The sequence below is a fragment of the Streptomyces sp. NPDC051563 genome, assembly GCF_044454225.1.
Taxonomy (GTDB): Bacteria; Actinomycetota; Actinomycetes; order Streptomycetales; family Streptomycetaceae; genus Streptomyces.
The window spans coordinates 336,751-450,299 of the sequence record NZ_JBITDL010000001.1; the positions used below are offsets into that span (position 1 = coordinate 336,751).

General features: G+C 71.0%; 99 protein-coding genes, 10 tRNA genes, 1 rRNA gene and 1 other RNA gene (2 of these 111 only partly in view). 66 read left to right on the plus strand and 45 right to left on the minus strand.

From position 1 onward, the window contains the following. A protein-coding gene (locus ACIA8F_RS01595) for a helix-turn-helix domain-containing protein (protein WP_399376147.1) crosses the window boundary here: on the plus strand, positions 1-31 show its 3' end. It extends 1,454 nt beyond the left edge of the window; the window shows 31 of its 1,485 coding nt (coding positions 1,455-1,485); its start codon lies off the left edge, out of view; it ends in the stop codon at positions 29-31. A 28-nt stretch (positions 32-59) separates the two neighbouring features. Here ACIA8F_RS01595 and ACIA8F_RS01600 read toward each other — a convergent pair whose 3' ends face one another. Continuing rightward, a complete protein-coding gene (locus ACIA8F_RS01600; protein ID WP_399376149.1) occupies positions 60-461 on the minus strand; it encodes a molybdopterin-binding protein in 402 nt (133 codons plus the stop codon). Between the two features lie 186 nt (positions 462-647). Here ACIA8F_RS01600 and ACIA8F_RS01605 point away from each other — a divergent pair, with 186 nt between their 5' ends. Continuing rightward, positions 648-1,520: a universal stress protein gene (locus tag ACIA8F_RS01605; protein ID WP_399376150.1), complete on the plus strand. Its 873-nt coding sequence runs from the start codon at positions 648-650 to the stop codon at positions 1,518-1,520. An 18-nt stretch (positions 1,521-1,538) separates the two neighbouring features. Here ACIA8F_RS01605 and ACIA8F_RS01610 read toward each other — a convergent pair whose 3' ends face one another. From ACIA8F_RS01610 to ACIA8F_RS01640, 7 genes are all read right to left on the minus strand, one after another. After that, positions 1,539-1,961 (minus strand): PIN domain nuclease, encoded by a 423-nt coding sequence (locus ACIA8F_RS01610; RefSeq protein WP_399376151.1) that lies wholly within the window; start codon positions 1,959-1,961, stop codon positions 1,539-1,541. Continuing rightward, positions 1,958-2,173, minus strand: coding sequence for a type II toxin-antitoxin system VapB family antitoxin (locus tag ACIA8F_RS01615; protein WP_399376152.1), 216 nt, complete (start codon positions 2,171-2,173; stop codon positions 1,958-1,960). The genes ACIA8F_RS01610 and ACIA8F_RS01615 overlap by 4 nt, the downstream gene beginning before the upstream one ends. An 81-nt stretch (positions 2,174-2,254) precedes the next feature. Beyond that, positions 2,255-3,955, minus strand: a complete 1,701-nt coding sequence (locus ACIA8F_RS01620; RefSeq protein ID WP_399376153.1) for an aspartate:alanine exchanger family transporter — start codon at positions 3,953-3,955, stop codon at positions 2,255-2,257. Between the two features lie 197 nt (positions 3,956-4,152). Beyond that, complete coding sequence (locus ACIA8F_RS01625) at positions 4,153-4,929, minus strand: SDR family oxidoreductase (protein WP_399376154.1); 777 nt, start codon at positions 4,927-4,929, stop codon at positions 4,153-4,155. 70 nt (positions 4,930-4,999) lie between these two features. After that, positions 5,000-5,998 (minus strand): RNA polymerase sigma-70 factor, encoded by a 999-nt coding sequence (locus tag ACIA8F_RS01630; protein WP_399376156.1) that lies wholly within the window; start codon positions 5,996-5,998, stop codon positions 5,000-5,002. Between the two features lie 9 nt (positions 5,999-6,007). Further along, entirely contained in the window at positions 6,008-6,688 is a 681-nt protein-coding gene (locus tag ACIA8F_RS01635; protein ID WP_399376157.1) for a histone deacetylase, read from the minus strand. Positions 6,689-6,836: 148 nt separating this feature from the next. Further along, positions 6,837-6,924 (minus strand) — tRNA-Ser (locus ACIA8F_RS01640). A gap of 140 nt (positions 6,925-7,064) precedes the next feature. Between ACIA8F_RS01640 and ffs the strand changes: the two genes are divergently transcribed. The 6 genes from ffs (at position 7,065) to ACIA8F_RS01670 (ending at position 15,575) form a co-directional block, all read left to right on the plus strand. After that, positions 7,065-7,163: signal recognition particle sRNA small type (gene ffs / locus ACIA8F_RS01645), an RNA gene on the plus strand. Positions 7,164-7,251: 88 nt separating this feature from the next. After that, positions 7,252-9,540 (plus strand): DNA polymerase III subunit gamma and tau, encoded by a 2,289-nt coding sequence (locus ACIA8F_RS01650; protein ID WP_399376158.1) that lies wholly within the window; start codon positions 7,252-7,254, stop codon positions 9,538-9,540. A 60-nt stretch (positions 9,541-9,600) separates the two neighbouring features. Further along, positions 9,601-10,854, plus strand: a complete 1,254-nt coding sequence (purD, locus tag ACIA8F_RS01655; protein ID WP_399376159.1) for a phosphoribosylamine--glycine ligase — start codon at positions 9,601-9,603, stop codon at positions 10,852-10,854. A gap of 321 nt (positions 10,855-11,175) precedes the next feature. Beyond that, entirely contained in the window at positions 11,176-12,774 is a 1,599-nt protein-coding gene (locus ACIA8F_RS01660) for a hypothetical protein (protein ID WP_399376160.1), read from the plus strand. Between the two features lie 333 nt (positions 12,775-13,107). Continuing rightward, positions 13,108-14,595 carry a N,N-dimethylformamidase beta subunit family domain-containing protein gene (locus ACIA8F_RS01665; protein WP_399376161.1) on the plus strand — a complete coding sequence of 496 codons (1,488 nt, stop codon included), beginning with the start codon at positions 13,108-13,110 and terminating at the stop codon, positions 14,593-14,595. Between the two features lie 77 nt (positions 14,596-14,672). Beyond that, positions 14,673-15,575 (plus strand): phosphoribosylaminoimidazolesuccinocarboxamide synthase, encoded by a 903-nt coding sequence (locus ACIA8F_RS01670; protein ID WP_399376162.1) that lies wholly within the window; start codon positions 14,673-14,675, stop codon positions 15,573-15,575. A gap of 81 nt (positions 15,576-15,656) precedes the next feature. On the opposite strand, the gene ACIA8F_RS01675 is transcribed toward ACIA8F_RS01670, so the two are convergent. From ACIA8F_RS01675 to ACIA8F_RS01700, 6 genes are all read right to left on the minus strand, one after another. Next, positions 15,657-15,729, minus strand: a tRNA-Gly gene (locus ACIA8F_RS01675). Between the two features lie 24 nt (positions 15,730-15,753). Next, a complete protein-coding gene (locus ACIA8F_RS01680) occupies positions 15,754-16,365 on the minus strand; it encodes a response regulator (protein WP_399376163.1) in 612 nt (203 codons plus the stop codon). Beyond that, a complete protein-coding gene (locus tag ACIA8F_RS01685) occupies positions 16,362-17,606 on the minus strand; it encodes a sensor histidine kinase (protein WP_399376164.1) in 1,245 nt (414 codons plus the stop codon). The genes ACIA8F_RS01680 and ACIA8F_RS01685 overlap by 4 nt, the downstream gene beginning before the upstream one ends. A gap of 145 nt (positions 17,607-17,751) precedes the next feature. Further along, positions 17,752-17,824 (minus strand) — tRNA-Gly (locus tag ACIA8F_RS01690). A gap of 79 nt (positions 17,825-17,903) precedes the next feature. Then, positions 17,904-17,975, minus strand: a tRNA-Gly gene (locus ACIA8F_RS01695). A gap of 87 nt (positions 17,976-18,062) precedes the next feature. Further along, entirely contained in the window at positions 18,063-18,380 is a 318-nt protein-coding gene (locus tag ACIA8F_RS01700; RefSeq protein WP_356511550.1) for an Lsr2 family protein, read from the minus strand. Positions 18,381-18,736: 356 nt separating this feature from the next. On the opposite strand from ACIA8F_RS01700, the gene purS reads away from it, so the two are divergent. The 5 genes from purS (at position 18,737) to ACIA8F_RS01725 (ending at position 23,695) form a co-directional block, all read left to right on the plus strand. Further along, positions 18,737-18,988: a phosphoribosylformylglycinamidine synthase subunit PurS gene (purS, locus tag ACIA8F_RS01705; protein ID WP_008740952.1), complete on the plus strand. Its 252-nt coding sequence runs from the start codon at positions 18,737-18,739 to the stop codon at positions 18,986-18,988. A gap of 2 nt (positions 18,989-18,990) precedes the next feature. Continuing rightward, positions 18,991-19,671 carry a phosphoribosylformylglycinamidine synthase subunit PurQ gene (purQ, locus tag ACIA8F_RS01710; protein ID WP_399376165.1) on the plus strand — a complete coding sequence of 227 codons (681 nt, stop codon included), beginning with the start codon at positions 18,991-18,993 and terminating at the stop codon, positions 19,669-19,671. Continuing rightward, complete coding sequence (gene purL / locus ACIA8F_RS01715; protein ID WP_399376166.1) at positions 19,668-21,917, plus strand: phosphoribosylformylglycinamidine synthase subunit PurL; 2,250 nt, start codon at positions 19,668-19,670, stop codon at positions 21,915-21,917. Before purQ ends, purL begins: the two co-directional genes overlap by 4 nt. Before the next feature lie 120 nt (positions 21,918-22,037). Next, the gene (locus tag ACIA8F_RS01720) at positions 22,038-22,829 is read left to right on the plus strand and encodes a sterol carrier family protein (RefSeq protein ID WP_399376167.1); all 792 of its coding nucleotides are present in this window, start codon (positions 22,038-22,040) and stop codon (positions 22,827-22,829) included. A 38-nt stretch (positions 22,830-22,867) separates the two neighbouring features. Beyond that, positions 22,868-23,695: an META domain-containing protein gene (locus ACIA8F_RS01725; protein ID WP_399376168.1), complete on the plus strand. Its 828-nt coding sequence runs from the start codon at positions 22,868-22,870 to the stop codon at positions 23,693-23,695. Between the two features lie 113 nt (positions 23,696-23,808). Here the strand turns inward: ACIA8F_RS01725 and ACIA8F_RS01730 are convergent, their stop codons facing one another. Continuing rightward, positions 23,809-25,245: a sulfatase-like hydrolase/transferase gene (locus ACIA8F_RS01730; protein WP_399376169.1), complete on the minus strand. Its 1,437-nt coding sequence runs from the start codon at positions 25,243-25,245 to the stop codon at positions 23,809-23,811. A 140-nt stretch (positions 25,246-25,385) separates the two neighbouring features. Next, positions 25,386-25,481 (minus strand): putative leader peptide, encoded by a 96-nt coding sequence (locus ACIA8F_RS01735; protein WP_399376170.1) that lies wholly within the window; start codon positions 25,479-25,481, stop codon positions 25,386-25,388. A 159-nt stretch (positions 25,482-25,640) separates the two neighbouring features. Here ACIA8F_RS01735 and purF point away from each other — a divergent pair, with 159 nt between their 5' ends. Together purF and purM are read left to right on the plus strand one after the other, a co-directional pair. Beyond that, a complete protein-coding gene (gene purF / locus ACIA8F_RS01740) occupies positions 25,641-27,158 on the plus strand; it encodes an amidophosphoribosyltransferase (RefSeq protein WP_399376172.1) in 1,518 nt (505 codons plus the stop codon). 159 nt (positions 27,159-27,317) lie between these two features. After that, positions 27,318-28,388 (plus strand): phosphoribosylformylglycinamidine cyclo-ligase, encoded by a 1,071-nt coding sequence (gene purM / locus ACIA8F_RS01745; protein ID WP_383951919.1) that lies wholly within the window; start codon positions 27,318-27,320, stop codon positions 28,386-28,388. Between the two features lie 178 nt (positions 28,389-28,566). Here purM and ACIA8F_RS01750 read toward each other — a convergent pair whose 3' ends face one another. After that, positions 28,567-28,833, minus strand: coding sequence for a DUF3073 domain-containing protein (locus ACIA8F_RS01750; protein ID WP_266878982.1), 267 nt, complete (start codon positions 28,831-28,833; stop codon positions 28,567-28,569). Between the two features lie 307 nt (positions 28,834-29,140). Then, a complete protein-coding gene (locus ACIA8F_RS01755) occupies positions 29,141-30,253 on the minus strand; it encodes a Leu/Phe/Val dehydrogenase (protein ID WP_399376174.1) in 1,113 nt (370 codons plus the stop codon). 181 nt (positions 30,254-30,434) lie between these two features. Between ACIA8F_RS01755 and ACIA8F_RS01760 the strand changes: the two genes are divergently transcribed. Both ACIA8F_RS01760 and bldC read left to right on the plus strand, forming a co-directional pair. Then, a complete protein-coding gene (locus tag ACIA8F_RS01760; protein ID WP_399376175.1) occupies positions 30,435-31,289 on the plus strand; it encodes a hypothetical protein in 855 nt (284 codons plus the stop codon). Positions 31,290-31,878: 589 nt separating this feature from the next. Beyond that, positions 31,879-32,085 (plus strand): developmental transcriptional regulator BldC, encoded by a 207-nt coding sequence (gene bldC, locus ACIA8F_RS01765; RefSeq protein WP_003949541.1) that lies wholly within the window; start codon positions 31,879-31,881, stop codon positions 32,083-32,085. A gap of 709 nt (positions 32,086-32,794) precedes the next feature. Here bldC and ACIA8F_RS01770 read toward each other — a convergent pair. Together ACIA8F_RS01770 and hrpA are read right to left on the minus strand one after the other, a co-directional pair. Next, positions 32,795-32,868: transfer RNA gene (locus tag ACIA8F_RS01770), tRNA-Asp, on the minus strand. 69 nt (positions 32,869-32,937) lie between these two features. Further along, positions 32,938-36,873 carry an ATP-dependent RNA helicase HrpA gene (gene hrpA / locus ACIA8F_RS01775; protein WP_399376176.1) on the minus strand — a complete coding sequence of 1,312 codons (3,936 nt, stop codon included), beginning with the start codon at positions 36,871-36,873 and terminating at the stop codon, positions 32,938-32,940. A 170-nt stretch (positions 36,874-37,043) separates the two neighbouring features. On the opposite strand from hrpA, the gene ACIA8F_RS01780 reads away from it, so the two are divergent. From ACIA8F_RS01780 to ACIA8F_RS01790, 3 genes are all read left to right on the plus strand, one after another. Next, positions 37,044-37,526 (plus strand): hypothetical protein, encoded by a 483-nt coding sequence (locus tag ACIA8F_RS01780; protein ID WP_399376177.1) that lies wholly within the window; start codon positions 37,044-37,046, stop codon positions 37,524-37,526. A gap of 64 nt (positions 37,527-37,590) precedes the next feature. Further along, positions 37,591-38,382, plus strand: coding sequence for a DsbA family protein (locus ACIA8F_RS01785; RefSeq protein WP_399376178.1), 792 nt, complete (start codon positions 37,591-37,593; stop codon positions 38,380-38,382). After that, positions 38,379-39,254: a cytochrome c biogenesis CcdA family protein gene (locus ACIA8F_RS01790; RefSeq protein WP_399376179.1), complete on the plus strand. Its 876-nt coding sequence runs from the start codon at positions 38,379-38,381 to the stop codon at positions 39,252-39,254. Before ACIA8F_RS01785 ends, ACIA8F_RS01790 begins: the two co-directional genes overlap by 4 nt. A 40-nt stretch (positions 39,255-39,294) precedes the next feature. On the opposite strand, the gene ACIA8F_RS01795 is transcribed toward ACIA8F_RS01790, so the two are convergent. The 4 genes from ACIA8F_RS01795 to ACIA8F_RS01810 all read right to left on the minus strand — a co-directional run bounded on the left by ACIA8F_RS01795 (position 39,295) and on the right by ACIA8F_RS01810 (position 40,084). Further along, positions 39,295-39,371 (minus strand) — tRNA-Phe (locus ACIA8F_RS01795). 22 nt (positions 39,372-39,393) lie between these two features. Next, positions 39,394-39,467: transfer RNA gene (locus tag ACIA8F_RS01800), tRNA-Asp, on the minus strand. A 38-nt stretch (positions 39,468-39,505) separates the two neighbouring features. Continuing rightward, positions 39,506-39,578: transfer RNA gene (locus ACIA8F_RS01805), tRNA-Glu, on the minus strand. 155 nt (positions 39,579-39,733) lie between these two features. After that, the gene (locus ACIA8F_RS01810) at positions 39,734-40,084 is read right to left on the minus strand and encodes a metallopeptidase family protein (RefSeq protein ID WP_383951903.1); all 351 of its coding nucleotides are present in this window, start codon (positions 40,082-40,084) and stop codon (positions 39,734-39,736) included. Positions 40,085-40,190: 106 nt separating this feature from the next. Here ACIA8F_RS01810 and ACIA8F_RS01815 point away from each other — a divergent pair, with 106 nt between their 5' ends. The 6 genes from ACIA8F_RS01815 (at position 40,191) to ACIA8F_RS01840 (ending at position 47,092) form a co-directional block, all read left to right on the plus strand. Next, entirely contained in the window at positions 40,191-40,700 is a 510-nt protein-coding gene (locus tag ACIA8F_RS01815) for a CrcB family protein (protein WP_399376180.1), read from the plus strand. After that, positions 40,697-41,071 carry a fluoride efflux transporter FluC gene (locus ACIA8F_RS01820; protein ID WP_399376181.1) on the plus strand — a complete coding sequence of 125 codons (375 nt, stop codon included), beginning with the start codon at positions 40,697-40,699 and terminating at the stop codon, positions 41,069-41,071. The genes ACIA8F_RS01815 and ACIA8F_RS01820 overlap by 4 nt, the downstream gene beginning before the upstream one ends. Before the next feature lie 116 nt (positions 41,072-41,187). Beyond that, positions 41,188-41,766, plus strand: a complete 579-nt coding sequence (locus ACIA8F_RS01825) for a hypothetical protein (RefSeq protein WP_399376182.1) — start codon at positions 41,188-41,190, stop codon at positions 41,764-41,766. 309 nt (positions 41,767-42,075) lie between these two features. Next, a complete protein-coding gene (locus ACIA8F_RS01830; protein ID WP_399376184.1) occupies positions 42,076-44,481 on the plus strand; it encodes a DEAD/DEAH box helicase in 2,406 nt (801 codons plus the stop codon). A 169-nt stretch (positions 44,482-44,650) separates the two neighbouring features. After that, complete coding sequence (locus tag ACIA8F_RS01835; RefSeq protein WP_399376185.1) at positions 44,651-46,927, plus strand: hypothetical protein; 2,277 nt, start codon at positions 44,651-44,653, stop codon at positions 46,925-46,927. A 92-nt stretch (positions 46,928-47,019) separates the two neighbouring features. Continuing rightward, a tRNA-Lys gene (locus ACIA8F_RS01840) sits at positions 47,020-47,092 on the plus strand. Positions 47,093-47,126: 34 nt separating this feature from the next. Here ACIA8F_RS01840 and xerC (ACIA8F_RS01845) read toward each other — a convergent pair. Continuing rightward, positions 47,127-48,740, minus strand: a complete 1,614-nt coding sequence (xerC, locus tag ACIA8F_RS01845) for a tyrosine recombinase XerC (RefSeq protein ID WP_399376186.1) — start codon at positions 48,738-48,740, stop codon at positions 47,127-47,129. A 2-nt stretch (positions 48,741-48,742) separates the two neighbouring features. Continuing rightward, positions 48,743-49,405: a hypothetical protein gene (locus ACIA8F_RS01850; protein WP_399376187.1), complete on the minus strand. Its 663-nt coding sequence runs from the start codon at positions 49,403-49,405 to the stop codon at positions 48,743-48,745. A 255-nt stretch (positions 49,406-49,660) separates the two neighbouring features. Between ACIA8F_RS01850 and ACIA8F_RS01855 the strand changes: the two genes are divergently transcribed. From ACIA8F_RS01855 to ACIA8F_RS01880, 6 genes are all read left to right on the plus strand, one after another. Then, entirely contained in the window at positions 49,661-49,909 is a 249-nt protein-coding gene (locus ACIA8F_RS01855) for a helix-turn-helix domain-containing protein (protein WP_399376188.1), read from the plus strand. After that, a complete protein-coding gene (locus ACIA8F_RS01860; RefSeq protein WP_215146330.1) occupies positions 49,906-50,187 on the plus strand; it encodes an integrase in 282 nt (93 codons plus the stop codon). The genes ACIA8F_RS01855 and ACIA8F_RS01860 overlap by 4 nt, the downstream gene beginning before the upstream one ends. 65 nt (positions 50,188-50,252) lie before the next feature. Then, positions 50,253-51,353 (plus strand): bifunctional DNA primase/polymerase, encoded by a 1,101-nt coding sequence (locus ACIA8F_RS01865; protein WP_399376189.1) that lies wholly within the window; start codon positions 50,253-50,255, stop codon positions 51,351-51,353. Then, positions 51,350-52,906, plus strand: coding sequence for a hypothetical protein (locus tag ACIA8F_RS01870; RefSeq protein WP_399376190.1), 1,557 nt, complete (start codon positions 51,350-51,352; stop codon positions 52,904-52,906). The genes ACIA8F_RS01865 and ACIA8F_RS01870 overlap by 4 nt, the downstream gene beginning before the upstream one ends. 562 nt (positions 52,907-53,468) lie before the next feature. After that, positions 53,469-54,113, plus strand: coding sequence for a hypothetical protein (locus ACIA8F_RS01875; RefSeq protein WP_399376191.1), 645 nt, complete (start codon positions 53,469-53,471; stop codon positions 54,111-54,113). Positions 54,114-54,207: 94 nt separating this feature from the next. Beyond that, positions 54,208-55,218: an NAD-dependent epimerase/dehydratase family protein gene (locus ACIA8F_RS01880; RefSeq protein ID WP_399376255.1), complete on the plus strand. Its 1,011-nt coding sequence runs from the start codon at positions 54,208-54,210 to the stop codon at positions 55,216-55,218. 21 nt (positions 55,219-55,239) lie between these two features. Here ACIA8F_RS01880 and ACIA8F_RS01885 read toward each other — a convergent pair whose 3' ends face one another. Next, positions 55,240-56,397: a DNA-binding protein gene (locus ACIA8F_RS01885; protein ID WP_399376193.1), complete on the minus strand. Its 1,158-nt coding sequence runs from the start codon at positions 56,395-56,397 to the stop codon at positions 55,240-55,242. Positions 56,398-56,797: 400 nt separating this feature from the next. Between ACIA8F_RS01885 and ACIA8F_RS01890 the strand changes: the two genes are divergently transcribed. The 6 genes from ACIA8F_RS01890 to ACIA8F_RS01915 all read left to right on the plus strand — a co-directional run bounded on the left by ACIA8F_RS01890 (position 56,798) and on the right by ACIA8F_RS01915 (position 60,790). Next, entirely contained in the window at positions 56,798-57,013 is a 216-nt protein-coding gene (locus ACIA8F_RS01890; RefSeq protein ID WP_399376194.1) for a hypothetical protein, read from the plus strand. Then, positions 57,010-57,282, plus strand: coding sequence for a hypothetical protein (locus ACIA8F_RS01895; RefSeq protein ID WP_399376195.1), 273 nt, complete (start codon positions 57,010-57,012; stop codon positions 57,280-57,282). Before ACIA8F_RS01890 ends, ACIA8F_RS01895 begins: the two co-directional genes overlap by 4 nt. A gap of 170 nt (positions 57,283-57,452) precedes the next feature. After that, entirely contained in the window at positions 57,453-57,812 is a 360-nt protein-coding gene (locus tag ACIA8F_RS01900) for a hypothetical protein (protein ID WP_399376196.1), read from the plus strand. A 4-nt stretch (positions 57,813-57,816) separates the two neighbouring features. Next, positions 57,817-59,118 (plus strand): radical SAM protein, encoded by a 1,302-nt coding sequence (locus tag ACIA8F_RS01905; protein WP_399376197.1) that lies wholly within the window; start codon positions 57,817-57,819, stop codon positions 59,116-59,118. Then, entirely contained in the window at positions 59,115-59,993 is an 879-nt protein-coding gene (locus tag ACIA8F_RS01910) for a radical SAM protein (RefSeq protein ID WP_399376198.1), read from the plus strand. The genes ACIA8F_RS01905 and ACIA8F_RS01910 overlap by 4 nt, the downstream gene beginning before the upstream one ends. Positions 59,994-60,007: 14 nt before the next feature. Beyond that, positions 60,008-60,790 (plus strand): hypothetical protein, encoded by a 783-nt coding sequence (locus ACIA8F_RS01915; RefSeq protein WP_399376199.1) that lies wholly within the window; start codon positions 60,008-60,010, stop codon positions 60,788-60,790. A 61-nt stretch (positions 60,791-60,851) separates the two neighbouring features. On the opposite strand, the gene aspS is transcribed toward ACIA8F_RS01915, so the two are convergent. Further along, positions 60,852-62,168, minus strand: coding sequence for an aspartate--tRNA(Asn) ligase (aspS, locus tag ACIA8F_RS01920; RefSeq protein ID WP_399376200.1), 1,317 nt, complete (start codon positions 62,166-62,168; stop codon positions 60,852-60,854). A 491-nt stretch (positions 62,169-62,659) separates the two neighbouring features. Here aspS and ACIA8F_RS01925 point away from each other — a divergent pair, with 491 nt between their 5' ends. Further along, positions 62,660-63,127 (plus strand): NUDIX hydrolase, encoded by a 468-nt coding sequence (locus tag ACIA8F_RS01925; protein ID WP_399376201.1) that lies wholly within the window; start codon positions 62,660-62,662, stop codon positions 63,125-63,127. Positions 63,128-63,301: 174 nt separating this feature from the next. Here the strand turns inward: ACIA8F_RS01925 and ACIA8F_RS01930 are convergent, their stop codons facing one another. Beyond that, a complete protein-coding gene (locus ACIA8F_RS01930) occupies positions 63,302-63,580 on the minus strand; it encodes a GntR family transcriptional regulator (protein WP_399376202.1) in 279 nt (92 codons plus the stop codon). Between the two features lie 162 nt (positions 63,581-63,742). Here ACIA8F_RS01930 and ACIA8F_RS01935 point away from each other — a divergent pair, with 162 nt between their 5' ends. The 4 genes from ACIA8F_RS01935 (at position 63,743) to rrf (ending at position 67,437) form a co-directional block, all read left to right on the plus strand. Continuing rightward, entirely contained in the window at positions 63,743-64,120 is a 378-nt protein-coding gene (locus ACIA8F_RS01935; protein WP_399376203.1) for a hypothetical protein, read from the plus strand. A gap of 594 nt (positions 64,121-64,714) precedes the next feature. Then, positions 64,715-65,539: a DUF4231 domain-containing protein gene (locus ACIA8F_RS01940; RefSeq protein WP_399376204.1), complete on the plus strand. Its 825-nt coding sequence runs from the start codon at positions 64,715-64,717 to the stop codon at positions 65,537-65,539. Between the two features lie 852 nt (positions 65,540-66,391). Next, positions 66,392-67,174 (plus strand): hypothetical protein, encoded by a 783-nt coding sequence (locus ACIA8F_RS01945; RefSeq protein ID WP_399376205.1) that lies wholly within the window; start codon positions 66,392-66,394, stop codon positions 67,172-67,174. 146 nt (positions 67,175-67,320) lie between these two features. Further along, positions 67,321-67,437 (plus strand): 5S ribosomal RNA (gene rrf / locus ACIA8F_RS01950). Positions 67,438-67,593: 156 nt separating this feature from the next. Here rrf and ACIA8F_RS01955 read toward each other — a convergent pair. The 4 genes from ACIA8F_RS01955 to ACIA8F_RS01970 all read right to left on the minus strand — a co-directional run bounded on the left by ACIA8F_RS01955 (position 67,594) and on the right by ACIA8F_RS01970 (position 73,183). Then, a complete protein-coding gene (locus ACIA8F_RS01955; RefSeq protein ID WP_359235066.1) occupies positions 67,594-68,688 on the minus strand; it encodes a BsuBI/PstI family type II restriction endonuclease in 1,095 nt (364 codons plus the stop codon). Next, positions 68,685-70,424 carry a hypothetical protein gene (locus tag ACIA8F_RS01960; protein WP_399376206.1) on the minus strand — a complete coding sequence of 580 codons (1,740 nt, stop codon included), beginning with the start codon at positions 70,422-70,424 and terminating at the stop codon, positions 68,685-68,687. Before ACIA8F_RS01960 ends, ACIA8F_RS01955 begins: the two co-directional genes overlap by 4 nt. Before the next feature lie 576 nt (positions 70,425-71,000). Further along, a complete protein-coding gene (xerC, locus tag ACIA8F_RS01965; RefSeq protein ID WP_399376207.1) occupies positions 71,001-72,515 on the minus strand; it encodes a tyrosine recombinase XerC in 1,515 nt (504 codons plus the stop codon). Further along, positions 72,512-73,183, minus strand: coding sequence for a helix-turn-helix domain-containing protein (locus ACIA8F_RS01970; RefSeq protein WP_399376208.1), 672 nt, complete (start codon positions 73,181-73,183; stop codon positions 72,512-72,514). Before ACIA8F_RS01970 ends, xerC (ACIA8F_RS01965) begins: the two co-directional genes overlap by 4 nt. A 129-nt stretch (positions 73,184-73,312) precedes the next feature. On the opposite strand from ACIA8F_RS01970, the gene ACIA8F_RS01975 reads away from it, so the two are divergent. The 6 genes from ACIA8F_RS01975 to ACIA8F_RS02000 all read left to right on the plus strand — a co-directional run bounded on the left by ACIA8F_RS01975 (position 73,313) and on the right by ACIA8F_RS02000 (position 80,094). After that, positions 73,313-73,507 (plus strand): hypothetical protein, encoded by a 195-nt coding sequence (locus ACIA8F_RS01975; protein WP_399264832.1) that lies wholly within the window; start codon positions 73,313-73,315, stop codon positions 73,505-73,507. A gap of 242 nt (positions 73,508-73,749) precedes the next feature. Next, a complete protein-coding gene (locus tag ACIA8F_RS01980; protein ID WP_399376209.1) occupies positions 73,750-75,060 on the plus strand; it encodes a DUF3631 domain-containing protein in 1,311 nt (436 codons plus the stop codon). Between the two features lie 633 nt (positions 75,061-75,693). Next, a complete protein-coding gene (locus ACIA8F_RS01985) occupies positions 75,694-76,638 on the plus strand; it encodes a DUF2637 domain-containing protein (protein ID WP_399376210.1) in 945 nt (314 codons plus the stop codon). Between the two features lie 241 nt (positions 76,639-76,879). Then, positions 76,880-77,404, plus strand: coding sequence for a plasmid mobilization relaxosome protein MobC (locus ACIA8F_RS01990; RefSeq protein ID WP_399376211.1), 525 nt, complete (start codon positions 76,880-76,882; stop codon positions 77,402-77,404). Continuing rightward, complete coding sequence (locus ACIA8F_RS01995) at positions 77,405-79,072, plus strand: relaxase/mobilization nuclease domain-containing protein (protein ID WP_399376212.1); 1,668 nt, start codon at positions 77,405-77,407, stop codon at positions 79,070-79,072. A 149-nt stretch (positions 79,073-79,221) separates the two neighbouring features. Beyond that, entirely contained in the window at positions 79,222-80,094 is an 873-nt protein-coding gene (locus ACIA8F_RS02000; RefSeq protein WP_399376213.1) for a ParB N-terminal domain-containing protein, read from the plus strand. A 65-nt stretch (positions 80,095-80,159) separates the two neighbouring features. Here ACIA8F_RS02000 and ACIA8F_RS02005 read toward each other — a convergent pair whose 3' ends face one another. The 3 genes from ACIA8F_RS02005 to ACIA8F_RS02015 are packed head-to-tail and all read right to left on the minus strand — an operon-like array spanning position 80,160 to position 82,577. Beyond that, the gene (locus tag ACIA8F_RS02005; protein ID WP_399376215.1) at positions 80,160-80,540 is read right to left on the minus strand and encodes a hypothetical protein; all 381 of its coding nucleotides are present in this window, start codon (positions 80,538-80,540) and stop codon (positions 80,160-80,162) included. Continuing rightward, positions 80,524-81,144, minus strand: coding sequence for a GNAT family N-acetyltransferase (locus ACIA8F_RS02010; RefSeq protein ID WP_399376216.1), 621 nt, complete (start codon positions 81,142-81,144; stop codon positions 80,524-80,526). Before ACIA8F_RS02010 ends, ACIA8F_RS02005 begins: the two co-directional genes overlap by 17 nt. A gap of 23 nt (positions 81,145-81,167) precedes the next feature. After that, positions 81,168-82,577 carry a hypothetical protein gene (locus ACIA8F_RS02015; protein ID WP_399376217.1) on the minus strand — a complete coding sequence of 470 codons (1,410 nt, stop codon included), beginning with the start codon at positions 82,575-82,577 and terminating at the stop codon, positions 81,168-81,170. A 384-nt stretch (positions 82,578-82,961) separates the two neighbouring features. Between ACIA8F_RS02015 and ACIA8F_RS02020 the strand changes: the two genes are divergently transcribed. The 6 genes from ACIA8F_RS02020 to alaS all read left to right on the plus strand — a co-directional run bounded on the left by ACIA8F_RS02020 (position 82,962) and on the right by alaS (position 89,410). Then, a complete protein-coding gene (locus tag ACIA8F_RS02020) occupies positions 82,962-83,795 on the plus strand; it encodes an aspartyl/asparaginyl beta-hydroxylase domain-containing protein (protein ID WP_399376218.1) in 834 nt (277 codons plus the stop codon). Between the two features lie 50 nt (positions 83,796-83,845). Then, entirely contained in the window at positions 83,846-84,718 is an 873-nt protein-coding gene (locus ACIA8F_RS02025; RefSeq protein ID WP_399376219.1) for a hypothetical protein, read from the plus strand. After that, entirely contained in the window at positions 84,715-85,314 is a 600-nt protein-coding gene (locus ACIA8F_RS02030) for an LOG family protein (RefSeq protein ID WP_399376220.1), read from the plus strand. Before ACIA8F_RS02025 ends, ACIA8F_RS02030 begins: the two co-directional genes overlap by 4 nt. Further along, a complete protein-coding gene (locus ACIA8F_RS02035) occupies positions 85,311-85,862 on the plus strand; it encodes an orotate phosphoribosyltransferase (RefSeq protein ID WP_399376221.1) in 552 nt (183 codons plus the stop codon). The genes ACIA8F_RS02030 and ACIA8F_RS02035 overlap by 4 nt, the downstream gene beginning before the upstream one ends. Continuing rightward, entirely contained in the window at positions 85,859-86,530 is a 672-nt protein-coding gene (locus ACIA8F_RS02040) for an HAD family hydrolase (protein WP_399376222.1), read from the plus strand. Before ACIA8F_RS02035 ends, ACIA8F_RS02040 begins: the two co-directional genes overlap by 4 nt. A 225-nt stretch (positions 86,531-86,755) precedes the next feature. After that, positions 86,756-89,410 carry an alanine--tRNA ligase gene (gene alaS / locus ACIA8F_RS02045; RefSeq protein ID WP_399376223.1) on the plus strand — a complete coding sequence of 885 codons (2,655 nt, stop codon included), beginning with the start codon at positions 86,756-86,758 and terminating at the stop codon, positions 89,408-89,410. A gap of 79 nt (positions 89,411-89,489) precedes the next feature. Here the strand turns inward: alaS and ACIA8F_RS02050 are convergent, their stop codons facing one another. Both ACIA8F_RS02050 and ACIA8F_RS02055 read right to left on the minus strand, forming a co-directional pair. After that, a complete protein-coding gene (locus ACIA8F_RS02050) occupies positions 89,490-90,032 on the minus strand; it encodes a GNAT family N-acetyltransferase (RefSeq protein ID WP_399376224.1) in 543 nt (180 codons plus the stop codon). Between the two features lie 260 nt (positions 90,033-90,292). Beyond that, positions 90,293-90,955 carry an HAD-IA family hydrolase gene (locus ACIA8F_RS02055; protein WP_399376225.1) on the minus strand — a complete coding sequence of 221 codons (663 nt, stop codon included), beginning with the start codon at positions 90,953-90,955 and terminating at the stop codon, positions 90,293-90,295. 525 nt (positions 90,956-91,480) lie between these two features. On the opposite strand from ACIA8F_RS02055, the gene ACIA8F_RS02060 reads away from it, so the two are divergent. The 5 genes from ACIA8F_RS02060 to ACIA8F_RS02080 all read left to right on the plus strand — a co-directional run bounded on the left by ACIA8F_RS02060 (position 91,481) and on the right by ACIA8F_RS02080 (position 94,642). Further along, positions 91,481-92,002: a hypothetical protein gene (locus tag ACIA8F_RS02060; protein ID WP_399376226.1), complete on the plus strand. Its 522-nt coding sequence runs from the start codon at positions 91,481-91,483 to the stop codon at positions 92,000-92,002. Between the two features lie 9 nt (positions 92,003-92,011). Beyond that, a complete protein-coding gene (locus ACIA8F_RS02065) occupies positions 92,012-92,374 on the plus strand; it encodes a hypothetical protein (RefSeq protein WP_399376227.1) in 363 nt (120 codons plus the stop codon). Between the two features lie 62 nt (positions 92,375-92,436). Next, positions 92,437-92,808: a hypothetical protein gene (locus ACIA8F_RS02070; protein WP_399376228.1), complete on the plus strand. Its 372-nt coding sequence runs from the start codon at positions 92,437-92,439 to the stop codon at positions 92,806-92,808. A 452-nt stretch (positions 92,809-93,260) separates the two neighbouring features. Continuing rightward, the gene (locus tag ACIA8F_RS02075; RefSeq protein WP_399376229.1) at positions 93,261-94,205 is read left to right on the plus strand and encodes a DUF6192 family protein; all 945 of its coding nucleotides are present in this window, start codon (positions 93,261-93,263) and stop codon (positions 94,203-94,205) included. Beyond that, positions 94,202-94,642: a hypothetical protein gene (locus ACIA8F_RS02080; protein ID WP_399376230.1), complete on the plus strand. Its 441-nt coding sequence runs from the start codon at positions 94,202-94,204 to the stop codon at positions 94,640-94,642. Before ACIA8F_RS02075 ends, ACIA8F_RS02080 begins: the two co-directional genes overlap by 4 nt. Positions 94,643-95,002: 360 nt before the next feature. Here ACIA8F_RS02080 and ACIA8F_RS02085 read toward each other — a convergent pair whose 3' ends face one another. Further along, positions 95,003-96,031 carry a S41 family peptidase gene (locus tag ACIA8F_RS02085; RefSeq protein WP_399376231.1) on the minus strand — a complete coding sequence of 343 codons (1,029 nt, stop codon included), beginning with the start codon at positions 96,029-96,031 and terminating at the stop codon, positions 95,003-95,005. A gap of 188 nt (positions 96,032-96,219) precedes the next feature. Between ACIA8F_RS02085 and ACIA8F_RS02090 the strand changes: the two genes are divergently transcribed. The 3 genes from ACIA8F_RS02090 to ACIA8F_RS02100 all read left to right on the plus strand — a co-directional run bounded on the left by ACIA8F_RS02090 (position 96,220) and on the right by ACIA8F_RS02100 (position 98,984). Next, positions 96,220-96,293, plus strand: a tRNA-Met gene (locus ACIA8F_RS02090). 162 nt (positions 96,294-96,455) lie between these two features. Continuing rightward, the gene (locus ACIA8F_RS02095; RefSeq protein WP_399376232.1) at positions 96,456-97,637 is read left to right on the plus strand and encodes a PP2C family protein-serine/threonine phosphatase; all 1,182 of its coding nucleotides are present in this window, start codon (positions 96,456-96,458) and stop codon (positions 97,635-97,637) included. Between the two features lie 282 nt (positions 97,638-97,919). Next, a complete protein-coding gene (locus tag ACIA8F_RS02100) occupies positions 97,920-98,984 on the plus strand; it encodes a M23 family metallopeptidase (RefSeq protein ID WP_399376233.1) in 1,065 nt (354 codons plus the stop codon). On the opposite strand, the gene ACIA8F_RS02105 is transcribed toward ACIA8F_RS02100, so the two are convergent. The 4 genes from ACIA8F_RS02105 to ACIA8F_RS02120 all read right to left on the minus strand — a co-directional run bounded on the left by ACIA8F_RS02105 (position 98,935) and on the right by ACIA8F_RS02120 (position 104,107). Next, positions 98,935-100,278: a PrsW family glutamic-type intramembrane protease gene (locus ACIA8F_RS02105; RefSeq protein WP_399376234.1), complete on the minus strand. Its 1,344-nt coding sequence runs from the start codon at positions 100,276-100,278 to the stop codon at positions 98,935-98,937. The two genes, ACIA8F_RS02100 and ACIA8F_RS02105, sit on opposite strands and share 50 nt — an antisense overlap. A gap of 43 nt (positions 100,279-100,321) precedes the next feature. Further along, a complete protein-coding gene (trmB, locus tag ACIA8F_RS02110; protein WP_399376256.1) occupies positions 100,322-101,101 on the minus strand; it encodes a tRNA (guanosine(46)-N7)-methyltransferase TrmB in 780 nt (259 codons plus the stop codon). Positions 101,102-101,248: 147 nt separating this feature from the next. Then, positions 101,249-102,457: an L-2-hydroxyglutarate oxidase gene (gene lhgO, locus ACIA8F_RS02115; RefSeq protein WP_399376235.1), complete on the minus strand. Its 1,209-nt coding sequence runs from the start codon at positions 102,455-102,457 to the stop codon at positions 101,249-101,251. A gap of 81 nt (positions 102,458-102,538) precedes the next feature. Then, on the minus strand, positions 102,539-104,107 hold the full coding sequence (locus tag ACIA8F_RS02120) for a sporulation protein (RefSeq protein ID WP_399376236.1): 1,569 nt from the start codon (positions 104,105-104,107) through the stop codon (positions 102,539-102,541). Between the two features lie 669 nt (positions 104,108-104,776). Between ACIA8F_RS02120 and ACIA8F_RS02125 the strand changes: the two genes are divergently transcribed. Then, complete coding sequence (locus ACIA8F_RS02125) at positions 104,777-107,122, plus strand: asparagine synthase-related protein (protein WP_399376237.1); 2,346 nt, start codon at positions 104,777-104,779, stop codon at positions 107,120-107,122. A 49-nt stretch (positions 107,123-107,171) separates the two neighbouring features. On the opposite strand, the gene ACIA8F_RS02130 is transcribed toward ACIA8F_RS02125, so the two are convergent. Both ACIA8F_RS02130 and ACIA8F_RS02135 read right to left on the minus strand, forming a co-directional pair. After that, positions 107,172-109,163 carry a sigma-70 family RNA polymerase sigma factor gene (locus ACIA8F_RS02130; RefSeq protein WP_399376238.1) on the minus strand — a complete coding sequence of 664 codons (1,992 nt, stop codon included), beginning with the start codon at positions 109,161-109,163 and terminating at the stop codon, positions 107,172-107,174. A 293-nt stretch (positions 109,164-109,456) separates the two neighbouring features. Continuing rightward, a complete protein-coding gene (locus ACIA8F_RS02135) occupies positions 109,457-110,257 on the minus strand; it encodes a TetR/AcrR family transcriptional regulator (protein ID WP_399376239.1) in 801 nt (266 codons plus the stop codon). A gap of 345 nt (positions 110,258-110,602) precedes the next feature. Between ACIA8F_RS02135 and ACIA8F_RS02140 the strand changes: the two genes are divergently transcribed. Continuing rightward, positions 110,603-111,994, plus strand: a complete 1,392-nt coding sequence (locus ACIA8F_RS02140) for an NAD(P)/FAD-dependent oxidoreductase (RefSeq protein WP_399376240.1) — start codon at positions 110,603-110,605, stop codon at positions 111,992-111,994. A 147-nt stretch (positions 111,995-112,141) separates the two neighbouring features. Next, positions 112,142-113,549, plus strand: partial view of a SpoIIE family protein phosphatase gene (locus ACIA8F_RS02145; RefSeq protein WP_399376241.1) — the 5' portion only. Its footprint extends 443 nt past the window's final position; 1,408 of the gene's 1,851 nt are visible here — the first part of the coding sequence; it begins with the start codon at positions 112,142-112,144; its stop codon lies off the right edge, out of view.

The window sequence follows — 113,549 nt, forward strand, 5'->3', positions numbered from 1 at the left end:
GCTGGACCTGTACGCGGCACTGCGCTGCTAGCCGGCGGGGCCTTTTTGCGGCTGGCCGGTCAGAAGGCCAGGTCGATGTGGACGTCCGTGGACTTCACCCGGGCCGTCACGCTGACCCCGACCGCGATGCCGAGCTCCTCCACCGATTCCCGGGTCACCACGGAGACCAGCCGGTACGGGCCCGACTGCACCTCGACCAGGGCCGCGACCTCGTCGACCCGGACGGCGGTGACGATCCCGGCGAAGGAATTGCGCACGGACGTGGCCGCGCCCTTCTCCGGCACCGGATGCAGACCGGCGGCCCGTTCCTTGGCGAAGGCGGCGAGGGCCGCCCCGTCGACGGTCCGGACCCCGTCGGGCGACCGCCGGGCGGGCAGCCGCCCCCCGTCGGCCCAGCGGCGGACGGTTTCGGGGCTCACGCACAGCAGACCGGCAGCCTGCCCTATCGAGTACGACGGCACGCCCGAAAGCGTAGGGGCTGTCCGGCCCTGGCAGGCCGGTCGGAGCGGCTCCCGGATCTCCCGGACCTCCCGGACCTCCCGCACCGGACAAACACCCCGAGGGGCGTAGCGTCGTAAGGGCGAACACAAACCGCCAAAGCAGGCGAAAGCCACGCGAACGGGCCATGTGAACGAAGGGTGCCGCCGATGTCCGTCCCGTCAGCCCAGCCCACCCCTCCCGACCTCCCCGACCTCCCCGTCCTCCCCGTCCTCCCGGTGCTGGTCGGGTTCGACGGCTCGCCCCGGAGCCTCGCCGCCGCCCGGTGGGCCGCCCGCGAGGCCCTCGCGGCCGGGGCGCCGCTGCGGCTGCTCCACGTGGGCCACGCCTGGCCGACCGTCCAGCCGATCTCCCCGGAGTTCCAGCCCGTGCTCGGCGCGAACGAGTCCGCGGCGCGGACCGTGCTCTCCGCCTTCACCGAGGAACTCCGCACCGCCCACCGGGGCCTGACCGTGGACGCGTCCACCGCCGAGGGCGGACCGGGCAACGAGATCCCGCGGGCGGCCGCCCGGTCGAACGCCGGGCTGATCGTGCTCGGCGCCGGCGGCGAGGAACACCACGTCGTTCCGCGGCTCGGCTCCACCGCGCTGCACGTCGCGGGGCGCGCCGAGGTCCCCGTCGTCCTGGTACGGGAACCCGCCGAGCACGCGCCGCACGGACGCGGGGTCGTCGTCGGGGTGGACCCGGCGGGCGACTACGCCGCGGTCCTCGACTTCGCGTACGCCTGGGCGGCGCGGCACGCCCTCCCGCTGCGCGCCCTGCACGCCGTGCCCGGGGGCCCGGCCGCCCCGGAGCCGCTCGAAGCGGCGGTGGCCGCGGCTGGCGCCCGCCACCCGGGGGTGGCGGCCACGTGCGTGACCCGTGCCGGAGATCCGGCGGAGCTCTTGCTGCAGGAGTCCGCGGGGGCCGACCTCCTGGTCGTGGGCCGCCGCCACCACCGCCCCCTCCACGGCATGGGCCCCACGGACCACGCGGCGGCCCACCACGCCCACAGCCCGGTGGCCCTGATTCCCCACGGCTAGGCCGTCCGGCCGCTGTTCCTACTTGTCAGCGGCCGGTCCGTACCACTGGAGGGCTTGGCCAGTGACCGCCGCGATGCACTCGAAGTCGCGGTCGCGGTGCAGGAGGGTCAGTCCCTGCAGTTCCGCGGTCGCGGCGACGACGAGGTCCACGGCGCCGGCGCTGCGGTGCTGTCCCCGCCGGGTCAGCAGTTCCTGTACCTGCCAGGCCCGGGTGTAGGCGCGGTCGTCGACCGGCACCCAGCCGAACAGCCGACGCATTTCCTCGATGCCTCGGATGCGGTCCTCGGCGGACCGGGCGCTGTAGAAGAACTCCAGCTCGGTGATCGGACAGGTGGCGATGAGCCCGGCTGCCGCGGCCTGGTCCCACCCGTACTGTTCGGCGTCACCCCACATGAGCCGGGCCAACGCGCTCGTGTCGATGAGGAATTGGGCAGCGCTCACCGCCGGTAGTTCCCCTTGTCGTCAAGAAGGTCCAGGTCGAAGGCGCCATCGGCGGCGGCTGCACGGAGCCGGGTCAGGGCCAGGGCCCGCCGCCTGGTCTCCAGCACCTCGCGCAGGGCGGTGTTCACGGTGTCCCTCTTGGTGCTGGTGCCGAGCGCCTGTGCGACGTCGGCAAGCAGCTCGTCGTCGAGGTCGATCACGGTTCTGCTCACGAGACACCTCCGTTGATATCAACTCGGATGTCGATTGTATCTTTCAAGGTATCTTTCAGGGAAGCTTTCACCGAGGGCCTCCTACCGCCGCAGCAGTACGATCACCGACCCCCACATCGTCAGCAGGACGTTGCCCAGGGCGTACGGGACCGTCGTGCCCAGGGCCGGGATCTGGCTGCGTGCGCGTTCCGTCAGGGCGCCCAGGGCGGCCGTCGTGGTCTGGGCTCCGGCCAGGGCGCCGAGCAGGATCGGGAGGGGGAGCCGCTGCACGAAGTGCCCGTAGGCGAATCCGGTCAGCAGCGGCACGGTCGTCACGGCGGCGCCCCAGAGCAGCAGCGGCCAGCCGGCTTCGCGCAGGCCCGGGACGAAGCTCGGGCCGGCGTTGAGGCCGACGACCGTGACGAACACGCACAGCCCGAGCGTGCCCATCAGCCACTGCGCCGCCGAGGGCAGGTTCCCGTACGTCGGGTACTTGCTGCGGATCCAGCCGAAGACCAGCCCCATCAGCAGCGCCCCGGTGGAGGTGGACAGCGACAGCGGTGCACCTGCCGCGTGCAGCGCCGGGATGCCGAGGCAGCCGCCTAGGAAGAGCCCGAGGGCGATCCACACCATGTCCGTCGCGAAGCTGGTCGGCACCGGCTTGCCCAGCACGGCCGCGGCCGCTTCCACCCGGCTGCGCGGGCCGGTGAGGACGAGGGTGTCGCCCCGCTCCACGGTGCTGTCGAGGCGCACCCGCAGGTCGGCGCCGGCCCGCCAGTGCTCGTCGACGAAGACGCCCGGCATGAACTCCTCGTGCCGCAGGGTGCGGATGGTGCGTCCGCTGAGGTTCCGGTCGGTGATGACCACGTGCAGCGATTCGGTGCGGTAGGCGAGCAGCTCGAAGTCGTCCGTCTCCATCCCGATGTGCGTGCGCGCGTCGTACGCGACGAGGTCGCCGCGGACCGCGCTGACGGCCAGGATGTCCCCGATCTCGACGCGGGTGGCCGCGGTGTGCTCCAGGATCTCCCCGCCGCGGCGCAGCCGGGTGATGTAGAGCCGCCGCCCGGCGGCCTTCTGCTCCGCCTCGAAGTCCCCGATCGTGCGTCCGGCGAAGGCCTCGACGTCGACGGCGTACGCGCGCAGCACGTGCTTGTAGTAGCCCTCCCCGGCGTCGGGGTCGTCCTCGGCGGCCTCCAGGTCGGCGGCGAGCACGGCGCTCTCCTCCGCGAGGTCCCGCCGCAGCAGGCGGGGCAGGATCCCGGCGAGGAGCAGCGCGGGCAGGACCGTTCCGAGGGGGTACGTGACCGCGTAGGCGACGGCGATCAGGTGGGACTGGTCCCGGGCCTCGGCCGCACTGACGCCGGGCAGGTGGGCGATGGCGTCGGAGCCGACGCCGATGACGGCGGACTGGGTGAGGCCGCCGCCGAGCAGACCGGCGGAGAGGCCGGTCCCGTACCCGGCGAGGGTGGCGAAGGCCCAGGCGGCGGCGAGTCCGGTGCCGCAGACGATCAGGGCGAGGACGACCTGGGGGAGTCCGTCCTTGCGCAGGGCGCGGAAGAACTGCGGGCCGACGTCGTAGCCGAGGGCGAAGAGGAACATGAGGAAGAAGACGGACTTGATCGGACCGTCGATCTCGACCTTGGCCTGGGAGCCGATGACCAGACCGGCCACGAGGCATCCGGTGACGGCGCCGAGGGCGATGGACTTGTACCGGATGCGGCCGAGCAGGAAGCCGACGGCGATGGTCAGGAAGATCAGCAGCTCGGGGTAGGGCCGGAAGATCTCGTTCCGGAGCCAGTCCATCCACACCTCCTCGGCCGTCTCGGGAAACGGTATGTGCCGGTCTGTCCCCCCGCACGTCCAGCCGCCGCACCGATCCGCCGATCCGCCGATCCGCCGTACCGCCCGCGTCGGCCGATCCGTCCGCGTCCGCCGATCCCTCGGCGTCGGCCCGCCCGTCCGCGTCGGCCCGACCATGCGCGTCGGCCCGCCCGTGCCCGTCAGCGGGCGAACCGTTCGGCGAGGTACTCCTCCCAGGTGCGCCGGCCTACCGCGTTCCCGGGGGCGGTCAGACGGCCGGCGCGCCAGGCGGCCCCGACCTTGCCGGGGACCCGGACGGGCAGGACGACGCGGTGCTTGCCGGCGGCGCGCAGCCAGTCCCGGGCGAGGCGGGTGGCGGGGTGCACGGCCGGGCCGGCGAAGTCGGGTACCCGGCCGGCCGGGGCGCCGAGGGCCAGCTCGACCAGCCGGTCCGCCACTTCGCCCGGGTCGACCGGCTGGCAGTCGGTGCCGGAGGGGACGAGGACCACCGGGAGCTTGGACAGGGCGCCGAGGGCGAAGTCGAGCAGCGCCGGGAACTGGGTGGCGCGCAGGTTGGTCCAGCCGGTCCCCGAGGAGGCGAGCAGTTCCTCGCCCTCCAGCTTGACCCGGTAGTACGGGTACGGGATCCGGTCGACGCCGACGATCGAGATGTTGACGACGTGCTCGACCCCGGCCCGCTTCCCGGCTTCCAGCAGGTGCCGGAAGCCGGGGAGGTCGTTCTCGAAGTGCCGGATGTCGCTCGCGCAGTGGATGACCGTACGGACGCCCGCGAGCGCCTCGTCGAGCCCGGTCCCGCTGGCCAGGTCGCCGGTGTACCAGTCCACCCCGGCGTCGTCCGGCAGCGCCGTCCTGCGGGTGATCGCACGGACCGGGCGGCCGGTGCGGCGGACCCGTTCCAGCACCTCGCGGCCGAGCATCCCCGTCGCCCCGGTCACCATGATCGTGTCGTTCTCCATCAGTTCCGGCCTTTCCCGCCGATGCTGCGGCCGCCGTCGCGGCGGCCGTCACCGATGAAGAACCGACGGGTCAGCCGTTCTGTGACAGGTCGTGGAGCTGCGTCGCGAGGAAGGCGAGTTTGTCCGGGTTCAGCACGAGCCGGACGCCCGTGATCCCGCCCTCGCCGAGCTCCAGCGCCCCGAAGGCGGTCAGCTCGCCGTCCGCCCGGCCGACCACCGCCGGCACGCCGTTCACCTCGGCGAAGGAGATCTCCGTGCCGTTGACCCACTTGGAGAAGAGTCCGACCAGGAAACGGGCCACGTTGTCCCGTCCGGCCACCGGTCGTCTGGCCGCGCTCGCCTTGCCGCCGCCGTCCGACCAGACGACCACCTGCTCGGAGAGCAGCTGCTCCAGCCGGTCCATCGCGCCCCCGGACGCGGCGGCCAGGAACCGGGCGAGCAGCTCGTCGTCCTGCTCGCGCGAGCTGGTGAACCGGGCCCGGCCGTCGGCCAGGTGCTGCCCGGCCCGGCGGTAGAGCTGGCGCGCGTTCGCCTCCGAGCAGTCGAGGACGCCCGCGATCTCCCGGTGGCTGTAGTCGAAGGCGTCGCGCAGCACCAGGGCGGCCCGCTCGGGCGGCGACAGCCGCTCCATCAGCGTCAGCACGGCGAACGACACCGCGTCCCGCTGTTCCGCCGTCTCCATGGGACCCAGCACTCCGGAACCGGTCTCCACCGGCTCCGGGATCCAGGGCCCGAAGTACTCCTCGCGCCGCACCCGGGCGGAGCCGAGCCGGTTCAGGCACAGGTTGGTGACCACCTTGGCCAGCCACGCGCCCGGCACGGCCACCCGGCCGGGCTCGGCCCCGTGCCAGCGCAGGTACGCGTCCTGCACGGCGTCCTCGGCCTCGGCCGCCGAGCCGAGCATCCGGTACGCCAGCGAGAACAGCCGCGGCCGGTGGGTCTCGAACTCCCGCGCGGCGTGCTCCCGTTCCGTGAGCTCGCGTTCGGCGTGCTCCGGTTCGGCGTGCTCCCGTTCCGTGAGCTCGCGTTCCGTGAGCCGCTGAGCCGTGGGCTCCTGTGCCGTGTCCATGGCACCACGCTAAAGGCCGCCGCCGCCCCGCTCCGCGAGCAGGTCGAGGACCTGCCGCGGTGTCCAGTGGCCGCTCGCGCCCGGGCAGGCGGACAGGTAGTCGGAGATCTCCCGCTCCCGCCACGGCCCCGACTCCAGCAGGCCGCCGGCCAGGTGCCGCAGGTACGCGGCGGACGGCGGGCGCGGCTCGACGTCGCGCAGCGACCACGGGGCGGTGAAGGTCAGCACGGGGATGCCTTCGACCGTTCCCGGGCAGACCAGGGTCTCGTACCGGCCGGCCCCCGCCGTGTCGCGGCCGTCGCGCAGCACCCTCGCGAGGTCGAGGTCGGTCCCCGGCTCCCGGTACATCTCCTGCGCGGCGATGTCCGACACCTGGCCGACGGTCACGAGGTGGGCGCGCCCCAGCAGGCTGCCCGGCGCCGAAGGATCGTAGAAACCCCTGCCCCCGGTCCACACCGGGGACTCGGTGGCGAAGTAGAGGCATCCGTCGAGCCGGACGGCGATCGACCGCTCCGGCGTCCGGCGGTCCCGGCAGCCGGGATAGGAGCGCGCCGCGCCGGGCGGTGTCCCGCCGGCGATGTAGGCGGCCAGCCGGGCGGCGTGCATGTTGGAGCCGTAGGCGGCGTACCAGACCCGCCCGTCGGCCCTCGGGGCCTCGACGCCGAGCGGAACGGCGGTGTGGACGACCATGCGGTTCCTCGCCTGCGGGGCGGTGGGAGGAGGCGGGTGGGGCTGGGGGAGGGGAAGACCCCGGGAAGAATCCCGGAGGCCCCGGGGAAAGTCGAAGGGCCCCGCTGCAAGCAGCGGGGCCCTTCGACTTATTGCCCGGTGAGAGCAATGGCGGAGGATACGAGATTCGAACTCGTGAGGGGTTGCCCCCAACACGCTTTCCAAGCGTGCGCCCTAGGCCACTAGGCGAATCCTCCGCGGCAAACAATACAAGACGTTGAGGGGTGCTCGCGAACGTGATCGTCGGGCGGACCCGCGCGGAGGTCCGGGTCGGGTCCGCTCGGGGTCCGGCTCGGGGTCCGGCTCGATTCCGGGGCCCTCCATCCGCTAGGGTGGGGCCAGCCCCTCACGTGGCGCTATCTCACCCAACTCCCCCAGGGCCGGAAGGCAGCAAGGGTAAGTGGGCTCTGGCGGGTGCGTGGGGGGCGCTTTGCGTTCCGGGACGGGTCGGGCCGGCCGGGCCGCCGGGCGTCCGCGCGCTCTGCGGGCCACTGTTGTCGGTGGGCCCGGATAACCTCGTATACGTGTCGTCCCTTGCGCTGTACCGCCGCTACCGCCCCGAGTCCTTCGCCGAGGTCATCGGGCAGGAGCATGTCACTGACCCGCTGATGCAGGCCCTGCGCAACAACCGGGTCAATCACGCGTACCTGTTCAGCGGGCCGCGAGGCTGTGGCAAGACCACCAGCGCGCGCATCCTCGCCCGCTGCCTGAACTGCGAGCAGGGCCCCACGCCCACCCCCTGCGGGGAGTGCCAGTCCTGCAAGGACCTCGCGCGCAACGGCCCGGGGTCCATCGACGTCATCGAGATCGACGCGGCCTCGCACGGTGGTGTGGACGACGCGCGCGACCTGCGCGAGAAGGCCTTCTTCGGGCCCGCCTCCAGCCGGTACAAGATCTACATCATCGACGAGGCGCACATGGTCACCCCGGCGGGCTTCAACGCCCTGCTGAAGGTGGTCGAGGAGCCGCCGGAGCACCTCAAGTTCATCTTCGCCACGACCGAGCCCGAGAAGGTCATCGGCACCATCCGGTCCCGGACGCACCACTACCCCTTCCGGCTCGTGCCCCCCGGCACCCTGCGGGACTACCTCGGCGAGGTCTGCGGCCGCGAGGGCGCCCACGTCGAGGAGGGCGTGCTGCCGCTCGTCGTGCGCGCCGGAGCCGGATCCGTCCGTGACTCCATGTCCGTCATGGATCAGCTGCTGGCCGGCGCCGCCGAGCAGGGTGTGACGTACGCCATGGCCACCTCGCTCCTCGGGTACACCGACGGGACCCTCCTCGACGCCGTCGTGGACGCGTTCGCCGCCGGGGACGGGGCCGCGGCCTTCGAGATCGTGGACCGGGTGGTGGAGGGCGGCAACGACCCGCGCCGCTTCGTCGCCGACCTGCTGGAGCGGCTGCGCGACCTGGTGATCCTGGCCGCCGTGCCCGACGCCCGCGAGAAGGGGCTCATCGACGCCCCCGCCGACGTGGTCGAGCGGATGCAGGACCAGGCCTCCGTCTTCGGGGCGGCCGAACTGTCCCGGGCCGCCGACCTGGTCAACACGGGTCTCACCGAGATGCGCGGAGCCACCTCGCCCCGGCTGCAGCTGGAGCTGATCTGCGCCCGCGTGCTGCTGCCCGCCGCCTTCGACGACGAGCGTTCGGTGCAGGCGCGGCTCGACCGGCTGGAGCGCGGCGGCGCGGCCTCCGCCGCCGCTGCCTTCGCCGCGGCGCCCGCCATGGGCTACGTGCCCGGGCCGGAGGCCCAGGCGATGGCCCCCGCGGCGGTACGGACCCCCGCGCCGCCGGCCCCGGTGCACCAGGCCCCGGTGCACCAGGCTCCCGCGCACCAGGCTCCCGCGCACCAGGCCACGGCTCCTACGCAGCAGGCTCCCGCGCAGCAGGCCCCCGTGGCCCCGCCCGAGCCGGCGGCCGCCCCCGCGGCCCCGGCCGCCGCCCCCGGGGCGTGGCCCGGAGCCGCGCAGCCCGGCGGCGGCGCTCCCGGTGCCTGGCCCGGCGCCGCGACCCCCGGCGCCCCCGCGGCCCCGGCGTCCGCCCCGGCTCCGGCCGCCGCCCCCGCCGCGGGTGCCTGGCCCGGTGCGGCCACCCCCGGCGCCCCGGTGGCCGCCGCTCCCCCGGCGGCCCCCGCGCCGTCCTCCCAGGGCTCCGCTCCGGCGGCGCCCGCCGCCCCGTCCCCCGGCATGGCCGCCGGCGCGGGGCAGATCCAGGCGATGTGGCCGGCCGTCCTGGACGCCGTCAAGAACCGCCGCCGCTTCACCTGGATCCTGCTCAGCCAGAACGCCCAGGTGGCCGGTTTCGACGGCACCACCCTCCAGCTCGGCTTCCCCAATGCCGGAGCCCGCGACAACTTCGCGAGCAGCGGCAGCGAGGACGTGCTCAAGGCGGTGCTCGCCGAGCAGTTCCAGGTCACCTGGAAGATCGAGGCCGTGGTCGGCGGCGGAGCCCAGCCCGTGGCCCCCGTGTCCGCGTCGTCCTACGGGGCTCCGCCCGCGCCCGCCTACAACCAGCCGCCGGCCCAGCAGGCCCCGCAGCAGCCCCAGCAGTCGTACCAGCAGCCCCAGCAGTCGCAGCAGCCCCAGCAGGGGTACCAGCAGCAGCCGCAGCAGTCCCAGCAGCCGCAGCAGTCGTACCAGCAGCAGCAGTCCCAGCAGCACCAGCCGCCCACCCACCAGGCGCCCCCGCCGGTCGCCCCCGAGGACGACGTGGCGGAGGCCGACGACCCGGACCTCGTCGACACGGCGCTGAGCGGACACGACCTGATCGTGCGCGAGCTCGGGGCCACCGTTGTAGAGGAATATACGAACGACTAGGGGGTCCGACTTGGGTGCCCGCACGAAGGGCATCCGGGAACGCGGGCTAGTCTTCATGGCGTGAAGGTCCTCGTCATCGGCGGCGGCGCCCGCGAACATGCCCTGTGCCGCTCTCTGTCCCTCGATTCCGACGTCAACGCGCTGTACTGCGCTCCCGGCAACGCCGGCATCGCCGAGGTGGCCGAGCTCCGCCCCGTCGACCCGCTCGACGGCGAAGCCGTCGCCCGGCTCGCCACCGAGCTCCGCGCCGACCTGGTCGTCGTCGGTCCGGAGGCCCCACTCGTCGCCGGAGTCGCCGACTCCGTGCGCGCGGCCGGCATCCCCGTCTTCGGCCCCTCCGCCGAAGCGGCGCAGCTGGAGGGTTCCAAGGCCTTCGCCAAGGACGTGATGGCCGCCGCCGGAGTCCCGACGGCCCGCAGCTACGTCTGCACCACCCCGGACGAGGTGGACGAGGCCCTCGACGCCTTCGGCGCCCCGTACGTGGTCAAGGACGACGGCCTCGCCGCCGGCAAGGGCGTCGTGGTCACCGACGACCGGGCCGCCGCCCGCGCCCACGCGCTGGGCTGCGACCGCGTGGTCATCGAGGAGTTCCTCGACGGCCCCGAGGTCTCCCTCTTCGCCATCACCGACGGCGTCACCGTGCTGCCGCTCCAGCCCGCGCAGGACTTCAAGCGCGCGCTCGACGGCGACGCGGGCCCCAACACCGGCGGCATGGGCGCGTACTCGCCCCTCCCCTGGGCCGACCCGAAGCTCGTCGACGAGGTCATGGCCTCCGTGCTGCAGCCCACGGTCGACGAGCTGCGCCACCGCGGCACCCCCTTCTCCGGGCTGCTCTACGCGGGCCTCGCGATCACCTCGCGCGGGACCCGGGTCATCGAGTTCAACGCCCGCTTCGGCGACCCGGAGACCCAGGTGGTCCTGGCCCGGCTGCGCACCCCGCTCGCGGGCGTCCTGCTGGGCTCCGCCAACGGCACCCTGGACACCCTGCCCCCGCTCAGCTGGCGCGAGGACGCGGCCGTCACGGTGGTCATCGCCTCCCACAACTACCCGGAGACCCCGCGCACCGGGGACCCCATCACGGGCCTGGCCGAGGTGGCCGAGCTGGACGCCCCCCACGCGTACGTGCTGCACGCCGGGACCCGCAGCGAGGGCGACGCCGTCGTCAGCGCGGGCGGTCGCGTGCTGTCGGTGACGGCGACCGGTTCCGACCTGGCGGAGGCCCGGGACAGGGCGTATACGGCGGTCGGGCGGATCGGGCTCGACGGCTCGCAGTACCGCACGGACATCGCGGCGAAGGCCGCGGAACAGGGCTGACCAGGCCTGGGCAGGGCCGGTTGTTGGGTTCTCACGTGTCAGCGGGCCCGGTGCGCACTCGGTGCGGCCGGGCCCGCGCGCATGCTCGCGTGCGAGTGCATCCAGCCGCTTTCGAACGCACCCAGCTTTACCCAAAGCCATTCCATCGGGTGATCGTCACCCGGTCTGCCTGACGTCCGCCCGTGCCCCAACTATGGTGCGGCGCAAGCATTGCGGCTCCCGTTCCGGCACATGGCCCACCGGCATTGCGATGTCAGTGGCTGATGTCACAGTGGGGGAGTGAGCAACGCCGCCGCATGGCAGAGGGGGTGAGGTCCGGCCGTGTCCGGAACCGGTTCGATCGCTGAAGTGGGTACGCCGTCCGCGCGTTCCCGTGCCTTGGCCGTGCTGCGTGTGCGCAGCAGGGCGCTGGCCGTCGGGCTGCTGCCCGCCGCCGTGGCCGTGGTGCTGGTGAGCGCCCGTACGACGGGCCGGCTCGCCGGTGACCCCTGGCCGGCCGTGACCCTCGCCGTGTGCGCCGTCGCCGCCTTCGTCCTGCTCGTCGGCGGGATCTTCGCCGCCGTCGTGCTGCGGGCGAGCCCCGCCATGACCCCGACCGTGCCGCTGTCGGAGTCCGCCGCTCCCGATCTGTACCGGCTCGTGCGGGACCTGGCGGACCGGATGGACGTTCCGGCGCCCTCCGCGATAGCCCTGACCCCCGACTGCGACAGCTGGCTGGAGGACCGCACGCACGCGGCGCACCGCCGTGCCCGCGGCCGCATATCCGGTACGGCCGGCGGCCCGGAGTCCGAGCCCGGCGCCGCCCCGGTACTGGTGATCGGCTCGCCGTTCCTGTGGTGGATGAGGGTCGCCGAACTCCGGGCCGTCCTCGCGCCCGTCGTCGCCGGTACGGGCCCCTCCGCGCACCCCGACATAGCCGACGCGCGCGGATTCGTACGGGGCCTGGACGCCGCCGTAGACGTGGGCGGCCGGCCCTTCCTCGGCTGGATCGCCGCCCCCGCCCGGCTGCTGCTGCGGCTGTGCCGGGTGGACGCCGCCGAAATGGAGCGCGGGGTCGCCGCCGCCGCCTCGGACCGTGCACAGGGTGTGGACTACGCGCTGCGCATCGCCGCCCAGGAGCAGGTCGGGCTCGCGTACGCCGGCTGGGACCGGCTGCTGACCCGCGTCGCCCTGCCCGCCTGGCGGATGGGCCGCTGGCCCGCCCACCTGGATGCGGGCGTGGTCTCCGCACTGACCGAACTGTCCCGCCGCGACCGGCTGGCCGACGGGTTCACCTCGCGCCTGGGCGAGCGCCCGGCGTGCGATCTGCTGGACCAGCCGGGTGCGGTGGACGAGGCCGCCTCGCTGCTGGCCGCGCGGCTGTTCCACGGCGGCCCGGCCGAGGCCGGCCCGGACTGGTCCCCGGTGGACTGGGCGGCCTATCCGGAAGAGGTCGTCGACCGCAAGTGGCGCACCGAGGCGGCCCGCCTGCTGGCCGCCCTGGACGGACTGTCGGCCGCGTCGGTGCCCGCCGCCTCCACGGTGGAGCGGGTGCTGAACCACCTCGCGGACGCCGATGCCGACGCCCTGGCGGGCCGGCTGAGCGGTGACCTCGCGCGGGAGGCCGTGCCCGTCGCGGCCGCCGCCGCGGCCCGCGGGGCCGATGCACTGCCGCTGTTCCCGCTGGAGGCTCCGCGCAGCGGGCGGGACCTGCTGGCGGACCACGTCGTGGCGCTGGTGTGCTGCGCCGCGGTCGACTCCGCGGGAGGCGAGCCCGGGCTGGACTGGCTGGACGGGCCGGTCCTGCTGGTCTCCGGGGTGCGGCGGACCGATCTCGCCGGACCGGTGCTGTCGCTCGTGGAGGACCGGGATCCCGGCCCGCTGCGGGACTGGCTCGCGGAGGTCGGCGTACGCCCCGAGAAGCCGGTCCGCCTGGTCTAGGCCGTCTCTTCCGGATCTTGCCGGGCCCGCGACGCCCGGCACCGCGCCCGGCCGCACTGCCGGGGCGACCACGTACGCCCAGTACGCGAACGCCCCGGCAGCACGCCCGGGCACGGCACCGGACGCCGCGGGCTCGGCCGACAAGATCCGAAAGAGACGGCCCAGCCCCTCCGGCCCCCGCGGCCCTGCGGCGCCCGGGGCCGTGCCGGGCCCGGTTGCGATCCGGGATCCCCGTTGAAGTTTTCGCGACGAACGGTGACGGAGTGCGTGCGTTATGTGATGTGCTGGGGACAGGTCGCGGCGTTCGGGGGAGCGAGGGAGGGGAGCAGGGGTATGGGTGCGGAGCAGATCAGGCGTTGGGAGTCGGGTGCGCTCGCGCACGCGGTGACCGACCCCTTCGGCCAGGGCCCCCTGCCGTGGCTCCGGGGGAGCGAGCTCTACTACGACGACAACGGCCAGGTCGTGCCCTGGTACGTGGACCCGGCGGTCGCCGCCGGGCCGGGGCAGCAGATCCCCCGCGCCCGGAGCGCGGGCGGCCCCCGCACCGCCGACGACGTGCACCGGCAGATCAAGGGGTTCACCTCCACCGGAGCCGTCGCGCCCGGTGAGGCCATCGACTTCCACATCACCGTGGATCCGCCCCAGCAGTTCTCCGTGGACGTCTACCGCATCGGGCACTACGGCGGCGACGGCGCCTCCAAGATCACCACCAGCCCCCGGCTCTCCGGCATCGTCCAGCCCGCACCGCTGACCGCCGACCGCACCGTCTCCTGTCATCACTGGTGGCTGTCCTGGCGGCTCCAGGTCCCCTCGTACTGGAGCGTCGGCGCCTACGTCGCGGTCCTGACGACCGCCGACGGATACCGCTCGCACATCCCCTTCACGGTGCGCGACGACCACCCGGCCGATCTGCTGCTGCTGATGCCCGACATCACCTGGCAGGCCTACAACCTCTACCCGGAGGACGGCAGGACGGGCGCGAGCCTCTACCACGCCTGGGACGAGGAGGGCCGGCTGCTCGGCGAGCGCGACGCCGCCATCACCGTCTCCTTCGACCGCCCCTACGCGGGTGCGGGCCTGCCCCTGCACGTGGGCCACGCCTACGACTTCATCCGCTGGGCCGAGCGCTACGGCTACGACCTCGCCTATGCCGACGCCCGCGATCTGCACGCCGGCCGCGTCGACCCCACCCGCTACCGCGGCCTGGTCTTCCCCGGGCACGACGAGTACTGGTCCGGGCCCATGCGCCGCACCGTCGAGCGCGCCCGCGACCACGGGACCTCGCTCGTCTTCCTCTCCGCCAACACCATGTACTGGCAGGTCGAGCTCTCCCCCTCGCCCTCCGGAGTCGACGACCGGCTCCTGACCTGCCGAAAACGCCGCGGTCCGGGCCGCCCCAGCCTCTGGCGCGAGGTGGACCGCCCGGAGCAGCAGCTCCTCGGCATCCAGTACGCGGGACGGGTCCCCGAGCCCGCGCCGCTCATCGTGCGCAATGCCACGCACTGGCTCTGGGACTCCACCGGAGCCGTCGAGAACGACGAACTGCCCGGCCTGGTCGCGGGCGAGGCCGACCGGTACTTCCCGCGCACGCAGCTCCCCGAGCACCAGAGCCGGATCCTGCTCGCGCACTCCCCGTACGAGGACGGCGACGGCCACCGCCGCCATCAGGAGACCTCCCTGTACCGGGCTCCCAGCGGCGCGCTCGTCTTCGCCTCCGGCACCTTCGCCTGGTCCCCGGCCCTCGACCGCCCCGGGCACGTGGACGAGCGGGTCCAGCGGGCCACCGCCAACCTCCTCGACCGGATCTGCAAGAGGGACTGACCGGACCCGTTGTCCGAGGTGGCGGGCAGGTGCGGGAGAATGGGCCGCGCGCTCGTACAGAACCACAGGGAGACTCCGTGCCCGGATTCGTCGAAAAGCCCGAGCCGGTCCAGGTGCCCGGCCTCGTCCACCTCCACACCGGCAAGGTCCGCGACCTCTACCGCGACGAGGACGGCCATCTCGTCATGGTCGCCAGTGACCGCATCTCCGCCGCCGACTGGGTGCTGCCCACCGAGATCCCGGACAAGGGCCGGATCCTGACCCAGCTGTCCCTGTGGTGGTTCGACCAGCTCGCGGACATCGTCCCGAACCACGTCATCAGCACCGAGCTGCCCGCCGGCGCCCCCGCCGACTGGGCCGGCCGCGCCCTGGTCTGCCGGAACCTCGCCATGGTCCCCGTCGAGTGCGTGGCCCGCGGCTACCTGACCGGCTCGGGCCTCGCCGAGTACGAGAAGACCCGTACGGTCTGCGGCCTCGGCCTGCCCGAGGGCCTCGTCGACGGCTCCGAGCTGCCCGGCCCGATCTTCACCCCGGCCGCCAAGGCCGAGGTCGGCGAGCACGACGAGAACGTCTCCTACGAAGAGGTCGCCCGCACCCAGGGCGCCGAGACGGCCGCCCTGCTGCGCCGGACCACCCTCGCCGTGTACGGCAGGGCCCGGGACATCGCCCGTGACCGCGGGATCATCCTGGCGGACACCAAGTTCGAGTTCGGCTACGACGAGGACGGCAACCTGGTCGCCGCCGACGAGGTGCTGACCCCGGACTCCTCCCGCTTCTGGCCGGCCGACCTGTGGGAGCCGGGCCACGCCCAGCCTTCCTTCGACAAGCAGTACGTCCGCGACTGGCTGTCCTCCCCGGCCTCCGGCTGGGACTCCAAGGGCGAACTCCCGCCACCCGCCCTCCCGCAGGAGGTCGTGGAGCAGACCCGCTCCCGCTACGTCGAGGCCTACGAGCGCCTCACCGGCCTGACCTGGGCCTGAATCCGCGTTCCGGCCCGGGGGCGTCCCCGGGCCGGAAACGAAAGAAGCCCCGGTCCGAGGACCGGGGCTTCTTCACTGCTGAGCGGACAACGCGACTCGAACGCGCGACATCCACCTTGGCAAGGTGGTGCTCTACCAACTGAGCTATGTCCGCAGGTGCGCCGTAGCGCGAGAACTACTATACCCAACCCCGGGCCCGTGCGAGACGCACCGCCGTGTGCCGGTTCTCGGCGCCCAGCTTCGTGGCCGCCGAGGACAGGTAGTTGCGTACCGTCCCCGGGGAGAGCGAGGCCCGCTCCGCGATCTCCGCGATCGGCGCCCCGTCCCCCGCCAGTTCCAGCACCTCGGCCTCGCGGGCGGTCAGCGGGGAGTCGCCCGCGCTGATCGCGTCGGCCGCCAACTCCGGGTCGACGTAACGGCCTCCGGCGTGCACGGTACGGATCAGCTCGGCCAGCCGCTGCGCCGAGACGGTCTTCGGGGCGAAGGCCCGCACGCCCGCCGCGAGGGCCCGCTTCAGGTGGCCCGGCCGCCCGTGGCTGGTCACGATCATGGTCTTGCAGTCGGGGAGTTCGGCCCGCAGGGCTGTGGCCACGCTCACACCGTCGGACCCCGGCATCTGCAGGTCCAGCACGGCCACGTCCGGCCGGTGGGCCCGCGCCATCGCGAGCGCCTCCGGCCCCGAGGCGGCCTCGGCGACGACCAGCAGATCGTCCTCCAGTCCCAGCAGCGCGGCGAGCGCGCCGCGGATCAGGTGCTCGTCGTCGGCCAGCAGTACGCGTACGGGGCTCATGCCCGCGCCTCCAGTTCTCGGATCGGACCGGCCGCCGCGCCGGGGATCTGCGCCCGCAGCCGGAACCGGCCACCGTCCACCGGGCCGGCCTCCAGCGTGCCGTCCAGCACCGCGAGCCGTTCCCGCAGGCCCGCGAGCCCCGAGCCCGGCGGCCCGGCCGGGGCCTTGGGCGCCCCGTCGTTCTCCACCACCAGCGTCAGCGCGCCCGAGGGGGCGGCAGTCAGCCGGATCACGCAGCTGCGGGCGTCGCCGTGCCGCAGCACGTTCGTCGTCGCCTCGCGCACCACCCAGCCGAGCGCCGACTGGGCCTCGGCGGGCAGCTCGCCGCCCTGTTCGTACTCGACCAGGCAGTCCATCCCGGCCGCGTGCAGGACTCCGCGCGCACCCTCCAGCTCCACCGCGAGGTTGGCCTCGCGGTAGCCGCGGACCACGTCGCGGACCTCCTTCTGGGACTCCCGGGCGATCCGCTGCACCTCGATCATCTGGTCGACGGCCTCGGGGCGTTCGCGCCGCGCGAGCTGTACGGCCAGCTCGCTCTTGAGGGCGATCACCGCGAGGTTGCGGCCCATCACGTCGTGCAGGTCCCGGCCGAACCGCAGCCGCTCCTCGGCCACCGCGAGCTGTGCCTGGACCTCGCGGGCCCGGTCCAGCTCGTAGACGGTGTCGAGCAGCCAGCCGGAGAATCCGCAGGCCGCGCTGATCAGGGCGCTGGTCAGCAGTACTCCGACGGCGAGCCCCGCGGTCTCGCCGGCCGGGATGCCGAAGGCGAGGGACGCCAGGGCCGTGTAGGCGGCCGCGGCCGGTGCCACGTAGCGCATCTGGCGGACCTTGGGCAGGCACAGGACGAGAGTGCCGCTGGCGAAGCAGGTCATTCCGGCGAGGAGGGCCGGGCCCGTCGCCGGGTCGCCGGTGAACCCGGCGGCCCGCAGGCCGAGGACGCCCAGGGTGGCGGCGGCGGTCAGGGCGGTGACGGCGACCGCGAGCCGCACCGGGCGCTCGCGCCGCCCCAGGATCCAGTCGAGCGACCGGGCGGAGAGGAAGCCGACGAGGACGGAGTGCGCGCACACCGTGAGGAAGAGGGCGACCGGCACGACCGGGGAGCCCTTTCCGCCCGTCGAGCCCAGCACGGCCAGTCCGATCGACACGATCTCGAGGGCCACGAAGAAGTGGAACGACCAGCGCGTGTACAGCTCGACCTTCCCCGCGCTGCTGCGGTTCTTCCACCAGCCGCTGAGTTTCATGGCCCCAGTCTCGCGGGCCCCGGGCCGCGGCGGCCATGACACCTGTCATGGATCTCGGAGGCCACCGATAACCCGGGACATACGGCGGACATGCGCCGGAGATACGACAAAGGCCCCGGTCGATGACCGGGGCCTTCATACGCTGAGCGGACGACGCGACTCGAACGCGCGACATCCACCTTGGCAAGGTGGTGCTCTACCAACTGAGCTACGTCCGCATGCTTCCCACGACAAAACTGCCGTGCGATGCGTGCATCACTCTACCTGATCCACAACCGTGGTCGGTAAAGCGAGCAGAGCGGGTGACAGGGATCGCACACTGCGCCTCCCCCCTGGAAGGGGGGTGTTCTGCTACTGAACTACACCCGCACGACTTCGGGGTCCGGCCTCTCGGCCGCGCCCCTTGGCGTGATCCACACACTAGCGGACCGGTAGGGGTGGATGGCAAATCGGCTCTCAGTGAGCCGCGTTGTACTCCTCGTAGACCTTCTTGGGGATGCGCCCGCGCGGCGGGACGTCGAGCTGGTTGGAGCGGGCCCAGGCCCGGACCACTGCGGGGTCGGGGGCGATGGCGGTGTGCTTGAAGGTCTTCCCCGAGCGGGCCTGCCGGCGGCCGGCGGCCACGAAGGGGGCCAGGCTCTTCCGGAGTTTCTTTGCGTTGGCCACATTGAGGTCGATCTCGTACGACTTACCGTCCAGCCCGAAGACGACCGTTTCCGATGCATCTCCGCCATCGATGTCGTCGGAGATCGTGACTACTACGCGCTGCGCCACGGATATCGGTCCCTTCGCGCGACGCCGCTCCCGCTGACGTGCGCGGACGGAGCGGTGATGTCGCCTGTGTGGATGTATCGGAAGAATGCATCTTTCTGGCGTCTCCGTTGCACCGGAAAATGCCGGTGCGACGGAGGAATCCTTTGTACCCCGATTCTCATTGCATTGCGAAGCCCAGTTAATTATCTCCGCGTGTCCCGCCGCAATCCCGGGCGCGTGGTTTTCCGGCGGATTTTGCGAAGCGTTGGTGAAGCCGAAACGGCGTGGAGGATCATACAAGAGAGAAATCTACCCGCGTAGAAATTTCCTCCAGGTACGCTGAGGGAACCGCCTTCGCACCAACCACCTCATCGGGAGTGCCAGTGGCACGCGTCGTAGTCGACGTCATGCTCAAGCCGGAGATCCTCGACCCCCAGGGCCAGGCGGTGCAGCGTGCACTGCCGCGCCTGGGCTTCGAAGGGATCGCCGACGTCCGCCAGGGGAAGCGCTTCGAACTGGAAGTGGAGGGACCGGTCGACCAGGCCGCCCTCGACCGCATCCACAAGATGGCCGAGACCTTCCTCGCCAACACCGTCATCGAAGACTTCACCGTGAAGGTCGAGGCCTGACGGTGACCACTCGCATCGGAGTCGTCACGTTCCCCGGAACGCTCGACGACCGTGACTCTCTGCGCGCCGTGCGCCTCGCGGGAGCCGAGCCCGTATCGCTCTGGCACCGCGACAAGGACCTCCACCAGGTCGACGCGGTCGTCCTCGCGGGCGGCTTCTCCTACGGGGACTACCTGCGCGCCGGAGCCATCTCCCGCTTCTCGCCGGTGATGGAGAGCATCATCGAGCAGGCCAGGGGCGGCATGCCCGTCCTCGGCATCTGCAACGGCTTCCAGATCCTCACCGAGGCGCACCTGCTGCCGGGGGCGATGCTCCGCAACAACCACCTGCACTTCATCTGCCGCGACCAGAAGCTGCGGGTGGAGAACACGGAGACCGCCTGGACCGGCGACTACACCGCCGGCGAGGAGATCTCCGTACCGCTCAAGAACATGGACGGCCGCTACGTGGCCGACGAGCGGGTGCTGGACGAACTGGAGGCCGAAGGCCGCGTGGCCTTCCGGTACGTCGACGTGAACCCGAACGGCTCGCTGCGCGACATCGCCGGCATCACCAACGCCGCGGGCAACGTCGTCGGCCTCATGCCGCACCCCGAGCACGCGGTCGAGCCGCTGATCGGGACGGGCCGCACCGACGGCCTCCCGTTCTTCACCTCGGTCCTGAAGAAGCTGGTCAGCGCATGAGCCTCGACACCGTCAAGAACGCCACCGAGACCCCGGACGCCTCCCAGCCCTGGAAGGAACTCGGCCTCAAGGAGGACGAGTACGCCCGGATCCGCGAGATCCTCGACCGCCGTCCCACCGGCGCCGAGCTCGCCATGTACTCCGTCATGTGGTCCGAGCACTGCTCGTACAAGAGCAGCAAGGTCCACCTGAAGCAGTTCGGCGAGAAGGTGCCGCAGAACGACGCCATGCTCGTCGGCATCGGCGAGAACGCCGGAGTCGTCGACGTCGGCCAGGGGTACGCGGTCACCTTCAAGGTCGAGTCGCACAACCACCCGTCGTACATCGAGCCCTACCAGGGCGCGGCCACCGGCATCGGCGGCATCGTCCGCGACATCCTCGCCATGGGCGCCCGCCCGATCGCGGTCGTCGACCCGCTCCGCTTCGGCGCGGCCGACCACCCCGACACCAAGCGCGTCCTGCCGGGCGTCGTCGCGGGCATCGGCGGCTACGGAAACTGCCTCGGCCTGCCGAACATCGGCGGCGAGGTCGTCTTCGACGCCTGCTACCAGGGCAACCCCCTCGTCAACGCCGGCTGCATCGGCGTCATGAAGCACGAGGACATCCACCTCGCCAAGGCCTCCGGCCCCGGCAACAAGGTCATCCTCTACGGCGCCCGCACGGGCGGCGACGGCATCGGCGGCGTGTCCGTCCTCGCCTCGGAGACCTTCGACGACACGAAGCCGACCAAGCGTCCGGCGGTCCAGGTCGGCGACCCCTTCCAGGAGAAGCTCCTCATCGAGTGCACCCTGGAGATCTTCAAGGAGAAGCTGGTCGCGGGCATCCAGGACCTCGGCGGCGCCGGGCTCTCCTGCGCCACGAGCGAGCTCGCCTCCGCCGGCACCGGCGGCATGCGCGTCGACCTCGACACCGTCCCGCTGCGCGACGCCACGCTCTCGCCCGAGGAAATCCTCATGAGCGAGTCGCAGGAGCGCATGTGCGCGATCGTCGAACCGCAGTACGTGGACCGCTTCATGGAGATCTGCGAGAAGTGGGACGTCATCGCCACCGTCATCGGTGAGGTGACCGAGGGCGACCACCTGGAGATCTACTGGCACGGCGAGCTCATCGTAGACGTGCCCCCGGGCACCGTCGCCCACGAGGGCCCGACCTACCACCGCCCGTACGCCCGCCCGGTGTGGCAGGACGCGCTCCAGGCCGACGACGCGGGCAAGCTGCCCCGCCCGCAGACCTCCGAGGAGCTCCGCGCGCAGGTCCTGGCCCTGGTCTCGTCGCCGAACCAGGCCTCGAAGTCCTGGATCACCGACCAGTACGACCGCTTCGTCCAGGGCAACACGGTGCTCTCGCAGCCCGAGGACGCCGGCATGGTCCGCATCGACGAGGAGACCAACCTCGGCGTGGCCATGTCCACGGACGGCAACGGCCGTTACGCCAAGCTCGACCCCTACACGGGTGCGCAGCTCGCACTGGCGGAGTCCTACCGCAACGTGGCCGCGACCGGCGCCAAGCCCCTCGCGATCTCCGACTGCCTCAACTTCGGCTCCCCCGAGGACCCGGACGTCATGTGGCAGTTCGCCGAGGCCACCCGCGGACTCGCGGACGGCTGCCTGGAGCTGGGCACCCCGGTGACCGGCGGCAACGTCTCCCTCTACAACCAGACGGGCGACATCGCCATCCACCCGACCCCGGTCGTGGCGGTGCTCGGCGTGATCGACGACGTCAACCGCCGTACGCCGATGGCGTTCGCGGAGGCCGGCCAGCTGCTGTACCTGCTCGGCGACACCGCCGAGGAGTTCGGCGGCTCCGCCTGGTCCGAGGTGGTCCACCAGCACCTCGGCGGCATGCCGCCCAAGGTGGACCTGGGCCGCGAGAAGCTCCTCGCGGAGATCCTGATCTCGGCCTCGCGCGACGGCATGATCGACGCCGCGCACGACCTGTCCGACGGCGGCCTGATCCAGGCGCTCACCGAGTCCTGCCTCAAGGGCGGCAACGGTGCGCGGATCGTCGTGCCCGAGGCGCTGGACGCCTTCACCTTCCTGTTCTCCGAGTCCGCGGGCCGGGCCATCGTGGCCGTCCCGCGCAGCGAGGAGCTCCGCTTCACCGACATGTGCGGTGCGCGGGGTCTGCCGGCCACCCGGATCGGTGTGGTCGACGGCGAGGAGATCGAGGTCCAGGGCGAGTTCACCCTCCCCCTGACCGAGCTCCGCACCGCCCACGAGGCCACGATCCCGGCCCTGCTCGCCTGAGCCGCCACCCGTCGTGACCACCGAGCCCCCGTCCGGAACCGATCCGGGCGGGGGCTCGTCCGTTCCGGCAGGGCGTGCGCACCGGGTGCGCAGGAGCCGGGGCGGCGTAAGGTCGGCTCCATGCCTCCCGCGAAGAAGAAGCCGCGCACCTACGACCCGGCCCGGACCCGTACGGCCGTCCTCGCGCAGTTCGGGCATGTGCGCGATGCCGTACGGGAGTTGGAGCCGGAGCGGCTCGCCCTCCCCAGCGGGGTCGGGGACTGGTCCGTCGCCGAGCTGGCCGCGCACATCGCGTGGATCGCCGACTCGCTGGCCGCCGGCCTCGCCCGGCCCCCGGCCGCCGTCGCCGAGCTGTCCGCCGCCGAGTGGCCGTTCGCGACGGCCTCGCTCGCGGGGAAGATCGCGGAGGCCGCGAAGGAGACCCTGGAGGGCGCCCCGCTCGCCGAGCTCTTCGACCGGGCCGGCGCCCGCCTGGCCGAGGCGCTCGACGCGAACCCGGGCAGCCGCGTGCTGGACCTGTGGATCGGGGCCATGACCCTGGCCGACTTCCTGGTCACCCGGACGGTGGAGCTCGTCGTCCACACCGACGACCTGCGCCGGGCCACCGGACTGGACATCCCCGTGGACCGCCAGGCCCTGGCCGCCTGCACCCGGCTGCTCGCCGACGCCCTCGCCCTCAAGGCCCCGGGCGGGGCGGTGGAGTTCCGGGTCCCGCCGTTCGCCGTGGTGCAGTGCGTCGAGGGGCCCCGGCACACCCGCGGCACCCCGCCGAACGTGGTGGAGACCGACCCGCTGACCTGGATCAGGCTCGCCACCGGCCGCACGAGCTGGGCCGCAGCGCTGGACGAGGCGCAGGTCAGGGCCAGCGGCGAGCGGGCCGACCTCTCGGCGCTGCTCCCCCTGATGAGCTGATCCGGGAACCGGTTCGCGGCCGGCCGCGTCCCACCGGCATGCGTACGCTGCCGCTCCTCCCCGCCGCCCTGGTCGCCGTACTCGCGCTGTCCGCCACCGCCACCGCCTGCGGTGACGGCGGGGGCGCGCGGGGGACGCTCCCGCTCCAGGACTTCTCCGGACCCTGGTCGGTCGAGAGCCTGACCGTCGACGGCAAGACCCTGGCGGCCCCCGCGGCCGCCCGGCTGTCCGTGGAGCGCGGCAAGGGCAACGAGGCCGAGGCCACCGGGAACTACGGCTGCAACGGCTTCACCGCCGCGGTGGTCTTCGACTCGGCGGCCGCCATCACCGTGTCGCCCGGCGTCCACACCGAGACGGCCTGCCCCGACCTGCCGTTCGAGACGGCCTTCGCCCGGCTGTTCACGGGCCGGCTCACCGTGGAACGGAGCCCGGAGAAGATCACGTTGAAGGCCCCGGACGGGAACGCGATCGCCCTGAGCTCGAAGCCCCCGGCCCCCGCCGCCCCGCTCGTCGCCACGCAGTGGACCGTCGATTCCCTGATCGCGGGGGAGAGCGCCGCCTCGGTCCCGGCCGACGCGGCGGGCCGGGCCCGCTTCACCTTGGCAGCGGACGGCACGGCGAGCGGCAGCCTCGGCTGCAACCGCTTCAACGCGACGGCCGCCGTCGAGGGGAACCGGCTCACCTTCGGCCCCCTCACCATCACCCGGATGGCCTGTGAGGGCGGCCCCGGAGAGGTGGAGCGGGCCCTCACCGAGCTGTTCGGCTCCGGCCCGCTCGACTGGAGGATCCAGGGCGACACCCTCACGCTCACGGCGCCCGGTCCGGCCAGGGCCCTCACCGCGAAGGCCGCCTCGGCCGTCGAGTGACCCCGACCCTCGGGCGGGCGCGGTCCCGCCGTCCTTCGACGAACGACATCGCCATCGGCTTTCCACAGGCTGTGGACCGCGCCGCCGGGCCGGGGCGGGTGATCAGTGGGTGATCAGGCCGGGTACGGGAGCAGCCCCGCGTCCGTCTTCTCCCAGGCCGCGCGGAGTTCGGCCAGCCGGGCCGGCTCCAGTGCCGCCTTGTCGGCCTGTTCGCGGATGTCCCCGGCCAGGTTGAAGAGCTGGTCGCGGCCCGCCTTGCCGCGGTAGTACTTCCAGTCGCCGCGGCGCAGCGCCCGCTCCCCGCGCACCCGCCAGAACAGGTTGCGCTCGGCGATCTTCTCGCCGCGCAGCAGGTATCCGGCGAGGCTGACCCCGTCCAGCGGGTACGCCGGGTTCGCGCGGGCGCCCGCCACTTCCAGCAGGGTGGCCGTCCAGTCCGGGGTGAAGACGGGGACGCGGCTGACCTGGCCGCCGTCGAGCCGGGCGGGCCAGCGCACGATGGTCGGGACCCGGATGCCGCCCTCCTGGAGGGAGGCCTTGTTGCCGGAGAGCGGCCAGTTGTAGGAGAAGCGCTCGCCGCCGTTGTCGCTGGCGAAGAAGACCAGGGTGTCCTCCTCCTGGCCGGAGCGCTTCAGGGCCTTCAGGACCTCGCCGATCGAGCGGTCGAGGTCCTCCACCATCTGCCGGTACTTCTCGACGGACCCGCCGTCCTGGTGCCACAGGGCCCGGCCGTCGCCGGCCTTGATCCGGCGGGTGACCTCGGCGCTCTCCTCGGTGTCGCCGTCGGCTATCCACGGCCAGTGCGGGGTGGTGAAGTTGAGGTTCAGCAGCCAGGGCTTGTCGCCGTGGTCGCGGGAGACGTACTCGCTCGCCCGCTCGGTCAGGATCCGCGTGTAGTACCGCAGGTCCTTGTACTCGGCGTCGCCCTCGTAGAGGTCGTACTCGCCGCCGAGACCGAGCTTGGAGTAGTACTCCAGCGCCCCGCCGAAGTTCCCGAAGAACTCGTCCCAGCCGGACTTGGTCGGGCTGTAGTCGGGCAGGTAGCCGCAGTGCCACTTGCCGATCAGCGCCGTCGCGTACCCGGAGCCGCGCAGCAGCGAGGCCAGCGTCGGGTGGGTCGGCTCCAGGCCGGCCGTCTTGTCGGCGATGGGTTCCGCGAGCCCGCCCTTGGTGCGCCCCGGGTAGCGGCCGGTGTACAGGCTGAAGCGGGTCGGGGAGCAGGTCGCGGAGCCGGAGTAGGCGTCGGTGAAGCGGACGCCCTGGCGGGCGAGCCGGTCCAGGTTCGGGGTCTTGATGTTCGGGGAGCCGTAGGAGGACAGGTCGGCCCAGCCGAGGTCGTCCCCGAGGATGAACAGGATGTTCGGGCGGCGGGAGCGGCGTCCCCGCTCGGCCCGGAACTCCCGTTCCTGCGGGCCCGCGTGGCGGTCTTCGGCGGCGGGCGCCGCCTGGGCCGGGGCGGCGGTGCCCAGCCCCACCGCGGCGGCGGCCGCGGTCGCGCCGACCGCGCCGCCGAAGGCGCGCCGGGACAGGTTGGGTTCGTTCGAGGTCACGGGTACTCCAGAGCAGGGCCCGCCGGCCGTCCGGCACGGGCCGGCTCCGGGCAGCGCGGGACGGCGCAGGGCACGGCGGAGCAAACCCGAACGGAAAGCGGCGGGGAAAGGAGAAAAGGGAAAGGGAAAAGCGGCGCGAGCTACGCGGAACAGCGACAGATGGCGCTGGCGACACGGACGAGGTCCACGTGTCGGCGCACGACGAGGGTGACGGTGCGGTCACCGAGAGGCTGCATGGGCCGGAGCTTGTACGAAACGACAGGCAGCTGTCAACCAGGGCAATCCGGATATTGAGACGACCGGACTCCGAACAGGTTCCGTCACCCTGCGTGCTGTGACATTTCCCGGGCATCCCCAATTCGGACCAGTGGTCGATCTCGCCTACACTCGGGGGCGTGCCTCGTGGTGATGGACGACTCAACCACGACCTGCTCCCCGGCGAAAAGGGCCCCCAGGACGCTTGCGGCGTCTTCGGTGTCTGGGCTCCGGGTGAAGAGGTCGCCAAGCTCACCTACTTCGGACTGTATGCACTGCAGCACCGTGGACAAGAGTCCGCGGGTATCGCTGTGAGCAACGGTTCCCAGATCCTCGTCTTCAAGGACATGGGCCTCGTTTCCCAAGTCTTCGACGAAACCTCTCTCGGCTCGCTCCAGGGTCATATCGCGGTCGGTCACGCCCGCTACTCGACCACTGGCGCCTCCGTCTGGGAGAATGCTCAGCCGACCTTCCGCGCGACCGCCCACGGCTCCATTGCCCTGGGTCACAACGGCAACCTGGTGAACACCGCCGAGTTGGCCGGAATGGTCGCCGACCTCCCCCGTCAGGACGGCCGCGCCACCCAGGTGGCGGCCACCAACGACACCGACCTGGTCACCGCCCTGCTGGCCGGCCAGACGGACGACGACGGCAAGCCCCTGACCATCGAGGAGTCGGCCACCAAGGTCCTCCCGAAGGTGAAGGGCGCCTTCTCGCTCGTCTTCATGGACGAGGGCACGCTCTACACCGCCCGTGACCCGCAGGGCATCCGCCCGCTGGTCCTCGGCCGCCTGGAGCGCGGCTGGGTCGTGGCGAGCGAGACCGCCGCCCTGGACATCTGCGGCGCCAGCTTCGTCCGCGAGGTCGAGCCGGGCGAGCTGATCGCGATCGACGAGAACGGTCTCCGGACCTCTCGTTTCGCGGAAGCAAAGCCCAAGGGCTGTGTCTTCGAGTACGTCTACCTGGCGCGCCCGGACACCGACATCGCCGGCCGGAACGTCTACCTCTCGCGTGTCGAGATGGGCCGGCGCCTGGCCAAGGAAGCCCCGGCCGATGCCGACCTGGTGATATCGACACCGGAATCGGGCACGCCCGCCGCCGTCGGCTACGCCGAGGCCAGCGGGATCCCGTACGGGGTCGGCCTGGTCAAGAACGCCTACGTGGGCCGGACCTTCATCCAGCCCTCGCAGACGATCCGCCAGCTCGGCATCCGTCTCAAGCTCAACCCCCTCAAGGAAGTCATCCGGGGCAAGCGCCTGGTGGTCGTCGACGACTCGATCGTCCGCGGCAACACCCAGCGCGCCCTGGTCAAGATGCTCCGCGAGGCCGGCGCGGCGGAGGTCCACATCCGGATCTCCTCGCCGCCGGTGAAGTGGCCGTGCTTCTTCGGCATCGACTTCGCCACCCGGGCCGAGCTGATCGCCAACGGCATGACGGTCGACGAGATCGCCACGTCGATGGGCGCGGACTCGCTCTCGTACATCTCGCTCGACTCGATGATCGAGGCGACCACCATCCAGAAGCCCAACCTCTGCCGTGCCTGCTTCGACGGCGAGTACCCCATGGAGCTGCCCGACCCGCAGCTCCTGGGCAAGCAGCTCCTGGAATCGGAGCTGGCCGGCGGCACCGACGCCGCCGACGCCCTCCGGCGTCCGTAGGGCCCGAGGCAACGCCGCGGTGCGCGGGCTCTCACGAGCCCGCGCACCGGGGCACCTCCCCGCCCCCCTCATCCTGCTCAACCTGCGCGGGGCCTTCCTTTCAGGCTTTTCCAGGGCCTCGCACCACACGCAGCAACGACACGAAAGCTCTCTCCTGTCATGACAGAGAAGACCACCGGTGCCAGCTACGCAGCCGCGGGCGTGGACATCGACGCGGGAGACCGCGCCGTCGAGCTGATGAAGGAGTGGGTGAAGAAGACGCAGCGCCCCGAGGTCCTCGGCGGCCTCGGCGGTTTCGCCGGCCTCTTCGACGCCTCCGCCCTCAAGCGCTACGAGCGCCCCCTGCTCGCCTCGGCCACCGACGGGGTCGGCACCAAGGTGGACATCGCCCGGCGCATGGGCGTCTACGACACCATCGGCCACGACCTCGTCGCGATGGTCATGGACGACATCGTCGTGTGCGGTGCCGAGCCGCTCTTCATGACCGACTACATCTGCGTCGGCAAGGTTCACCCCGAGCGTGTCGCGGCCATCGTCAAGGGCATCGCCGAGGGCTGCGTGCTGGCCGGCTGCGCCCTGGTCGGCGGCGAGACCGCCGAGCACCCCGGCCTGCTGGGCCCGGAGGACTTCGACGTGGCGGGCGCCGGCACCGGCGTCGTCGAGTACGACCGCCTGCTGGGTGCGGACCGCATCCGCGAGGGCGACGCCGTCATCGCGATGGCCTCGTCCGGTCTTCACTCGAACGGGTACTCGCTGGTCCGCCACGTCCTCTTCGACCGGGCCGGAATGTCCCTGGAGAGCCACGTCGAGGAGCTCGGCCGGACCCTCGGCGAGGAGCTGCTGGAGCCCACCAAGATCTACTCGCTGGACTGCATGGCCCTCACCCGCACGGCCGACGTGCACGCGTACTCCCACATCACGGGCGGCGGCCTCGCGGCCAACCTCGCCCGGGTGATCCCGGACCACCTGCACGCCACGGTCGACCGCTCGACCTGGACCCCGGGCGCGATCTTCGACCTGGTCGGCAAGGCCGGCCAGGTGGAGCGCCTGGAGCTGGAGAAGACCCTGAACATGGGCGTCGGCATGATGGCCGTGGTCCCGCAGGAGTCGGTGGACGTGGCCCTGACCGCCCTGGCCGACCGGGGTGTCGAGGCCTGGGTCGCGGGCGAGATCCTGGACCGCGGCGACCACGCCGAGGGCGCCACGATGACCGGTGACTACGCGGGCTGACCGGCGTGGGGAGCCGGCCACCACCGGCTCCCACGGGGGCTCCCCGTGGGGCTCCCACCTGCGCGAACAGCACGGAAACCCGGCCCGGGGCGATGCCCTGGACCGGGTTTCCGTGCATGTGAAGCTGTGTGCCGCGCTTGAGGATCAGCGCACCGCGAGTTCGACGCCGATGGGCGCGTCAAGCACCGCGACGGTAGACGGACGGACCGGACTCTTCGTCCTCGTCGTCGTCATCGCTGTTGTAGCGCTCCGCGTACTTGGCGTACGGGTCGTCCTCGTCATCATCATCAAGCTCGTCATCGACGACCGGCTCGCTGACAGGCAGCGGTTCCGTGTGCGATGCGCCCAGCTCATTGGCCAGACGCGACAAGTCAGTCCCGCCGCTGCTGTACTTCAGCTGGCGGGCGACCTTCGTCTGCTTGGCCTTTGCCCGGCCGCGCCCCATGGCTCGACCCCCTCGGTGACGGGGCTCGACGGCCCCAGAGTCTGACACGCGTTCATGGTTCGGAGCGGGCTCTCCGTGGAGAGACCGTCCGTAGGGGTTTAACGGTACCTGCTTCCGCGGCCATACGGTACGCCGCCCGCATGACGCGCCCCGGTGCAGTACCAGCAAGGCGCCCCGTCCTCGCTGGTCAGCTGCGATTTTAGCCGTTTCCTGACGGGCGACCCGCCGAAGCGCAGTGAGTTCCGTCTCGCTGCGCCCCCGCGGGCCGCCCAGAAGCCCCGTAAGGGCCCCGTGAGGGTCGGGAGGGTCAGACGGTGCGCGCCCCGCTGCGGGCGTCCGCCATCCGCTGCTCGGCGATGCGGTCGGCCGCCGCGGCCGGCGGAATCCCGTCCGCCTTCGCACGTGCGAAGATCTCCAGCGTGGTGTCGAAGATCTTCGTGGCCTTCGCCTTGCACCGGTCGAAGTCGAAGCCGCGCAGCTCGTCGGCGACCTGGATGACCCCGCCCGCGTTGACCACGTAGTCCGGCGCGTAGAGGATCCCGCGGTCCGCGAGGTCCTTCTCGATGCCGGGGTGGGCGAGCTGGTTGTTCGCCGCGCCGCAGACGATCTTCGCGGTGAGTGCGGGCACCGAGTCGTCGTTCAGGGCCCCGCCGAGCGCGCAGGGGGCGTAGATGTCCAGGCCCTCCACGCGGATCAGCGCCTCGGTGTCGGCGACGGCGGTCACCTTGCCGGGGTGCTTGTCGAGGATCCGCTGCACGGACTCGGTGCGGACGTCCGTGATGACGACCTCGGCGCCGTCCTCCAGCAGGTGCTCCACCAGGTGGTGGCCGACCTTGCCGACGCCCGCGACGGCGACCTTGCGGCCGCGCAGGGTCGGGTCGCCCCACAGGTGCTGGGCGCTGGCGCGCATGCCCTGGAAGACGCCGAAGGCGGTGAGGACGGAGGAGTCGCCGGCGCCGCCGTTCTCGGGGGAGCGGCCGGTCGCCCAGCGGGTCTCGCGGGCCACGACGTCCATGTCGGCCACGTAGGTGCCGACGTCGCAGGCGGTCACGTACCGGCCGCCGAGGGACTCCACGAACCGGCCGTAGGCCAGCAGCAGTTCCTCGGACTTCAAGACGTCGGGGTCGCCGATGATGACGGCCTTGCCGCCGCCGAGGTCGAGTCCGGCGAGCGCGTTCTTGTACGACATGCCGCGCGAGAGGTTCAGCGCGTCGAGGACGGCCTCCTCGTCCGAGGCGTACGCGTGGAACCGGGTTCCGCCGAGGGCGGGGCCCAGGGCGGTGGAGTGGATCGCGATGACGGCCTTCAGGCCGGAGGCTCGGTCCTGGCACAGCACGACTTGCTCGTGGCCGCCCTGTTCGCTGCGGAACAGGGTGTGCAGGACGCCGTCGGTCATTTCGGTCACGGTGGTGACTCCCATGGAAGAGATGCGGCGGGAAAGACGCCCGCCCTGCGGGTGGGGGAGGGCGCGCTGGGAGCAGCGTAAGACCTCGGGGGCCCGGCGAACCTCCCGGTCCGGAGATCGGGACACTCAGGGGTTGGGGGCAGGTGGGTGACCGCCCGCCGGAGTAGCGCCGGGCGGGGCGGGGGAGTACGAGAGCGTGAGCGAATCCCCCGATCCCCGGCTGCCGTCCGCCCGCTCGGCCCCCGCTGTCCCGTACGCCTCCTACCTGCGCGTCTACGAGCCGCTGACGGCCTTTCCGGAGCCCGAGCGCACCCACTGGGCCGACTACGCCCGGCGCGGCGCGGTCCCGACCGCCCAGGACGAACTGCGACGGTCGCTGGTGGACTTGGTCCGGGTCCCGGTGGTCGGCGTCCCGGCGCACGAGAGCGCGGACGCCTTCACCGCCGAGGTCGGCGGGGTCCTGCTGGTCTGCCCCTGGCGTACGAGGCTGCGCGGCTGGCTCGCGCTCCAGGAGCTGGTGGCCGAGTTCCCGCTCCCGGTGCTCGACGCCGCCCTGCCCGCGGCCGCCCGCCGCCGCGCGGCCGAGGAGTACGAGGCCTGGCGCGGGCGCAATCCCGATGCGCGGCCGTGGATCCGCACGGGGGTCTGGCAGGTGCCCCTGCGCTGGTTCGTGCTGGTGTCCGACGAGGAGCGGGAGTACGTGCCGGGCGAGGTGCTGCGCTACCGGACGCCGATGGTGCAGGCCCGGCGCCGGCTCGCGCGCGGGCTGCGGACCCTGCGGGAGGCCGAGGGGTACGGGATGCTCGCCGAGGGCCTGGTGGAGGTCGGGAGCTGGCTGGAGGAGTTCCACCCCCGCGCGATGGTGGAGCTGGACTACGGCGGGCTGCTGCACGCCCTGCCGGCGGAGCGGCTGGACGCCGACCACTCGGCGGCGGACCTGTCGGCGGGGCTCGCGGCCCTGCGGAGCGGGGACCGGGACGGGGCGGCGCGGACGTACGGGGCCCTGGCGGAGCGGTGGCGGGCGGTCCGGGAGAGACTCTTCGCCAACTGAGGCATCCGGTTCCGTTTTTTTCTCCGAGTGACCTGCACGACCCCGGTAGCGACTCCGGAGGCGGTTGTCCATCGGCCGATCGGCCGAGCACGGAGGAGAACGGCCAGCTCAAGGCCAGGATGCCCTCTTTTGGGTCTTTGTTCCGGGACCTACGTCCCGATACGGGCCATTGGCCCAAGCGTGACGGACCGCACTTTCTACACCCTTGCGCCCTTCCCCTACCCTCGTGCCAAAATAGGACAAGGAGTCCGGGGAGGGTTCCTTCCGTCCAACTACGGGCGGAATGCTCGGTATTGCACTCTACGGGGGGTCTGACGACTCCTGATCGCTCTGTGACTGATCGTCACAGTGGGGTGACTGTCCGTTATGGGACGGTCCATCGGCTTCCGCCGCTGATGAACACCTCGGAGGGCAATTCCATCGGTTTGGCCGTCGAGGCTGGACGGATGGTGTAGTTGTAGTGCCGAGGACAAGCCGTTCGTCCTATAACCGACTCGGCCCGCGTATGTCCATTTCGGGCAACGTGGGCCAAGGTGCAGAATTTAGAGGAAAGAACCGAGATGGTTCGGTTCTCCCGAGGAGGCCGCTCATGACCGCTCGCACCCCTGATGCCGAGCCGCTGCTGACCCCGGCTGAGGTTGCCACGATGTTCCGCGTGGACCCGAAGACGGTCACCCGTTGGGCCAAGGCTGGCAAGCTCACGTCCATCCGCACCCTGGGTGGACACCGCCGCTACCGCGAGGCTGAGGTCCGCGCACTGCTTGCGGGAATTCCGCAGCAGCGCAGCGAGGCCTGAGGTTCCGCAGCACGACTTATTGCCGGGTCGATATCGGGTCCCCCAATCCGATGAGACCCACAGAGCTTTGAAACGGCCGGACCTGCCCCAACAGGTTCATCAGTCGTTCGATCGCGCTGGACTCCGCCGGGTCCAGCGCGATCTTTTTTATGCCCTGGTCAGGGCCTTATCGCGCTGATGTGCGGAGCCGGCCGGGGTGGGTGCAATGGCACATATAAAATCGAGTGGGCGTATGAGTCCCATAAAAGCGTGCGTCTCAAAAACACATGGGGTGACTCCCGTCACAGATGATCACTCTTGTGGATCAGGCAATGCACCCCGTAAAGGGACGTGCCGCGCAGACCGCATCATCCGGACGGGCGATTTCGCGGAGACGGCGAAGCCCGCGCTGGGGGCGGCCGGGGGCGTGGCGGAGCCCGGGGCGGGCCCGTGGTGGGCGCTGGGGGGGGGCCGCCGGCGGTCCGGGTGGTGCCGGTAGGGCCCGTACGGGGCTCCAGGAGCCCCTCAGTGTGCCGTGAGGGGCCTCGTGGGGGTCCTGGGGGAGCCGGGGGTCCAATCGGGCCCGTGGGGCGGGCTGGTGGGCCATCCGGCGCAACGAGCACCGGCCGGCCCCCGCGCTCGCGTCGGCAACCGCACCCCGCACCCCGCAGCCGCACCCCGGAAACGCGTCAGGGCCCGCATCCAGAGGATGCGGGCCCTGACGATCTTGCGAACCTGACGGGACTTGAACCCGCGACCTCCACCTTGACAGGGTGGCGAGCTAACCAACTGCTCCACAGGTCCTTGACTTGCACCCGCTGGGCGGCTGCGAATCAGACTGTACCGCAGCTCAGGGGGTGCAGTCGAACCCGATCACCGAGCAGGTCCCGGGGCCGCCGCGTCCACCGCCTTCACGATGCGCTTGTCGGAGACCGGATAGGCCGTTCCGAGCGCGTGCGCGAAGTAGCTGACCCGCAGTTCCTCGATCATCCAGCGGATCTCGGTGACCTCCGCCGGGACCGGCCTGCCCTTCGGCAACTGCTCCAGCAGCCACAGGTACTCGTCCCGCATCTCGTGGACCTTCTCCATGCGCGTGGTGTCGCGCTGGACGCCCGTGGGCATCTGCTGGAGCCGCCGGTCGACGGCCACGAGGTAGCGCATCAGGTCCGGCAGCCGGCGCAGTCCGGTCAGCGTGACGAACCCGGCCGGCATGAGCGCCGCGAGCTGCGTCCTGGCGTCCTGGACGTTGGCCACCAGGGCCAGGCTGGCCGTGGTCTTCAGGCGCCGCTCACAGGCCTGCCAGGCCGCCAGCACCTGCTGCACCTGCGTGATCGTCCGTACGGTCGTGTCCACCAGGTCGGCGCGCACGGCCTCGTACAGCGTGCGGAAGCCCGCCTCGTCCCACGCCGGGCCGCCGTGCCGCGCGATCAGGTGGTCGGCGGCCGCGGTCGCGCAGTCGTCGAACAGGGCCTGGATGGAGCCGTGCGGATTGCGCGACAGCGCCAGCTTCTGCTGGTTGCTCAGGTGGTCCGAGGCGAACTTCGCCGGGTTCACCGTGATGTTGAGCAGGATGAGGCGCCGGGTCCCGAGCCGCATCGCCTGCTGCTGCTCGGCCTCGGTGTCGAAGAGGCGTACGGAGACGCTCGTACCGGCGTCCACGAGCGCCGGGTACGCCTTCACCGGCTGCCCGGCCCGGCGGGTCTCGAAGACCTTGGTCAGCGTCCCGATCGTCCAGTCCGTCAGCCCGGTCTTCTCCACCGACTCCCCGCCCTCGCGCTCGGCGCTGGCCGCGGCGGCCTGCGAGAGGGCCTGGCGGGCCTTCGGCTTGAGCTGGAGCCGCAGGGCCTCCAGGTCCTTGGCCTCGGCGAGGTTCTTGCGGCGCTCGTCGACGATCCGGAAGGTGATCTTCAGGTGTTCGGGGATGCGGGTGAGGTCGAAGTCCTCGGGGTTCACCGGGACCCCGACCATCCGCTGCAGCTCCCGGGCCAGCGTCACGTGCAGGGGCTCCTGCAGCGGATGCGCGGTGGCCAGGAAGCGGGTCGCGTAGTTCGGCGCGGGCACGTAGTGCCGGCGGATCGGCTTCGGGAGGGACCGGATCAGCTCCGTGACCACCTCCTCGCGCAGACCCGGGATCTGCCAGTCGAAGCCCTCGTCCGTGACCTGGTTCAGCACCTGGAGCGGGATGTGGACGGTCACGCCGTCCGCGTCCGCGCCGGGCTCGAACTGGTAGGTCACCCGGAACTTCAGCCGGCCCTGCATCCAGGAGTCCGGGTAGTCGGCCTTGGTGACCCCGGCCGCCTTCTCCGTCAGGAGCATCTCCCGCTCGAAGTCGAGCAGTTCGGGCTCGTCGCGCTTCTTGTGCTTCCACCAGGAGTCGAAGTGCGCCCCGGAGACCACGTGCTCGGGGATCCGCTGGTCGTAGAAGTCGAAGAGCGTCTCGTCGTCGACCACGATGTCGCGGCGCCGGGCCCGGTTCTCCAGCTCCTCCACCTCGGTGAGGAGCCTGCGGTTGTCGGCGTAGAACTTGTGGTGGGTCCGCCAGTCGCCCTCGACGAGGGCGTTGCGAATGAACAGTTCGCGCGAGACCTCGGGGTCGATCCGGCCGTAGTTGATCTTCCGCTGCGCGACGATCGGCACCCCGTACAGCGTGACCTTCTCGAAGGCCATCACGGCCGCCTGGTCCTTCTCCCAGTGCGGCTCGCTGTACGTGCGCTTGATCAGGTGCTGGGCGAGCGGCTCCACCCACTCCGGCTCGACCTTGGCGTTCACCCGGGCCCACAGCCGCGAGGTCTCCACCAGCTCGGCCGACATCAGGAACTTGGGCTGCTTCTTGAACAGCGAGGAGCCCGGGAAGATCGCGAACTTCGCGGACCGGGCGCCCAGGTACTCGTTCTTGTCGGTGTCCTTCAGCCCGATGTGCGACAGCAGGCCGGCCAGCAGCGAGATGTGCACGCTCGTCTCGGGGGCGTCGGCCTCGTTGACGTGGATGCCCATGGACCTGGCAACCGTACGCAGCTGCGAATAGATGTCCTGCCATTCGCGGATCCGCAGGAAGTTCAGGTACTCCTGCTTGCACATCCGGCGGAAGGAGGACGAGCCGCGCTCCTTCTGCTGCTCCCGGACGTAGCGCCACATGTTCAGGAACGAGAGGAAGTCGCTCGTCTCGTCCTTGAACCGGGCGTGGTTCTGGTCCGCCTGCGTCTGCTTGTCCGAGGGCCGCTCGCGCGGGTCCTGGATCGACAGGGCCGCCGCGATGACCATGACCTCGCGCACGCAGTTGTTCTTGTCCGCCTCCACCACCATGCGTGCGAGGCGCGGGTCCACGGGCAGCTGGGAGAGCTGGCGGCCCATGGGCGTGAGCCGCTTCTTGTGATCCTTCTCGTTCGGATCGAGCGCCCCGAGCTCCTGGAGCAGCTGCACGCCGTCGCGGATGTTGCGGTGGTCCGGCGGGTCGATGAAGGGGAACTTCTCGATCTCGCCGAGGCCGGCCGCGGTCATCTGGAGGATGACGGAGGCCAGGTTGGTGCGCAGGATCTCGGCGTCCGTGAACTCCGGACGGGTCAGGAAGTCGTCCTCCGAGTACAGCCGGATGCAGATGCCGTCCGAGGTACGGCCGCAGCGGCCCTTGCGCTGGTTGGCGCTGGCCTGCGAGATCCGCTCGATGGGCAGCCGCTGGACCTTGGTGCGGTGGCTGTAGCGGGAGATGCGGGCGCTGCCCGGGTCGATCACGTACTTGATGCCGGGGACGGTCAGCGAGGTCTCGGCCACGTTGGTGGCCAGGACGATCCGCCGGCCGGTGTGCTGCTGGAAGACGCGGTGCTGCTCGGCGTGCGAGAGGCGCGCGTAGAGGGGGAGGACCTCGGTCAGGCGGAGCTTGCGCTTCTCCAGTGCGTCCGCCGTGTCGCGGATCTCGCGCTCGCCGGAGAGGAAGACCAGGATGTCGCCCGGTCCCTCCGCCTGGAGCTCGTCCACGGCCTCGCAGATCGCGGTGATCTGGTCGCGGTCGGAGTCCTCGGAATCGTCCTCGAGGAGCGGGCGGTACCGCACCTCGACCGGATACGTGCGCCCGCTGACCTCGACGATCGGGGCCTCGCCGAAGTGCCGGGAGAAGCGCTCCGGGTCGATGGTCGCCGAGGTGATGATCACCTTGAGGTCGGGGCGCTTGGGCAGCAGCGTGGCCAGGTAGCCGAGCAGGAAGTCGATGTTCAGCGACCGCTCGTGGGCCTCGTCGATGATGATCGTGTCGTACGCGCGCAGCTCGCGGTCCGTCTGGATCTCGGCGAGCAGGATGCCGTCCGTCATCAGCTTCACGAAGGTCGCGTCCTGGTCCACCTGGTCGGTGAACCGGACCTTCCAGCCGACGGTCTGGCCGATCTCGGACTTCAGCTCCTCCGCGATGCGCTCCGCGACCGTGCGGGCCGCGATCCGGCGGGGCTGGGTGTGCCCGATCATGCCCCGGACCCCGCGCCCCAGCTCCATGCAGATCTTGGGGATCTGCGTGGTCTTGCCGGAGCCGGTCTCGCCCGCGACGATCACGACCTGGTGGTCGCGTATCGCCTCGGCGATCTCGTCCTTCTTCTGGCTGACGGGCAGGTTCTCGGGATACGTGACCTCGGGCTTCCGCGAGGCGCGCCCGGCCAGTCGCGCGGCGGCCGTTTCGGCCTCCGCGGCGATCTCGTCGAGCACGGCCTGCTTGGCCTCGGGCTTGCGGATGCGGCGGGCGCCTTCGAGGCGGCGGCCGAGGCGGTGCGCGTCACGGAGGGAGATCTCACCGAGAAGCGTCTGCAGGGCGGCGAAGGAAGTAGACATACCTGGTCGAGGATCTCACCCGTAGGTGCCGGGTGGCGAACGCATTTGTGGGGCCGACCCGTACCATTTCGGGACGAGTCCCCCGAGTGTTACCCCGATGTGTCCCCCCGACGTGTCCCCGGCGATGTCCCGGTGCCGTCGCGGTGACTCCCAGCGAGAGGCCGCCCACGATGTCCCGCAGCCACCGCCTCCGGTGCCTGTTCGCGGTACTCCTGGGCTGGGCCCTGCTGGCCGGGACCTTCCAGGCCGCGGCGGCACCGGCGGCGGCCCGGATTCCGGCGGCCGCCGTGGGACCGGTGGCATCGGTGGGTCCGGTGGGTCCGGCGGGTCCGGTGGCCCGCGCGGTCCCGGTGGGTCCCGTGGGCCCGGCCGGCGAGGCGACACCGGCCGTCGCGGCCTTCGCCGACTCCGCCGGCCCGGCCGCCGCTGCCGCCCCCGCCGGGCCCGCCTGCGCTCCGGTATCCCCCGGCCGCGACGGCGTACCCGCCCTGCCGGGGCGGGCCGGATCCGACCAGGCCCAGGCCCAGGCCCCGGCCGCGCGGCCCGGGCCCGAGGTGGCCGTCCCTTCGCGGGCGATACCCGTACGGGTCCTCGTACGCGGGCCCGGTCAGTCGGCGCCGTCCCCGCTGGAGCTGTCCGTGATGCGGGTCTAGGAGGACCGGCCGCATCGGCCGCCCGGTCCGCCCCTCCCGTCCCGCACAGCCCTGGAGCACCCGCATGTCCCCTTCCCCTTCCCCTTCCCCTTCTTCTCGCTCTTCGTCGTCCGCCTCTTCCTCCCGCAAGCCCCTGCTGATCTCCGCCGGAGTCGCCCTCGCCGCCGTCACCCTCGGCCTCGTCTCCTGGCAGGCCACCAAGCCCGATCAGGGCACCGACGGGGCTGCCCGGCCGTCCGCGGCCGCCTCCCCGCAGACTCCGGGGGCCGGATCGGCCACGGACCCGGCCGCGCAGCTCAAGGCCCTGGCCCGGCGCGAGGCCGGCGACAAGCTCGCGGCCGGCCGGGCCGACGCGCCCGTCGTCCTGATCGAGTACTCCGACTTCAAGTGCGGCTACTGCGGGAAGTTCGCCCGCGACACCGAGCCCGCGCTCGTGAAGAAGTACGTGGAGGACGGCACCCTGCGCATCGAGTGGCGCAACTTCCCGATCTTCGGCGCCGACTCCGAGGCCGCCGCCAAGGCCGCCTGGGCGGCGGGGCAGCAGGACCGCTTCGCGCAGTTCCACGCGGCCGCGTACGCCGAGGGCGCCAAGGAGAAGGGCTTCGGCGCGGAGCGGCTGACCGAGCTGGCGCGGGAGGCCGGGGTCCCGGACCTGGAGCGCTTCGCGGCGGACATGGCCGGGGAGCAGGCCGCCGCCGCGCTCCGCAAGGACCAGGACGAGGGCTACCGCATCGGGGTGACCTCCACCCCGTCCTTCCTGATCAACGGGCAGCCCATCGCGGGAGCCCAGCCCGCGGCGGCCTTCGACGCCGCCATCGCCCGGGCCAAGGCGCAGGCGCAGGCGGCCGCGAAGTGACCGACGCCGGATACCTGGCCGCCCTGCTCGGCGGCCTCCTCGCGCTGCTCAGCCCGTGCAGCGCGCTGCTCCTGCCCGCCTTCTTCGCGTACTCCATCGACTCCACCTCCCGGCTGCTCGCGCGCACCGGGATCTTCTACGCGGGCCTCGCGACCACCCTCGTACCGCTGGGGGCGGCGGGTTCGTACGCCGGCCGGTTCTTCCACGGCAACCGCGAGGCCCTCGTCCTGTGCGGCGGCTGGCTGATCATCGGGCTCGGCCTCGCCCAGATCCTCGGTCTGGGCTTCGCCCCGAAGCGGCTCTCCGAGCTGTCGGGCAGGATCCGGCCGACCACGGCCCTGTCGGTGTACGCGCTGGGCGCGGTCTACGGACTGGCCGGCTTCTGCGCCGGGCCCATCCTCGGCAGCGTCCTGACGGTGGCGGCCGTCAGCGGCAGCCCGGTCTACGGGGGCCTGCTGCTGGCGGTGTACGCCCTGGGCATGGCCGTGCCGCTGTTCGTGCTGGCACTGCTCTGGGAGCGCTTCGACCTGGGCCGCCGCCGCTGGCTGCGCGGCCGCGCCTTCTCGGTCGGCCGCTTCGAACTGCACACGACCTCGCTCGCCTCGGGCCTGTTCTTCATCCTGCTCGGCGTGCTGTTCCTGGCCTACGACGGGGCGAGCGCCCTGCCGGGGCTGCTGGACGTGGACGATTCCTTCGCGGTGGAGCAGCGGGTGCAGGCGGTGGCGGACGCGGTTCCGGACTGGGCGCTGCTCGGGGCGGTGGCCGTGGCTGCGGCGGGCACGGGCCTGGCGCAGTGGCGCCGGCGGGTCCGGGCTGCGGAAGCGGGCACGGGCGCGGGCATGGGTACGGGTACGGGGCCGGAAGGGGAATGACGAAGAAGGCCCCGTCCGATGGACGGGGCCTTCTTGATTCTGGTGGCTGGGGCCGGGGTCGAACCGGCGACCTATCGCTTTTCAGGCGATCGCTCGTACCAACTGAGCTACCCAGCCACGAAACCGTTTCCGGCTTCAGCGAACCTGACGGGACTTGAACCCGCGACCTCCACCTTGACAGGGTGGCGAGCTAACCAACTGCTCCACAGGTCCTTGCAATGTGCGAGACGAGTCTCGCACACGGTAATGCGTACCCCCAACGGGATTCGAACCCGTGCTACCGCCTTGAAAGGGCGGCGTCCTGGGCCACTAGACGATGAGGGCTAAAGGCCCGCCGGGCACTTTCCAGCGCGTCGGGGACGTGAGAAGCATATGGGATCCCGGCGGCGATCGCCAAAACGGTTTCCGCGGGCGGGTCCGGGACGGGCCGCAGGCGGTCCGGGAGCGGCCCCGAAGCTGCCCGCAGGGGCCCCGGGAGTTCAGCCCCAGCCGAGCTCGTGGAGCCGCTCGTCGTCGATGCCGAAGTGGTGGGCGATCTCGTGGACCACCGTCACGGCGACCTCGTGGACCACCTCGTCCGTGCTCCCGCACATCCGCAGGGTCGGCCCCATGTAGATCGAGATCCGGTCGGGCAGCACCCCGGCGTACCACTCGCCGCGCTCCGTGAGCGGGGTCCCCTCGTAGAGGCCGAGCAGCTCCGGGTCGTCCGCGGCGGGCTCGTCCTCCACGAAGACGGCCACGTTGTCCATGACCCGGGTCAGCTCCTCGGGGATCGAGTCCAGCGCTTCGGCCACCAGCTCTTCGAACGCGTCACGCGTCATCTCCAGCACGGGGCCATTCTCCCGTGCCGCGGCCCGTTTGCGGCGGCTCGGTTCCGGCGGGCCGGGACCCGGCGCGCGAGAATGACCCGGTGGCGACCTGTGAAGCGGAGTGCGGATGACCGGGCCGGCGGAGGGGGCCGAGCCCATCGACCCGGACGTGGACCTGCACGTGCCCGCGCAGCGGGCCGAACCGCAGCGCGGGGTGCTCGCGGCGGTGGCGGCGGGCGGCGCCGCGGGCGCCGCGGCCCGGTACGGGGTCGGGCTGCTGTGGCCGGCCGCGCCCGGGGCCTTCCCGTGGGGCACCTTCTGGATCAACGTGTCGGGCTGCGCGCTCATCGGCGTCCTCATGGTGCTGATCAGCGAGGGCGGCCGCGCGGCGCATCCCCTCGTACGGCCCTTCCTCGGGGTCGGGGTGCTCGGCGGGTTCACCACCTTCTCCACCTACGCCGTGGACTTCGCGCGGCTCCTCGACGCCGGCGAGGCCGGTACCGCGCTGGCGTACGCCGGGCTCACGGTGGCCGCGGCGCTGGGCGCGGTGTGGGCGGCGGCGGTGATCACCCGGCGCGCGGTCGGCGACGGCCCGCGGCCGGGGGCGGGAGCGGGGCGGAAGGCGGGGCGGGGATGAACTGGCTGCTCGTCATGGTGGGCGCGGCCGTCGGGGCGCCCCTGCGGTACCTGACCGACCGCGCGGTGCAGACGCGGCACGACTCGGTCTTCCCCTGGGGGACCTTCGTGGTGAACGCGGCCGCCTCCCTGGTGCTGGGGGCGCTCACCGGGGCGGTGCTCGACGGGGCAGCCTCCTCGCGGCTGAGCCTGCTGCTCGGCACCGGCCTGTGCGGGGCGCTGAGCACCTACTCGACGTTCTCCTACGAGACCCTGCGCCTGGCCGAGCGGGGCTGGACGTTCCTGGCGGCGGCGAACGTGACCGCCTCGGTCCTGGTCGGGCTGGGCGGGGTCACGCTCGGCCGACAGGTGGCTGGACACCTGTTCGCCTGACGGCGCGACCCTCGTCCCCCTTAGGGCGTGCTGGGGCGTGTCCCTAACGGGGCACGGGGAGTTGGGCACATTGACCCGCTCATCGCGGACCCTTGCCAGCGTTCCGGAGGTGCCCCGTGCGCCAGTTGTCCGCTTCCCTCCGCTCCTCGCGTCCCTCCCGCTCGCTCCGGCTCGCCGTCGCCGCCCTCGCGGTGGCGGCTACCGCGGGATGCATGAGCGTCGGGGAGGACGCCGCCAAGCCCGGGCCCTCCGCATCGGCGGGCGCCCAGGGCGGCAAGTCCGGCGGCGGCTCCTCGTCCGGGAAGGGCGCCGCGAGCCAGGGCGGCGGCCACGGTTCGAAGGGCGGTACGGGGAACCAGGACGGCAAGGCCGGAGGCCCCGGGAACGCCGCCGGCGCGGCCGGGGCCTCCCCCAGCCCGGGCGCGCCGGCCGGTCCGCCCGGGGCGCCCTCGCCGTCGGCCGGTCCGGGCGGCGGAGCCGGCGGCCAGGGGCCCCAGCACCCCCCGACGGGCGGTGCCGGCTCCGGGTCGGGCTCCGGCGGAGGCGGCGCCTCCGGCGGCGGCCAGCCCGCCTCCCCGACCCCGGAACCGCAGAGCCCCGCCCCGCCGGTCTCCCCGCCGCCCGTGACGGAACCCACACCGAGTCCGGAGCCCCCGAAGCCGGAGCCGACGCCCGAGACGGGCGGGCAGCCGTAGGCCCGAGACGGGCTCGGCCCCGGGGTGATCCGCCCGCCGGGCTCCGGCGGGCGGAGGGTGTTTCCGCAGGTCAGCGCCTTCTTTGGGGGAGCGACTTGCCAGACCCCGGGGAGGGTGCGTATGGTTATAGATCGTTTGATCCCATTGCCCGGCGCCGACTCCGAAGAGCGCCGCGTGGCGCGTACTCTCCCCAACCGTGGCTGACCGCATTGAGGCGGTCGATTTGCGATTCACGGAGTTTGGGCGCGTGCCGAGACTCCGGAAGGTTTCGCATTTCGCATGTCCATTTCCAGTTCTGACCGTTCCGTCATGCCCGAGAACGACTCCAACGAGATCGTCGACGCCGAGACCCTCGCGGTCACCGAGGCCCTTGAGGCCGTCGTCGCCGACGAGATCATCGAGGCCCTCGAGGCCGACGTGACGAACCACGAGTCCGACGAGTCCGACGACTCCTTCGAGGACTCCACCGAAGACTTCAACTCCGACGCCGCGTCCGGTGCCGACGCCGACGCCGAGCCCACCCTGACCTTCGGCGACCTCGGTCTGCCGGACGGCATCGTGCGCAAGCTCGCCCAGAACGGCGTCACCGCGCCCTTCCCGATCCAGGCCGCGACCATCCCGGACGCCCTGGCCGGCAAGGACATCCTCGGCCGTGGCCGCACCGGCTCCGGCAAGACCCTCTCCTTCGGTCTGCCGACCCTGGCCTCGCTGGCCGGCGGGCACACCGAGAAGAAGAAGCCCCGCGCGATCATCCTGACGCCGACGCGTGAGCTCGCGATGCAGGTCGCGGACGCCCTCCAGCCCTACGGCGACGTGCTCGGCCTCAAGATGAAGGTCGTCTGCGGCGGTACCTCCATGAGCAACCAGATCTTCGCTCTGGAGCGCGGTGTCGACGTCCTCGTCGCCACCCCCGGCCGTCTGCGCGACATCATCAACCGTGGCGCCTGCTCCCTGGCGAACGTCCAGGTCGCGGTCCTCGACGAGGCCGACCAGATGGCGGACCTGGGCTTCCTGCCCGAGGTCACCGAGCTGCTCGACCAGATCCCCGGCGGCGGCCAGCGCATGCTCTTCTCCGCCACCATGGAGAACGAGATCGGCACCCTGGTCAAGCGCTACCTGACCAACCCCGTCACGCACGAGGTCGACAGCGCGCAGGGCAACGTCACGACCATGACGCACCACGTCCTCGTCGTGAAGCCGAAGGACAAGGCGCCGGTCACGGCCGCCATCGCCGCCCGCAAGGGCCGCACCATCATCTTCGTCCGCACCCAGCTGGGCGCCGACCGCATCGCCGAGCAGCTCATCGAGTCCGGCGTGAAGGCCGACGCGCTGCACGGCGGCATGACGCAGGGCGCCCGTACCCGCGTCCTCGCCGACTTCAAGGACGGCTACGTCAACGCGCTCGTCGCCACCGACGTCGCCGCCCGCGGCATCCACGTCGACGGCATCGACCTGGTCCTGAACGTGGACCCGGCCGGCGACCACAAGGACTACCTGCACCGCTCGGGCCGTACCGCCCGCGCCGGCAAGTCCGGTGTCGTCGTGTCGCTGGCGCTCCCGCACCAGCGCCGCCAGATCTTCCGCCTGATGGAGGACGCGGGCGTCGACGCCTCGCGCCACATCGTCCAGGGCGTCGGCGCCTTCGACCCCGAGGTCGCCGAGATCACCGGTGCGCGTTCGCTGACCCAGGTTCAGGCCGACTCCGCGAACAACGCCGCGAAGCAGGCCGAGCGCGAGGTCGCCGACCTCACCAAGCAGCTGGAGCGCCTCTCCCGCCGCGCCGTCGAGCTGCGCGAGGAGGCCGACCGCCTGGTCGCCCGCTCCGCGCGCGAGCGCGGCGAGGACCCCGAGGCCGCTGTCGCCGAGGTGGTCGAGGCCGCCGAGGCCGAGGTCGCGGCCGTCCTGGCCGAGCCCGTCGTCGAGGAGCGCCCCGCGTTCCAGAGCCGTGACGACCGCGGCAACTACGAGCGCCGCGACAACCGTCGCGACGACCGTGGTGACCGTGGCGGCGACCGTGGCGGCTTCCGCCGTGACGACCGCGGTGACCGCGGTGGCGACCGTGGCGGCTTCCGCTCCGGCGGCGACCGTCCCACCGGTGGTGGCTTCCGTCGCGACGACCGTCCCTCGGGCGGCTTCAACCGTGACGACCGCGGTGGCGACCGTGGTGGCTTCCGCCGCGACGACCGTCCGTCCGGTGGCTTCCGTTCCGGTGGCGACCGTCCGGCCGGTGGTGGCTTCCGTTCCGGTGGCGACCGTCCCACCGGTGGTGGCTTCCGTCGCGACGACCGTCCCTCGGGCGGCTTCAACCGTGACGACCGCGGTGGCGACCGTGGCGGCTTCCGCTCCGGCGGCGACCGTCCGGCCGGTGGTGGCTTCCGCTCCGGTGGTGACCGTCCCACCGGTGGTGGCTTCCGCCGCGACGACCGTCCCTCGGGCGGCTTCAACCGTGACGACCGCGGTGGCGACCGTGGCGGCTTCCGCTCCGGTGGCGACCGCCCGTCCGGTGGCGGCTTCCGTTCCGGCGGCGACCGTCCCACCGGTGGCGGCTTCCGCCGCGACGACCGCCCCTCCGGTGGCTTCCGCTCCGGCGGCGACCGTCCGGCCGGCGGCGACCGCCCGTACGGCCGTCGCGACGACAACCGCCCCTCCGGCTCGACCGGCGGTTCCTCCTTCGGCCGCCGCGACGACAAGCCCCGCTGGAAGCGCAACGACTGATACCGGTCGCTGAACTGACTGCTTGACAGGGCCCCCACGACACCCGTCGTGGGGGCCCTGTCGGCGTTGTCGGCCCCTGTTGTTAGGCTCCGCAGACTTTGTGCCGGGGGGAACGGCGAGGCCGGGACCACTGGCGCCATGAGCCCCCCGAACTCCAGGGGCGGGAACCATGAGACGAACACGCGCGCTCGTCGCGCTCGCGCTGGGTGTGGCGGTTGCCGCGCTGGGCGCCGTACCGGCGACGGGAGCGGGAACGATTCCGCCGGGCGGCGAGGCGACCCTGGTGGCGCCCCCGAGCAAGGATCCCGCGAGATCGTTCGTCCGCTCGGCGGGAACCGGCCTGCTGATGTACGACGCGCGCGTCGACGACACCGTCTGGACGAGCCTGAAGGGCGGCAGCCAGAAGGTGTGGAGAGGGTGCGACCACGCCTTCTCGTGGTACTTCACCGGTGACTCGCGCGCGTGTCAGGTCAACGGACCGGACGCCAACGCCGACTGGGGTCCCATGCTGATCCACGACTATGCCTCGGGCAGGACCGAGACGGTTCCTTCCAAGGCGGGCAGATTGTGGGTCGGCCCGTTCACGTCGACCCAGGTGCTCGCCACCGAGGCGCGCCCGGACGGGCAGCTGACCCTCCACCTGATCGGCAGGGAGACCGAGCCGCGCAAGGACGTCGTGGTCAAGACGACCGAGCAGGTGCATCCCTCGGACCGCTTCACGGTCACCGACATGGTGTCGGACGACCAGGGCTCGGTGATCTGGTACGAGGACGGGGCGGGATCTCCCCGGATCGGGCTGGTCGACTACGCCACGGCGACGATGCGCCGGCTCCCGCTTCCCGAGGGAGTCGGACGGCCGGGGGAAATGGACTGGCCCACACTCAGCCCGAGCCTGATCCTCCTGTCTTCCTCCAGAGGCAAGTCGACGCTGCTCTCCAGGGCGGACCTCCGCAAGGTCCCCGCCTTCGCAGGGGCCCGTGAGGGCCTGTTCCTGGGCGACTGGCTCATCAGGGATGGCGAGGCCGTTCCGGTCAAGGGCGGAGCATCGCGAACCCTGCTGCCGAGGGCGAGCAAGGGCGTCAGGGGTTCCGACGGCAATCTGTACGTCGTCGGCGGCTCCGATGCGGCCCACTGGGGCGTCCATCGCATCGCCCTCGATGCCCAGGGCATCCCCCGGACGACGAAGATCCGGAACATCGCGCCGAAACCCGCGATCCGGTCCGGCCTCGTATCCGCCCAGGGAAGCCTCGCCGTCCACCAGGACAACGGCGGCAGCCGGAGCCTCCTGGTCTTCAAGTCCTCCGTCTCAGGGCCCGTTTCGGTCGCCCAGAAGCCCATCTGGAGCTGTGACGACGACCATGCCCCGTCTCCGGATTGCACCGGTCCGGGCTCGGCGACCGGGGACGGGCGCATCGTGTCCTTCGCTACCGGCGACCAGCCCAACAACTCCCTCTTCATACGCGACGTCCAACCAGGAGGCACCAGCCGCAAGGTGTACCTCGCCGGCACCGAGCTCAGCTATCACCGCGTTGTGACCGCCTCGGGCCGCTACCTCCTCTTCGAGGCCTCCCTCGGCACCACGACGGGGCTCTACGTGGCCGACATCGACGCGGGCACACTCCTGCCCACTCCGGTGGCCGCCACTGTCGCGGCCCTGTGGGGCTCCATGCTGTGGCAGCCCGAGGGCGACAAGGGAGTCGTCGCCGGGACCGACCTGCGCACGGGGAAGGTGACCCGGCGGGTGGACCTGGGCACGGGCTGCCGTCCGTACCAGCTCCAGGCGACGGCCGAGTGGTTCTACTCCGCCTGCTCCGCCGGGGGTGCCTCCCCGTCCGCCTATCACGTGCCGACCAGGAAGCGGATCCCGCTGCCCGCGACCCAGGTGAACAGAGAGGCGCAGCTCGGTGACGGGTTCGTCGTGCTCGAGTACGGCGAGGTCTACAACCTGCGTTCCGGCAAGGCCGTAAGGGAGTTCGCTCCCGCGGAGCGGGTGTACGGCGACGAGTACACCGTCGACCGCTTCGGCGGGGACTTCGCCTACGTCGACCCGGTCCAGACCGTCCACATCGTCGGCATCACCGGCAAGACCTCCGCCCTGACCGCCATCGACCGGAACACCCCGGCCACCGGCGCCTGGTCCGCCCTGTCCTCGAAGCGCTGGGCTCCGCAGGTGTGGCTGTCGAAGCCGGCCGCTTCCTGGACCATGGCCGTCACCAGCAAGGCCACCGGCAAGGTGGTGCGCACCCTCGTCGGCGGTGAAGTGCGCGGCCTGCTGCAGCCGATGAAGGACGGCCGGGAGACCTCCGGAGGGTTCGGCTTGCCCGACGGCGCGTACACCTGGGCGCTCAAGGTGAAGCCCGCCGACGGGCAGGGACCCGAACTCGCGCTCTCCGGCCCGCTGACCGCGACCGGGTCCGCCGTGGGCGGCGGCCTGTCGGCTCCCTGACCCCCGGCCGCACCGACACCGGCGGGCCGGACAGCCGATTTACGATCGGACGTCCGGCGCTCTGCGGCTATGCTCTGGGATGAGCACGCCGAGGGCCATTAGCTCAATTGGCAGAGCAGCGGACTTTTAATCCGTTGGTTGTCGGTTCGAGTCCGACATGGCCTACTGCTCGCGGGCGGGGGTTAACCCCTCTGACCTGCTACTTAGCGCCTCGATTGGCTTCGGCTGATCGGGGCGCTTCGTCGTTCGGGGCCCCGTGCGGGAGCGATGCGGGAGCGGCGGTGCTGGAACTCCCGTTCGCCGCCACGGCCGGACGCGCTCTCGGGACGAGTCGAGCGGCTGCCTCCGCGGCGGCCTTATCCACCTCGGGCAGCAGACTCGTGTACGTGTCCGAAGTCAGCGTGATGGTGGAGTGCCGCAGCGTCTCCTTGATGGTGTGGAGGTCGCCACCGCCGGCGTGCGTGAGGGTTGCCGTTCCGTGGCGCAGGTCCCGGAGGTTGATGGGAGGCAGGCCGATCTCCTCATAGAGGCGCCGGAACTCCTTCGAGACGGTGTCCGGGTGCAACCAGGTGCCGTCCTCCTTGGTGAAGACCTTCCCCGTGTTCTGCCAGCCCTTGCCCCACTGAAGGCGCTCCTTGTTCTGCCGGACCCGGTGCGCCCGCAGAACGGCCACCGTGTCGTTGTCCAGGCCGATGGTGTTCGCGCTGGAGTCCGTCTTCGGCTCCGACTCGTACGGCGTCCATCCGTCCTGCACGATCTCGCTCGCGACGGTGAGCAGCCCGGCGTCCAGGTTCACGTGCGTCCAGTCCTGGCCCACGCCCTCGCCGCGCCGCAGACCGCGGAACGCGATCAGGTGGAAGAACGCGTACAGCCTGTGGTCTGACGCGTGGTCGAGGAAGGCCCCGAGCTGCGCCGGCATCCACACCATGACCGGGCTGGGCTTCTCACCGGTCTCCTGCCACCGCTCAACGCGCTCGGCGGTCCACAGGAGGGGTTTGGGCCGCTTGCCCGACTCAAGCTCCACGTGGGCGGCCGGGTTGAAGGTGATGAGCTGCCGGGCGATCGCGGCGTTCAGCGCGGCCCGCAGCGTCCGCCGGATGCTCTGGCGGGTCGCAGGACCCGTGAGCTTCCGGAACGGCTTCATCTCGGCGAGCTTCTCCTTCTCCAGGGCCAGCTTGGCCCGCTCGGCCGTCACGGGGCGCCCCGCCTTGCTCGGCTTGCACCGCGCGATCTGATCGCGGCGCTCCTGGTTCTCGGCCGCGATCACCTCGTTCTCATCGGCGATGGCGTCGAACATCTCCACGAGGTGCCCGACGTTGAGCCGGTCCAGCCGCAGGTGCCCTATGCGAGGCTTCAGGTGCACCTTGATGTGCGAGGCGTACCCGTTGGTCGTGGTCTTCCTGGTCTTCTTCGCCGCGATCCAGGTGTCGAGCCACTCGCCGACCGTGATCCGGATGGTGAGTGACTGCGTGGTGTGCAGCCGGCGCCTCGTCTCTTCAAGGTCCGGCAGCGGCGCCTTGTCCTGCGCCACCTTGGCCAGCAGCTCGACGATGCGCTCGCGGCCCTCGTCGTCGTCCGCATCGGCCAGGGCGAGCAGGGCCCGTATGTGGTCCAGGTCGGCCTGGGCCTCCCCCTTCGACTCGTAGCCGCCACGGGTGAACGAGCGCCGCGTGCCCTCGCTGGTGGGAGGGAGCTCCTGCCGCAGCCTGTACGCCCCGTGACGCTTGTTCTTGAGCTTCGGGCACTTACTCCCGAGCAGCTTCCCGCTCTCCTGGTCCCGGCAGTTGCACCGCCGGTGAGTCGACCCGTTCAATCTCAGTCCCCCTCAACAGATCCCCGCGACCCCTTCGCCACGGGCCCCAACTGGCCTTGCTTGCGTGCCGCCCCGACCCACTTCGCGGCAGCGGAATGCGAGACGCCGAAGTGCTCGGCGACCGCGACGGTGGGCGGCCGGCCCTGCTTGTGCGCCTCTCGGTAGACCTCGGCCACGTTGGTCAGGTGGTCCGGGGTCAGGCTGCGGCGCTGCCCAGGCGTCTGCTGCGTCGGCAGCAGGCCGAACAGCGGGGCCAGCAGGCGACGTGCCTCTTCCTTCTTCTGCTCGAACGCGGAAGCCGACTGGTCGGCCTGGGGGGCAAGGATCTCCCCGAGCCATTCGGTGGCCGAGCTGTTCACCAGCTGCATGAACGCGGCGTGCTTCCACGTCGCGATCCCCGCCGCTCCGAGAACCGCTTCGAGTCCGAAGTCGGCTCCCGTGTCACCGGTCATGACGGACACCAGCTGCACGCCCGACTGGGGGTCGGCGCGGAAGCACAGCGCGACCGTGGCGCGGACCTTCTTCCCCACGGCGATACCGGTGAAGTGGCTCGGCATCTTCAGGTGCCCGAGATCGACGAGAGGTGGTTCCCCGCGGAACTGGTCGTAGGGCCAGCCGGGGGTGGCTACGTAGTCCCAACCATCGGGCACTCCATCATTCTGCATGCCTGAATCCTGCCCGACGGGCAAGGAAGTGGCAAGGATGACTGTCCCGCTCGATTTCGTCCGTGAACTCATTGGCTCCACCTCTCCTTCCCGGTCTTTCCTTGTTTGCGCTCATCAAGTCTCATCTGGTCCCTCATCGTCCTTCTCAGTCCTTATCTTTCCCTATCTATCCTTGCCTGTCGGCAAAGTTCATCGCGATTCAACGGGTGAGTAAGTCCTGTGGAGTTGAGGCAAGGTATCGGCTAGGCTCGGTCCATGATCAGAACTGATGTCCTGCGTCTTGCGCAGGTGCGGGCCGACGCTGCCTCGGGGGCAGCGATGCGCACCCGTGCCGCCGCTCGGCTGTCACTGTCGGAGATCGCGGACCTGTGCGGGGTGGACCCGTCGACGGTCTGGCGCTGGGAGCGCGGGAAGCGAAGCCCGAGGGGAGAGGCCGCGCTCGCTTATGCGCGGGTCCTCGAAGACCTGGCCCAGCACCGGCTGCGCCGAGACGAGGTGGCATGAGCGGCGCCCTCACCCGAGCTGAGCTTCTCGCCCTTCCCGCGACCGTCGACCTTGAGACCGCCGGCCGCGCGTTCGGACTCAAGCGCAGCACGACGTACACCCTGGCGAAGAGGGGAGAGCTGCCGGTGCGGACTATGCGTCTCGGCCGCGCACTGCGCGTCGTCACCGCCGAGCTGCACGTAGCACTCGGCATCCGTCCACAGGAAGAGGCCGGGCTCCGTACGGATGTTGGCGCATCCGCCGGAGCCCTCGAACTCTCCAGCTCCGTCCAAGCCTGAACAGCACGACGGCACGGGGTGCGAACGACCAAGCCCGCCCCGTGCCGCCGCAAGGAGACCTCTACATGCAGGAGCCTATCCAGCTCCCCCGCGCGGCCGAATCCGACTCACACCCGAACCCCGTCCGCCCTGCCGCACCGAACCCCCTGCACGTCGCCCTGTGGGCCGCCGCGCAAGGCTGGCATGTCCATCCGCTCACGCCGGGAACCAAGGTCCCCGTACGCGGATGCGACCGGTGCTCCCCGGGCAGCAAGCAGCGCCCCAACCCGCGGTACACCGAGCACGACGGGCATGGCTGCCCCTGCATCGCCTCCGGCCGTCCCTGCCACGGAGTGCTCGCAGCGACCAACGACCCCGGCCGGATCACCGGCTGGTGGAACCGCCTGCCTTCGGCCGGCGTGGGGATCGCCGCCGGGCCCTCAGGACTTGTGATCCTCGATGTGGACAGCCATGGGGCATCAGCACCCGCCGACCAGGCGGCGCTCCTCCCCGGTGTCGACCTGCCCCACGACATCACCCCCGGCAGCATCACGGACGGCCGTGACACGCTCGCCCTCCTTGCCGAAGTGCGGCGCGCGCCGCTGCCCGGCTGCGGCCAGCAGACGCTGACCGTCCTGACGCCGTCCGGCGGAGTTCACTACTGGTTCAAGGCGCCCAAGGGCACGACGTGGCGTCCGCTCGCTGGCGCGCTGGGCTGGCAGCTCGACCTGCGCGCAGGATCGTCGTATGCCGTGGCGCCCGGCACGTCCACCAAGAAGGGCACGTACACGGCGCTGGGCGGCTGCCGGAACGTCGCGGAGCTGCCTGTCTGGCTGGCCCGCGAGCTCGACCGCACCGGGCATCGAGTACGGCCGGATCGGCCACGGATCGTGCCGCCCTGGCGCAGCCGCTCGCTCGGCGGCGGTTACGTCGCCGCCGCGGTCCGCCGCGAACTGACCGCCGTCGCCGAGGCGCCCTCCGGAACCCGCAACGACGCCGTGAACCGCGCGGCGTTCAGCCTCGGCACACTGCTGACTCCCGCCGCCCTCGACCGCGAGCAGGTCGCTGACGCGCTGCTCGACGCCGCCCGGCACGCCGGCCTGCCGGACCGTGAGGCCGGAGCGGCGATCCGATCAGGCCTGACCGCCGGTGAGCGCCAGCCACGCACGCTCAAGGGGGCCGCATGACGACGCCGCTGCCGTACGACGCGGCATCTGCGGCCCGCTCGCTCGTCGCCATACCCGGAGGTCTGAGCGATCCCGCGCCGGACGGGACGCAACAGGGTCAGCGCAAGGGCCCGCCGCAGGTCGAGGTACTCCGCGCGATCGGACAGAACGAGTTCCGGTACGTGCGCAGCAACGGCGACCCGTACGCCGTGCCTTGGGATGGGGCGCCGATCGCTGTACCGCTCAGGGCCAAGGCGCACAGCTCGACCGGCAGCGTCCGCCAGCTGCTCACTGTCCGCTACCTCCAGGCCCACGACCGCACCCCCTCCCAGACGGCGCTCAGCGACGCCGTGGCCGCCCTCGACGCCCTCGCCCTGTCCGCCCCTGAGACGAGCCTCTGGCTCCGTGTCGCGCCGGATCCGCGCGACGCGAACGTGACCTGGCTCGACCTCGGCCGTCCGGATGGCCAGTCCGTACGCATCGCCCCGGACGGCTGGACCCTCACTTACCCCGACCCGGAAGAGGGGCCTATCTGGCGGCGCACCAAGCTGATCGGAGAGCTCCCGCTGCCCGAGCGCCCTCAGGGCGGCTGGCAGGCCGGCATCGAAGCCCTGGCCCAGATGCTTCCGTTCACTCCGGCGACGCTGCCCCTCGCGGTGGCCTGGTGGCTCGCCGCCCTGCGTCCCTCCCTGCCTCGACCCATCGCCTACCTCACCGGGGAGCAGGGAACCGGCAAGACCACTGCGGGGCGAATGCTCGTAGGTCTCCTCGACGGCGCGGCGATCCCGCTTCGCCAGGCACCGGAGAACCTCAAAGACCTCGGGGTCACCGCCTCGGCGGGCTGGACCCTTCCCTTCGACAACCTCTCCGGAATCCCCAAGTGGATGTCGGATGCCCTGTGCCGCGTTGTCACCGGCGGAGCCCAGGTCAGCCGCGCCCTCTACAGCGACGACGACGTCAGCATCCTGGTCAGCCAGCGCCCCGTGCTGCTCACCGGCATCGATACCGGCGCCATGTCCAACGACCTCGCCGAACGCTCCATGGCCCTTGAACTCCAGCGCATCACCAAGCGCCGCACCCTGGCGGAGCTGTGGGGCGCGTACGAGCAGGCGAGCCCCCAAATCCTGGGCGCGCTCCTCGACCTGGCAGTCATGGTGTGGGCCGACCTTCCCCATGCGGCTGCTGCACTGGCCGACCGGCCGCGCATGGCCGACTTCTCCGAGCTCCTGCACGCACTGGACCGCGTGACAGGCTGGACGGCCCTGGAGACCTTCCACGGCTCGCAGGATGAACTCGTCGAAGCTGTTCTCGACGGGAACCCGGTCACCGCGGCACTGCGGGACTGGGTGAGCTCGCCCAGCTTCCCCACCAGAGGGTGGACCGGCACCATGACCGAGCTGAACGCGCTGCTCTCCGCCCGTTGCAGCCCAGGGGAGCGATGGCCCCAGACATCCGCCGTCCTCAGCGCCCGGCTCAAGCAGTCGGCACCGGCCCTCCGTTCCCGGGGCATCAACGTGATCGCCCCGACGAGCAACAAGAACGGCAGGAAGTACACGATCATGTTCACCCCGTAGCCGACCCTTCACCAGCCAGCCGCCCCGGCCCGCGACCACTGCGGACCGGGGCGGCTGCGTACTCGGGGACGGGAAGGGGACGCCCAGGAGGACGAGGGGACGCGAGGGGGGACGCTCCGAGCGGCGCTCAGATCGCCCGCTAAGCCAGCAGGCACAGGTGAAAGCCGGTTTGGGTACGCGGGGGACGCTGTTGGACCCTCTCTTCTCTGTCCCAGAAGTGAGGAAGAAAGAGAGGTAGAGAAGACACCGGAAGCGTCGTCCCCCGCGTCTTTGGCGTCCCCCTCTGTCCGGTGCCGCGACCGGTCGCGTCTCGCGCGCGCGTGCGCGCGTATTGACCGTTTCCTCTTCTGCCCATTTTGGGCCTGTGCCGGCCACTCCAGAGAGCGTCGAGCTCCGCTGACCGTGGCAGCCAATACGGCCCGAACAGGAAACGGCCCACTGCTGCTGCGCCGTCGACGGGAAACATAGGCGTGCCCGTCGGGAGGATCCCGAATCCTCTGGCGAGCCTGCCTCTCCGGCGTGTAGGACTGACCTCCACATCCGTGCGCGGAAGGACAGCTTCATGACCGGGTTGAGCACCGTGTTCGACTGGATAGCGGACGCCTGGCCCGCTGTACCGACCGCCGCGCTGACGACAGTGGGTCTGGGGGCGTGGCTGGCTCCGTGGATAGCCCGTCGCCAGGAGCGCGGCAAGTTTCAAGCCGCCGCAGAAGCGGAGCTGCGCACCGCTGTGGCTCGCATGCGAGCCGATGTCGAGTACGCCGGCCGGACTCTCCAGGTCACCAGCGTGTACGACCCGCAGGCGTTCGCTGGCCCCCGTTTGATTGACTTCACATCCACCGTTGTGGGTAGTGCCCGAGGCCTTCCCAGAAAGCAGCAGAGCGCGCTGCGCGCTGCTTTGGTCGACCTGGTCGGTGACTGGCGCGTTCGTCTTGCCGAGGACGTCGGCCCAAACTGGCTTGCTCGGGCGCCGAAGGAGGAAGATGACACCCTCCCGACGCCAGCAGATTTCCGGAGCCGTGAAGGGCTGCTCCTTGCCGCAGCACGGCAAGGAGCAGGTACGGTCCGCCAGGATGCCGAGATCCACGTAGGGCTGCTGGGGATGATGGAAGTCTCCAAGAACCCAGCGGTTGAGAATGCCCAGGCGCTTTCCTCTCTCGACCGGATGCTGACCATCGTCAGAGGGGGGCACCGGCTGGGGAGCTGATGTCGGCGACGGCTGGCTCAGCCGCTCAAAATTAGAGGCGGGATGGTGCCGCATTGCGGTTCGTGGCAGGGTCGCCCTCATGCGGATTTTGGTGATGGGTGGCACCTGGTTCCTTGGTCGGGCGATCGTTGACGATGCGCTTCGACGCGGGTGGGAGGTAACGACGTTCAACCGGGGCCGCTCTGGTGCGGTCGAGGGCGCCGACACCATCCAGGGTGACCGGACCAGTCCAGACGACCTGAAGCGGCTCGCCTCACACGGACCGTGGGACGCCGTGATCGACACGTCCAGCAGCGAGTTCCCACCCCGAGACGTGCTCCTCGCTGCCGATGCCCTGCGCCCGGCCGCCACCCGGTGGGTGCACGTCTCCACGGTGTCCGTCTATCAGGGCTGGCCCCACCACCCGCTCACCGAGGACTCCCCACTGCTGGAGTGCCCGCCGGATGCCGATGAGTCGTTCGGGCACACGGGCGCCGACGGCAGCCCGACGAAGTACGGGTTCCAGAAGGCGGGCGGAGAGGCTGCCGTGCGCGCCGCCTTCGGGGACGACGTGGTGTTCCTGCGACCCGGGGTGATCTTGGGGCCTGGCGAGTACGTCGGCCGCCTCCCCTGGTGGCTCACCCGCGCCCAGCGCGGCGGCCCGATCGTCGTCCCGGCGCCGGGCGCCCAGATGATCCAGCCCGTAGACGTGCGGGACGTCGCCGCCTTCGCCGTTGATCAGGCCGCTAGCACCGCGGGCCCCGGCCGGGCGTTCAACATCGCCCACCCCGAGGGCATCAGCTGGGCCGCCTTCATCGCCACGTGCCAGGCCGTCACCGGTAGCACCGGCAGCCCGGTGTGGGCAGATGCGGCGGCACTCACCGCGCACGGGGTGAAGCAGTGGACGGAGCTTCCGCTGTGGCGCACCCACTCCGGGGTGTGGTCCGTCGACGCCTCCCGTGCCCTAGCGGCCGGGCTCCACTGCCGTCCGCTCACCGACACCATTGCCGACACCTGGGCGTGGATGCAGGCAGACGGCCGGCCGGTCGAACACCCGCGGTGGGACGAGCACGGAGTGGACCCGGCCAAGGAAGCCCGGATCCTCGCCGCCCTCGGCCACTCGTAGGCGGAGGGGGCAGGGGCAGCGTCAGGGCTCGAGAGCGAGGAGTCCGCTCGCCGTGCCCAGCTGCCTCGGTGCCGAGAGGCGCCCGAATTCCTCGATCTGTTCGCCGAGGCTGACGGCCACCCGCGTCCCCCTGAACGCGGCGACCGTCAGCGCACGCCGCAAGCCGCCGGTGCGCTCCAGGAGTCCCGCCACACGTTGTTCCGCGGGGATCGCCCACACCATCTCCAGCGTCGACGCCGCTGCGTCCAGGTCGCCCCGGAGCACCTGCGCCGCAGCGAGGTCCGCCGCGGCCTTGCCCCGTACCGCTACCGACTGCCGGGCTGGCGGCCGGGACGCGACCAGGTCCAGCGCCCGCTGCGCAGTCACCTCGGCCCCTACCCCGTCGCCGACGAGCAGGGCGGTGGTGCCGTTGGACATCAGCAGCCGCTCCTCGTTGAAGGCGAACTCACCTCCGACATCGTCGTGCAGGGCGTCCCGCTCGCCGCTGTCCTGCCGCGTGGACGCGACGAGCGCGCGGGTGGCCCGTTCCCGGTCCCCGAGGTGCCCGTGGGCGCGGGCTTCGATCGACAGCAGCCGCCGCCTGGCAGTGTCGCCCAGACCTGCGTAGGCCAGCGCGGTCCGCGCGTGCCGTACGGCCTCCGAGGGACGGCCCGTGAAGTACGCGCAGATCGCCAAGGACCCGGTGGCATAGGCCCGTAGCGGATCGAACCGGGCCATCTCCCCGTACAGGGCCGCCGACCGGGCGAGGCGTGCTGAGTCGTCCAGGGCTCCGAGGTCGAAGGCGGCGGTCGACAGCAGCGCGCACGCCTGCCCCGCCACGATCAGCAGGTCCTGCTGCTGTACGGGCACCTTGGTGAGTCCGCGTTGGTGCTCCGCCTCCGAGCGCAGGACCTTCGCCCGCCGGAACACGTCAAAGGCGCTCACGGCGCCGTACGAGCGGGCGAGGGACAGGGCGTCGTCACGGAGCTGGTCGATGGTCGTGTCGGATACGGACTGCGCGGCGGCAGCCCCCGCCTCATCAGCGGCGTCACGTGCGGTCATGGCGATTTCACTTTCGAGGTCGTACGCAGTGGGAGCCACCGAGGTCGAGGTCGACAGCGCGGGCGGCGGCCCGAACAGTGCCGCGGCCTCCACGTCGAAGAGCTGCTCCAGTACCCGGCATGTGTCAGGTCCGGGCATGGTTTTGATCCGGCCCGACGTCCACCGCCGGAACTGTGCCTCCGACACCGACATGCCCTGCACGCCGGCCTGTACGGCCGCGCGCTCGAACGCCGTGACGAAATCCCTGTAACGCCAATGCCGTTGCTGGACTAACACGCGCAGCAGCGTCGCCGGATCGCCCATCGGTCGCTCCCTCAAGGTCAGGAGACGGGCCACAACGCCCCGCTCCACTTCGTGCCTACTGGCCAACACCCCTGCTGCGCAATGAAATCCGTGCAGATGACATCGCGGTGCCACCCCCATGACACCCCGGTCACCCTGGCGAGCACCAGATGACACCAACCGCGTCGTGGCCGTGACACCCGCACCAGAGGGACTCTTACGCCACCTCGACGACCCCGGCGAAAGGGAGTGGAACGTGAGCAGCCCCCGGCTTCCCCGACGAACCCCCGGCGCGACCAGCACGCACTACGAGGCCGTCGTGGCCCCGTACGTGGAGACGGCCGCCGGTACCCCGTCGGAGCGCCGCGGTCTGCCCCGGGCCGCCGCGGCGTTCCGTAGCCGGAACGGCGACCCCGCCACGTGGAGCTCTGCCCAGTTCGACGCCTTCCTCGGCCTCGGGGGAGCCCAATGAGCACGACCACGGAGGCGAACGTCTGGGTCACGGAGGACACATGGCACCGGCTCCTCGGCCAGGACGTCGCACACCCCAACAGCGGACGTCACGGGACCGTGGGCGCGGTCCTGATCTACGTATCGAAACTCACGGGCAGGCCGGTCAGGAAGGTGGCGCACATGCGCCCGATGGACCACTCGGGCCGGGAGTGGACCGCCGACCCGGACACCCTCCAGCCCCTACGGCCGGTCTCCCCGCCGGCACCGGACAACGGCACGCACAGCTGAACAGGCTTCCCGCCCGTTGTCGGCCAATCGGTCGACAACGGGCGGGGAACGGCGTCCCAGGGCGCTGCGCACCAAACCGGCGAGGTGCGTACGGCACCGGACCGGCGGCTAGCAAAGCGGATCAGAACGGCCCACCCCGGGCAGTCACCCTTCCAACAAGGAGATCAGTTATGCCGAAGCCCAGGCGAGAGAAGCAGAACCACCTGATCTACGCGGACGTCGTGGACTCCAAGTCCAAGGCGGGCGTGTGGATGGGGGAGCGCGCCTCCTTCCGCGACAAGCAGGCCCGCATCCTCGAGGCACTGAAGGACCGCACCGACTGGGTCAACCTGGAGGGCGCCGTCATGGTCATCAGTACCGAGCCCGCTGGCCTCACGGTCATCGCGCCGAACCCGACGCTCCCCGGCGTCATTGTCCTCTCCGACGGCGGTTCCCCCGCGGCCTCCGCCCGGCTCCAGGCCGACGCCGAGGACCAGGTCCGCGCCGTCATGGCCGAGCTGGGCATCGCCGAAGAGGAAACGGCGGCCTGACCCAGTGGCCACTCCCCAGCTGCTGTGGGGGAAATACTTCCAGTACGACCGGGACGGGGAAGCTGTCCTCCTCGACCCGGTCACGCTGGAGAGTGTGCTTCTCGACTCCGGCGAGGTCTCTGACCTCGCCGGGGTCCCCCCGACCGCGACACACTTATCCCTCGCCGGGCTCGGCTTCACCCAGGACGGCCCCCCGGCCGACCGCCGTGAAGCACTCCACCACCGCCTCCACACCCTGGGCATCGACCCGACACCGCGCAGGATCAGCGGCCTGCGGGTGGTGCTCACCGACCGCTGCAACATGGCCTGCACGTACTGCTTCGTCGACACCAACAGCGGCAAGCCCGACATGACGGAGCAGGAGCTCGCCGCCGGCCTTGAGTTCCTGTTCGAGCAGAACGCGGGACAGGAGGAGGTCTCGATCCAGTGGTTCGGCGGAGAGCCGACCATCCGCTTCGACCTCATGCAGTACGGCGACGAACTCGCCGACACCCTCGCCGCCCGCTACGGCGTCGAGCGGGTCCGGCGCACGGTGGTCACCAACGGCGCCCGCCTGACGGACGAGGCCCTCGACCACTTCGTACAGCGCGAGTACGGGGTGGGCATTTCCATCGACGGACCACCGGGGATCAACTCGGCGAACCGGCTCCTCCTCGGTGGCCAGCCCGCGGACGACCGCATCCGCCGCAACGTCCGGCGCCTGGTCGAGGCGAAGGGCCTGCATGTTGGCTGCAACCTCACCCCGACGGCGTCGAACATCGGGCGCCTGGCCGAGAGCGTGCAGTGGATCATCGACGACCTCGGCCTCAAGTTCATCTACGTCAACACGCCCATCCCCACCGGGGGCGAGTGGCGGGTGAACGGCGCCGACCTGGCCCGGGAGCTCTACGAGGCCCGCCTGACCGCACTCGGGAAGGGCGGGATGCTGTTCTCCGTCCTTGACCGGGCCTTCCAGGCCCTCGACACCCGTCGGCCGATGCTCTTCGACCACATGCAGGGCGACCGTAGCCTCAACGCCGCCCTGCTGCCGGGCAACCGGGTCAGCGTGTGCGACATCAACTTCACCGAGCCCGAGTTCCTCCACACACTCGACGAGCTCCGGTCGGACCCCAGCCGCCTCACACGGGCGACGAAGACGGTCGCGCCGATTCCCGCGTGCGGCGACTGCCCGGCGTTGGCCATCTGCGGCGGCCCGTCGCGCAACGAGCAGGCGCTCATCGGTGGCAGCACCCCCGACCCGCAGATGTGCGCCTTCTACACCAGCACCGTGGCCATCGCGGTCTGGGACAACACGGGGGTGCAATGAGTACCCCCGTTCGTACGGCGCTGGTCTCGACGGCCGGCCACTGCGAGGTCGCGTGCAGCTTCTGCTTCCGGGCCGACCGCGCCCGCGGCTTCCTCACCACCGCGACGTACACGCGTGCCCTGTCGCGGCTGAAGGAGACTGGGGTGGAGGGCGTGTGCCTCACGGGTGGTGAGCCGACCCACCACCCAGAGCTCCGGCAGCTCGTCCGCCTGGCCCTCCAGTTCGGCATGACGGTGTCCATGGTGACCTCGGCCCGGTCCGAGGCTGAGGTCGCTGCCCTCGCGGAGGTCGGTCACCTTCTGACCAACGTGACCGTCTCCGCGGACTCGCAGGGCGCGATGACACTGGGCCGCACCACCCGGAGTGCGGCGTCGGCGGTCTCGACGCTGGACGCCGTCGGCACTCCCTCGAAGGTCCTGCACCTGACCTACTGGGATGTGGACGTCGAGGAAGCCGCGCAGCTCGCTGACCTCGTAGCGGGAACGGGGATCGACGTTCAGCTCAGCCCCGTTCTCCTCTCCGAGAGCGCCCTGCGCCGGGATGGCCGATCGCTCCAGGACTCCCTGATGCAGAGGGCGCGCGACACGGCGGCACTCGACCAGTACTTCCGCCTGTCCAACGGATACCGGTCCTACCTCGACGACCTGCGACAGCTACAGCTGTCCAAGGACGAGAGCCACCCCTGCCGGTCGGCCACCCTCTACATGTCGGCCGACGGCGAGGTTCGGCACTGCCCCTACGGAGCATCCGAGGTCAGTGTCCACGCCCCGCGTACCGAGATCCGAGCCTTCCTCGACGCGCCGGCCACGGACCGCGTCGGACCCGACTGCGCCGCCATCTGCCGCCCCGCATCCCGCGACTGCGCGGCGGCCTGACCTTGGGGGTCCACGTGCAACCGTCGGTCTCCGTCACCGATCCCAACGACTTCAACACCCACTGGAGGAAGCCGCCGAACTTCCGCATGCAGGTCCCGTTCGACTACCTGTTCCTGCCGGCGATCGACATCCTCGACCACGTCCGCCGGGACGAGGAGGTGCGGTTCACGATCCTCGGCGAGGACGACTGGAAGGTGCGCATGGACCGCACCGCGGCCTTCCGGACGGCCCCGGTCGAGGAGATCGCCACATGGCCGTTCCGCCTGGTGCACTTCAACCTCGCCCGGTTCTACGGCGAGATCCTGGCCGGCTTCCAGGACGAGGTCATGGTGCCCTGGCGCACCCATCTGTCGTCGCAGGGATTCACGTGGCAGCGGTGCGCGCCCATCCTGTTTCTGTCCACCGAAGGGGCGGCCTCGACCTACCACAACGACAACTCGCACGGTCTGGTGTGGCAGGTCCAAGGGATCAAGACCTTCCACAGCTACCACAACCCCGACAAGCACCTGTCCCCCGAAGCCGCGGTCCTCGGTGAGACCACCGCCGAAGATCCCCCACCGCACGACGAGGCGGCCCGGCAGTCGGTGACGATGCAGCCGGGCGACCAGCTGTGGAGCCACGCCCTAACCCCGCACTGGGTCACCACCGAATCGCCGCTCGCGCTCAGCGTCACCCTCTCTCACGGCGGCCTGTCCCGCAGCGGTCGATACGCCGACCGCGAGCTTGCCCTGCGCGACCACTGGGACAAGAACCCCGCCGAGGCGTGGACGCTCGACCTCGGCCACACCCGGTACTGAGCGAACGCCTGCTGCCCCACCGCCAGGCCGGCGGTGGGGCAGCGGTGCGTCTACCCCTGGCTCAGGGGGTGAGGCGGTTCGGCCCCCGGAACAGGAACGCGGCTTCGCGGATCGAGTCGAGGCCGAGCATGACCATCAGGATCCGGCCCAGGCCGGCGCCGAGGCCGCCGTGGGGCGGGCAGCCGAAGCGGAAAATGTTCATGTAGTCCTGCATCGGCTCGGTGTCCATGCTCTTCTCCTCCGCCTGCTTGAGCAGCACGTCGGAGCGGTGCTCTCGCTGGGCCCCGGTGGTGATCTCCAGGCCCTTCCAGAGCAGGTCGAAGCTGAGCGTCAGGTCCGGCCGGTCGGCCGGGCGCATGTGGTAGAAGGGCCGGATGCTGGCCGGGTAGTGCGTGATGAACACGAACTCGTGGCCTGTGAGCTCCTTCATGTGGGCGGCGATGGTGCGCTCGCCTTCCGGGTCCAGGTCCTCCTTGACGCCTTCGGGGTCCCAGCCGCCGGCCCGCAGGATCTCCTGCGCCTCGGCCATCGTGATCCTGGGGAACGGCGCCTCCGGCACGACGACCTCGACGCCGCAGACCTCCCGGATCGCCTCACCGTGGACCGCGGCGACCTTCGCGATGGCGTGGGCGAGCATCCGCTCCTCGAACGCCATCACGTCCTCGACGTCGTCGATCCACGACAGCTCGACGTCCACGCCGGTGAACTCGGTCGCGTGCCGCGAGGTGTACGACGGCTCGGCCCGGAAGACGGGACCGATCTCGAAGACCCGGTCGATGCCGGCTGCCACGGCCATCTGCTTGTAGAACTGCGGCGACTGCGCGAGGTAGGCCGAGCGGTCGAAGTACCCGAGCTTGAACACCTCCGCGCCGGACTCCGAGGCGGTGCCCATCAGCTTCGGCGTGTGCATCTCCGTGCAGCCGTTCCGCATGGCGTACTCGCGCAGCCCCTGCTCCAGGGTCGTCTGCGCGGCGAACACCATCTGCGCGGTGGCCCGCTTGCGTACGTCGAGGAACCGCCAGTCGAGCCGGTGCTCGGGGCCGGTGTGCTCGTCGATTGGCAGCGGCGTTTCCGCCCGGTTCAGCACCTCGATCGTCTCGGGGACGATCTCCAGGCCGCCCAGGTTGACCTGAGCCGCCTCTACGACGCGTCCGGTGATCCGGACTGCGGACTCGGGAGTGAGTGATTCGATGACGGCTTCGAGCGGGCCGCCGTCGCGCTTGTGGGTCACCTGGGCCATGCCGGAGTGGTCCCGCAGGATGACGAACTGCATCTTGCGCTGCAGCCGGAGTGCGTTCACCCAGCCGGAGACGGTGACGGTCTGGTCGACGTGTGCGCGTAGGTCAGAAACCAGTACGCGGCTAGTGGTGTGGATCATCGCAGCCCTCCAGGGGCGTCGTCATGATCCCTTGGAAGCGTGGGCGAGAAGGGTACTCGCGGTGCCACCACGCCTTTGCCACCGCCAGACAGCGGCGGCCTCATTCAGCCCGATGACGGGGGCAAACCGGCGGGGCATTGGGCCCGAGGGCCTTTCCTCCCCGCGCTCGGGAGGGTCTTCACCATGGGTGCGAGTCCGCCTTCACAGCTGCTGGCGGCTCTCTCTGCTCGCGTGATCCGTGGCTACTCGTCTCCGTCGACGCGTTGGTCACGAGGATAGGGATCCAGCAAGCCCCTCGCAACGGATTCACGGGGGTGGCGCACCAGGTGACCGGATGGTGTCCCTGCCGAGGCCAGATAGGAGACCCCCGTCGCGCATCGCTGCTGCTTTGTAAGGCCGCCACGAGAATGCGCGGCAACTACGATCAGGGCCGCGAAGCCGTCCGGGCCGCTTGCGGCCCTGGACTCCCGACCAGGAGGGGACCGCCGCACATGGGTAGGACTGAGTACTACAACGACCCGGCCGCGCCGAAGGCCAACACCCTCATCCCCGCCAGCAACCTGCTCGTCGTCGACGACACCGGTGCCGTCCTCCTCCAGCGCCGCCGCGACACCGGCCAGTGGGCCCTGCCCGGAGGTGCCCAGGACATCGGCGAGACGGCCGCCCAGTGCGCGGTGCGCGAATGCGTGGAGGAGACGGGCATCGTCGCTGAGATCACCGGCTTCCTCGGTGTCTACACGAACCCCCGCCACATCGTGGCCTACACCGACGGCGAGATCCGCCAGCAGTACGAAAGCACCTACATCGGGCGCCCCGTGGGTGGTGAGCCCGCGATCAACGACGAGGCCGACGGCGTCCGCTTCGTCGAGCCCGCTGAGCTCGACCAGTACGACATCCACCCCAGCATGCGGCAGCAAATCGGCGACTACCTCGCCGGCACGTACCCCTACCTCGGCTGAACTGCCAGCCCCGCCTTCGCCCGTTCCGCGGCAGCGAACACGCGCGCAGCGTCTGACGGATGAATCGTCCCTCGCCGGCATCCCCGCATTGGCCCACGACCTGGCCCCGCCTCTCGGAGTGATCAGCTCTCCATCCGGCGGGGCCGCCTTCCGTAGGGGATGGGCGCGGTCGTCTCACTCGTGCGCGGTCGGGGCGTCCGGCTTCTGCTCGGCGATATAGGTACCGCGCCCCGGCACCGCGTACACGAGTCCTTCGTCGGCGAGCACGGAGATCGAGCGGCGGACGGTCGGGCGGGAAAGCCCGTACTCGTCCGCGAGGGCGTTCTCACCAGGAATTGCCCGGTTCGGCTTCCAGTCGCCCCGCTTCACGCGCGCTCGCAGGATCCCCGCGAGCTGTTGAAACGGCGCGTCGGGCGCATCGCGCTGCACTTGGTCATCCGGCCCGTACTCCATGGGCCGACGGTATCCGGCCGATCCCATGACGGCATTCCCTGACAGGGGTATACAGCCCTTTACAGGCTTTGACAGGTCGGGCTAGGGTCGCCCACGAAAAGACCCCCGCGACGCAGCGAACGTCCGGGGGCGTGGCCCATCAGCCCTTGGGAGCTGACGAACATGACCGACTTTATCGCGCGCTTTGCGCGCCTCCTCGCTGTGCTGTTACCCGCGGGAGGAAAGCACCGCTCCACCGTCACGTCGGAGCCGGCGCCCACGCCGTTCTCGTCGCCACGGCTACCGCTGCCGGAGCATAAGAGCCCATATGCCCACGAGGCTGCGCAGCGGCAGGCCTTCGTGGACACGATCAACCCCGTGCGCCCCTACGTCATCGCACCGCCCCGCAGGCGCCCGGACGACCCGAAGCGTCGGGCCCAGGCGGAACGCCGCTGGGCACTGGATATGGCGCTGCGCGGAATCGACGTGGGCCCGACAGTAATCCACGGCAGGCAGGTGCGCCCTGACAGCCGGACGACCCGGGTGGCGGTGGGGGCATGACGACCGTTTCCTGCTGCCGCTGCGAGCGGGCGACAGCCGCCCCCGTCGAGGTAAGCCACCTCGAGCGGACGAGCGGCCCCGGCGTCACGTTGTACGCCTGTCCCGATTGCGCGCCGCACCTCTCCCCAGGCCCCCTTCTGGCAGAGGCGACCCCGCCGCCGGGTGGCTGACTTACACAGGCGACGCCCCGCCCGGACAGCCGTAGCGGGGCCTCGTCGTCTCGAAGGGGTACCCGATGCTGCCGCTTTGGGTGAAGGGGGTCAACGGGAAACGGCACGCAGCCACCGATCTCATGGACGTGATTCTTTTTCTAGGAGGCCGCGGAGAGATATCGAAAATTTGTTTTGATCATGGCTCGAATCCGACTTCAAATGGCCTCGCCCCTGCTCAGATGGGCTGCTTTTCGCCATGGGGATCTTGGCTCGATCCCACCCAGCGAGAATGGCCTGTAAGTCGCTCTTGTTCACCCGCTGGGCCGGATTTATGATCGCCAACTTGTATCGCTGAAGGTCTGGATATTCAGTGACTGCTGGGGCGAGTGGGGCGAGGCGGGGGCCGCGAATGAGCCAGGGGAGTACCGAGCCGACTGCTGTCATGTCTGAGGAAGATGAGGCGGAGCGGCAGAGGGAATATCGAAACCATGTAAAGCTCTTTGACGAGATCGAAGATGATCTCCGGACGTCACGGACCTTCCAGAGGATCTACGTCCTGTGTTTGATGGGTGGGATCACCCTCACCTTCCTTCTGGGCTACACGGTCATCGTGGGGCTATGGGAGTCGCAGCCTGTCTTCACTCGGTGGGCTGGCCTCATCATCGTGAACTGCCTGTGGATCGCGATGGGGTGGGCGCTGTGGAAGAACCGCAAGAAGATTGTCAACCGGACTGGCGCGCTGCGTAACGCACTTCAGGACCGGCAGACCGCCGCCGCTAAGCTCCCCCTTGACTCGCCCTCCGGACTCCGCATCTATCGCGAAGCGTCCCTCGATCTGATTGACCAGTATCGAAAATCAGCGAACAAGAATCGACGCATCCACAACTTCTTCCAGGGCATCATCATCACTGGGTCGATCGTCACCTCCACCCTTGCGGCGATGAATGAGGGAAGTAGCCAGGTCTTACGGCTCTCCGCATCTGCCCTCAGCGCACTCGTCGGCATTTCGGCTGGCGTGACCGGATACTTCAAATTCCGCGAGCGTGGATACAACCTCCAGTCGACGGCCGACGACATCGAGAAGCACTACAACGCGTCTCAGTTCATGCTTGATGAGTACGCGGGTCGCGATGATGAGCCGCCACTTCCTGAGGCTGAGCGGCTCAGGATGTTCGCGCGTTACGTGGAACGGCTGAAGGAAGAACAGAGGAAGCGCGAGCTTCAGCTTGAAACGTCCAGCTCCGGCAACGAGGAGCGTGCGAGCTGATGTCCGTTCCGTGTGCTCCGGTGAGCGTGTGCTGCGGCTTTGCCACGGTCAGGCGGTTGACCAGGCCGGCTGGAGACCCGCATTGAGGCCGCACACAACCAGATGGCTCCTCGCCCCGCGCTGGCAGTGGAAGGCCCGAAGGCTCATCGCTGCTCATGGTGCATCTATGTCCCCCACAACAGCCTGGTGCCTTGTCGCGCTCGCACGAGACCCGGGGTACATCCCATTCGTACAGCACATCGTGGCTCAGCGACTGCCAGGTGAATCGGTGGCACCGGGGGTAGTCCTTGACTCATGGCAAAGCCTTGAACCACGTGAGCAAGCAAGACGCATCGCCTGGCTCGACCGGCATAAGGCCACCCCTCTGCACCGGCTGGGTGTGCCCGAGGAGGTCATTGAGTTAGCAGGCCTCCATGTAGTTGAGTGGCGGCTCCCGCCAGGGCGAGACCTGGCCTCCATCGTTGCCCAGAACCGCCCCCGTTCCGCAGGTGATCCCTCGTAACCCTGAAGTCGTCTGTTGATCGGTTGAAGGGGCGACCTCACCAGCAGGGGAAGAACAACACCCCTGCGCCGAGGTTCCCCCCAATGGGATCGGACTTGGGCCTTGCGCGGGCTACGGAGGACCAAGCCAAGAATCGACACGGCGACGTGCATGCCCGCGGGTTAGAGACCTGCGTACTCCTGCACGCTGCCCCCGTGTTCGAAGGCCGAGGCTGAGGCGTGCCACGCCCCTCAGCCTGATGGGCGAAGCTGATGAACGGGCGCCCGAAATCGCTGAAGATGGAGCTTGGCACGGCGGCGCCGGGCCAAGAGCCAAGAGCAAGCGAGGGGAACGGGGACAGCGTGACTGACGTGGAGCGCATGCTCGAAGAGGCGCAGGCCATGATGACGGAGGAGGTCTTCGAGGGGGTGCTAAAAGCGCAAGGCATCGATCCCGATGACCTGTCCCCGCTTCAGAGTCTCCTCGCCATTGGTCTCACGAACGGGGCATGGCGCAACAGCTGCGTGGAGAACTGGCATGCCGAGGGGCGTCTGTCCGACGGCGACATGCTGCGGATCAACAGCCACACCACGCTCGGTATACGCCAGCGCCTCCGCGGATGGTGCACGGAGTACGGCATCACCTCAGGGAGCAGCGAAGCGTTCGAGAATGTCACCGTCGAGGACGTGGACGTCCTTGGGCATCGACTCTTCAAGTGGCTGACCAACCCTGACCGCAAGCTTCCGACCGGCATGACCCTGGGCGAGCTCGCGCGAACCGATGAAGACCTCGCGGAGTACGAGGATCATGCGGACGGGAAGCTGGGAGCCTTCGTCGGCCAGATGGAGAAGAAGGGCGTCCGCCACGGCATCCTTTACACGGCCGGCCACGGCGCACTGGCCTGTGACCGCTGGTGGGGTCATCCCACTTGGCCCCCGCGCGTTGACCGCTTCATCTCCGTGCTGGACACCCCGGCGGATCCCCACTGGGGCGCTGACGGCGAGCGTCTCAAGCGCCTGGGACCAGAGCCGGCTGCCTTGCAGGACCGTGCCGTTCTGCGCGGGACACTGCTGCGGACGCCGTGGGAGCTCGACACGGAGGCCGCGGAGTGGGTCGTGGACTCTGGGATCGGGTACCTGACGGTGACCGTCTGAGGGCGATCTCCGGCCAGCTGCCCATCAGCGACCTGACCCACGCTCTTCGCCCATGTGTGCGGCAACACGCGCTCAGGGGATGTGTAGAATCGAGCGCAGAGAGTCGGACCTGACTGCACGTTCTTACGGTCTGGCAATCGAAGAATTTCGGTGGTCATTGCGTTAGGGAAACGCCCGGTTACATTCCGAACCCGGAAGCTAAGCCTTTCAGCGCCGATGGTACTGCAGGGGGGACCCTGTGGGAGAGTAGGACGCCGCCGAATAGATTTAAGAGGCCCTGTCTGCGAATTCGCAGACAGGGCCTCTCTTTGTTCCAGGGTCGTTCCTTCTCACCTGGCCGGGTGGATTGAGCTCCGTAGGCGCCCGAGGGCAAGCAATCTCGGGCGCCGTGCTGTCCGGCTGTTCGGGTCAGGCGTCAGTCAGGCGAAGCGCAGCTCATCCCAGGAGAGAAGGCCGTCAGGTTCGTTCGCGAACCAGGCGTAGGAGCCGTGAGCGAGGACTGGAAGCGACTTCTTGGCCTCCGAGGCCGTCCGCGATTCGAAGGCTGTAAGGAACCGGCACTTCTCGGCCTCAAGGCCGTGGGCCGTTGCCCAGTCGATGAGGGCCTGCCGGCGCTCCTCGGTGACTGGCCCGTCGCTGGCCACCACCTCGATGAACCAGAACTCGTCTCGGCTAGGGGCCAAGTCAGCCATAAGACAATCCGGGAGCAGAGTGGCCTGGTCGACTTCCAGGCCCATGTCCTTCAGGGCCTTGCCATCGAGAAGGTTTACCTTTTCTCCGGGCTGAGAGATGAAGAGCACGTTGGGCTCAACCAGGCTAGCGGCGAACTTCTCCACTACGCCCTTCAGAATCCAGCTGCTCGCGCCAGGGTGGAGCGTTCGCGTGCCCGCCCCCGGCAGCTGTACTTCGATGCTGTCGCTGCTAAGCGCAGGGTCGCGGAGAAGCGAGGCCCTGCGCCGTCCCGTCGGGGTGAGGTGGGTGCTGCGCCATTCCGTTATCGCGTCCTCGAGCTCGCTGCCGGAGAGGCTAGGTGCCAGCAGCGCCGCGAATCCCGGTTCGAGGGTGTAGCGGGGCCGTGGCGAGGTGGTCGCGATCTCTGTGCGGACCTGAATGGCGCCGTGCTTGATCAGAGCGTCGATGGACTCGTCGCGGACAGGCTCACGGCTGTTGTTCGCGTACCAGATCTTCCCGCGCTTGATCTCGGCTTCGAGACAGAGCTCGGTCACGTACTTCTCGCCACGCATGGCGGCTGTGTAGTACGCACGCCGCTGCGCTTCCTCGCGGCGTCCCGCCACGGCATCGCTCATCCAGGTCACCGTGGAGGGCCGGATCGGGCGCTGTCCTCCTATGGCGCCGACGTACATCGCCACAAAGACGGTGGCGGATGCCGCGGGGTTGGCCGTTGCTGTGACACCGGTGATCGACTGGGGGAGGATCAAACCCAGCCGCTCCAGGTACGCCTCTCGGGATTCCAGCAGCGGCGGGAGGTGCCAGTCCTCGTTTGGTTCGGTCACAACGTCAGACCATATACAGAGTTGATCGCTTCGGGGAGTGCCTCGGCCGGCAACGCAGCCCAGGCCCGCAGGGTTTGGGGTCCGGGCAGGGGCAAGGCGGCCAGCTCGTACGCGGAGACAGCTACGGAGCCAGTCAGGCACCGGTACAGACGATCTACGGCGTCGGAGTCCAGCAGCGCGCTAAGGAGCCTGGGGGTGAGGAGGCCATCAGGCTGGGCGCTCGTCAGCACGTTGACGTGGTTCTCCACCGAGACGCGACCGCCCCACCGCGTGAGTGTCTCCGAGTCAAGAGCGGCTGCAAGTAGCCGGCGGGGCTGCTCGGGGGCAGTCGTCCGCTGCACCAGAACCGCCGGGCGCTCCAGGACCAGGACACGATGGTCCTTCTCCCTCAGGTGGAGGTAACGCAACTTGTCCCGGGAGGGGTCCTGGTGCAGCTCGCCCCCTTCTAGATCGCCTGCCCAGACGATCTTCACGGAAATTTCGGATGGCTTCGGAGATAGCTGTGGCTTGTGCCGGTTCCAGACAAGCGGGCCAGTGGAGACCGACCAGCCGTAGTCGGCAAGGCGGCGCGTCATCTTCTGAGCCGCCTTGACAATGGGTAGGTCATCCGACTGCCGGGGCAGGAGCCACGGGCGGTCGGCGTCCTTCGGGAGCCGTCCCTTACCGATCACCTCGTGGGTCACCCGACCGTTCATGGTCAGGCGCTCACAGTCGGTGGCACGAGGACTCTTGCCCTTCCGGAAGGTGGCGAGGACCGTCTCCTGGAGGACTCCGGTGGAGAAGACACCGGAGCGGTCGGTCACGTACACCAAACTGATCAATGGCGTCGTGTCGGCGAGATAGGCGCGCAGGCGCTGGAAGTAGGAGCCGCCCAGCCACCCGGCAGGCACCAAGGCCGACGCCACGCCGCCCTCGGCGAGCTGCTCGGAAACGGCAGCCATGAAGAGCCCATATCGGTTGGCATGGCCGAAGACGACGTGCTGCCACTTCTCGCGATCCCCCTCCGAGAGCCGTACGCGGCCATAGGGCGGATTCATCAGCGTCAGTGTGGGAGGGGACGGGGGCGGAGCCAGACCGTCTCCTACTTGCAGGAGGGCTGGCAGCGGCCGACGCCGGGGAAGCGGCACCTTGGCCCACACCGGGAGCATCTCCGCAGCAAGCAGAACGTTGCCGAGCCACACAGCCGCGGCGTCCAGATCACGACCGCCGATAGAGGAGCTCACCGCAGCTAGGACCATCTCAGGCTGTGTGCCGGACTGCTCAGCAAGCCAGGCACGCAGAGCAGGCAGCAGCAGCATGCCAGCGCCGCAGGCAGGGTCCCATATCAGCCCGGATGGGCGGCGCCCGAGAACCCCTGCGGCTTGCTGATAGAGGGCCTCGGCAAGAGGTGCCGGCGTGTAGTGGCGGCCATCAGCTGTCCGGACAGAGCTCTCAAGAGAGACGACGTACGCGTCGGCCAGTTCCTCGGGAGACGCATCGAAGAGGTCCTCACGAGGAGTGATGCCGTCGAGATCATCCCAGTCGAGAGGAGCTGTCGGGAACGACATCGCGTCGTCGATGCCCAGCGTGTGAGAGTCGGTCGCCCCTGCCGCGGCTGCACGCCGGCGCCACCAATGCGGCACAGCAGCAAGGACAGCTAGTGACCTTGCGGAGAGGTCGGCCGAGCCGTGAGCAGCCAGGAACGCACGCTGGGCACGGTTCGCCCGGGTGGTCTCCACCGCTTCGGCCTCGATCACTTACGACCCCTCCTTGGTTCCACTGGACGCGCTCCCGGGCGGACCGCCCGGCTTGAGGATTTCACAACACACTCTGTGAACTCAGCAGTCTCGCTCTTCCCGCCAGCGTGGCCCTCATAGGTAAGGGGAGAGCGGCAGGCTTGCTCGCTCGTGCGCCGGACGGCGTCGTGTACTGCGACGGGGTTCGGCCCCGCGCCCACCGCGTCATCGTGCCGCCGAAACTGGTCGTATACGCAGGTCAGAGCCTACGCAATGCGGGAGCATTGCGGGAGCGGATGCCCTTGGATCATCGGCTCGTGGGCTGCACCAGGCTGCCTGAGCTGGACGATCGATAGCCTCTGACCTGCATGGGAGCTCGCGAGCGGGATTAAGACTCTTCAAGCTGGACGCACACCTTTCGACTTTTAATCCGTTGGTTGTCGGTTCGAGTCCGACATGGCCTACTGCTCGCAGGCGGGGGTTAACCCCTCTGACCTGCTACTGAGCGCCCCACCCGATTCTGATTGGGTGGGGCGCTCAGTCGTTTCCGGGCCCGTGCGTGAGCGATGCGTGAGCGGACGGCCCGTCACCCCCTGGTCAGGAGGCGGACGAACGGGCACGAGGTACCAGCTGGGCCGCCGCTTCTGCGGCTGCCTGGTCGACCTCGGGTAGCAGGCTCGTGTACGTGTCCGAGGTCAGCGTGATCGTGGAGTGCCGGAGCGTCTCCTTGATCGTGTGGAGGTCGCCACCACCGCCGTGGGTGAGGGTGGCCGAGACGTGGCGTAGATCACGAAGGGTGATCGGCGGCAGATCGGTGCGGGCGAGTATCTGCCGGAAGGTCTCCGACGCCGTGCCGGGGTGGAGCCAGGAGCCGTCCTCCTGGGTGAAGACCTTGCCTGTGTCCTGCCAGGCCGGGCCCCACTTCTCCCGCTCCGCGAGCTGGCGCACCCGGTGCTCACGCAGGGCGGTCACGTTCAGGCTGTCCAGCGCGATGGTGCTGGCGCTGCCGTCCGTCTTCGGTGCGGACTCGTACGGGTCCCAGCCGTCCACCACGATCTCCTTGGCCGGCGTGATCTGCCCGCCCTCCAGGTCGACGTCGGACCACTCCTGGCCGACGCACTCGCCGCGCCGCAGACCGCGGGTGCCGGAAAGGTGGAAGAAGGCGTACAGCCGGTCGCCCTCGGCCTCGTCGAGGAAGGCGCCGAACTGGGCCGGGGTCCAGACCATGACGGGAGAGGGCTTCTCGCCGGTGAGGCGCCACCGGGCCACGCGGGCGTCCGTCCACAGCAGGGGCTTCGGGCGCTTGCCGGACTCCAGCTCTACGTGGGACGCCGGGTTGAAGATGATGAGCTGTTGGCGTATCGCCCCGTTCAGCGCCGCCCGCAGGGTGCGGCGGATGCTCTGCCGGGTCGCGGGCCCGGTGGGCTTCCGGAAGGGCTCCATCGCGGCGAGCTTGGCCCGCTCGGCGGCCAGGAGCGCCCGCTCGGCCGCGACCGGCCTGCCGGCCTTGCTCGGCTTGCAACGGGCGATCTGCTCGCGCCGGGCCAGGTTGTGGGCCTCGATCGCCTCGTTGGCATCGGCAAGGGCGTCGAACATCTCGACCAAGTGGGCGACGTTCAGCCGGTCGAGGCGGAGGTGCCCGATGCGGGGCCGGAGGTGGACGCGGATGTGGGAGGCGTAGCCGTTCGTCGTGGTCTTGCGCGTCTTCTTCGACGCGAGCCAGCGGTCCAACCATTCGCCGACGGTGATCGACCCGAGGAGAGAGGTTCCGGCCCGCAGTCGGCGCCGGGTCTCCTCGACGTCAGGGAGCGGCGCCTTCTCGTCGGCCACTTGCTCCAGGAGCGCCGCGACGCTGGCGACGCTCTCGGGGTCGTCCGCCGCCGGTATGCCCAGGAGAGCACGTACGTGGTCCAGGTCGGCCTGCGCCGCCTTCAGGTTCTCGTACCCGGCGCGGTTGAAGGAGCGGCGGGTGCCGTCCTCGCGGGGCGGGAGTTCCTGGCGTACGGAGTAGGAGCCGTGCTTGCGGCTGGAGAGCTTGGGGCACGTCTTGCCGAGCGGCTTGCCGGTCTTCGGGTCGCGGCAGTAGCAGCGGCGGTGGGTGGAGCCCTTCAAATGTCGTCCTCTTCGTCGGTGTCGGGTGGGTCGATGTCGGCGAGTGCTGGTGGCAGCTCTGGCGGGGTGGCGGCTTCGTCGCGGATCTGTCCACGGACCATCTGGAGTTGCCAGGTGGCCTCTTTGACCTGTGAGTTGTAGCTGTCCCTCTTGCGTTCGGCTTCCTCGCGCTGGGCGGGGTTGGCCGCCGTCTCGGCGGCGAAACCGGCCCGTTCCGCTTCGCGCAGGGCGGCCTCGATGGTGCGGACCAGGCTGGCGTGGCGGTTGAAGTCGGGGATCAGCCCGGCATCGGAGTAGTAGCCCGGTTCCTCGCCGGTGAACATCCGCATGGCGTCCCAGGTCGAGACGGGGTGGCGGAAGGGAAGTTCCTGGGTCTCCTCGACGTAGCCGATGGGGAAGATCAGGCAGATCGGGGACGTATACAGGGCGGCGGCCAGGATCATGACGTCGACCAGGGGCAGGTTGGCCCTGCGGCCTGATTCCAGGTTGGCGATCACGTTGCGCGGGATGGGGTGGCCGAGCTCCTCACATCGCTCTGCCAGCCGCTGCGCGCTCCATCCCATCTCCTTCCTCCGCCGGCGCACTTCGGCGGCGACGTTGTTCTTGATCCGGTCGACCCATTCCGGGACGTCGTCCTCGTCTTCATCATCCAAGCGGTGTTGTGTCATGCAGACACAATATCTTTCTTACCGTGGAAGTCATACGCCTGGAGCCGGACGCGATGACGTGTTCGCCGTGGGCTGTGATGAGAGGAGCGCCTCGTGCGCGACGAAAGGATCGCAAGCCGGGTGAAGGGGATGGGCCGCGAGGAGCTGTTGGCCCTTCCTGTGGCCGTTGACCTGGACACAGGCAATCGTGCTCTGGGTCTCGGGCGGAGCAAGGGGTACGAGCTGGCGAAGCGAGGTCAGTACCCGTGCAAGGTGCTGCGGATGGGCAACGCCTACCGAGTGGTGACCGCGGACCTGCTGGGCCTGCTGGGTCTGGCGGCTTGAGGGGGCGGCACGTTAGCAGACGATTCTGCGCGGAGATGACACAGAAACGCTGGACTGTGTCCGGGGCCGGACGTACTGTTCGTCTTCCCCCGCCGCAGCTGACTGCCCGCGAGCGAGGGCGAAGCGCCTGGCGGGCCAACGCCACAGGCGGCCCCCGTCACCTCCCCCACCCGCGAACCACCCGGCAACCCGGTGCCCGGCCGCTGCCGCATGCCCGCAACCACCCAACAAGGAGCTGCCACTTGGAACCCACCACCCCCGACGCCGAATCCGCACCCACCCCCACGCCCGCCGCTGCCAACGAGCCCTGGCCCGTGACCGCGATACCCGGCCGCCAGGGCGCCCACCTCCAGGACCCCCGGCCTGTGGAGGCGGCAACACCCCAGACCCCCACAGCACAGGACCGGCCTGCCGAGGCGAAGCCACGCCCGATCGGGCCGCTTCGTGAGGGCGAGCAGGTGCTGGCGGAGCTGCGGGGCCAGCTTCGGCGGTATGTCGTACTGCCCAGCGAGGACGCCTTCACGGCGGTGACCTTGTGGGTAGCGGCCACGCATCTGCAGACCGCTTGGCAGCATGCGCCGCGTCTGGCGGTGGTCGGTCCGGCGAAACGCTGCGGGAAGTCGCGGCTGCTGGATGTGGTCACGGAGACGGTCCACGATCCGCTGGTGACGGTGAACGCCTCGGCTGCCGCGATCTTCCGGTCGATCACCGAGACGCCGCCCACGCTGCTGGTCGATGAGGCCGACACGCTGTTCGGGTCGGCGAAGGTGGCCGAGAAGAACGAGGAGATGCGCGGCCTGCTGAACGCGGGCCATCAGCGCAACCGCCCGACCCTGCGCGTGTCCGGCCCGAACCATGAGGTGTCGAAGTTCCCCACCTTCGCCATGGCCGCGCTGGCCGGCATCGGTGACCTCCCCGACACGATCATGGACCGGTCGGTGGTGATCCGGATGCGGCGGCGCGGGCCGGGCGAGAAGGTCGCGGAGTTCCGCAGCGCCCGCGACATCCCCGCCCTCCACGCCCTGCGCGACCGCCTCGTGGCCTGGCTGGCCCCGCTCCACGCCGCGGCGATGGAGCTGGCGCCGCCGATGCCGGTGGAGGACCGCGCCGCCGATACGTGGGAGCCGCTGGTCGCCATCGCCGACCTCGCGGGCGGCGAATGGCCGATCCTGGCCCGCACCGCCTGCGCGGTGATGACGAGCCATGAGGCGCAGCGGGACCAGGACAGTGGCGGCACGGGCATCCGCCTCCTCGCCGACATCCGACGCGCCTTCGCGGGCGAGGGTGATCCGCCGGTGATGCGCACGGCCCGGCTGCTGGACATCCTGAACCAGGACGAGGAAACGGCCTGGGAGCAGTACACGGCCAAGGGCCTGACTGCCCGGGGCCTGGGGATCCTGTTGCAGGACTACAACATCAGCTCGGCCAACCGCCGTTTCCACAACGGCGACCAAGCCAAGGGCTTCACCCGCGAGCAGTTCACCGACGCCTGGGCGCGCTACTGCCCCCAGCCAAAGCCGGCACCCCAGCCGGGATCCGCCACCGGCGCCTGACCCGGCACGACCCGTCGCGTCCCGTCGCATCGCAGGTCAACCCAGGGACGAGTGGCAGGGCCGCAACGAGTCGACTCGACATCAAGACTCGACCCGTACCTGCTCTGACCAGCCCGGCGACGAGTCGCAACGAGACCGCGCCACCCCGAGGTGCCCCTCACCCAGCCCTGCCCTGCCCCGGTACGGGTGAGGCCGCCCCATCCCTCCGTCGCGTCCCGTCCCACTCGTCCCCGCGCGACCCGGCGCGGGGACGAGCGGGAAGGCGACGACGAGCCGAAGCGACATCAGCAGGCCTCTGACCTCGCCAAACCCGCCAGCCATGGCGTGCGGCCACCGGTAAGGGACTCCCCGGAGCTGGTACGGGTCGGTATCCGTCCCGACCCGTACCCCACTCGTCTCACCGGCCCGGCACGCAGTATCGGGCCGGTGAGACGAGTCGACTCGACATCAGGACTCCACCCGTACCTGCGCTGACCAGGCCTGCGACGAGTCGCAACGAGACCCGCCACCCTCAGGCGGCCCAGCCCAGCCCTGCCCGGCCCTGCCCCGGTACAGGTGAGGCCGCCCCCATCACTGCCCTTGGAGTACAGCCGCTTGTCCACACCCACCGCGGATGCGCCGCGCGGTCATCGCGTGAACCACAAGGGACGCATCACCCTCGTCATCGGCCTGGTGGCCGTCGTCCTCATGGCCTTCCGGGTCTCGTGGAACGCGCTGTCCGACGTGGCCCGCGCCATCGGCGCAGACGCCGCTGCCGCCCTGCTCTACCCGATCGTGGTCGACGGGCTGATGGCCCTCGCGCTGGTCGCCGCGCTCGTGCTGACCGGCGCCGACCGCAAGTTCGCGCTGCGGGTCCTGGCTGCCTACACGATCGCCAGCCTCCTGTTGAACTACGTGCACGGCCTCGTTCCGGCCCTGCACACGGCGTCGGTCCAGTGGGGCCGACTGGCCAACTGGGATCCCGCGAACTGGGCCCTCGTACTGCTGGCGACCTCACTCCCGGTCGGGTCGATCTACTTCGGCTCGGACCTCGTGGCGAAAGTGCTGCACCACAACCCAGAGTCGGCCGACGCTGCCGAAGTGGCCTCTGACCAGTCGGTTAGCCCGCAGGCTGACGAGTCGGCCAGCGAGCAGGCCGCACAGTCGAGGTCTGACCAGGCCGAGTCGGCCCCCGAGCAGCCGACCGAATCGACCCCCACGAAGGTAGCCGAGGCGCCCTCGACGGGGCCGACCGAGGCCGACGAATCGGCTCCCGCTCCCCCTGCCCGACCGCCCCGGTCGGCTGCCGTGGCGGAGTCGACCGGAGCCGCCCCGCGTCGGGCGACCGGTCGGGTCCCCGCCGCCGCCAAGTCGACCACCGACCGCACCCGCACAGACGCCGAAATTCTCGCCGAGGCTCAGCTCCTGACCGCCGACTGGAGCGACGACCAGCTGACCGCCGAGCGTCTGCGCAGCGAACTACGGATCGGCCAGATCCGCGCCCGCAGCCTGCGCGACCAGCTGCAGGCCGAGCGGACCGGCCAGGCCGGGCCACTCGACGGACTCGACGAAGCCGCCTTCCCCACCAGCGCCGTCTGAGCCCCGTAAGGGCACTGACCGCCTGGCCCTTCCGGCTCTTCCCGTGACCCCGTGCAACCGAGCACGGGGCCGCGCACAGCCAACCACCCGGCACCAGCACCCCACGGAGAACCGATCCATGCACGATGCGCACCGCGAACTTCCCACCACCCAGCAGGAGATGATCACCGGCCTCAACAGCCCAGCAAGGTATGGCGTTGGACCGTCCAAGGGCCGGTCCAACGCAGCCTCCGCCCCGGGGGTGGCGGAGACAGAACCCCGGCGCGAGGGCGCACCGGGGCAGGAGGGGGCGGTCGTCGACGCCGGACCACCGGTCGTCGTACGTGCCGCTGACGCGGCCGCGCTGTACCGCGTCGCCCGCCGTCGTGCCCGTCAGGAAATCCAGCGCACCCAGCGTGTCGACGTCCGCTACAGCGCCGACGAGAAGACGGAGATCCTCGCCGAGGCCCGTCGCCTCGGCCTCGCCGGCGCGCACCTCGTCGGCGCGATCGTCATGGCCTACCTCGACGGCCACTTCGAGATCCCCGGCCAGCGCACGTCCCACGACGACCTGATCGACGAACTCGTCGCCCTGCGCGCGGAGATCGCCCCGATCGGCAACAACGTCAACCAGATCGCCTTCAAGCTCAACTCCGGCGGCCGTCCCCACCCTGTGGACAGTGCCGTCCTGGCCCAGGCCGACCGTGTCCTCGCCCTCGCCCGGACTGCTGCCGAAGCGATCGAACTCGCCGCCGGCCGGACGGCCATCGCGAAGCGGGCGGCCTGATTGATCGCGAAGATCGGCAAGGCCGGCGCCAACACCCGAGGCGTCCTGAACTACCTCTACGGCCCCGGCCGCGCCAACGAGCACACCGACCCCCACCTCGTGGCCTCGTGGGACGGCTTCGCCCCCGACCCCGGCCGCGACGAGACGGCTACCCTCGCCAGGCTCGCCAGCGTCCTCGACCTGAGGGTGAAGCAAGCAGGAGACCGCGCCCCGGAGAAGCACGTGTGGCACTGCTCGGTCCGGGCCGCGCCCGAAGACCGAACCCTGTCCGACGACGAGTGGGCAACGATCGCCCGCCGGGTCCTCAACGCCACCGGCATCGCACCGGCCGGAGACCCTGACGCCTGCCGGTGGGTCGCGGTCCGCCACGCGGAGGACCACATCCACATCGTGGCCACCAAGGTCCGAGGCGACCTCACCAAACCCCGCAACTGGAACGACTACCTTCGCGCGCACAAGGAACTGGCCGCGATCGAGAAGGAGTACGGCCTGCGCCAGGTCACACTCGGCGACCGCACCGCAGCCAAGAAGCCGACCCGCGCCGAACAGGAGAAGGCCCGCCGCACCGGTACGGCCACTACGCCCCGCGAGAGGCTGCGCACCACCGTCCGTACCGCGGTAGCGGCTGCCACCAGCACCGAGGAGTTCTTCACTATCCTCCGCAGCACCAAGGTGCTGGTGGACATCCAGCACTTCCCCTCCGGCGACATCCGCGGCTACAAGGTCGCCCTCCCCGGTGACACCAACGCCCAGGGTGAGCACGTGTGGTTCTCCGGTTCCACCCTCGGACCCGACCTGTCCTATCCGAAGATCAGCGAACGCCTTGCGCCCACTGAAACCGCTTCCACAGATCGGCACCCTGGGCGTCGGCGTACGGCGTGGCAGCAGGTCACCGCAGCGGCCGACCGTATCCCCGATCTGCTGACGGAGACCGATGACCCTGCGGGCCAGGCGCACATCACCGTGCTCGCCGAAACCCTCGATGTCCTCCCCCTGATCGCCCCTGCCGCCTACAAGCCGCAGCTCGCTCAGGCAGCCGCGGCCTTCGAGCGGGCCAGCCGTTCCCGCATCCGCGCCCGCCATCAGCAGGCGCAGGCCACACGCCGGGCCATCAAGGCGATCGTCCGTGAGCCCGCGCCCAAGGACGGAGCGCTCCTCGCGATCCTCCTCGACGCCGTCTTCCTCGCGGTCGTAGCAGCGCAGCACTGGCACCACACCCGCCACCACGACCAGCAGGCCGAAGCCGCCCGCCAGGCAGCCGAACACCTGCACGCCGCCTACCAGGCAGCCACCGTCCAGCCCCTGACGGTGGTCCACCAGCGTGGCCTACGCCTGGCTCTACCCGTGCAACAGAGGCAGGTTGTCCTCGTCCGCCAGGCCCTGCCGGACCTGGCCGAGCAGATCCTCGCCGAACCCGGCTGGCCCGCCCTCGCCGCCACCCTCACCGACAACCAGAGCGCCGGCCACGACCCCGCCGCCCTGCTCACCCAGGCCGCCCGTCACAGGGAGCTCGACACCGCCGGCTCCCTCAGCGAAGTCCTCGTCTGGCGACTGCACCGCCTCGCCGACCTGAACCCCCAACCCGCCACAGGTGCCGCACGCACGTCAGCCCCGCCCCGGGTCACCAAACCTGTCACATCCGCCGACCGCCCCCGCAGGACCCGATGACACCAGCCACCCCACCGCATCCCTCAGCCCGCGCTCCCCCAGCAACGGCATACCTCAGCCCACACCCGCCGCACCCTTCCGGGCCTGCGGCAACACCAGCCGACAAGGAGCCACCCCTGAAGATCCACCCCTACGCCGACACATTCCCGATGCTCACCGAGGCCGAACTGCACGACCTCGCCGAGTCCATCAAGATCGAGGGCCAGCTGAAGCCGATCATCCTCGACCACGACGGCGTCGTTCTCGATGGCCGAAACCGCCTCGCCGCCTGCAAGCGCGCCGGCATCGAACCCCGCTTCACCACATACGACGGTGACAGCCCCGCCCGCCTGATCTTCAGCAACAACGTCGTCCGCCGGCACATCAGCAAGGGCCAGCAGGCCATGATCACCGCCATGGCGTGTTCCGGTTCGGGACACTCCCTGCGGACCCAGGCCAAGCTCCACGACATCAGCCGTAGCCGCCTCTCCGCCGCGAAGGTCGTACTCCAGCACGCCCCCGACCTCGCCGAACGAGTGCGCCTCGGCACACTCGGCCTCGACGCCGCCCACGACCAGGCCCGCGAACGCAAAACCCACACCGAAGCCCTCCTCGCCCAGAATGAACGCCTGCAGCAGCACGCCCCCGACCTCGCCGAGAAGGCCGCCGAGGGCCACCTCACCCTTGACGCCGCCATCGCCGCCCTCGACAGACGACTCGAAGGGGAACGGCTCCGCCAGCGCGTGAGGGACTGCGACGCACTCCTCCTCGCCGACCGCGACGCCACACCCGTCTTCAGCCCGCTCGCCGACCGCGGCGACATCACCTGGGGGCAGGCAGCCCAGCTCGCCGAGGAACACCTCACCCGTCGGCACGAGGCCATCCTCCGCACACAGCAGGCCCTGCAACTGATCGCCGACAACTGGGCCGCCGTCCGCGACCTCGCAGCCCGACACGACACCCCCTATGCCCAGGAGATCCTCGACGGCCTGACCCCCGAAGCGCACGCACTCACCACATACCTGACCACCACGGCCGCCTGACACAAACAACGCCTGTGGGGCCAGCGCAGAACGCGTTGGCCCCACAGGCGTTGTTCCCGACCTGGTCACGTCCGGCTGCGTCGGTGGCGACCCCGCCCGCGGACACCCGACCTGTCTTCCCGACTGCACTCGGGCCGATGCGCAGGGTACCCAGGGTTGTCGTGGAGCTGGAGGGACTCCCAGACGCGTTCTTGGATTTCTCCGATGCAGAGGCCGCAGGCGTACATGGGTGCCTGGGCTCCGGCGACACTGACCGGGCCGATCCACAGAACGCGGGTCTGTCTCTGCCCGCAGTACAGCCAGCAGGTTCCGTCGACCCAGTGGTTGCCGTCGTCGGTGGCCGCCGGGTCGGGCAGGCCGCCGCGCGCGAACTCGGCGATGCCGGGGATCACCGGGTGGCGCGGCAGGCCCAGCTCGGGCCGCACCAGCTCACGGTTCCTGTCCACTGTCACCGTCAGGTGAGGTCGCCGGCGCCGCAACATCGACGGCAGTACCCGCCTCAAGGGTGTCGATCGGTGTCCACTCGTGCTCCAGGATCGAGTAGGTGATCGAGTCTCGCCAGGCTCCGTGAACGAAGACGTGATCGCGGATCCGCCCGTCCTCGGTCATGCCCGCACGCAGAAGCGTGCGGGCGGATGCCTCGTTGAGCGGCGAACGCGCAGCCCAAATGCGGTGCAGGCCCAATTCCTTGAAGCCGAGCGCGCACAGCAGGTGGACGGTCTCCGTGCCGAGGCCCTTGCCCCACTCCGCGGGGTTCAAGGCGAAGCCGATGGTGGCTGCCTGCTGCGGTTCGGTCGCCAGGCGCGCGTAGCCGATCAGCCGATGTTCGCCGAGCGGGGTGATTGCGAGGCAGTACTCGGTTCGCGGGGTGTCCTTCGCGGAGGCGATGGACCGGTCGATGATCCCCTGGGCCTGGTCGCGGGTGCGGGGCTCGAAGCTGAGGTGCCGGGTGGCCTCGGGGTCCCCGTAGATGGCCAGGAGGGCCGCAGTGTCCTCGGGTTCGACTTCGCGCAGCGCCAGGCGGGGGCCGGGCAGGTGGACTGGGGTCATGCTTTCGGAGCCTACCGGCGGGGTCATCGGACGAGGACCGACGTCGGGGTGGCCGTGAAGGCTTCGATCTCCTCGCGCAGGCTGGCTGCCGCGCCTCGGCTTCGCCGGCCCTCGGCCTTCAGCGCGTCGTGGACCCGCTGGGCGCTGCTGGTGATGCCGAAGTTCCGCTGCTCGATGGGGAGGTCGAGCACGGGCTGCACCGCCTCGATGGCGCCTTCGATCTCGCCCCGGGCGATGCGGGCGAGGGCGAGGTCGGTCTGCGCGCCGGCCTCGTCACCGAAGGCCCATTCGTCCTCCGTGGCGCTGCGGTACGCGGCGACGGCGGCCTCCGACTGGCTCTCGCCGAGCGCGGGGTCCTCGCTGAGGTGCACGGTGGCCTCGGCGATGTAGTACAGCTGGCGGGGCACCGGGAAGGTCATGATGCCGCCGAAGGCATCGAGGTCGTCGGGTTCGAGCGTGGTGCGGGCCTCCTCGGCCTGCTGGATGGCGGTGCGGGTGGCCTCGCCGTCGCCGAGGAGCGCGTGGGCGCGGGCGGAGAGACAGGCCAGCCAGACGCTGGTGGTGCCGCGGACGCTCCCGGAGGTGCTCTGGCCGAGGGTGGCGTAGTCGGCGGCCTCGGAGGGGCGTCCGGCCCAGTAGGAGATGAGGGACTGCAGGGAACGGACCCATGCGCGCATGGCGTGGTGGTCGGCGTTGTCCGCGCACACGAAGGCGGTGCGGGCCTGCATCATCGCCGCGTTCGGGTTGCCCAGGTCGTGGCTGGCCTTGGCGAGCATGCCCGAGGTGATTCCGGCGAGCAGGTAGAGCTCGCGGGCCTGCAGGGGCTTGACCCGGCCGTGTTCCAGCAGCCGGAAGGTGAGGTCCTGTACCTCGACCAGATCGCCGAGCAAGGTCGGCAGCGCCAGCTTCGGGTACGCGACGGTCAGCCGTCGCACTTCGTCCTGGATCTGGCCCAGGGTCTCCGGTCCGACACTGCTGCCCTCCGCCATCGCGGTGAACCGGAGCGCACGACGAGCCGCCATCGCAACCTGCCTTTCCAATTCTGTGGTGCCCGCCTCGAAGCGGGTCTCGCTGCTGAACGGACCACCGGCAGGCAGCACCTGTGCCTGCTCGGATGGGAGGAGGACAGAGCTGAGCCGCAGCGGTGGGGTGACGAGGGAGGACTCGACCGGGGTCGTCGGTGAGGCGGCGGGTGCGGGTGCAGGTGCGAGGAGGAGATCGACGCTGACGCCGAACATGGCCTCCAGTACCCGGCACTGATCCGGGTACGGGCGTGTCTTCACCGCGCCGGCGTACCAGCGCTCGAACTGCCGCTTGGAGACGGACAGACCCCCGAGCGACGGGTCTTTCTCGTCCAGCGCCAGGCGGTGGGCCGCTTCCTCGAACCGGAGCAGAAAGGTCTTGTAGACCTGCCAGTGTCTCCGCAGGGTCAAGACCCTTAAGAGCGTGGGAGTTTCAGCCACTACAGATCCCCTCCGGTCCCTGTTCGTCTGGTCTGACGATAGCCCCGGCCGATCGGCGGGAAACCCTTTCCGCGGGCCCACGGAGCAGATGACGGCAGCCATGACGGTGGTGATGACGCACCACGACATGGACCGGCCTTCCGGGCGGGAACGAGGACGTCCTCGCGACGGCAGCGGCGTCGTATCCATGCGCTCCGGCACGTCGCCATGCTGGGCGGCACTTCGCTTTCCGTGTACCGCCGACAGCGAAGCGTGAGACCGGGAGCGCGGCTACAGCGCTACCCGAGCAACCCCCCATCCAGCACCACGTGCCCGCCGGCCCACGACTCGGGGGCCGGCAACGGGAGGGAACTGATGGACAACACCGTGACCGCTCTGGCCGGGCAGATCGCCCAGCTGGACTCCGTCGATCTCGCTCAGCTGGAGCGGATGCGCCACGAGGCCCTGACCGTCCAGGCCCCCTGGAAGGCGGAGTACGGCGCCTACCAGTCGGGCGGCTGGTGGACGACCTCGCTGATGAACGTCTCCGGCGATGCCGCCGACGTGACGATCGGCGACTGCGCAGCCAAACCGACCGAGCTGCTGGCCCAGATGCCGGCCACCTCCGCACTCCTGGACGAACTGGGCCTGAACTACATGTGGGTGCGGCTCGCGCGGCTGGAGGCCAACGCCTTCCTCTGGGAACACCGCGACTACGACGAGCTCGACCAGGTCGAGCGCCACCGGCTGCACATCCCGCTGCACACCAACACGTCGGCGTTCCTCGTCACCGGCGGCACCAAGGTGCACATGAGCGGTGGACGGATCTGGCGGCTGACCCCGACGTACGCCCACGGGGTGTGCAACCTGCTCGGCCCAGACCGCATCCACCTGATCGCAGACGTGTACGCCGACGACGCCTACCGGCGGCTGGCTCGGCACCCCTCGCTCCACCCCGGCACCGCCGAACCGCTGCCCTCCGCGAACCACGCGGTCCTCGCCGAGCGGCTGCAGGCAGCCCGGAACATTGCCGAGCTCGGCTACACGGAAGCCGCCGAGCGGATGCTGCTGAGGCTCTTCTACACCTACGCACTGCCCGAGGGCGCGGCCTACGACCTGATCGCCGAGCTGCACACCTCGCTCGGCGACATGGAGGCCGCGACGCGATGGACGGCGGCCAAGCGACGCCTCCTCGTCCTCACGGCCTGATCGGCCGCCCCCGCAAGTCCACCCCGCCGGAATCCGAACGGAGGACGCGCATGCCCACCCTGCAACTGGCCGAACTCACCCACGCCAACCGACCGGCCCAGCTCCCGCTCCTGGCGAGCCTCGCCGACATCCTGGCGACCTCGCGGGCCGTCACCCACCTGATGATCCGGGGCTCGCTGGCCCACGGCACCGCCGACCGCCTCTCTGACGTCGACTTCGTCGTCGGCGTCCACGACGCCCAGCTGCCCGCGTTCGTGAAGGCCCTGGACGATCTGATGTCCATCGAGGCCGGCGCCCTGCTGCCCGGCTGGCGCGACACGATCGTCGCCGACCTTGGCGGCGTCGGGATGGTCTTCCTCGTCCCGGACGACGGCAGGCTGCACCAGATCGACCTCTACCTCGTGCCCGCCACACGCATCCCGCGCCTGCGCGCAACGGTCGCCACCGCCTCGATCCTCGACCGAGAGCCGACACCCGCTGGACCCGAGGCGGTCCGGGCAGCCGGGAGCTTCGCCGCGGAGTTCCTCGCCCGGCCGCGTACGTGCACCGAGCTGCTGATCGAACACCTGGTGCTGGCCGTACTGCTGCACAAGCGCATCAAGCGGGGCCAGCGGTTCGTCGCCTACTCGGAGTGGCACCGGCTCCACACCGCGACGAAGGACCTCATCAAGGCCGCTCTGGCCCCGGCGTCCCGGTTCTGGGGCTGGTACCAGCTGCGCGAGGAGATCGCCGTCACCCCGATCGGCCGGGCCTGCCTGGGGGACCTGGACGCGGCGATCAGCGGGCCCGCCGTGCCGACGGCCCCCGACGTCGTGGCGGCCATCGAGCGGATGCTCGCCCTCGTCGAGCGGGCCTGCCCCGAAGCCCTTGACGGCCTGGGCGATGCCATCGCCGCCTACCGCACCTACCAGGAGCTGGTGTGAACGCACTTCACCTCGCGGGCCCGGCCACCAGCTGGGCCCGCGAGGGCCTGACCGCCGTCTTCTTCGGCGGCGTCGTACCCGCCTCCGCAGAGGAGGAGAAGCTGGCTGAGGAGGTCGGCCGCGCCCTGGCCCAGGCCGGCTACTCGCTCCTGCACGGCGGCTACAACGGGCTGATGGAGGCCGCCGCCCGCGGAGCGAGCTCTGAGGGAGCGATGGTCACGGCGGTCACCCTGATCGGCAAGCACGACGAGTGGGGACCGTTCAACCCGCACGCCACCAGCTCGGTCCACCTGCCCGACCTCGGCGCACGGATCAACCACTACCTGGCACACGCGGATCTGATCGTCGCGATGGGCGGCGGCGTCGGCACTCTGCACGAACTGACCGCCGCCCTGTACTACGCGACCACCATCCGGCCCGTACCGATCTTCCTCACCGGGTCGGCCGCCCTTCGCCTGCTCACATTCCTGCGGCAGGAGAAGTGGCTGTACGAGACCCCGACGCGGCCACTCGGCTACCTCACCGCCGTCGAGTCCGCCGACGCCTTCCACGCCTGCCTCGCCACGCTCGACACAGCCCCGATCGGAGGAGCATGACCACCAGCCCGTCGCTGGCCGGCCTCACTGCCCGGCTCACCGAAACCGCCTGCGTCACCGCCCCGTTCCACCTCGCCGACGGCGCCCGGCTGGACGCCTACTTCGACGAGTACCGTCTGGCCGCCGACCCCGCGCTCCTGCACGACACCGCCGCCGCCCTGGCCGACCTCGTGCCCGACGATGCCCGACTGCTCGCGGGCATCGAGCTCGGCGGCGTCCCCCTCGTCGTCGCCCTGTCCGCTGCAACCGGCCTGCCCGCCGTCTTCCTGCGCCGCCGCCCCAAGGGCTACGGGTCCCACCGGCAGATCGAGGGCGCCCCGCTCGACGGCCGCCGTACCGTCCTGGTCGACGACGTGGTCCGCTCCGGTGGCCAGCTGTTGAAGATGGCCCGCACCTTGCGGATCGCCGGAGCTCCCGTCACCGACGCGTTGTGCGTGCTGGAGCGCCCGCTCGGAGGCCGCATGCTTCTGGCAGAGCACCACGTCACCCTGCACTCCCTGCTCACCGAGGCCGACGTGCCACCCGTGCAGGGCGGTGATGCCGCGTGAAGCGGGCCGTGCTCTTCGACCTCGACGGGGTCCTCCTCGACAGCCGCACCGCCCAACTCGCCACCCTGGCAGGCTTCGCAACCTCCGCTCTCGACTGCCGCGTCACCACCGACGACCTCCCCACCGGAGCCCTGACCAGGCCACGCGAGCAGGTACTGGCCGAACTCGGCCTGAGCGGGGTGATCAACGAAGACGGCTGGGACGCCGCCACCGCAACGGCCGGTCTCCACACCGAGACCTTCCCGTTCGTCGGCGAGACCCTCACGGCCCTCCGGGCCGCCGGCGTCGCCACGGCCATCGTGACCCTGCGAAGCCGCCGCAGGGTCGACTGGCTCTTACCCCCGGACATCCTCGACCTGATCGACACCATCGTCTGCTTCGAGGACGCGACCCCCAAGCCCGCCCCCGACGGGCTGCTGCTCGCCCTGCGACAACTCGACGTCGCGCCGAAGGACGCCGTGTTCGTGGGCGACACGGACATCGACATCCACGCCGCCCGAGCGGCAGGCATCAGGGCAGTCGGCGCCGGCTGGGGCTTCGCCGGCCCCGACGCCCTCACCAGGGCAGGCGCCGACCTCGTCCTGCCACACGCCGCCGCGCTCGCCGACGTACTGCTCCTCCTTCTGGCGGGAGCAGAGCCTTCCCACCAGAACACCAAGCGATCTTGACGCCTGACCCGCTACTCTCGGTGGTGCAGCGCGCACAGGGCCGTCGGGTCCGCGTGGGCTGCACCACCTGTGAGCAACGGATCTGGAGTCATGGTCTACACCGTGGGGGCGCGAGCTATCTGCGTCGAGCTGGAGAACTGAGAACCACTCAGTCCCCGTTCTCGGCCCGGCTCGGCGTGTGATCGACCCCCACCTCTCCACGACTCTTCCGTGAGGGCCACACCCATGCGTTCGACGCAGATCCGCTCCACCTTCCTGGACTACTTCACCTCGCGCGGCCACCGCCAGGTCCCGTCCAGCCCCCTCATCCCCTCCGACCCGACCCTGCTGCTGGCCAATGCCGGCATGAACCAGTTCAAGCCCTACTTCCTGGGCGAGGTCACCCCGGAGAACCGCCGCGCCACCACCATCCAGAAGTGCGCCCGCACCTCCGACATCGACAACGTCGGCCGCACCAACCGGCACGCCACGTTCTTCGAGATGATGGGCAACTTCTCCTTCGGCGACTACTTCAAGGCCGACGCCATCGCCTACGCCTGGGAACTCCTCACCGAGGGCTACGGGTTGGAGAAGGACCGGCTCTGGATCACCGTCTACGAGGACGACGACGAGGCCGAACAGCTCTGGCGCAAGATCGGTGTCCCCTCGGAGCGCATCCAGCGTCTGGGCATGGAGGACAACTACTGGTCCATGGGCGTCCCTGGCCCTTGCGGCCCCTGCTCGGAGGTCAACTACGACCGAGGGCCGGCCTTCGGCCGTGAGGGCGGACCCGCCGTCGACGGCGAGCGCTACGTGGAGATCTGGAACCTCGTCTTCATGCAGTACCAGCGCGGCGAGGGCGACAAGAAGGGCAACTTCCCGATCCTCGGCGAGCTCGCCCAGCAGAGCATCGACACCGGACTCGGTCTCGACCGCCTCGCCGCGATCCTCCAGGACGTCGAGAACGTCTGCACCACCGACCTGCTTATGCCCACCCTGAACACCGTCCAGGAACTCGCCGGCCGCGACTACCCCGGCAGCGCCGAGGAGAAGGTCTCCTTCCAGGTCGTCACCGAGCACGCCCGCTCGATCGCCTACCTCATCGCCGATGGCGTCCTGCCCTCCAAGGACGGCCGCGGCTACGTCCTGCGCCGCCTCATGCGCCGCGCGATCCGGCACGCCCGCCTGCTCGGCATCGACCAGCCCGTCCTCGCCCCCACCACGGCCAGCGTGATCGCCAACCTCGGCGACGTCTGGCCCGAACTCACCGACCAGGCCAACCTCATCGAGCAGGTCGTCACCGCCGAGGAGGAGTCCTTCACCCGCACCCTCGCGCAAGGCACCCGGCTCCTGAACGCCGCGATCACCCGCACCCGGGAGAGCCGCTCCGGCTCACTGCCGGGCGAGACCGCCTTCGAACTCGCCGACACCTTCGGTTTCCCCCTGGAGCTGACCGTCGAGGCCGCCCACGACGCCGGCCTGACCGTCGACGAAGACCGCTTCGCCACGCTGCTGGACGAGCAGAAGAAGCGGGCCAAGACCGGCGGCAAGGCCAAGACCGCCGACGCCTTGCGCCGCCAGGACACCTACCGGGAGCTGTCCGCCCACCTGCCGCGCACCGACTTCCTCGGCTACGAGCACCTCACCGCCGAGGTCACCGTGCTCGGCCTGATCTCCGGCGGGGCCGTCACCACCAGCGCCCCCGAGGGCTCCGAGATCGAATTCGTCCTCGACCGCTCGCCGTTCTACGCCGAAGCCGGCGGCCAGATCGGCGACACCGGCACCCTGCGTACCGAAGACGGCACCCTGCTGCGGATCACGGACACCCGGTACGGCCTGGAGGGCTTCCGCGTCCACAGCGCCCGGGTCGTCGAAGGAGAGCTCCGCACCGGGGCGAGGGGCGAAGCCGCTGTCGACGCCGACCGCCGCAAGGGCCTCATGCGCTCCCACTCGGCCACCCACATCCTGCACGCCGTCGTACGCGCCACCCTCGGCGATCACGCCCGCCAGCAGGGCTCCCTCGTCGAATCCGACCGCCTGCGCTTCGACTTCGCCCACTTCTCCGCCGTCACCCCCGAGCAGCTCGCCCGGATCGAAGCCGCCGTCAACGGCCACGTCCTCGACGACCCTGCCGTCCGCGCCTGGCACGCCGACCGCGCCGAAGCCGAGGCCGCCGGCGCCATCGCCCTCTTCGGGGAGAAGTACGGCGACACCGTCCGCATCGTCGACATCGGCGACTTCTCCCGCGAGCTGTGCGGCGGCACCCACGTCGCCCACGGCTCCCAGGTCGGCGCCTTCCGCCTGCTCAGCGAGGGCTCGATCGGCTCCAACCTCCGCCGCATCGAAGCCCTGACCGGCCACGGCGCCTTGCGCCACCACGACGTGGAGCGCCGCATCCTCGAAGAGGTCTCCGCCCTCCTCGGCACCCGCCCGAAGCAGGCCGCCGAGACCCTCCACAAGCGCCTCGGCTCCCTGGCCGCCGCGGAGAAGGACCTCTCCCGCCGACGCGAGGCCGACCTGCGGAGCCAAGCGGAACAGCTCGCCTCCTCCTCCCGCCAGGTACCCGGAGGCCGGATCGTCTCGCAACGGGTCTCCGGACTCGGCGCGAGCGACCTGCGCAGCCTCGCCACCACCACCGCCGACCGCCTCCGCAGCGACCGCGCGGTGGTCGTCCTCGGCACCGAGCACGACGGCAAGGCCCTACTCGTCGCCGCCATCACGCCCGGCGTCCTCGACTCCGGAACCCAGGCCAGCCACATCCTCGCCTCGGCCGCCCGCACCGTCGGCGGCGGAGCAGGCGGCACTGGCCCGATCGCCAATGCCGGAGGTCGCCGCGTCGAAGCCCTCGACGAAGCCCTCAGCCTCGCTGTCCAGGAAGCGACCCGCGCCCTCGACCAGTAGGTGATCCACGCGGGAGGCACACGGCAAGCGAACGCCCCAGCCGGGGCCGCCGCCTGCAGCGTGCCTCCCGCCATCACGATCAGCGCGGCACCAGGTCCTTCAAGAGGACCACGCTGTCGTAGTTGGTTACATCCCACCGCCAGGCACCCACAGGAACGTAGCCTCGTCGGCGGTACCAGCCGACGAGATCGGTTGCCTGGGACGAGGTGTCGATGACGACCTGCGCGGCGCCGCGAGCGGCGACCCTCGCTTCGGCAAGTGACAAGAGCCGCTGGCCCAGCCCAGTACCTCGCTGAGACGGATCCACCGCCAGCTGCCAGAAAGACCCCACGCCAGTCGGCGCAGGGTAGCCCTGCGGGGCCACGTATGGAGTTGCAACAGTGACCGTCCCGACCAGCGACTCCCCCTGAAGCGCCAGCCAGCACTCGCCGCCCCGCAGGCGGTGAGCCGTGTCCTGCGGAGACTGGTACGAGGCGAAGAAGGCCCGTCCGGCGGCAGCGTGATCGGCGTACGCACGGTGGAGCAGACAGGTCAGCTCGCGCACCGAATCTTCCTCGGTGAAGAGCCTGATCACGGCTTCGCCGGACGCCGTACGTTTCGCTGCCTTCACGGGTTCAGTCACAGCGTCGGCCTCCAAACCACCGATCCGCTGAAGCGGCTCTGACCTGGACGCTTCGTCCACACGGGGCGGGCGCCTGCCAACCTCAGCTTGCGCCAACCGACACCGGAACGCTCGTCGAGCGAGGCGGGCAGCGCCAATCTGCCAGCCGCTTCATGCGTCCGGCTCCTTGCCGTCGCCGTGGACAATTTGGGCTTCGCGCGACCACCGCACCCATGGGGATGGCCGAGGTCGCCGCACCACTGATCAGCCGAAAGTTGCAGTCACGCTGCGAGGACCGCGCGAACTCCCAGAAGGGCCTCAAGCTCCGCGACGGCCTCGTCCTCACCGGTGGCGTGGACGGTGGTGATTCCCAGCTCCGCGGCTGGCGGAAGGTTCACAGCGTGATCGTCCACGAACACACACCGCTCGGCCGGCAGACCGATGCGGTCCAAGGTCAGCCGGTAGATCTCCGGATCAGGTTTGGCCATGCCGACCAGCTCGGAGACGACGTGGACATCGAACAGGTCCCAGATTCCGACGTGCTCGTACGGGTTGAAGGGGTCCAGGCCGAAGCTGTTGGACAGCAGGGCAATCCGATGACCAGCCGCCCGTGTGGCACGGGCAAGGGCAGCCATCCGACGAGCCGCGGGCACCCCGGCCCACGCCCGGCCCATCAGGTTCACCGGGTCCACGTGTGCACCCAGCAGCGGGGCAGTCCCCTCGTTCCACTCCGCCTGCCCTATCTCCCCGACCTCCAGGGCCGCGTACAGACGCCGGCCCTCCGGGTGGTTGTTCAGGGTGCTGCGCCAGGCTTCCGGCGCCAGCCCTTCGGATACGCACCACGCACGGTGGACAGCGAGAGGGCTGGCTGTGAGCACTCCGGCGAAGTCGAGGATCAGGCCGAGCTGTTCACGCCCGCCGACGCTGTCAGTGCTGTGCGGCATCCGGTGGCCGTCCCTTCCACGATTGGTCTCACAAGGGACGCTACCGCGCACCCAGACAGGCGGAGCATGGGGGAAGGCCCCGAGCCCTCCAAGCGTCCGCTCACGCTCTCAGACACGAGCCAATCCCCCATCGGCGGTGGTCCGGCTCCGCCATCTTTCCTTGTCCACCACCGCGCTGCCGCAGGGTGCGCCCCACCATTGCCCACAGCGAACGATCGACTCCTGCGCACGCAGTCACCACACAGCACCGCGAACCACCGCACCGCCGCCCCCGTACGCCATCGCCGCGCTGACCTCCAGGATCCGGACGTCGTCAACACCAAGCCCGACAAAGCCATCGACGGCTACACCGGCCGAGCATGCCGGGCCAGGTGGCTCGCACGTTTGCCAAACGTTGATGGCACCAACCGCATTCGACGTCACGTTGAGTGCGCAGATGTCTGGCATATCCATTGCCATCCGCGTACCTTGCCGTGATGCGTCGTCAGTTTGGTCCTGGCATCAACAACGACGAAAGGAAAATTAGTGGACATACGGGTAAAACCCCGGCGCATCAGAATGCTGCTGAGCAGCCTTCTCGCAGTCCCGATCGCGGCTCTCCTGATTCTCACCACTGCGACTTCCGCGAGCGCGCACTATGTGTACGCACAAGACGAAGTCTGGGCCAACGCCGACAGCACCAAGTGCCTTTACACCTATGCCGAGGTGTCCCACGGAGACGGTGGCGGATACACCAAGACGCAGGCGAACGCAGGTCGCGACCTGTACTGCATCATGCCGTGGAAGCGCCTGCCCGGGGACCTCGCCGCCAAGTACGAGTACTACAAGTGGGATGGCGCGGACTGGTATGTCTGCGCTCTGATCGGGGAATGGCAGTACAGCTCCTTTGAATCGGGCCAGTACACGCTGTCATGGAACTTCGGCGTCGCCCCGCCCTGCGGGGGTGGCTACTACGGCACGACTGGCTACACGTCCGTCCAGTACGGCGGGGACTGGTACGGCTGGAATGTTGGCATCTGGTCGGGCTTCCACTACATCGAACCGTAGGAGGCACGCTTGAACAGGGCACGTTTCGTATCGGTGCTGGCAGGTGCTGCCATCCTCGTCGCCGGGGGCGTCATGACCGCCACAGCCTCCGACAGGCCGGCTGCTCCTCCGCGGCCGCCGTGGGTAAAGGCCGACGGCACGGTGGACACGACAAAGCTGCCTGACCGGATGCCCGTCATGGGCCCGGACGGCAAGCCGGCGAAGGACGCCAGCGGCAGGCAGATCACCGTGGACGTACGGCCGCCTGGGCAGCCGACTGGGCAGCAGAACCAGAGCGACCCTCCGGGTAGCAGCAGGAGGGTAGAGAAGGGCGAGAACGGAGCGGTCAACGAGATCTTCGAGATCAAGCCCTCCGCTCCGGCCGCCGGCTGACCCGTCAGAAGGGCCCCGAGCGGGCGATCGCTCGGGGCCCAACCCGTAGGAAGGGGCGCGGCATGTCCGCGTTGGTGTCACTTGTCGCGGGCCTTTGGTATGCGGCCATCGCTGTCATCGTGTTCGACGACAACCTGCCAGCAATCCTCTTCGCCGCCGCATTCGGCGCTGCGGGCTTCGTGCTGGCCTCGGCCGGGGTCCGCATGCTGACCGGTCACCCGGATCAAGCTCTCCTTGCCCGGCGCGGCGCGTGGCTCGCACTTCTGACAACCGCGATCCCTCTGGCCGTCTGGGCGGTCAACATCACGTCCTCTGACGCTCCTGCCGCGTACACACAACTTGCGGTCTCGCGTGGGGTCTTTGGATACGTTGCTCTGGCGGTGACACCAGCAGTCCTGACCCTGTTGCTGGTCCGCACCCGCGTTCGCCGCTGAGTACCACGCGATCACGACGAACGTCTCGCGGAGACAGGCGCGATGACGAAGAAAGTGGACTTGGTCTGCACCTGGCCCGACTCTCGCCCATCCGTAGACCGTTCGGGGTCACACACGTACGGGGCGTGCGCTGAGGTCGGGATCGGCGCTCATCTCGTCCAAGCCACTTCAACCCCACGTGTACGGCCAGCCGCTGAGCGGGGCGGTACCTGAATTCCTGGAGCTCCTGCGGATTTCTCAGCCGGGGAGGCGCGCTGCTGTGCGCGGGCCTGGACAGATGCGCCGCGTCGCGTGTTGGCGATTGCTGGTGCCACCAAGCGCCGGAGTGCGTACCTGCCCGAATGGGTGACAGAGCGGGACGCTGCTTGTCAGGCGGCCAGGTCTCGTGCGCGGTAGCAGCTTCGGGGGCGTGCTCCTGCATCTGGCCTTCGCTTCAAGCAGAGGATCCGAGCATGCCCACCCTTGAAATCCCGGATGGCTTCACCCGAGAGCAGTGGACCGCCTACGTCCACCGCGCCCGACGGGCCGTGCGGTCCAAGAGCGCCAGCAACTTCGAGATCGGCGACATCCTGAACGAGATGCTGGAGGGACGTCCGCGCGGCGGGGGCGAGGTCACCCGCATCAGGTCCCTCTTCTCCCGACAGATCCGGGTGAAGGAGATGACACTCGCCAAGTACCTCTACGTGACGAGGGCCTGGCCGCCGGACACGAGGCGCGACGACGTGCCGTGGACGGTTCACGAACTTCTCGCCGGGCAGTTGAACCGGTTCCAGTTGATCAGGGAAGAGCCGTCAGACGACCTGGACCCGAACCATCGCGGCGCCTGGCACTACGACGCCGCCAAGCGCGCGCGCCACTCACTGCCCCACGTGCCGGCCACTCCTACAGAACGCATCGACACAGCCAAGCGTCTCCTACGTGACACAAAGGAGGCAGCGGAGGCAGTCACGCAGCTGGCCGATCGCACGGAGGTCCTGAAAGCTGCCGTCGAAGACCCCTCCTTCCGGCGCGCGGTACGTGACGCTCATCGCGACCGCGCCCGCCGGATGGAAAAGGAGGCGGAAGCTCAGTGGGGAGGGCCAGGGCCGGTACGTCCCAAACCTGAATCCGATCCCGCCCTCAGCGAGACCGGTCCGACGGTCAGCTACCGCGAGACGGCGTCCTCCGTCCTCAGGATCCTGGGCCAGTGCACCAGCTTCTGCGTGTCCATGCAGAACGCCGTCGTGCTCGCCCAGGAAGAGCTGCTGACCACCGAGGAAGAGGAAGCCGTCCTCGACAGCATCAAGAAAGTTCGCGCGGTCTGCGACTGGTGCGAGCACGTCGTCACCACCGGCCAGACGGACATGGATGACGAACTCGCCCGACTCCTCGGCGGCGGGGAAGGAGAACAGCTGTGAAATCCCGACGCAGGTCGCCTTCCGATCTCGGCCTCGAACTTTGGGATCTCGTCAAGGACGCCGGCGAGGATGGGATGGCGCGGGAGATCGCGCTCGACCACATGACCCCCAGCCAGTTCGAGGCCGCCAAGGTCTGGGACCGGGACAACATGTGCGAGCAGGAGCATGAGTGCTTCCTCTTCGTACTCGGCCAGTACCTCATCTCCCGGGACCCTCAGATGTCCGTCCTCGCCCTCAACCGGGAGATCGAGCTGCTCTACCGGCGCGCCGTCCGCCTGCACAGAAGTGCCATAGCCCCGCTGGGTGAGAGCGGCCGGCAGAGTCCTCAGCTCAGGGTGGCTCACACCGTACTTGCGGGGATGATCGAGGCGGCAGCGCCTCTGCGGCATGCCGGGTTCTCGGCTGATGTCGTGGTGCGAAATGGGGCCGGGACCTGACTCGCCTGCGTCGCTGCACACGCAAGAGCATGAAAGTCCTGGTCGGCACGGCCGAATGCGTGAGCGATGCGTGAGCGGACGTGCTGGCACGGCCTGGCCTGGCGTGGATCGAACGACAGGGTGCAGCTCTCTGACCAGGCATTGCCGGACATCGACGGACCGAGCGGGATGGCCCGGCATGATCTTGCCTGGACTTTTAATCCGTTGGTTGTCGGTTCGAGTCCGACATGGCCTACTGCTCGCAGGCGGGGGACACCTCCTCTGACCTGCTACTGAGCGCCCCACCCGGTTCCGATCGGGTGGGGCGCTCAGTCGTTTCCGGGCCGTAGCCGGGATCGGAGGCCGGAGCCTCCGGGCCGGCTACGGCTTCGCAGGGGTCCGGTCGCGCAGCCAGCGGGCCGCGGCTTCGAGCGTGCGGTCCTGGCTGCTGCCGAGGTCGCGGGTGTCGTCCGGGACCTGTTCGTCGGGCGGGAGGGGGCCGTTGTGGATCCGTCCCGTGCGATCGGCTTCCCGGGCCTGTGTCAGGAGGATGAGCGCACCGTCCGGGAGGGAGTGGGAGTCGTTTCCCGTGGGGACGCCGCGGGTTGACTGGCCGAAGCTGCGGGTGTCGGGGCGGACGCGGAAGGCGATGGCCACCGCCTCGGCCGCGCTCGCGGTCCGGCTGCTGGTGAGCACCGCCACCGCCGGAGCGGTACGGGCCAGGGGGGCGGCGGGGCCCCAGGTGGTGAGGTACTGGCGCGGCGTGCCGCTCTGGATCGTCCACGGGGTCCGCTTCCCGTCGGCCTCCACGAACGCTCCGACGTCCCCGTCACCGAGGACGGGCCCGACCGCGGCGAGCGGTCCCCACATGTCCCCGCCCGTGTTGCTGCGCAGGTCCACGATCCATCCTGAGGCCCCTTGTCCGTCGATCTCCGCGACGGCCTTGCGGGCCTGCTGCACGTAGGCCGTTGCGGCGAGGTCGGACGACACCGCGGGCAGGGACAGGTAGCCGAGGGAACCGGTGAGCATCCTCGCTTCCGGCAGCGCGGAGCTGCCGGGCTCCGGGCTCAGCGCTTGCCGGGCCTCCTGCGGGGTCATGAACCGGCTGTGCCGGTCGCCCAGCGCCTGCAACGCCTGCCTGACGGCCTCGTACGTATCGGCGGGGACCCGTGCGCGTCCCGCGCGGGCGGAGGCCTCGCGGCGGATGGCCGGCCAGTCGAGGTCCGCGGCGAAGAGGGAGTTGCCCTCCATGACATCCAGCGCGGCGGTGAGGTACGCGCGCGCTCCCGGCGACAGTGCCGTTCCCTCTGCCCGGTGCCGGCCGGCGCAGCCCGTCGCGGTGAGGAGGGCCGCCGCGGCAGCGGCGATCAGGCGCCGGCGGGCCAGGGGATTCGGGCTGCTCGTCTTCATCCGGATCAGCCGTTCCCTCGCGAGGACCTCAGGTCGGAGCCACGATACAGAAGCCCCCGGAGCCCTCCACAGCCCGCTGGGAGGGCCGGATTTATGGCTCTGACCTGCGGTGATGTCCTCTTCCTCGGGGGTGTGGCCGGTAATTGGCGGGGGGCTCCCCCCGGATGGCGTAGAGTTGGGTTTACCGACGCGGGGTGGAGCAGCTCGGTAGCTCGCTGGGCTCATAACCCAGAGGTCGTAGGTTCAAATCCTGCCCCCGCTACTCAGTACGAAGGCCCGGTCCCCTCAGGGGGACCGGGCCTTCGTCGTGTCGTGGTCACGGGCGCGCCTCCCGTCACTCGAACGGTCGCGCCCGGGTCGCCGTACGGGCCCTGCTGCCCCCAGCCTTGGGGAGGCGGGGCGGACCGGGCGGCAGGAGAGCAGCGTGGCGGGGCTGGGCCGGCAGGGCAGGGGCGAGCGCTTCTTCGGCGCGATCGCCGGCAGTCCCGCGGTCCGTCGGGTGGTCGGGACGCTCCCGGCCCTTCTGATCGTCCTCGGCTTCCTCTTCAACGTGCTGACCCCGCCCAGCTTCACCGGCTCCCCCTTCTTCTCCGCGGCCCCGCTCATCGCGGCCCCGCTGTTCACGCTCCGGGGAACCGTCCTGACCGGGATCGCGGCCACCCTCACCGTGATCCTGCTGCACCTCTACAACGGCATCAGCTTCGAGGCGGAGGCGCTGACCGAGCTGGCGACCGTCTTCACCGTCTCCGGGCTCGCCACGCTGATCAACGTCGTCGTGCGGCGCAGCACGGAGCAGCTCGCCTCCGCGCGCGGGATCGCCGAGGTCGCCCAGCGTGCCGTCCTGCCGACGCCCGCCGAGCGGATCGCGGGCCTGCAGGTCTCCGCCTCCTACGAGGCCGCGCAGGCGGACGCCTTCATCGGCGGCGACCTCTACGCCGTCCAGGACACCCCCTACGGGGTGCGCCTCGCGGTGGGCGACGTGCGGGGGAAGGGACTCGGGGCGGTCGAGGCGGTGGCCGTGGTGCTCGGCGCGTTCCGGGAGGCGGCCGAGAACGAGCCCACCCTGGAGGGCGTGGCACGGAGGCTGGAGCGGGCGCTCACCCGGGAGGGCGGCCGGCGCGACAGCCTGGACGCGGTGGAGGGGTTCACCACGTGCGTGCTCGGCGAGATCCCGCCGGACACGGGCCTGCTGCGGCTCGTCAACCGGGGCCACCCCGAACCGCTGCTGCTGTACGCGAACGGCGGCCTCGCGGAGCTGGCCCCCGACGAGCCGGCGCTGCCGCTGGGCATGGGGGACCTGGGCGGTTGGCCGGACCGGGTGCAGGAGTGGCCCTTCCCCGAGGGGGCGACGCTGCTCCTGTACACGGACGGGCTGACCGAGGCCCGGGACGGGCAGGGGATCTTCTACGATCCGGCGGCCCGGCTGCGCGGCCGGGTCTTCCCCGGACCCGACGAGTTGCTGAGCGCGCTCGCCACCGATGTCCGCCGGCACACCGGCGGCGCGGCGACCGACGACATGGCCCTGCTGGCGGTGTCCAGACCGGGGGCGCGGCAGCCGAGCCGGCGCCGGACGGTGCGGGTGATCCCGAAAGGGGACGGAGCGTGACCGAAGAGGCGCGCTCGGCAAGCAAGCTGACGGATCATCAATGTGAAGATGTGGCGCGAGAGGTGGGAGGGGAGGGTGATTTTTGCCCGGGTTGATCCACGAGGATGGCGATAAGTCCTGGCCAAAGCCGTGCGGGTAGTGGCTGATTGTCGTTAACGATCAATCGCAACTGCTTGGAATCACTCCCCCTTCTCTATTACCGTTCGATAACGCAGAGCGGTCGTCCCAGCCGTCGCAAGAGACGGCACCGTGCGCGTGCTCGCCCATGAGGAGTGTGCCCCGGTGGCCTCCAACTCGCCTGCCCCTGAAGACATCGACGCTCAGGAGCAGCCCACGGCCGGTGCCTGGGGCGAGTGGAACCCCACCGAGGACTCGGCCCGGCCGCCCCGCGGCAAGCACCGCGTGCTCAAGTCCCGCGGGGGACTGGCCCGTTCCTCCACCGTCCTCGGCGTCGGCGTGATCGCCGCGGTCGGCGCGGGCGGCATCGCCACCGCCCAGGACCGGCCCCAGGTCGCCATATCCCTCCCCTCGCTCCCCTCCCTCCCCGGGGTGCTCGGCGGGGCCGGACAGGCCACCGGTGACTCCGCCCCCGACGGCTCCGCCGACGGTGACGCCGTCGGCGCGCGGTCCGCGGAGGCGGCCCGGTCCGGGATCATCCCGCAGCAGACCGACCGCCGCTCCGACGCCGGCGAGCTGCTGCGCAGCCGCATCCTCCAGCAGGCCGACTCCCAGCACGAGGCCGCCGCCGCCCAGGAGCGGGCCGAAACGGAGCGGCTGGCCCAGGAGGCCGCGGCCCGGCAGGCGCGCGATGCGCAGGCGGCGAAGGAGGCCGCCGAGAAGGCGGCGGCGGAGGCGGCCGAGCAGGCCGCCGCCGAGGAGGCGCGCCAGGCGCAGGCGGCCAAGGAGGCCGCCGAGGCCAAGGCCAAGGCGGAGAGCGCGGCCCGGTCCGCCGGATCCTTCTTCCTGCCCACCTCGGCCTACACCCTCACCTCGCACTACGGCGACTCCGGCTCGATGTGGTCCTCCGGCCACCACACCGGCCTCGACTTCGCCGCCCCGACCGGCACCCCCGTCAAGGCGGTCGGCTCCGGCAGGATCACCTCGGCCGGCTGGTCCGGGGCGTACGGCTACCGCATCGTGCTGGAACTCCCCGACGGCACCGAGATCTGGTACTGCCACCTCTCCTCGATGTCGGTGACCGGCGGCTCGGTCGCCGGGGGCGACACCATCGGCCGGGTCGGCGCGACCGGCAACGTCACCGGCCCCCACCTCCACCTCGAAGTCCGCCGGGGCGGGGTCACGGTGGACCCGCTGTCATGGCTGAAGGCACGGGGCCTGAACGTCTAGGCCCCGGTACCAGCACGGGCCCCGGCACCAGCACAGGCCCCGGCACCAGGCTCGGCCCCGGTACCCGTCCCGGTACCCCCAGCGGGTCGAAGCAGGGCGGGAGGAGCTCCTCCAGCACCGCCGCCCGGGACAGCGCCGGGCCCGCCGTCGCGCGGCGCAGCCAGAGCCGGCGGAGCAACTCCCGCTCCCGCCGGGCGAAGTCGGGGTCCCGGTCCGGGCCGCCGCCGCGCGCGCGGTGACGTAGCAGAGCCAGGGACGCGGCATCGGCCTCGTACAGGGCGACGGCCCGTCCCGCGGGCCGGCCCCCGGTGCTCCTGGCCAGTGCGCGGGCCAGGGAGCGTGCGGGCATCGACACCAGCGCGGGGACCTCGGCCGGGCTCAGCCAGCCGGCTGCCGCGTACACGGCGAGCTCCCCGGCGACGGCCCGCAGCCGCCGGCGCCGTATCCACACGGCCAGGCAGGCCAGCAGCACGAACACGGGGACCATCACGCAGCCGTAGACCACGTAGAACCCGGACTCGCCCAGGTCCGAGGAGCTGTTCCACAGTGCGTGCAGCCCCATCGCGGAGGCGAGGCCGAGCAGCGGCAGGCCGGTCCGGCTGGTGCGGCGCACGGCGAGCGCGGCGGCGCCGAAGCCGAGACCGGTGGCCACGGTGAACAGCGGATGGGCGAACGGGGACATGATGCCCCGGACGAAGAAGGTCGCCGCCGTCACGGAGTTGAGCACCCCGGTGCCGTTCGCGACGTCCTCGTCGAAGGCGTTGCCGAGGTAGAGGATGTTCTCGGTGAAGGCGAAGCCGGTGGCGGTGAAACCGGCCATCACGAAACCGTCGGAGGGCCCGCTGAACTGGCGTCTCCTGAACAGGAACACCAGCAGCAGGGCGGCAGCCTTGGCGCTCTCCTCGACCACCGGAGCGATCGCCACCGAGCCGAGCTGGTCGGCATCGGACGGATCGGCCGTGGCCGCGGCTATCCACTGGGTCGCGAAACTGTTGGCCAGTATGGCGATCAGCGCCGCGGCGCACGCCCCCCAGCCGAAGCAGAACGCCAACTGCGCCCACGGATGCGGAGAAGCCCGCCCCACCCACCGGAACGCCGCCATGAGCGGCGCCACCGGCAGCAGGGCCAGCCCCAGGCCGACGAAGAACCCGGGCGTACCGGTCTGTTCCCGTACGAGTTCCAGGATCGCGATGCCGCAGACGCCGAGCAGCGCGACGAGGGCGTACGTGCGCACGGCGCCGGCGGTACGCGGCACTCGGTGCAGCAGCCGGGACGGCCGGGTCGCTCGGGGCACGTGATGACTCTACCGAGCGGACCCGACACGAGGAGTGATGTCCTCAGTTCTGGGCGTTACCCGTACGCCGGAACAGCAGATCGTGTACGACGTGCCCCTTGTCGAGGCCCTGCCCCTCGAAACGGGTGAGTGGCCGGAAGTCCGGGCGGGGCGCATAACCGCCGTCGGCCTGCGTGTTCTCGAACTCCGGCTGGGCCGTCAGCACTTCGAGCATCTGCTCGGCGTACGGTTCCCAGTCGGTCGCGCAGTGCAGGACCGCCCCCGGCGCCATGCGGGTGGCGGCCAGCGCGAGGAACTCGGGCTGGATCAGCCGCCGCTTGTGGTGGCGGGCCTTCGGCCAGGGGTCCGGGAAGTACACGCGGAGCCCGGCGAGGGAGTCCGGGGGCAGCATCTCGCGGAGCAGGATGATGGCATCGCCGTTCGCGACGCGGACATTGGTCATGCCCCCGCGCTCGGCGAGGGCGAGCAGATTCCCCTGCCCCGGGGTGTGCACGTCGGCGGCGAGGATCCCGGTGCCCGGATCGGCGGCGGCCATCTGCGCGGTGGCCTCGCCCATGCCGAAGCCGATCTCCAGCACGACGGGGAGCCCGTCGAACATCTCCTTCAGATCGAGCACCTCGTGCCCGTCGATGTCGAGCCCCCAGGTGCCCCACAGCCGCTTCAGGGCCTCGCCCTGCCCGGTGGTCACCCGGCTGCGACGGGGCTGGAAGCTCCGGATCCGCCGCTCGTGGTGCGATCCCGCCGGATCGGGCGCGGGCCCGTCGGGGAACCGGGGCTCGGTGCGCCACTTCGGGGGCACGTAGGTGGAGGCCGCCTCCGGCACGGGCTCGGCGGCGGGATTCTGGGGACTCAGAGACTCAGACACAATCCCCGGATTCTACGCGCGGCGGCCCTGTCCAGCCGTCCGGCGCCTGAGGACCGGGGTCCGGGGCGGAGCCCCAGGACCTTTCCGGGCCCGGGCCCCGCAGGGCTACGCGCTGCGCAAGGCCTTGAGCGCCCGCCCGGCGATCTCCCGCCCGATGGGCAGCGAAGCGGTGGCCGCCGGGGAAGGCGCGTTCAGCACGTGCACCGCCCGCTCCCCCTCCCGGATCAGGAAGTCGTCCACCAGCGTCCCGTCGCGCAGCACCGCCTGCGCCCGCACTCCCGCCGCCGCGGGCACCAGGTCCTGCGCCCGCACCGCCGGCAGCAGTCTCCGTACGGCCTCGACGAAGGCCGCCTTCGACAGCGACCGCCGCACCTCGCCCGCTCCGTACCGCCAGTGCCGCGCGGCCATCCGCCAGGATCCCGGCCAGGCCAGCTCGTCCGCGAGGTCGCGCGGCCGGACCGTGCCCCAGCCGTACCCCTCGCGGGCCAGCGCCGGCACGGCGTTCGGCCCGACGTGGACCCCGCCGCCGATGCCCCGGGTCAGGTGGACGCCGAGGAAGGGGAACGCCGGGTCCGGCACCGGATAGACCAGCCCGCGCACCAGATCGGGCCGGGCCAGGTCGTAGTACTCGCCCCGGAAGGGCAGGATCCGCATCTGCGGGTCGTCCCCGGCCAGCCGTGCGATCCGGTCGCACTGCAGACCCGCGCAGTTCACCAGCACCCGCGCGCGCACCACGACGCCCCCGCTCGTGCGCACCGCCACCCCGGTCGCGCGCCGCGAGATCAGCTCCACGGCCCCGCCGTAGACGATCTCCGCCCCCGAGGACTCCGCGAGCTGCTGCGCGACCCGCCCGTAGTCCACGATCCCGGTGGTCCCGACGTGGATCGCCGCGAGCCCGCGGACCTCGGGCTCGTACTCCGAGATCTGCGTCGGCCCGAGCTCCCGCACCGGGATGCCGTTCTCCCGGCCCCGCTGTACGAGTGCGTGCAGCCGCGGCAGCTCGTCCCGCTCGGTGGCGACGATGAGCTTGCCCGTCACCTCGTGCGGGATGCCGTGCTCCGTGCAGAACTTGACCATCTCGGCCGCCCCGCGCACCGCGAACCGCGCCTTGAGCGAGCCCGGCTTGTAGTAGATCCCGCTGTGGATCACCCCGCTGTTGCGGCCCGTCTGGTGGCGCGCGGGGCCGTCCTCCTTCTCCAGGACGACCACCCGGGTCCCCGGAGCGAGCCCCGCGAGGGCGTGCGCCGTCGACAAGCCGACGATGCCGCCGCCGATCACCAGCACATCGCAGTCCAGCCCGCCCCGTCTGCTCATGCCGCCCACGCCGCCGCCCACACTGACACCTCCCACCCCTGCATAGTGCACCCCGCCACTGACATCGGGGCCACGCGGGGCCTATGCCGGGGTTACCAGCAGAGGCCTGGCCCGCTCGCGCAGTTCGGCGACGCGCGGTTCGTCCCCGTACGGTTCCAGCCGGTGCAGCAGGTCCCGTACGTACTCCGTCGTCCGGGCGGACGAGATCCGTCCCGCGACCTCCACCGCCCGGGTCCCCGCCGCGCACGCCGCGTCGAGGTTCCCGGACTCCAGCTCGGCCACCGCGCTCACGACGAGCCGCAGCCCGTGTGATCGTACGTACTCCTCCGTCGGCCGGGACAGTGCCTGTTCCGTGAAACGCCTGACCTGGCGCGGGAGTTTGAGGTCCCGGTAGCACTCGGCGGCGTCCGCCGCGAAGCGGTCGTACGAGTAGAAGCCCAGCCAGGTCGGATCGGCGTCGCCGTCCCGGGCCCGCTCCAGCCACCCCTCGGAAGCCCGCAGCGCGGCCCCGGCGGCCGCCGAATCCCCCGCCTTCGCGTGCGCCCGGGCCTCGACGAGGCGGAAGAAGCTCATCGTCCGCGCCGTGGCCAGCCCCCGGTTGCGCTCGACGGCGGCCTGCGCCAGGTCCACGCCCTCGTCCGGGAAGTCCCGGTAGGTGGCCTGCAGCGACATCGACGCCAGCACGTACCCGCCGAGCGGTACGTCGGCGGCGGCGCGGGCCAGGCGCAGCGCCTGGATGTAGTACCGCTGGGCCGCTTCCTGCTGCCCGGTGTCGAAGGCCATCCAGCCGGCCAGCCGGGTCAGTTCGGCGGTGGCGCCGAAGAGCGCGCGGCCCACCTCGTCGGTGTAGGAGCCGAGCAGCAGCGGCGCCGCGTCCACCCGCAGGCATTCCGGGACCATCGAGGAACGCCAGTCGCCGCCGCCGTACTTGGAGTCCCAGCGGCGGGCGTCCTCGGCGGCCTCGCGCAGCTTGGTCACATCGCTGTGGCCCACGCGCTGCGGGCCCCCGGCGTCGGGTGCGGCCGCCGCGGGCGCCGGCGGCGTTTCGCGCGCGGGCCGGCCGGGCACACCCCCGACACGGGCGCCGGGCGGCGCCGGAAGGCCCTCCGGCGGGGCCGCGCCCGGTACCGCGTCGCGGGACGGAGCCGTGCCCGGTACCGCTTCGCGGACCACCGGCTCGCGCGCCACCGAGCTGTCGGCGGGAGATATCAGCCAGCGCGAGGCGGGCGTCGCGTAGGCGGACACCGAGAAGGAGCCGGCGAGCGACTGCCAGATCCCGCCACCCCCGCGCCGGCCGGCGAGGTCGAGCCGGTAGAGGTCGGTGGCCGAGCGCACGGCGGCGGCGACGTCGCGCGGGAAGGCCAGCCCCACCTCGGGCGCCGGATCCGCGTCCGCGAGCCCGATCTCGTGCAGCGGCACGGGCCGGCCGAGCTTCGCGCCGATGGCGGCCGCGATCAGGTGCGGGGCGGCGCCCTGCGGCACCATCCCCTTCGACACCCACCGGGCCACCGAGGTCTTGTCGTAGCGGAGGGTCAGACCGCGCTGGGCGCCGAGGTCGTTGACCCGCCGCGCCAGCCCGGCGTTGCTGATGCCCGCGAGGGCGAGGACGGCGCCGAGCTTCTCATTGGGCTCGCGGAGCTCCCTGGACATGCGCCACCCCTCGTCACACGCGGAACGCATACAACGCCAACGCAGCCGGGGCATAGGCGCCCGGCATTTCGTAAACCCAGCGTAGTTCCCCGCCTCCCAAGCGTTAAGGCCTCCTGTTCCGTATGGCGGGATTGTTGTCCGTATGCACAGTCGGGCAGGAGCCCGGAGCCGGGGCGCACGTGTCAGTGCGTGCTCCATCCGTGTGGCCGTGCGCCCGGCCGTGCGCTCTGGCCGCCGTGGGGGCCCGGCGATTCGATGTGCGGTGCGTGGGTCGGCCCGCCGCGCGGACCGGGCGGGCCGGGGGATGCCGCTGCCTCAATCCCCGCGGGTGGCGGAACGGTCCGGGGGGTGGATCCCGCCCCCCGGGCCGCGCTCCGCCGGGCGGGCCCGGGCGGCGGACCCGCGGGGCTGCGCGCAGGACTCCTCTCGGGGCTCTCAGCGCGGCCGAAGAATGGCCGAAACCGACCTATGGGGCGGTCGGAACGGAACGCCAAATACCGCATGGCCGGGGCGTGTTCGTTTATACGTGCGCCCCCCTTACCCACTCCCGCACGCCTGTCTCGTGGCAGCATGGACCCCGAGCCACCCGGGGTCCCTCCGGCCCGCGCGCAGAGCGCCGGCCGCGCGGTTCGCACCCCGGTCAGGTGCCCACGGGCTGGGGAGGCGGCGGTGCGCTGGTTGGTGGGGTGGAGCAGTATCGCCGCGAGCTTCGGCACGGCCGGACGGGTCGCGGCGCACGGCGCTGCGCACGCCTACGACCAGGGAACATACGGATCCGGCCCGGGCTACGGATCCGGCCCGGGCTACGGATCAGGCTCCGGTTCGGGATACGGCTCCGGTTCGGGATACGGCGCGGGGTACGCCTCCGGTGGCGCCTACGCCTCCGGGAACGGCTCCGGCCCCGACGGATGGGCCGACGGCCAGGTCCGCGGCGGGCTCGCCGACGCCGGCCACCCCGACGAACCGGGCGCCGCCGACGCCGACCGCACCGTGGTCCCCGTCGGCGCCCAGCTGCTCTGGGGCGATCCCGACCCCCTGTGGGCCGTCGGCGACTGGCGCCCGGACGAGATCCGCACCCTCACCGCCGACCCCGCGGACCCCTTCACCCGCCTCGCGGTCCTCGGCTGCTGCGGCGCCACCGACGAGGAACTGCGCCGCGCCCTCTACGCCGCCCGCGGCGGCGCCCTGCGCCACCTCACCCAGTGGTCCGGCAGCTACACCGCCGTCGTCCAGGCCGGGCGCCGCATCACCGTCGTCGGCGACCTGGCCGGTGCGCGGCCCGTCTTCTACACGCCCTGGGCGCGCGGGACCGCCTACGCCACCGCCGCCCTCCCGCTCGCCGACCTGATCGAGGCGCAGCTCGACATCGGCCATCTCGCCGCCCTGCTCGCCTGCCCCGACAGCCCGGAGGCACTGGGCGACGGCACACCGTACGTCGGCGTACGCCGGATCCCGCCCGGGCACGCGCTGATCCTGCGCGAGGGCTCACGGGAGATCACCGGGTACGAACCGGTGGCCTCCCTCGCGGTGGCCGCCCCCACGGCCGACCCGGCGCTCGCGGTGGAGGGCGTACGGGAAGCGTTGGTCGACGCGGTGCGCGCCCGGCTCACGGCCCCGCGGCATGCTCCCGAGACGCTGCCCTACGACCCCGGGCCCGTCCCCGGAATGGGCCCCGCCGACCGGCGCGCCGCGCGCGGCGCCCCCGCGCCCGTCCCCGGAGTCGGCGCCGACCTCTCCGGAGGCAGCGCCTCCGCGACCCTCGCGCTGCTCGCCGCCGGCCTCCCCGGCGCGCCCGGAGCCCTGCTCGGCGGCACGGGCAAACGCCTCCTCGCCCTCACCTTCAACGACCTGGCCACCCCCCAGGGCCGCGAACCCGAACTGGAACGCGCCCACGCCATCGCCTCCGACCCCCGGCTGCACCACGTGGTCGTCGCCGCCGCCGAGGAAGCCCTGCCCTACGCCGAACTCGACGGGCCGCTGACCGACGAACCGGGCCCCTCCCTGGTCTTCGCCGCCCGCGAGCGCCGCCGCCTCGCGGCCGGCTCGGCCGACCACTTCACCGGCCACGGAGCCCGCCAGGTCCTCGACGCCCACCCCGCCCGGCTCGCCGACCTGCTGCTCGACCGGCGCCGGCGCCACCTGCTGCGCCCCACCCTGGCCCTCGCCCGCTCCGCCCCGTCCGAGGGCGACTCCCTCCTCGGCCCCCTGCTCGTCCCCCTCACCGTGTACGCGGCCGCCCGCCGCCTGGCCCGTACGCCGTACCGCGCCGGCATGGAGGCGGCGGCGGCCCGCCTGCGCGACGGCGTCGCCGCCCCGGGCCACTGCTCCCCGGTGGACGCCTCGCTCGCCGCCCTGGCCTGGTCCCGGCCGGGCCCGGCCGCGGCCTGGCTGACGGGCGAAGCCCTGGCCGAGGTATCCGTCCGCCTCACCGCCGCCGCGGGCCGCCCTCCCCTCTCACTGCGCCCCGGGGAGGCCCGGGCCCGCGCCGTCCTGGCCCGGCACGCCGCCGACCACCGGGTCTTCGAGCAGGCCGTGGAGGTCCGCAGCCAGCGGCTGCACGCCCCGTTCCTGGACAACCAGGTCGTACGGGCCGCCCGGGCCCTGCCCGAATCCCTGCGCGTGCAGCCCGGCGCCCGGGCGGCGGTCCTGCGCGGGGTCCTGTCCTCGGCCGGAGTACGGGACCTCCCCCCGGGGTGGGGCGCCACCGCCCACGCCCCGAACGAATCGGCGACCCGCCTGGGGCTGCGCGCGGCCCTCCCGCACCTGCTGGCCCTCTTCGAGTCCCCGCTCCTGGCGGACGCGGGCCTGATCGAAGCCCGGGTCGTCCGCCAGGCACTCCTGGACGCGGCGGACGGCCGCCCGGTCCCGCTCGACGGCATCGCCGAACTCGTCTCGATGGAACTGTGGCTGGGCCGCCTCCTGGCCCGCCGGGGCACCTGCTGGACCGGCACCTCCACACCCCGCCGCAGGGCCGTCCCCACCGGGGTCCCGCTCCGCCGCCCGGCCCTGTCCTGACGGGCCCTCCGGCCGACCGCGGCCGTACGGGCCTTCGGGTCCGGCGCCCTCAGCGGCAGCTGATGACGGAGTCCGCCCAAGTCGCCAGCGTCGGCAGGCGGCCGCCCTCGGCACGCTCCACGACCAGGCGCAGCGTCTTGTGCCCGGAGAGGGAGACGGACACGCTCGCCGCCGGGTCCCCGTAGCCCAGGGCCCGGGACTGCCACAGCCGCTGCCCGTCCGCGTACACGGAGAAGCGGACCGTGCCGTCGGTGAGCAGCGACATGCCGTCCACACCGGCCCGCGCCGAGAAGCCGACGCAGCTCCGGTTGAGGGTGATCTCCACGGAGGAACGGGAATTGACGGTGATCCCGTGCGAGAAGCGCTGCCCCCCGATCACCGGCGCCCAGCGCTGCCAGACCCAGCTGCTCCGCCAGGTCTCGATCTCGGGGTTGTCGTGGGCCCCGTACGCGGACTGGCCCAGGGTGGAGAGCCGGAACCCCTGCGGTGCCGGCGGCGGCTTGGGCGGCGTCGGCTTCGGCGGCGGTACGGGAGTCGGCGTGGGGCTCGGCTTCGGGCTCGGGGCCCGGCTCGGGCTCGGCGCGGGCGAGGACCGCTGCGGGCTCCGCGAGGGCTCCGGCGCGGCCGGTACGACGGCCGCCGGCGGGGGCGTCTGCTTCCGCGGCGGCGGTACGGATCCCCGCGCCCGCGAAGGCTGCGCCCGCGACGGCTCCGGCTCCGGCGCGGAGGGCGCCGGACTCCGCGGCACCGGCGCGGACACCCCCGGCGCGGGGTTCGCGCGCACCGTCGGTCCGGCGTCGTCACCGGCCAGCGCGAACACCACCCCGGCGGCCGCGGCCACCACGACCCCGGCGGCGATGGCCGCCTTGGCCGGCAGCCCCAGCCCCTCCGAAGCCACGGCTCCGCCGGCCCCGCCGGCCCCACCGCCACCAGCGGCCCCGGCCCCACCAGCGGCTCCGGCCCCGGCTCCACCAGCAGCCCCGGCTCCGGCACCAGCCCCGGCCGTGGACCCGCCCACCGCTGCGGCAGCCGCACCGGCACCGCCCGCGGCGACGGCCCCGCCGGCCACCACTCCGGCCGCCTTGGCCGCGTACCCGGCGGCGAACCACCCGATGACCGCGACCGGCAGCAGCGCGGGAATGCCCGCGTTGACGTCCTTGAGCTCGCCCGCGGCGAGCCGGCACTGGGCGCACTCCTCGAGGTGCTTGCGCAGCCCCCGCTCGGCCCGCATCCGCAGACCCCCGCGGGCATAGGCCCCCAGCCGGTCGGCGTACCGGGCGCAGTCCCCGCCGGAGCTCAGGGCCGTGCTCACATGGGCCTGGAGGTAGGCCTGCTTGAGGCCCTCGCGGGCCCGGCTGGCCAGGACCGCGGTGGCGTTCGCGCTCAGCCCGAAGAGCGGGGCGATCGAGCTCGGCGACGCCTCCTCGACGGTGGTGTGCCAGAGCACGGCCTGCCACCGCTCGGGCAGGCTCCGGAAGGCCTGCATCGCCAGGGTCTGCTCGGCCTCGTGCATGGCCCGCACATCGGCGCCTAGTTCGAGGGTGTCGTCCCCGGCGCGCACGGGCAGCCCGCCCGCACCCTCGCCGGACCCGGAGGCCTGCTCCGCGAAGAGCGCGAAGTCCTCGACCAGTTGCTCCCGCTTCGCCGTCTTCGCCCAGGCCGCGGCGACCCTGCGTACGGTGGTCAGCAGGTAGGCGCGCACGGACTGGTCCGGACCCGCCCCGCCCCGTACGGCCTGGAGGGTCCGGGCGAACACCTCGGCGGTCAGATCGTCGGCGGTGTGCTCGTCGCGGCAGCAGGTGCGGGCATAGCGGCGCACGGCATCGGAGTGGCGGCGGAACAGTTCCTCGTAGGCCCCGTCGTCGCCCCCGCGCATCCGCGCGATCAAGTCCCCGTCGGAGGGCGGAAGTTCCCCGCTCGCCCCGGCGGCGTGCCGGCCGCCCGGTTCGCGCTGCGCCGGGACCTGCCGCGCGGGCAGGCTGCCCGCATCGACGTCGCCGCCGGTGCCACCGTGTGGCTCTTCCCGCCCGTCAACGCTCATCGCGGAGGCCCTCGCACGACACACTCAACCGGTACACCGATTCAGCGTGTCACACGGCGGGCGCGCGCCGAGCCCGTCTGCACACCTTCCACTCATCCGGGCAGGCCCCGGCGAATTGCCGTACGGATCCTCACCCGTTCGAGCGAGAGCTCCCCGGGGGAGGCGCCGGTTGACGCACCGGCCGAGCCGCCCGGTCCGTGAACCTCACGTCCCGGGCGCCCCGGCCGAACGACCCGGACCGCACTCCGAGCACCGCCTTCCGAGCGCAGCACTTCCGACCGCCGTGCTCCGCGTTACGCCGTCCGGGACCGCAGCCCTTCGAGCAGGATGTCCAGCAGCCGGGCGGAAGCCGCCGCCTGCTGCGCCGCGTCGGGCAGCGCGGGCGCGGCCGTCGCGATCACCAGCAGCACATCGGCCACCGTGACGTCGGCGCGCAGCTCACCGGCCTCCCGGGCCCGGTCGACGAGGCGGCCGACGACCTCGAGCAGCTCGCCCGCGCCCGCGTCCTCCGACGGCTCGTCGTCCAGGCCGGTCCGGGAAGCGCCGACGACCCGCAGATCGGGCGCCCCGCCGGCCGCGACGACCTGACGCTGGTGCGGAACCCGCGCGGCCTCCCCGTCCACCCCGTCGGCCCCGTCCTCACCGGGCCCGCCGACCCGCAGCACCTGCGGAGGCAGCAGCCGCCCGGCGCCCGAGGCCACGGAGGTGCGCAGGAAGCGCGACAGCGCCTGCCACGGCTCCTCCTCCTGGCCGAGAGCCGTGCGGGCCTGCTCGGTCAGCCGCGAGGTCTCCTCCTCGGCTATCCGCCGGACCAGGACGTCCTTGCTGGGGAAACGCCGGTACACGGTGCCGACGCCGACCCGTGCGCGCCGTGCGACGTCCTCCATCGGAGCCCCGTAACCGAGCTCGCCGAAGACCTCGCGGGCCGCGCGAAGTACGTGTTCGAGATTGCGCTGTGCGTCGACGCGCAGCGGCGTGGAGCGACCCACGCCGTGTGTGGTGGCGCCGCCGGCCATCAGCCGCCCGTGGCTGTCGGTCGCGGAAGCGGCCGACGACAGAGCGGTGGCAGAAGCATGGAAATCGGAAATGTGCATATGTATCCCCCGGTAATCATTTGTCTCCCCCCGGAGACACTCCCCGCCTTCATGTCGAGGGGGGCCACGGTCATGAGGGCCCTGGTCCTACTCCTCGACGAGTTACGAACATAGTTGAGCCAGAGTCAATTCAGAAGAGGCAGCCCCGGACGGACCACCGCCCGATCGGAGCATTCACCCTCAATTTTCCGTTCGAAGCCCCCAGAATCACTCATTCCGTACCGCCTGACCTGCATGCCTTCCCTTCCATCCGCACCCCTTGACGGCCTCGCCCCGCCGTCCCCTCCGGTCACACAATGTGCCGGGCCTGTGGACAAACTCCCGGCCACGTTGCGTCATGGGACGGTGAAGGCTGCTAACTCCCGGGGCACGGCCCCCGGTACCCCGTCCCGTACGCGGATCCTCATCGTCGGCGGCGGCTACGTAGGCATGTACACGGCACTCCGGCTCCAGCGAAAGCTGAGAACCGACGAGGCCGAGGTCACGGTGGTCACTCCCGAGCCCTACATGACGTACCAGCCCTTCCTCCCCGAAGCGGCCGCCGGCTCCATCTCCCCGCGCCACGTCGTGGTCCCGCTGCGCCGCGTGCTGCCGAAATGCCGCATCGTCATCGGCGAGGCCCGGCACATCGACCACGCGGCCCGGATCGCGACGGTCACCACCCTCGCCACCGACGAGGAGGGCGGCGGCCCGGTGGAGATCGAGTACGACGAACTCGTCCTCGCCCCCGGCTCCGTCTCCCGCACGCTCCCCATTCCGGGACTCGCCGAATACGCCATCGGATTCAAGACCGTGGAAGAGGCCATCGGCCTGCGCAATCACGTCATCGAACAGATGGACATCGCCTCCTCCACCCGCGATCCCGCCCTGCGCGACGCCGCCCTCACCTTCGTCTTCGTCGGCGGCGGCTACGCCGGGGTCGAGGCGCTCGGCGAGCTGGAGGACATGGCCCGCTACGCCGCCCGCTACTACCACAACGTCAAGCCCGAGGACATGAAGTGGGTGCTGGTCGAGGCCAGCGACCGGATCCTCCCCGAGGTCGGCCCCGAGATGGGCACCTACACGATCCGCGAACTGCGCCGCCGCGGCATCGACCTGCGCCTGGAGACCCGCCTCGAATCCTGCGAGAACCGGATCGCCGTCCTCAGCGACGGCGCCCGCTTCCCCACCCGCACCGTCGTATGGACCGCCGGCGTCAAACCGCACCCGATCCTCGCCGCCAGCGACCTGCCCAAGACCGACCGCGGCCGCCTCGCCTGCACCTCCTTCCTCACCGTCGAAGGCGTCGAGCACGCCTGGGCCGCCGGCGACGCCGCCTCCGTCCCCGACATCACCGCCCCCGAGAAGGGTGTCGCCTGCGCCCCCAACGCCCAGCACGCCGTCCGCCAGGCCAAGGTCCTCGCCGACAACCTGGTCTCGTCCCTGCGCGGCGGACTCCTCACCGAGTACGCCCACAAGTACGCGGGCTCCGTGGCCTCCCTCGGACTCCACAAGGGCGTCGCCCACGTCTACGGCCGCAAGCTCAAGGGCTACCCGGCCTGGCTCATGCACCGCGCCTACCACCTCAGCCGCGTCCCGACCCTGAACCGCAAGACGCGCGTGCTCGCCGAGTGGACCCTCTCCGGCCTCTTCAAACGCGAGATCGTCTCGCTGGGATCCCTCGAACACCCCAGAGCAGAATTCGAACTCGCGGCGGGCGGAGGCCCCAAGGACCCTCCGAAGAAGAACGCAGGCTGAGGCCGTCAGTCCCGTCGGTCACACTGGACGTGTGACCATAGGTGGGCTCACACCTGCACAGAGTGACATCAGCGTGACATCCGAGTGCCACCCGATTGCCACCGAGTGACACAGCGACCACGAGCGACACCACGAGGCTTGAAAGCAGTGAACTTCACGCGCTGGAGCGCCCGGTTCCCCGGAACGCAGCGCCGCGCCGCGGCCCGGTCCGAACACGCAGCCGCCCAGGCCAAACGGGGCGAGGGTTCGGTCCCCGCCGCCCGCGGCGCGGCCGGCCATTCCCCGGCCGGCCCGGACGGCTGCCCCGCGGACCCCACGGTCCGCGGCACCGGCTCCGTCACCGGCAACGGCAACGGTGCCCGTTCCGCGTCCGGCGCCGCCGAGGGTACGGGGATCCCCGTACCCTCCCTCGACGAGCTCTCCGTACGCGAGGTCCTCGACCTCCTCCCGGCCCTCGTCGCCCTCGTGCACGGCCCCGACCACCGCGTCGCCTACGTCAACGACGCCTACACCGCCGGCTTCGGGGCCCGCGCCCCCGGCGCCCCCGCGCACCTGGCCCTCCCCGAGCTCGGCGACCTCGGCCTGCTCCCGCTCCTGGACCAGGTCCAGCGCAGCGGCAAGCCCCGTACGGCCAAGAACCGCACGGCGCCCGGCGGCACCAGCTCGTACACGGTCACCTGCACCCCGATCGAGTTCCCCAAGACCAAGGCCGACGCCGACGGAGCCACCGCCCACGCCCACGCCACCACCGGCTCCGGCTCCGGCACGGGATCCGACACCGAAGCCGAAGCCCACACCGGCACCGGCGTCCTGATCCACCTCGCCGACGTCACCGACCACGCCGAGGCCGTCGAACGGCTGCGCGCCAGCGAGCGCCGCCAGCGCGAGGCCGCCGTCACCCTCCAGCGCTCCCTCCTCCCGCAGGAGCTGGAGCAGCCCGACGACCTGCGCGTCGCCGCCACCTACCAGCCCGGCGGCACGGAAGCCGCCGTCGGCGGCGACTGGTACGACGTCATCACCCTCGGCGCCGGCCGCACGGCCCTCGTCATCGGCGACGTCATGGGCCGGGGCGTCCGCGCCGCCGCCGTCATGGGCCAGCTCCGCACCGCCGTCCGCGCGTACGCCCGCCTCGACCTGCCCCCGCACGAGGTGCTCCAGCTCCTCGACGGCCTCGCGGCCGAGATCGACGCCAGCCAGATCGCCACCTGCGTCTACGCCGTCCACGACCCCAACGAGGGCCTCCTCGCGTACGCCTCCGCCGGCCACCTCCCGATCCTCGTCCGCGACGAGGACGGCACGGTCCGCCGCGCCGCCGACCCCACCGGCCCGCCGCTCGGCACCGGCGGCTGGCTGCACACCTCGGGGACCATCGCGCTGGGCCCCGGCTCCACCGCCGTCCTCTATACGGACGGCCTGGTCGAGCGCCGCGGCGAGGACATCGACGAAGGCGTCGCCGCCCTGGAGCGCGCCCTCTCCGGCGCCCAGGGCACCCCCGCCGTCATCTGCGACCGCCTGATGCGCGCCCTCGGGGTCGACGCCGACCACGACGACGACG

Bases quoted from the DNA above. Each gene is read 5' to 3' on its own strand.
- aspS (WP_399376200.1), bottom strand. From the start codon at position 62,168: ATGATCCACACCACTAGCCGCGTACTGGTTTCTGACCTACGCGCACAC.
- ACIA8F_RS02085 (WP_399376231.1), bottom strand. From the start codon at position 96,031: ATGAAGACGAGCAGCCCGAATCCCCTGGCCCGCCGGCGCCTGATCGCC.
- ACIA8F_RS01820 (WP_399376181.1), top strand. From the start codon at position 40,697: ATGAACTGGCTGCTCGTCATGGTGGGCGCGGCCGTCGGGGCGCCCCTG.
- ACIA8F_RS01870 (WP_399376190.1), top strand. From the start codon at position 51,350: ATGACGACGCCGCTGCCGTACGACGCGGCATCTGCGGCCCGCTCGCTC.
- ACIA8F_RS01975 (WP_399264832.1), top strand. From the start codon at position 73,313: ATGGGCCGCGAGGAGCTGTTGGCCCTTCCTGTGGCCGTTGACCTGGAC.
- ACIA8F_RS01665 (WP_399376161.1), top strand. From the start codon at position 13,108: ATGGGTGCGGAGCAGATCAGGCGTTGGGAGTCGGGTGCGCTCGCGCAC.
- purL (WP_399376166.1), top strand. From the start codon at position 19,668: ATGAGCCTCGACACCGTCAAGAACGCCACCGAGACCCCGGACGCCTCC.
- ACIA8F_RS02000 (WP_399376213.1), top strand. From the start codon at position 79,222: ATGCTCACCGAGGCCGAACTGCACGACCTCGCCGAGTCCATCAAGATC.
- hrpA (WP_399376176.1), bottom strand. From the start codon at position 36,873: ATGTCTACTTCCTTCGCCGCCCTGCAGACGCTTCTCGGTGAGATCTCC.
- ACIA8F_RS01835 (WP_399376185.1), top strand. From the start codon at position 44,651: ATGAGACGAACACGCGCGCTCGTCGCGCTCGCGCTGGGTGTGGCGGTT.
- ACIA8F_RS01830 (WP_399376184.1), top strand. From the start codon at position 42,076: ATGCCCGAGAACGACTCCAACGAGATCGTCGACGCCGAGACCCTCGCG.
- ACIA8F_RS01855 (WP_399376188.1), top strand. From the start codon at position 49,661: ATGATCAGAACTGATGTCCTGCGTCTTGCGCAGGTGCGGGCCGACGCT.
- ACIA8F_RS01935 (WP_399376203.1), top strand. From the start codon at position 63,743: ATGACCGACTTTATCGCGCGCTTTGCGCGCCTCCTCGCTGTGCTGTTA.
- ACIA8F_RS01940 (WP_399376204.1), top strand. From the start codon at position 64,715: ATGTCTGAGGAAGATGAGGCGGAGCGGCAGAGGGAATATCGAAACCAT.
- ACIA8F_RS02020 (WP_399376218.1), top strand. From the start codon at position 82,962: ATGGACAACACCGTGACCGCTCTGGCCGGGCAGATCGCCCAGCTGGAC.
- ACIA8F_RS01680 (WP_399376163.1), bottom strand. From the start codon at position 16,365: ATGAGCCCCGTACGCGTACTGCTGGCCGACGACGAGCACCTGATCCGC.
- ACIA8F_RS01865 (WP_399376189.1), top strand. From the start codon at position 50,253: ATGCAGGAGCCTATCCAGCTCCCCCGCGCGGCCGAATCCGACTCACAC.
- ACIA8F_RS01635 (WP_399376157.1), bottom strand. From the start codon at position 6,688: ATGGTCGTCCACACCGCCGTTCCGCTCGGCGTCGAGGCCCCGAGGGCC.
- ACIA8F_RS02075 (WP_399376229.1), top strand. From the start codon at position 93,261: ATGCCCACCCTTGAAATCCCGGATGGCTTCACCCGAGAGCAGTGGACC.
- ACIA8F_RS01755 (WP_399376174.1), bottom strand. From the start codon at position 30,253: ATGGGAGTCACCACCGTGACCGAAATGACCGACGGCGTCCTGCACACC.
- ACIA8F_RS01860 (WP_215146330.1), top strand. From the start codon at position 49,906: ATGAGCGGCGCCCTCACCCGAGCTGAGCTTCTCGCCCTTCCCGCGACC.
- ACIA8F_RS01785 (WP_399376178.1), top strand. From the start codon at position 37,591: ATGTCCCCTTCCCCTTCCCCTTCCCCTTCTTCTCGCTCTTCGTCGTCC.
- ACIA8F_RS02070 (WP_399376228.1), top strand. From the start codon at position 92,437: ATGTCCGCGTTGGTGTCACTTGTCGCGGGCCTTTGGTATGCGGCCATC.
- ACIA8F_RS01620 (WP_399376153.1), bottom strand. From the start codon at position 3,955: ATGGACTGGCTCCGGAACGAGATCTTCCGGCCCTACCCCGAGCTGCTG.
- ACIA8F_RS01720 (WP_399376167.1), top strand. From the start codon at position 22,038: ATGCCTCCCGCGAAGAAGAAGCCGCGCACCTACGACCCGGCCCGGACC.
- ACIA8F_RS02010 (WP_399376216.1), bottom strand. From the start codon at position 81,144: ATGACCCCAGTCCACCTGCCCGGCCCCCGCCTGGCGCTGCGCGAAGTC.
- bldC (WP_003949541.1), top strand. From the start codon at position 31,879: ATGACCGCTCGCACCCCTGATGCCGAGCCGCTGCTGACCCCGGCTGAG.
- ACIA8F_RS02135 (WP_399376239.1), bottom strand. From the start codon at position 110,257: ATGCACATTTCCGATTTCCATGCTTCTGCCACCGCTCTGTCGTCGGCC.
- ACIA8F_RS01875 (WP_399376191.1), top strand. From the start codon at position 53,469: ATGACCGGGTTGAGCACCGTGTTCGACTGGATAGCGGACGCCTGGCCC.
- ACIA8F_RS01815 (WP_399376180.1), top strand. From the start codon at position 40,191: ATGACCGGGCCGGCGGAGGGGGCCGAGCCCATCGACCCGGACGTGGAC.
- ACIA8F_RS01625 (WP_399376154.1), bottom strand. From the start codon at position 4,929: ATGGAGAACGACACGATCATGGTGACCGGGGCGACGGGGATGCTCGGC.
- ACIA8F_RS01850 (WP_399376187.1), bottom strand. From the start codon at position 49,405: ATGCAGAATGATGGAGTGCCCGATGGTTGGGACTACGTAGCCACCCCC.
- ACIA8F_RS02025 (WP_399376219.1), top strand. From the start codon at position 83,846: ATGCCCACCCTGCAACTGGCCGAACTCACCCACGCCAACCGACCGGCC.
- ACIA8F_RS01750 (WP_266878982.1), bottom strand. From the start codon at position 28,833: ATGGGGCGCGGCCGGGCAAAGGCCAAGCAGACGAAGGTCGCCCGCCAG.
- ACIA8F_RS01735 (WP_399376170.1), bottom strand. From the start codon at position 25,481: ATGCAGCCTCTCGGTGACCGCACCGTCACCCTCGTCGTGCGCCGACAC.
- ACIA8F_RS01880 (WP_399376255.1), top strand. From the start codon at position 54,208: ATGGGTGGCACCTGGTTCCTTGGTCGGGCGATCGTTGACGATGCGCTT.
- purM (WP_383951919.1), top strand. From the start codon at position 27,318: ATGACAGAGAAGACCACCGGTGCCAGCTACGCAGCCGCGGGCGTGGAC.
- ACIA8F_RS01630 (WP_399376156.1), bottom strand. From the start codon at position 5,998: ATGGACACGGCACAGGAGCCCACGGCTCAGCGGCTCACGGAACGCGAG.
- lhgO (WP_399376235.1), bottom strand. From the start codon at position 102,457: ATGAGCAGACGGGGCGGGCTGGACTGCGATGTGCTGGTGATCGGCGGC.
- ACIA8F_RS01970 (WP_399376208.1), bottom strand. From the start codon at position 73,183: ATGACACAACACCGCTTGGATGATGAAGACGAGGACGACGTCCCGGAA.
- ACIA8F_RS02120 (WP_399376236.1), bottom strand. From the start codon at position 104,107: ATGTCCAGGGAGCTCCGCGAGCCCAATGAGAAGCTCGGCGCCGTCCTC.
- ACIA8F_RS02055 (WP_399376225.1), bottom strand. From the start codon at position 90,955: ATGCCGCACAGCACTGACAGCGTCGGCGGGCGTGAACAGCTCGGCCTG.
- ACIA8F_RS02130 (WP_399376238.1), bottom strand. From the start codon at position 109,163: ATGAGCGTTGACGGGCGGGAAGAGCCACACGGTGGCACCGGCGGCGAC.
- ACIA8F_RS01930 (WP_399376202.1), bottom strand. From the start codon at position 63,580: ATGGAGTACGGGCCGGATGACCAAGTGCAGCGCGATGCGCCCGACGCG.
- ACIA8F_RS01725 (WP_399376168.1), top strand. From the start codon at position 22,868: ATGCGTACGCTGCCGCTCCTCCCCGCCGCCCTGGTCGCCGTACTCGCG.
- alaS (WP_399376223.1), top strand. From the start codon at position 86,756: ATGCGTTCGACGCAGATCCGCTCCACCTTCCTGGACTACTTCACCTCG.
- ACIA8F_RS01910 (WP_399376198.1), top strand. From the start codon at position 59,115: ATGAGTACCCCCGTTCGTACGGCGCTGGTCTCGACGGCCGGCCACTGC.
- ACIA8F_RS01685 (WP_399376164.1), bottom strand. From the start codon at position 17,606: ATGAAACTCAGCGGCTGGTGGAAGAACCGCAGCAGCGCGGGGAAGGTC.
- ACIA8F_RS01900 (WP_399376196.1), top strand. From the start codon at position 57,453: ATGCCGAAGCCCAGGCGAGAGAAGCAGAACCACCTGATCTACGCGGAC.
- ACIA8F_RS01925 (WP_399376201.1), top strand. From the start codon at position 62,660: ATGGGTAGGACTGAGTACTACAACGACCCGGCCGCGCCGAAGGCCAAC.
- ACIA8F_RS01780 (WP_399376177.1), top strand. From the start codon at position 37,044: ATGTCCCGCAGCCACCGCCTCCGGTGCCTGTTCGCGGTACTCCTGGGC.
- ACIA8F_RS01895 (WP_399376195.1), top strand. From the start codon at position 57,010: ATGAGCACGACCACGGAGGCGAACGTCTGGGTCACGGAGGACACATGG.
- ACIA8F_RS01885 (WP_399376193.1), bottom strand. From the start codon at position 56,397: ATGCCCGGACCTGACACATGCCGGGTACTGGAGCAGCTCTTCGACGTG.
- ACIA8F_RS01605 (WP_399376150.1), top strand. From the start codon at position 648: ATGTCCGTCCCGTCAGCCCAGCCCACCCCTCCCGACCTCCCCGACCTC.
- ACIA8F_RS02035 (WP_399376221.1), top strand. From the start codon at position 85,311: ATGACCACCAGCCCGTCGCTGGCCGGCCTCACTGCCCGGCTCACCGAA.